General features: G+C 73.7%; 106 protein-coding genes, 1 tRNA gene and 3 pseudogenes (1 of these 110 cut by a window edge). 40 read left to right on the forward strand and 70 right to left on the reverse strand.

From position 1 onward, the window contains the following. Positions 1–1412: hypothetical protein (locus tag C8054_RS32045; protein ID WP_107157501.1), on the forward strand; the 1412-nt coding region annotated here is incomplete at its 5' end. A 49-nt stretch (positions 1413–1461) separates the two neighbouring features. Here C8054_RS32045 and coaE read toward each other — a convergent pair. Further along, positions 1462–2676, reverse strand: coding sequence for a dephospho-CoA kinase (gene coaE / locus C8054_RS15505; protein ID WP_107157502.1), 1215 nt, complete (start codon positions 2674–2676; stop codon positions 1462–1464). A 194-nt stretch (positions 2677–2870) separates the two neighbouring features. Next, positions 2871–4400, reverse strand: coding sequence for a 30S ribosomal protein S1 (gene rpsA, locus C8054_RS15510; protein ID WP_107157503.1), 1530 nt, complete (start codon positions 4398–4400; stop codon positions 2871–2873). Between the two features lie 321 nt (positions 4401–4721). Here rpsA and C8054_RS15515 point away from each other — a divergent pair, with 321 nt between their 5' ends. The 6 genes from C8054_RS15515 to C8054_RS15540 are packed head-to-tail and all read left to right on the forward strand — an operon-like array spanning position 4722 to position 8020. After that, complete coding sequence (locus C8054_RS15515) at positions 4722–5525, forward strand: class I SAM-dependent methyltransferase (protein WP_107157611.1); 804 nt, start codon at positions 4722–4724, stop codon at positions 5523–5525. A 56-nt stretch (positions 5526–5581) separates the two neighbouring features. Then, on the forward strand, positions 5582–6184 hold the full coding sequence (locus tag C8054_RS15520) for a Uma2 family endonuclease (RefSeq protein WP_233219657.1): 603 nt from the start codon (positions 5582–5584) through the stop codon (positions 6182–6184). Between the two features lie 40 nt (positions 6185–6224). Next, the gene (locus C8054_RS15525) at positions 6225–6443 is read left to right on the forward strand and encodes a DUF2945 domain-containing protein (protein WP_107157505.1); all 219 of its coding nucleotides are present in this window, start codon (positions 6225–6227) and stop codon (positions 6441–6443) included. Beyond that, positions 6430–6777 carry a DUF3140 domain-containing protein gene (locus C8054_RS15530; protein ID WP_107157506.1) on the forward strand — a complete coding sequence of 116 codons (348 nt, stop codon included), beginning with the start codon at positions 6430–6432 and terminating at the stop codon, positions 6775–6777. The genes C8054_RS15525 and C8054_RS15530 overlap by 14 nt, the downstream gene beginning before the upstream one ends. A 52-nt stretch (positions 6778–6829) precedes the next feature. Then, complete coding sequence (locus C8054_RS15535) at positions 6830–7579, forward strand: SDR family NAD(P)-dependent oxidoreductase (RefSeq protein ID WP_107157507.1); 750 nt, start codon at positions 6830–6832, stop codon at positions 7577–7579. Positions 7580–7597: 18 nt separating this feature from the next. Beyond that, positions 7598–8020: a MerR family transcriptional regulator gene (locus C8054_RS15540; RefSeq protein WP_107157508.1), complete on the forward strand. Its 423-nt coding sequence runs from the start codon at positions 7598–7600 to the stop codon at positions 8018–8020. A gap of 32 nt (positions 8021–8052) precedes the next feature. Here C8054_RS15540 and polA read toward each other — a convergent pair whose 3' ends face one another. Beyond that, positions 8053–10752: a DNA polymerase I gene (gene polA / locus C8054_RS15545; RefSeq protein ID WP_107157509.1), complete on the reverse strand. Its 2700-nt coding sequence runs from the start codon at positions 10750–10752 to the stop codon at positions 8053–8055. Between the two features lie 113 nt (positions 10753–10865). Here polA and C8054_RS15550 point away from each other — a divergent pair, with 113 nt between their 5' ends. Continuing rightward, positions 10866–11090, forward strand: a complete 225-nt coding sequence (locus C8054_RS15550) for a hypothetical protein (RefSeq protein ID WP_107157510.1) — start codon at positions 10866–10868, stop codon at positions 11088–11090. A gap of 39 nt (positions 11091–11129) precedes the next feature. On the opposite strand, the gene C8054_RS15555 is transcribed toward C8054_RS15550, so the two are convergent. From C8054_RS15555 to C8054_RS15600, 10 genes are all read right to left on the reverse strand, one after another. Further along, on the reverse strand, positions 11130–11882 hold the full coding sequence (locus C8054_RS15555) for an amino acid ABC transporter ATP-binding protein (RefSeq protein WP_199199781.1): 753 nt from the start codon (positions 11880–11882) through the stop codon (positions 11130–11132). Between the two features lie 53 nt (positions 11883–11935). After that, positions 11936–12913, reverse strand: coding sequence for an amino acid ABC transporter permease (locus C8054_RS15560; protein ID WP_107157512.1), 978 nt, complete (start codon positions 12911–12913; stop codon positions 11936–11938). Positions 12914–12917: 4 nt separating this feature from the next. After that, a complete protein-coding gene (locus C8054_RS15565) occupies positions 12918–13823 on the reverse strand; it encodes an ABC transporter substrate-binding protein (protein ID WP_107157513.1) in 906 nt (301 codons plus the stop codon). Positions 13824–13854: 31 nt separating this feature from the next. Further along, positions 13855–14565, reverse strand: coding sequence for an ABC transporter ATP-binding protein (locus tag C8054_RS15570; protein ID WP_107157514.1), 711 nt, complete (start codon positions 14563–14565; stop codon positions 13855–13857). Further along, positions 14555–15337 (reverse strand): ABC transporter ATP-binding protein, encoded by a 783-nt coding sequence (locus C8054_RS15575; protein ID WP_199199784.1) that lies wholly within the window; start codon positions 15335–15337, stop codon positions 14555–14557. Before C8054_RS15575 ends, C8054_RS15570 begins: the two co-directional genes overlap by 11 nt. A 55-nt stretch (positions 15338–15392) precedes the next feature. Next, the gene (locus C8054_RS15580) at positions 15393–16538 is read right to left on the reverse strand and encodes a branched-chain amino acid ABC transporter permease (RefSeq protein ID WP_107157516.1); all 1146 of its coding nucleotides are present in this window, start codon (positions 16536–16538) and stop codon (positions 15393–15395) included. Then, a complete protein-coding gene (locus C8054_RS15585) occupies positions 16535–17485 on the reverse strand; it encodes a branched-chain amino acid ABC transporter permease (RefSeq protein ID WP_107157517.1) in 951 nt (316 codons plus the stop codon). The genes C8054_RS15580 and C8054_RS15585 overlap by 4 nt, the downstream gene beginning before the upstream one ends. Before the next feature lie 107 nt (positions 17486–17592). After that, positions 17593–18753, reverse strand: a complete 1161-nt coding sequence (locus C8054_RS15590) for a branched-chain amino acid ABC transporter substrate-binding protein (RefSeq protein ID WP_107157518.1) — start codon at positions 18751–18753, stop codon at positions 17593–17595. A 258-nt stretch (positions 18754–19011) separates the two neighbouring features. Continuing rightward, entirely contained in the window at positions 19012–20199 is a 1188-nt protein-coding gene (locus C8054_RS15595) for a hypothetical protein (RefSeq protein WP_107157519.1), read from the reverse strand. A gap of 41 nt (positions 20200–20240) precedes the next feature. Then, a complete protein-coding gene (locus C8054_RS15600) occupies positions 20241–20864 on the reverse strand; it encodes an ANTAR domain-containing response regulator (RefSeq protein ID WP_091059864.1) in 624 nt (207 codons plus the stop codon). Between the two features lie 94 nt (positions 20865–20958). Here C8054_RS15600 and C8054_RS15605 point away from each other — a divergent pair. The 3 genes and pseudogenes from C8054_RS15605 (at position 20959) to C8054_RS15610 (ending at position 21818) form a co-directional block, all read left to right on the forward strand. Further along, positions 20959–21036: transfer RNA gene (locus C8054_RS15605), tRNA-Leu, on the forward strand. Between the two features lie 32 nt (positions 21037–21068). After that, positions 21069–21173 (forward strand): annotated as a pseudogene (locus tag C8054_RS32765) (transcriptional regulator); the annotation flags it as partial. 156 nt (positions 21174–21329) lie between these two features. Continuing rightward, the gene (locus C8054_RS15610; RefSeq protein WP_233219663.1) at positions 21330–21818 is read left to right on the forward strand and encodes a hypothetical protein; all 489 of its coding nucleotides are present in this window, start codon (positions 21330–21332) and stop codon (positions 21816–21818) included. A 52-nt stretch (positions 21819–21870) separates the two neighbouring features. Here C8054_RS15610 and C8054_RS15615 read toward each other — a convergent pair whose 3' ends face one another. Beyond that, entirely contained in the window at positions 21871–23046 is a 1176-nt protein-coding gene (locus tag C8054_RS15615; RefSeq protein WP_107157520.1) for a PLP-dependent aspartate aminotransferase family protein, read from the reverse strand. An 83-nt stretch (positions 23047–23129) separates the two neighbouring features. On the opposite strand from C8054_RS15615, the gene C8054_RS15620 reads away from it, so the two are divergent. Both C8054_RS15620 and C8054_RS15625 read left to right on the forward strand, forming a co-directional pair. Continuing rightward, on the forward strand, positions 23130–23609 hold the full coding sequence (locus C8054_RS15620) for an Lrp/AsnC family transcriptional regulator (RefSeq protein WP_107157521.1): 480 nt from the start codon (positions 23130–23132) through the stop codon (positions 23607–23609). 61 nt (positions 23610–23670) lie between these two features. Continuing rightward, positions 23671–24666: an LLM class flavin-dependent oxidoreductase gene (locus C8054_RS15625; RefSeq protein WP_199199768.1), complete on the forward strand. Its 996-nt coding sequence runs from the start codon at positions 23671–23673 to the stop codon at positions 24664–24666. Positions 24667–24833: 167 nt separating this feature from the next. Here the strand turns inward: C8054_RS15625 and C8054_RS15630 are convergent, their stop codons facing one another. From C8054_RS15630 to C8054_RS15660, 7 genes are all read right to left on the reverse strand, one after another. Then, positions 24834–27098: a cellulose binding domain-containing protein gene (locus tag C8054_RS15630; protein ID WP_107157523.1), complete on the reverse strand. Its 2265-nt coding sequence runs from the start codon at positions 27096–27098 to the stop codon at positions 24834–24836. Between the two features lie 408 nt (positions 27099–27506). Next, positions 27507–28520 (reverse strand): sulfite exporter TauE/SafE family protein, encoded by a 1014-nt coding sequence (locus C8054_RS15635; RefSeq protein ID WP_107157524.1) that lies wholly within the window; start codon positions 28518–28520, stop codon positions 27507–27509. Between the two features lie 109 nt (positions 28521–28629). Beyond that, on the reverse strand, positions 28630–29100 hold the full coding sequence (locus C8054_RS15640) for an Rrf2 family transcriptional regulator (protein WP_107157525.1): 471 nt from the start codon (positions 29098–29100) through the stop codon (positions 28630–28632). A gap of 71 nt (positions 29101–29171) precedes the next feature. Then, positions 29172–30056, reverse strand: coding sequence for an acyl-CoA thioesterase II (locus C8054_RS15645; protein ID WP_107157526.1), 885 nt, complete (start codon positions 30054–30056; stop codon positions 29172–29174). After that, a complete protein-coding gene (gene pyk / locus C8054_RS15650; RefSeq protein WP_091059833.1) occupies positions 30053–31501 on the reverse strand; it encodes a pyruvate kinase in 1449 nt (482 codons plus the stop codon). The genes C8054_RS15645 and pyk overlap by 4 nt, the downstream gene beginning before the upstream one ends. 169 nt (positions 31502–31670) lie before the next feature. Then, positions 31671–33062: an FAD-binding oxidoreductase gene (locus C8054_RS15655; RefSeq protein ID WP_107157527.1), complete on the reverse strand. Its 1392-nt coding sequence runs from the start codon at positions 33060–33062 to the stop codon at positions 31671–31673. 115 nt (positions 33063–33177) lie between these two features. After that, positions 33178–33543: a YciI family protein gene (locus C8054_RS15660; RefSeq protein WP_107157528.1), complete on the reverse strand. Its 366-nt coding sequence runs from the start codon at positions 33541–33543 to the stop codon at positions 33178–33180. Positions 33544–33689: 146 nt separating this feature from the next. On the opposite strand from C8054_RS15660, the gene C8054_RS15665 reads away from it, so the two are divergent. Genes C8054_RS15665 through C8054_RS15675 form a run of 3 tightly spaced genes read left to right on the forward strand, consistent with a single transcriptional unit; the run spans position 33690 to position 38392 of the window. After that, complete coding sequence (locus C8054_RS15665; protein ID WP_107157529.1) at positions 33690–36383, forward strand: glycosyltransferase family 4 protein; 2694 nt, start codon at positions 33690–33692, stop codon at positions 36381–36383. A gap of 9 nt (positions 36384–36392) precedes the next feature. Further along, entirely contained in the window at positions 36393–37385 is a 993-nt protein-coding gene (locus tag C8054_RS15670; protein ID WP_107157530.1) for a queuosine salvage family protein, read from the forward strand. 11 nt (positions 37386–37396) lie between these two features. Continuing rightward, entirely contained in the window at positions 37397–38392 is a 996-nt protein-coding gene (locus tag C8054_RS15675; protein ID WP_199199770.1) for a hydroxyacid dehydrogenase, read from the forward strand. 25 nt (positions 38393–38417) lie between these two features. Here the strand turns inward: C8054_RS15675 and C8054_RS15680 are convergent, their stop codons facing one another. Continuing rightward, on the reverse strand, positions 38418–39230 hold the full coding sequence (locus C8054_RS15680; protein WP_107157531.1) for a glycosyltransferase family 8 protein: 813 nt from the start codon (positions 39228–39230) through the stop codon (positions 38418–38420). 145 nt (positions 39231–39375) lie between these two features. On the opposite strand from C8054_RS15680, the gene C8054_RS15685 reads away from it, so the two are divergent. Further along, positions 39376–40626 (forward strand): MFS transporter, encoded by a 1251-nt coding sequence (locus C8054_RS15685; RefSeq protein WP_107157532.1) that lies wholly within the window; start codon positions 39376–39378, stop codon positions 40624–40626. Here C8054_RS15685 and C8054_RS15690 read toward each other — a convergent pair. The 10 genes from C8054_RS15690 to C8054_RS15735 are packed head-to-tail and all read right to left on the reverse strand — an operon-like array spanning position 40589 to position 51139. Then, positions 40589–41722, reverse strand: a complete 1134-nt coding sequence (locus C8054_RS15690) for a hypothetical protein (protein ID WP_107157533.1) — start codon at positions 41720–41722, stop codon at positions 40589–40591. The genes C8054_RS15685 and C8054_RS15690 overlap by 38 nt on opposite strands. Then, positions 41719–42822, reverse strand: coding sequence for a glycosyltransferase family 4 protein (locus C8054_RS15695; RefSeq protein ID WP_107157534.1), 1104 nt, complete (start codon positions 42820–42822; stop codon positions 41719–41721). The genes C8054_RS15690 and C8054_RS15695 overlap by 4 nt, the downstream gene beginning before the upstream one ends. 20 nt (positions 42823–42842) lie before the next feature. After that, on the reverse strand, positions 42843–43958 hold the full coding sequence (gene trpS, locus C8054_RS15700) for a tryptophan--tRNA ligase (RefSeq protein ID WP_107157614.1): 1116 nt from the start codon (positions 43956–43958) through the stop codon (positions 42843–42845). 47 nt (positions 43959–44005) lie between these two features. Then, a complete protein-coding gene (locus C8054_RS15705; protein WP_107157535.1) occupies positions 44006–45628 on the reverse strand; it encodes an asparagine synthetase B in 1623 nt (540 codons plus the stop codon). Beyond that, on the reverse strand, positions 45616–46557 hold the full coding sequence (locus tag C8054_RS15710) for a hypothetical protein (RefSeq protein WP_107157536.1): 942 nt from the start codon (positions 46555–46557) through the stop codon (positions 45616–45618). The genes C8054_RS15705 and C8054_RS15710 overlap by 13 nt, the downstream gene beginning before the upstream one ends. Continuing rightward, positions 46554–47504 carry an NAD(P)-dependent oxidoreductase gene (locus C8054_RS15715; protein ID WP_107157537.1) on the reverse strand — a complete coding sequence of 317 codons (951 nt, stop codon included), beginning with the start codon at positions 47502–47504 and terminating at the stop codon, positions 46554–46556. Before C8054_RS15715 ends, C8054_RS15710 begins: the two co-directional genes overlap by 4 nt. Next, entirely contained in the window at positions 47504–48454 is a 951-nt protein-coding gene (locus tag C8054_RS15720; RefSeq protein WP_158273856.1) for an ornithine cyclodeaminase family protein, read from the reverse strand. The genes C8054_RS15715 and C8054_RS15720 overlap by 1 nt, the downstream gene beginning before the upstream one ends. After that, the gene (locus C8054_RS15725) at positions 48451–48963 is read right to left on the reverse strand and encodes a MaoC family dehydratase (protein WP_107157539.1); all 513 of its coding nucleotides are present in this window, start codon (positions 48961–48963) and stop codon (positions 48451–48453) included. Before C8054_RS15725 ends, C8054_RS15720 begins: the two co-directional genes overlap by 4 nt. Continuing rightward, positions 48960–49826, reverse strand: a complete 867-nt coding sequence (locus C8054_RS15730) for a CoA ester lyase (protein ID WP_107157540.1) — start codon at positions 49824–49826, stop codon at positions 48960–48962. Before C8054_RS15730 ends, C8054_RS15725 begins: the two co-directional genes overlap by 4 nt. After that, positions 49823–51139, reverse strand: coding sequence for an aminotransferase class I/II-fold pyridoxal phosphate-dependent enzyme (locus C8054_RS15735; protein WP_107157541.1), 1317 nt, complete (start codon positions 51137–51139; stop codon positions 49823–49825). Before C8054_RS15735 ends, C8054_RS15730 begins: the two co-directional genes overlap by 4 nt. A 205-nt stretch (positions 51140–51344) precedes the next feature. Between C8054_RS15735 and C8054_RS15740 the strand changes: the two genes are divergently transcribed. From C8054_RS15740 to C8054_RS15755, 4 genes are all read left to right on the forward strand, one after another. Further along, complete coding sequence (locus tag C8054_RS15740; RefSeq protein ID WP_107157542.1) at positions 51345–51938, forward strand: NUDIX hydrolase; 594 nt, start codon at positions 51345–51347, stop codon at positions 51936–51938. A 155-nt stretch (positions 51939–52093) separates the two neighbouring features. Beyond that, the gene (locus C8054_RS15745; protein ID WP_107157543.1) at positions 52094–53935 is read left to right on the forward strand and encodes a PP2C family protein-serine/threonine phosphatase; all 1842 of its coding nucleotides are present in this window, start codon (positions 52094–52096) and stop codon (positions 53933–53935) included. 70 nt (positions 53936–54005) lie between these two features. Then, positions 54006–54875, forward strand: coding sequence for an aldo/keto reductase (locus tag C8054_RS15750; protein WP_107157615.1), 870 nt, complete (start codon positions 54006–54008; stop codon positions 54873–54875). Between the two features lie 70 nt (positions 54876–54945). Further along, complete coding sequence (locus C8054_RS15755) at positions 54946–56526, forward strand: GMC family oxidoreductase (protein ID WP_107157544.1); 1581 nt, start codon at positions 54946–54948, stop codon at positions 56524–56526. 43 nt (positions 56527–56569) lie between these two features. On the opposite strand, the gene C8054_RS15760 is transcribed toward C8054_RS15755, so the two are convergent. Then, complete coding sequence (locus C8054_RS15760; protein WP_107157545.1) at positions 56570–57382, reverse strand: alpha/beta fold hydrolase; 813 nt, start codon at positions 57380–57382, stop codon at positions 56570–56572. Between the two features lie 215 nt (positions 57383–57597). On the opposite strand from C8054_RS15760, the gene C8054_RS15765 reads away from it, so the two are divergent. Next, positions 57598–58950 (forward strand): pentapeptide repeat-containing protein, encoded by a 1353-nt coding sequence (locus C8054_RS15765; protein ID WP_146179920.1) that lies wholly within the window; start codon positions 57598–57600, stop codon positions 58948–58950. A gap of 11 nt (positions 58951–58961) precedes the next feature. On the opposite strand, the gene C8054_RS15770 is transcribed toward C8054_RS15765, so the two are convergent. From C8054_RS15770 to C8054_RS15780, 3 genes are all read right to left on the reverse strand, one after another. Then, positions 58962–59225, reverse strand: a complete 264-nt coding sequence (locus tag C8054_RS15770) for a DUF6244 family protein (RefSeq protein WP_107157547.1) — start codon at positions 59223–59225, stop codon at positions 58962–58964. Positions 59226–59360: 135 nt separating this feature from the next. Continuing rightward, the gene (locus C8054_RS15775) at positions 59361–60020 is read right to left on the reverse strand and encodes a hypothetical protein (protein WP_107157548.1); all 660 of its coding nucleotides are present in this window, start codon (positions 60018–60020) and stop codon (positions 59361–59363) included. Next, entirely contained in the window at positions 60017–62536 is a 2520-nt protein-coding gene (locus C8054_RS15780; RefSeq protein WP_107157549.1) for an FtsK/SpoIIIE domain-containing protein, read from the reverse strand. Before C8054_RS15780 ends, C8054_RS15775 begins: the two co-directional genes overlap by 4 nt. 185 nt (positions 62537–62721) lie before the next feature. Here C8054_RS15780 and C8054_RS15785 point away from each other — a divergent pair, with 185 nt between their 5' ends. Together C8054_RS15785 and C8054_RS15790 are read left to right on the forward strand one after the other, a co-directional pair. Further along, entirely contained in the window at positions 62722–64134 is a 1413-nt protein-coding gene (locus C8054_RS15785) for an alkaline phosphatase PhoX (RefSeq protein ID WP_107157550.1), read from the forward strand. Positions 64135–64247: 113 nt separating this feature from the next. Next, entirely contained in the window at positions 64248–65201 is a 954-nt protein-coding gene (locus C8054_RS15790; RefSeq protein ID WP_233219660.1) for an endonuclease domain-containing protein, read from the forward strand. 106 nt (positions 65202–65307) lie between these two features. Here C8054_RS15790 and C8054_RS15795 read toward each other — a convergent pair whose 3' ends face one another. Both C8054_RS15795 and C8054_RS15800 read right to left on the reverse strand, forming a co-directional pair. Continuing rightward, on the reverse strand, positions 65308–65667 hold the full coding sequence (locus C8054_RS15795) for a hypothetical protein (protein ID WP_199199771.1): 360 nt from the start codon (positions 65665–65667) through the stop codon (positions 65308–65310). A gap of 291 nt (positions 65668–65958) precedes the next feature. Beyond that, entirely contained in the window at positions 65959–66216 is a 258-nt protein-coding gene (locus C8054_RS15800; protein ID WP_107157552.1) for a GntR family transcriptional regulator, read from the reverse strand. 212 nt (positions 66217–66428) lie between these two features. On the opposite strand from C8054_RS15800, the gene C8054_RS15805 reads away from it, so the two are divergent. The 4 genes and pseudogenes from C8054_RS15805 to C8054_RS33245 all read left to right on the forward strand — a co-directional run. Further along, the gene (locus C8054_RS15805) at positions 66429–66635 is read left to right on the forward strand and encodes a hypothetical protein (protein WP_107157553.1); all 207 of its coding nucleotides are present in this window, start codon (positions 66429–66431) and stop codon (positions 66633–66635) included. Further along, the gene (locus C8054_RS15810; RefSeq protein ID WP_107157554.1) at positions 66632–66925 is read left to right on the forward strand and encodes a hypothetical protein; all 294 of its coding nucleotides are present in this window, start codon (positions 66632–66634) and stop codon (positions 66923–66925) included. Before C8054_RS15805 ends, C8054_RS15810 begins: the two co-directional genes overlap by 4 nt. Then, positions 66922–67173 (forward strand): hypothetical protein, encoded by a 252-nt coding sequence (locus C8054_RS15815; RefSeq protein WP_107157555.1) that lies wholly within the window; start codon positions 66922–66924, stop codon positions 67171–67173. Before C8054_RS15810 ends, C8054_RS15815 begins: the two co-directional genes overlap by 4 nt. Then, positions 67169–67355: pseudogene (locus C8054_RS33245) on the forward strand (IS5/IS1182 family transposase); the annotation flags it as partial. The gene C8054_RS15815 and the pseudogene C8054_RS33245, both read left to right, overlap by 5 nt. A 101-nt stretch (positions 67356–67456) precedes the next feature. Here the strand turns inward: C8054_RS33245 and C8054_RS15825 are convergent. The 4 genes from C8054_RS15825 to C8054_RS15840 form a co-directional block, all read right to left on the reverse strand. After that, positions 67457–67906, reverse strand: a complete 450-nt coding sequence (locus tag C8054_RS15825) for a hypothetical protein (protein ID WP_199199772.1) — start codon at positions 67904–67906, stop codon at positions 67457–67459. A gap of 356 nt (positions 67907–68262) precedes the next feature. Beyond that, positions 68263–68688 (reverse strand): hypothetical protein, encoded by a 426-nt coding sequence (locus tag C8054_RS15830; protein ID WP_107157556.1) that lies wholly within the window; start codon positions 68686–68688, stop codon positions 68263–68265. Between the two features lie 65 nt (positions 68689–68753). Further along, a complete protein-coding gene (locus tag C8054_RS15835; RefSeq protein ID WP_107157557.1) occupies positions 68754–71450 on the reverse strand; it encodes a hypothetical protein in 2697 nt (898 codons plus the stop codon). A gap of 126 nt (positions 71451–71576) precedes the next feature. Next, positions 71577–72152, reverse strand: coding sequence for a TetR/AcrR family transcriptional regulator (locus C8054_RS15840; protein WP_199199773.1), 576 nt, complete (start codon positions 72150–72152; stop codon positions 71577–71579). Positions 72153–72317: 165 nt separating this feature from the next. Between C8054_RS15840 and C8054_RS15845 the strand changes: the two genes are divergently transcribed. Then, positions 72318–73907, forward strand: coding sequence for an MFS transporter (locus C8054_RS15845; protein ID WP_233219661.1), 1590 nt, complete (start codon positions 72318–72320; stop codon positions 73905–73907). A gap of 75 nt (positions 73908–73982) precedes the next feature. Here the strand turns inward: C8054_RS15845 and C8054_RS15850 are convergent, their stop codons facing one another. Next, positions 73983–74768 carry an SGNH/GDSL hydrolase family protein gene (locus C8054_RS15850; RefSeq protein WP_107157559.1) on the reverse strand — a complete coding sequence of 262 codons (786 nt, stop codon included), beginning with the start codon at positions 74766–74768 and terminating at the stop codon, positions 73983–73985. A gap of 200 nt (positions 74769–74968) precedes the next feature. Here C8054_RS15850 and C8054_RS15855 point away from each other — a divergent pair, with 200 nt between their 5' ends. Further along, a complete protein-coding gene (locus C8054_RS15855) occupies positions 74969–76504 on the forward strand; it encodes a M1 family metallopeptidase (protein WP_107157560.1) in 1536 nt (511 codons plus the stop codon). Positions 76505–76572: 68 nt separating this feature from the next. Here the strand turns inward: C8054_RS15855 and C8054_RS15860 are convergent, their stop codons facing one another. Both C8054_RS15860 and gltB read right to left on the reverse strand, forming a co-directional pair. Then, a complete protein-coding gene (locus C8054_RS15860; protein WP_107157561.1) occupies positions 76573–78078 on the reverse strand; it encodes a glutamate synthase subunit beta in 1506 nt (501 codons plus the stop codon). Further along, positions 78071–82738 (reverse strand): glutamate synthase large subunit, encoded by a 4668-nt coding sequence (gene gltB, locus C8054_RS15865; protein WP_107157562.1) that lies wholly within the window; start codon positions 82736–82738, stop codon positions 78071–78073. Before gltB ends, C8054_RS15860 begins: the two co-directional genes overlap by 8 nt. Before the next feature lie 145 nt (positions 82739–82883). Between gltB and C8054_RS15870 the strand changes: the two genes are divergently transcribed. Next, entirely contained in the window at positions 82884–83726 is an 843-nt protein-coding gene (locus C8054_RS15870) for a GNAT family N-acetyltransferase (RefSeq protein WP_107157563.1), read from the forward strand. Between the two features lie 39 nt (positions 83727–83765). Here the strand turns inward: C8054_RS15870 and C8054_RS15875 are convergent, their stop codons facing one another. From C8054_RS15875 to trpC, 5 genes are all read right to left on the reverse strand, one after another. Then, a complete protein-coding gene (locus tag C8054_RS15875; RefSeq protein WP_107157564.1) occupies positions 83766–84953 on the reverse strand; it encodes an NAD(P)/FAD-dependent oxidoreductase in 1188 nt (395 codons plus the stop codon). Positions 84954–84964: 11 nt separating this feature from the next. Then, positions 84965–86161 (reverse strand): prolipoprotein diacylglyceryl transferase, encoded by a 1197-nt coding sequence (gene lgt, locus C8054_RS15880; RefSeq protein WP_107157565.1) that lies wholly within the window; start codon positions 86159–86161, stop codon positions 84965–84967. A 356-nt stretch (positions 86162–86517) separates the two neighbouring features. Next, positions 86518–87321 carry a tryptophan synthase subunit alpha gene (gene trpA / locus C8054_RS15885; RefSeq protein ID WP_107157566.1) on the reverse strand — a complete coding sequence of 268 codons (804 nt, stop codon included), beginning with the start codon at positions 87319–87321 and terminating at the stop codon, positions 86518–86520. Positions 87322–87325: 4 nt separating this feature from the next. Then, complete coding sequence (gene trpB / locus C8054_RS15890; protein WP_107157567.1) at positions 87326–88552, reverse strand: tryptophan synthase subunit beta; 1227 nt, start codon at positions 88550–88552, stop codon at positions 87326–87328. Between the two features lie 38 nt (positions 88553–88590). Then, positions 88591–89394, reverse strand: a complete 804-nt coding sequence (gene trpC / locus C8054_RS15895) for an indole-3-glycerol phosphate synthase TrpC (protein ID WP_199199786.1) — start codon at positions 89392–89394, stop codon at positions 88591–88593. Positions 89395–89837: 443 nt separating this feature from the next. Here trpC and C8054_RS15900 point away from each other — a divergent pair, with 443 nt between their 5' ends. After that, complete coding sequence (locus tag C8054_RS15900; protein WP_107157569.1) at positions 89838–90113, forward strand: hypothetical protein; 276 nt, start codon at positions 89838–89840, stop codon at positions 90111–90113. Here the strand turns inward: C8054_RS15900 and C8054_RS15905 are convergent. The 4 genes and pseudogenes from C8054_RS15905 to C8054_RS15915 form a co-directional block, all read right to left on the reverse strand. Continuing rightward, positions 90106–90669, reverse strand: coding sequence for a Trp biosynthesis-associated membrane protein (locus tag C8054_RS15905; RefSeq protein ID WP_107157570.1), 564 nt, complete (start codon positions 90667–90669; stop codon positions 90106–90108). The genes C8054_RS15900 and C8054_RS15905 overlap by 8 nt on opposite strands. Further along, complete coding sequence (gene hisI / locus C8054_RS32770) at positions 90666–91088, reverse strand: phosphoribosyl-AMP cyclohydrolase (RefSeq protein WP_107157617.1); 423 nt, start codon at positions 91086–91088, stop codon at positions 90666–90668. The genes C8054_RS15905 and hisI overlap by 4 nt, the downstream gene beginning before the upstream one ends. A 180-nt stretch (positions 91089–91268) precedes the next feature. Further along, positions 91269–91907, reverse strand: a pseudogene (locus C8054_RS32775) (phosphoribosyl-AMP cyclohydrolase); the annotation flags it as partial. Between the two features lie 162 nt (positions 91908–92069). Beyond that, the gene (locus C8054_RS15915; protein WP_107157571.1) at positions 92070–92459 is read right to left on the reverse strand and encodes a MerR family transcriptional regulator; all 390 of its coding nucleotides are present in this window, start codon (positions 92457–92459) and stop codon (positions 92070–92072) included. 106 nt (positions 92460–92565) lie between these two features. Between C8054_RS15915 and C8054_RS15920 the strand changes: the two genes are divergently transcribed. Genes C8054_RS15920 through C8054_RS15930 form a run of 3 tightly spaced genes read left to right on the forward strand, consistent with a single transcriptional unit; the run spans position 92566 to position 94642 of the window. Further along, the gene (locus C8054_RS15920; RefSeq protein WP_107157572.1) at positions 92566–93291 is read left to right on the forward strand and encodes an ABC transporter ATP-binding protein; all 726 of its coding nucleotides are present in this window, start codon (positions 92566–92568) and stop codon (positions 93289–93291) included. Then, positions 93288–94043: an ABC transporter permease gene (locus C8054_RS15925; RefSeq protein WP_107157573.1), complete on the forward strand. Its 756-nt coding sequence runs from the start codon at positions 93288–93290 to the stop codon at positions 94041–94043. Before C8054_RS15920 ends, C8054_RS15925 begins: the two co-directional genes overlap by 4 nt. After that, a complete protein-coding gene (locus tag C8054_RS15930) occupies positions 94040–94642 on the forward strand; it encodes a TetR family transcriptional regulator (protein ID WP_107157574.1) in 603 nt (200 codons plus the stop codon). Before C8054_RS15925 ends, C8054_RS15930 begins: the two co-directional genes overlap by 4 nt. 78 nt (positions 94643–94720) lie before the next feature. Here C8054_RS15930 and C8054_RS15935 read toward each other — a convergent pair whose 3' ends face one another. Further along, positions 94721–96499, reverse strand: coding sequence for an ABC transporter ATP-binding protein (locus C8054_RS15935; protein WP_107157575.1), 1779 nt, complete (start codon positions 96497–96499; stop codon positions 94721–94723). After that, positions 96496–98364 (reverse strand): ABC transporter ATP-binding protein, encoded by a 1869-nt coding sequence (locus C8054_RS15940; RefSeq protein WP_199199774.1) that lies wholly within the window; start codon positions 98362–98364, stop codon positions 96496–96498. The genes C8054_RS15935 and C8054_RS15940 overlap by 4 nt, the downstream gene beginning before the upstream one ends. A gap of 194 nt (positions 98365–98558) precedes the next feature. Between C8054_RS15940 and C8054_RS15945 the strand changes: the two genes are divergently transcribed. From C8054_RS15945 to C8054_RS15955, 3 genes are all read left to right on the forward strand, one after another. Continuing rightward, positions 98559–99188 (forward strand): TIGR03085 family metal-binding protein, encoded by a 630-nt coding sequence (locus C8054_RS15945; protein ID WP_107157619.1) that lies wholly within the window; start codon positions 98559–98561, stop codon positions 99186–99188. A 126-nt stretch (positions 99189–99314) separates the two neighbouring features. Further along, the gene (locus C8054_RS15950) at positions 99315–100262 is read left to right on the forward strand and encodes a terpene synthase (protein WP_107157576.1); all 948 of its coding nucleotides are present in this window, start codon (positions 99315–99317) and stop codon (positions 100260–100262) included. A 117-nt stretch (positions 100263–100379) separates the two neighbouring features. Continuing rightward, positions 100380–102206 (forward strand): long-chain fatty acid--CoA ligase, encoded by a 1827-nt coding sequence (locus C8054_RS15955; protein ID WP_107157577.1) that lies wholly within the window; start codon positions 100380–100382, stop codon positions 102204–102206. Between the two features lie 81 nt (positions 102207–102287). On the opposite strand, the gene C8054_RS15960 is transcribed toward C8054_RS15955, so the two are convergent. After that, entirely contained in the window at positions 102288–103595 is a 1308-nt protein-coding gene (locus C8054_RS15960) for a low temperature requirement protein A (RefSeq protein WP_199199775.1), read from the reverse strand. A gap of 73 nt (positions 103596–103668) precedes the next feature. Beyond that, the gene (locus tag C8054_RS15965; protein WP_107157578.1) at positions 103669–105120 is read right to left on the reverse strand and encodes a PLP-dependent aminotransferase family protein; all 1452 of its coding nucleotides are present in this window, start codon (positions 105118–105120) and stop codon (positions 103669–103671) included. A gap of 59 nt (positions 105121–105179) precedes the next feature. Here C8054_RS15965 and C8054_RS15970 point away from each other — a divergent pair, with 59 nt between their 5' ends. Further along, on the forward strand, positions 105180–105860 hold the full coding sequence (locus tag C8054_RS15970; RefSeq protein WP_107157579.1) for a YitT family protein: 681 nt from the start codon (positions 105180–105182) through the stop codon (positions 105858–105860). Positions 105861–105927: 67 nt separating this feature from the next. After that, on the forward strand, positions 105928–106389 hold the full coding sequence (locus C8054_RS15975) for a hypothetical protein (RefSeq protein WP_107157580.1): 462 nt from the start codon (positions 105928–105930) through the stop codon (positions 106387–106389). Positions 106390–106409: 20 nt separating this feature from the next. Here C8054_RS15975 and hisF read toward each other — a convergent pair whose 3' ends face one another. From hisF to hisD, 12 genes are all read right to left on the reverse strand, one after another. Then, positions 106410–107177, reverse strand: a complete 768-nt coding sequence (hisF, locus tag C8054_RS15980) for an imidazole glycerol phosphate synthase subunit HisF (RefSeq protein WP_107157581.1) — start codon at positions 107175–107177, stop codon at positions 106410–106412. Between the two features lie 79 nt (positions 107178–107256). Continuing rightward, on the reverse strand, positions 107257–108267 hold the full coding sequence (locus C8054_RS15985) for an NADP-dependent oxidoreductase (RefSeq protein ID WP_107157582.1): 1011 nt from the start codon (positions 108265–108267) through the stop codon (positions 107257–107259). Next, positions 108264–108689, reverse strand: coding sequence for an organic hydroperoxide resistance protein (locus C8054_RS15990; protein ID WP_107157583.1), 426 nt, complete (start codon positions 108687–108689; stop codon positions 108264–108266). The genes C8054_RS15985 and C8054_RS15990 overlap by 4 nt, the downstream gene beginning before the upstream one ends. A 2-nt stretch (positions 108690–108691) precedes the next feature. After that, positions 108692–109138, reverse strand: a complete 447-nt coding sequence (locus tag C8054_RS15995; RefSeq protein WP_107157584.1) for a MarR family winged helix-turn-helix transcriptional regulator — start codon at positions 109136–109138, stop codon at positions 108692–108694. Between the two features lie 154 nt (positions 109139–109292). After that, the gene (locus C8054_RS16000) at positions 109293–109706 is read right to left on the reverse strand and encodes a RidA family protein (protein ID WP_107157585.1); all 414 of its coding nucleotides are present in this window, start codon (positions 109704–109706) and stop codon (positions 109293–109295) included. Then, positions 109703–110431 carry a bifunctional 1-(5-phosphoribosyl)-5-((5-phosphoribosylamino)methylideneamino)imidazole-4-carboxamide isomerase/phosphoribosylanthranilate isomerase PriA gene (gene priA / locus C8054_RS16005; protein WP_107157586.1) on the reverse strand — a complete coding sequence of 243 codons (729 nt, stop codon included), beginning with the start codon at positions 110429–110431 and terminating at the stop codon, positions 109703–109705. Before priA ends, C8054_RS16000 begins: the two co-directional genes overlap by 4 nt. A gap of 19 nt (positions 110432–110450) precedes the next feature. Beyond that, the gene (locus C8054_RS16010) at positions 110451–110771 is read right to left on the reverse strand and encodes a hypothetical protein (RefSeq protein WP_107157587.1); all 321 of its coding nucleotides are present in this window, start codon (positions 110769–110771) and stop codon (positions 110451–110453) included. Continuing rightward, entirely contained in the window at positions 110764–111390 is a 627-nt protein-coding gene (gene hisH / locus C8054_RS16015) for an imidazole glycerol phosphate synthase subunit HisH (protein WP_107157588.1), read from the reverse strand. The genes C8054_RS16010 and hisH overlap by 8 nt, the downstream gene beginning before the upstream one ends. Next, on the reverse strand, positions 111390–111557 hold the full coding sequence (locus C8054_RS32300) for a hypothetical protein (RefSeq protein WP_199199777.1): 168 nt from the start codon (positions 111555–111557) through the stop codon (positions 111390–111392). The genes hisH and C8054_RS32300 overlap by 1 nt, the downstream gene beginning before the upstream one ends. Before the next feature lie 2 nt (positions 111558–111559). After that, complete coding sequence (gene hisB, locus C8054_RS16020; RefSeq protein ID WP_107157589.1) at positions 111560–112171, reverse strand: imidazoleglycerol-phosphate dehydratase HisB; 612 nt, start codon at positions 112169–112171, stop codon at positions 111560–111562. Then, entirely contained in the window at positions 112168–113241 is a 1074-nt protein-coding gene (locus C8054_RS16025; RefSeq protein ID WP_107157590.1) for a histidinol-phosphate transaminase, read from the reverse strand. The genes hisB and C8054_RS16025 overlap by 4 nt, the downstream gene beginning before the upstream one ends. Then, positions 113238–113866: the 3' portion of a histidinol dehydrogenase gene (hisD, locus tag C8054_RS16030; protein ID WP_107157591.1), read on the reverse strand. It continues 694 nt past the right edge of the window; the window shows 629 of its 1323 coding nt (coding positions 695–1323); its start codon lies off the right edge, out of view — the gene reads right to left on this strand; its stop codon occupies positions 113238–113240. Before hisD ends, C8054_RS16025 begins: the two co-directional genes overlap by 4 nt.

Below are 113866 nucleotides of genomic sequence, written 5' to 3' on the forward strand. Positions count from 1 at the left end.
TCCCGACCGGCCCGGGACCGGCCGGCGCCGCCCGGGCGGGCGACGATCCCGCGCCGGACGGGGCGGGCGACCCACCGGACCGGCCGACCCGCCGACGCGCCGCGCTGGCCTCGCTCGTGCTGGCCGCCGCCGCCTCGGCGACCCTCCTGGTCGCCGGCCTGCCCGGCGCGTCCCCACCACGGTCGGACCCGACGGACCGCCCGCTCACCACCGACGAGGCCGAGCGGGTCGCCGCGCTGCGGGTGACCAACGTGCGGGACCTGCGCGCCGGCGTCCGGGGCACGGTCGGCGCCGGCCGGGACCGGATCGAACTGCTCGGCTGGGTCGACTGGGCCCGGCCGCTGCTCTACCTGGACATCGGTGGCCCCGGCGCGGGCGCCGACCGGGGGCTCGTCCAGGCCACCGCGGCGGCGCTGCTGATCCGGCCGGCCCCGGCCGCGCTGCCCACGCCGGCGCGACCACCGCTGGTCCCGCCGCCCGACCGGTGGCGGCTCCGCGAACCGGCGGCCGGCCAAGGGCTGGCCGCCGTCCGCGACCTGCTGCTCGGGCTGGGCGCGGACCGGCTCGACCCGGTCGCGCGGGACGGCCGTTGGCTGCGCCGGGAGAACCTCGCCGGCGTCCCGGTGGACGTGCTCCGGGCACCGCTGGCCGCCCCGTCGGGCGAGTCACGGCCGACGCTCTGGCTGGACCGGGACGCCCGACTGCACCGGTTGGCCGGCCGGCTGCCCGACGGCACGCCGGTCACCGTCGACCTGGAGCGCGCCGACCGGCCCGCACCGCACCCGGTGGACGCGCTCGGCGGCCGGGCCGGGCAGCCCCGGCAGCTGACCGACGACGAGGCGGACCGGTTGGCCGGGCTGCCCGCCCGGCTGCGGCACGTCGGCGGCGCGGCGGTGACCGTGGCCGCCCCGCTCGACCCGTCCACCACCCTGCACGGGGTGGGCACGCTGAGCTGGTCGACGCCGTCGGCGTACCTCACGGTGACCGACGACGACACCGGCCGGCGTACGCTGCGCCGGGCCGGACCGGGCGGGGTGGCGCACGCGCAGGCGTCCCCGGACGGACCCGGCACGCCGCCACTGCCGACGCCCGGCGGGCTGCTCACGGCCGCCGCCCAGCCGCCCACCGACGCCCTGGACCGGCTCCTCGAGGCCGCGCTACGGGCCGGCACCCGACCACCGGACGGACCGGCGCTGCGGATCCGGGCGGACGAGACCGCCGGCCGTGCGGTGGACGTCATCGAGGTGCCGGGCGGCCTGCGCTGGTGGCTGGACCGGGCCGGACTGCCGCACCGCCTGGAACTGCGCACCACCCGAAACGTGTGGATCCACCTCACCCTCACCCCCGCCCCCTCCCGCACCCCGCCGAGGCACGCAGATTCCCGGAAAGTGCGGCCATCCGGCGCGGAATGAGCACACTTTCCGGGAATCTGGGGGCGAGGGTGGGGGTGGCGGGCCGGGGTCAGGGGCGCCAGCCGGTCTGGGCGGCCCAGTCCTCGGCGCGCAGGTGCTCCTCGTCGAACCAGGGATCGGTGAGCGTGCCGTGCTCCGCGCTGTCCGGCGCGGCAGCCACCAGGTCCCGCTTCACCTGGAGGTACGCGGCCCGGCCCGCCGGGTCCGCGCGGAGGTGGTCGCGCATCAGCAGCGCGTACCGCCAGCCGGCCGAGCCGGCCACCCGCAGATGCAGCAGCACCGGGCGACCCGGGTCCGCGCCGCCGTGCAGCCGCTTCACCCACTGCACCCGGTCGGGGCGACGCGGCGCGTCCCGCCACTCGCCGGGCAGCCGGGGGAAGCCCGCCTCGGCCAGCCGGTCGGCGAGCGGACCGTCCGCCTCCGCCAGCGAGGGAACGGTGAGCTGGATGTCGATGACGTCCGGCGCGGCCAGGCCGGGCACGGCGGTGGAGCCGACGTGGTCGACCCGGAGGTCGCCACCGGCCGCGTGGTGGATCCGCGCGGCCAGCCGGGCGTACTGCGCGGGCCAGGTCGGATCCGGCTCGGTCAACGTCGACGGCCCGGTCAACGTCGACGGCTCGATCAGCGTCGACGGCTCGGCCCGGACGGCGTGCCGCTCGCGGACGTTGCGCTCGTAGGGCAGCAACCGGTCCCGCCAGAGGTCGTCCACCGCGTCGTGCAGGTCGGTCAGCGTGCCGTCGTTGGTGAGCAGCACGTCCGCCACCGCCGCCCGGCGGGCGTCATCGGCCTGCGCGGCGATCCGCCGCCCGGCCTCGGCCGGGTCCATGCCCCGGTCCCGGGACAACCGCGCCAGCCGGGTCGGCACCGCCGTCTGCACCACCACCACCAGGTGGTACGTGGGTGCGAGCCCGACCTCGACCAGCAGTGGCACGTCGTTGACCACCACCGCGTCGGCGGGCGCGGCGGCGAGCAGCGCGGCGGCCCGCGCCCGGACCCGGGGGTGGGTGATCGCCTCCAGTCGGCGGCGGGCGGTCTCGTCGCCGAAGACCAGCGCGCCCAGCGCGGCCCGGTCCAGCGAGCCGTCCGGGCCCAGGACCCGGTCGGAGAACGCGGCGACCACCTCGGCCAGTCCTTCGGTGCCGGGCGCGACCACCTCGCGGGCGATCCGGTCCGAGTCGACGACCACCGCGCCGAGCGCGGCGAGGCGGGCCGCGACCGCGCTCTTGCCGGATCCGATCCCGCCCGTCAGCCCCACCTTCAGCATCCGGACAGTCAACCGGATCATCGGACACATGCCAAACAGGCCGGCGCTTCCGAGCCGACGCGAGCGGCGTCCGCAGGTGTCCACGACGCGGGCCCCGCCCCCGGCGCTCCACTGGTGCGGAACGCGGGGACGGGGCCCGTCGTCAGAGGCAGCCGCTGGTGCGTCCGGGTGGACGAACCGGCGTCAGCGACCGGTCACTTGCCGCCGGCGAGCTTCTCCCGCAGCGCGGCGAGCGCCTCGTCGGTGGCCAGCGTGCCGGCCGGCTCCTCGGCCTGACGGCTCGGGGCCGACGAGGTCGAGGTGGTGGTGCTGGTGGCCGGCGGAGCCGGGTTGGCCGCGGCCTCGGCGTCGGCGGCGCGGGAGGTCTGCACCTGCTTGGTGTGGGCCTCCCAACGCTGACGCGCCTCGGCGTACTGGTTCTCCCAGGTCTCGCGCTGCTTGTCGTAGCCCTCGAGCCACTCGCCCGTCTCCGGGTCGAAGCCCTCCGGGTAGATGTAGTTGCCCTCGTTGTCGTACGTCGCGGCCATGCCGTAGAGGGTCGGGTCGAAGTGCTCCTCGCCCTCGACGAAGCCCTCGTTGGCCTGCTTGAGCGACAGCGAGATCCGGCGGCGCTCCAGGTCGATGTCGATGACCTTGACCATGACCTCGGAGCCGACCTGCACGACCTGCTCCGGGATCTCCACGTGGCGCTCGGCCAGCTCGGAGATGTGGACCAGGCCCTCGATGCCGTCGTCCACCCGGACGAACGCGCCGAACGGCACCAGCTTGGTGACCTTACCCGGCACGATCTGCTGGATCGCGTGGGTGCGGGCGAACTGACGCCACGGGTCCTCCTGGGTCGCCTTCAGCGACAGCGAGACCCGCTCGCGGTCCAGGTCGACGTCCAGGACCTCGACCTCGACCTCCTGGCCCACCTCGACGACCTCGGACGGGTGGTCGATGTGCTTCCAGGACAGCTCGGAGACGTGCACCAGGCCGTCCACGCCGCCCAGGTCGACGAACGCGCCGAAGTTGACGATCGAGGAGACGACGCCCTTGCGGACCTGCCCCTTCTGGAGCTTGTTGAGGAACTCGGTGCGCACCTCGGACTGCGTCTGCTCCAGCCAGGCCCGGCGGGACAGGACCACGTTGTTGCGGTTCTTGTCCAGCTCGATGATCTTGGCTTCGAGCTCGCGGCCGACGTACGGCTGCAGGTCACGCACCCGCCGCATCTCGACAAGCGACGCGGGCAGGAAGCCGCGCAGACCGATGTCGAGGATGAGACCACCCTTGACGACCTCGATGACCGAGCCGCGGACGACACCGTCCTCGTCCTTGATCTTCTCGATCGTGCCCCAGGCCCGCTCGTACTGCGCCCGCTTCTTGGAGAGGATCAGCCGACCCTCCTTGTCCTCCTTCTGGAGGACGAGGGCCTCGATGTGGTCGCCGACCGAAACAACCTCGGCCGGGTCCACGTCGTGCTTGATCGACAGCTCCCGAGAGGGGATCACGCCCTCGGTCTTGTAGCCGATGTCGAGCAGGACCTCGTCCCGATCGACCTTGACGACGGTGCCTTCGACAATGTCGCCGTCGTTGAAGTACTTGATGGTCTCGTCGATAGCGGCGAGGAATGCTTCCTCAGAGCCGAGATCGTCGTGCGTGACCTTGTTGGCGCTCGAGGTGGCCTCGATGCTGCTCGTCATGTGGGCGGTTGCTCCGGTCGGATGGGTTGTCACAGCGGGCATGGGTGTCGCGGTGACTCTTCCGCGCCAGCGGATCCGTCGCCGGGCACACCGAACGATCGACGCAAGAAGATCATTAGTGGCTCCGGTGACCGCACACCTGCTCCCTGCCGAGGCACACGATCCGCGAGCGCATCGTCTAGCCTACCCGCTGCATTACCACAGCGTGCAAGCCCTCCCGGGTCCGTGCGACCTCATCCGCTGCGAAAGCGGAGATTTCGCGCGGTAAGGGGCCACTCCTGTCTCGTCCGTCACATCCGCCCCACCCGCGACACGCCCGGCCCGCCCGCGACGCGGCACCCGACCGGCCCTAGCGTGGACTCCGTGGACGACGACAGGGTGACCCGCCGGCGGGTCGGGGCCGCCGAGATCCGCCGGGCCAACCGCGGCTGGTGGGACACCGACGCCGACGCCTACCAGGCCGAGCACGGCAGGTTCCTCGGTGACGTCGACTTCGTCTGGTGTCCGGAAGGGCTGCGGGAGGCCGACGCGCGACTGCTCGGCGACGTCACCGGCCGCCGGATCCTCGAACTCGGCGCCGGCGCGGCCGCCGCCGCCCGCTGGCTCGCCGCCCAGGGCGCCCGGCCGGTCGCGCTGGACCTCTCCGCCGGCATGTTGCGGCACGCCGCCGACGCCGCCGACCGCAGCGGGGTACGCGTGCCGCTGGTCCAGGCCGACGCGCTGGCGTTGCCCTTCGGCGACGCCGCCTTCGACGTGGTCTGCACCGCGTTCGGCGCGATCCCGTTCGTCGACGACTCGGCGGCGGCGATGCGCGAGGTGGCCCGGGTGCTGCGCCCCGGCGGCCGGTGGGTCTTCTCGGTCACCCACCCGATGCGCTGGATCTTCCTCGACGACCCGGGCGAGGGCGGGCTGACCGCCGTGCACTCGTACTTCGACCGCTCCCCCTACGTCGAGCAGGACGCACGCGGCGTGGCCACCTACGTCGAGCAGCACCGCACGCTGGGCGACCGCATCCGGGAGCTGGTCGACGCCGGGTTCCGCCTGCTCGACCTGGTGGAGCCGGAGTGGCCGGCCGGCCACGAGGGGATCTGGGGCCAGTGGAGCCCGCTGCGCGGTCGGCTCTTCCCCGGCACCGCCATCTTCGTCGCGGAGAAGCCGGCGCCCTGAGCGCGTCGCACACTCGGTCCGCCACGGGTGCGGTTCCCCGGCGGTACGCTCGCCGCATGAGCGCCGAGCCCATCCCGACATCACCTGGCCCCTGGTGTCCGGACCCGATGCGGCAGCAGCGTGCGGACTACACGCTGGAGGACCTGCTCACCCTGCCGGACGACGCCCCCCGCGTCGAACTCGTCGACGGAGTCATCCAGGTGACACCCTCCCCCACCCTGGGCCATCAGACCATCTCCAGCCTGCTGTGGCTCTGGCTGCGATCCCACTCACCGGCTCACCTGCGGGCATCCCAGGCCGTCGGAGTCGGGCTCAGTCCGAACACCAGCCGGCAACCGGATGTGCTGCTCCACCACGCCGGACTACCGACCGACCGGTCCCGCCTGCGACCGGCCGACGTCGTGCTGGCCGTGGAGATCGTCTCGCCCGGCACCCGGCGGGTGGACCGGTTCGCCAAGCCGGGCGAGTACGCCGCCGCCGGCATCCCGTTCTACTGGCGGATCGAGCAGGACCCGGTGCACCTGTACGCGTACCGCCTCGGTGACCGGATCGGCCCCGGCGGCGAGCGCCAGTACGAGCTGGTGGCCGACGGCAGCGAGGTGGTCGAGTTGGCCGAGCCGTTCGACATCAAGCTGCCGGTCGCCGAGATCCGGCCCTGACCGCACCGTTACTCGGTCCGGCGAGCGGGTAACCGCCGGCATGGCCGAGAAGGAGTTCCGCGTCGGCGACCACGTCTCCTGGGCCAGCCACAGCGGCCGGGCGTACGGCGTGGTCAAGGAGAAGCTGACCGAGCGCACCCACGTCCGCGGGCATCCGGTGCACGCCTCTCCGGAACAGCCGCAGTACCGGATCACCAACGACGACTCCGGCCGCGACGTCGCCCACCGACCGGAGGTGCTCCGCGATGAGTCGCCGTGAGGACCCGCAGCAGACGTACCGCGAGTTCACCGACGCGGTGAACATGAAACCCGCCGAGCTGACCCGCTGGCTGGAGACCGACGAGTCCAAGCACGTCGGCTGGCACAAGCCGGGCACCAAGGGCGGCGAATCGGTCGGGCACGACTCCGGCCGCCGGATCGTGGACCTGCTGCGCCGCAAGCGCGACCAGCTCACCGCCGCCGATTACAAGCACATGCGCAAGGTGGTCGGCTACGTGCACCGGCACCTGGCCCAACGCCCGTCCGGCGACGTGCGCGACACGAGGTGGCGCTGGTCGCTGATGAACTGGGGGCACGACCCGCTCAAGAGCTGAGCGTCCGGCCGCTTGACCCTGCCGTTGACGGCAGGGTCGCAGGATGCCCGACATGGAAAGCCGAACGTCACGCGTGGTCGTGGTCACCGGCGCGGGCACCGGCATCGGCCGGGCCACCGCGCACACCTTCGCCGACGCTGGGGACGCCGTCGTCGCGGTCGGCCGGCGGCCCGCGCCGTTGGCGGAGACCGCTGCCGGTCGGCCGGGCATCGTGCCGCTGACCGCCGACGTCACCGCCCCGGACGCGCCCGCCCGGATCGTCCGCGTCGCCCTGGACCGGCACGGCCGGCTGGACGTGCTGGTCAACAACGCCGGCGTGGCCGGCGGCGGTCCCCTGGCGGAGCTGGACGAGGACGCCGCCCGCCGGCAACTGGAGACCAACCTGCTCGCTCCGCTCCGGCTGGCGCACGCCGCCGTGGCGGCGCTCGCCGAGACCCGTGGCGTGCTAGTCAACGTCACCACGTCCGTCGGCATGCGTGCCTGGCCGGGCAGCGCGGTGTACGCGGCCGGCAAGGCCGCGCTCGACTCGTTGACCCGCAGTTGGGCGGTGGAACTCGCGCCGCGTGGCGTCCGGGTGGTGGCGGTGGCGCCCGGCGCAGTCGACACGCCCATCGGGGCGCACCGGGGCCTCTCGCCGGAGCGGCGTGCCGCGCTGCGGGACTGGCAGGTGGCGCACACTCCGGCGGGTCGGGTCGGCCGGCCGGCAGAAGTAGCCTGGGCGATCCGGCGGCTCTGCGACCCGGAGGCGGCGTTCCTCACCGGCGTGGTGCTGCCGGTGGACGGCGGCGCGGTGGTCGCCTGAACGGAACGGTGGTGACGGGTGCGGATCGGTGCGGTGGCGAGGGCGACCGGCTGCACGCCACGCGTCCTGCGGCACTACGAGGAGCAGGGCCTCATCACGTCGACCCGGGCGGCGAACGGCTACCGCGAGTACGACCCGGCGGCGGTCACCCGGGTCCGCAACATCCGCCATCTGCTCGACGCCGGACTGACCCTGGACGACGTCCGGGTCTTCCTGCCCTGCCTGGACGGAGACGTCACCGCCGCGCCGCCGTCCCCGACCGGCCTCCGGGTCGCCCGGGAGCGGCTGGCCGTGCTGGACGCCCGGATCGCCGCCCAGGTGGCCGCGCGGAACCGCCTGGCCGCCGCCCTGCACGCCGCCGCGCTCACCGTCCCCGCACCCCCGATGTCGATCAAGGAGTTTGCGTCGCCCGCCGGCCACTCCACGACGCAAACTCCTTGATCGACGCGGGGGGCGTGGGGGTGGGGGGTCGGTCAGTGGTCGGCGCTGTTCCAGTCGCGGCCCTCGCCGACCGACACCTCCAGCGGCACCGACAGCGGGTACGCCGCGCCCATCTCCTTGCGCACCAACGCCTCCAGCGCCTCCCGCTCCCCCGGGGCGACCTCGAACACCAGCTCGTCGTGCACCTGGAGCAGCATCCGGGAACGCAGCCCGGCGTCGCGCAGCGCGCTGTCGACGTGCAGCATGGCGACCTTGATGATGTCGGCCGCCGAGCCCTGGATCGGGGCGTTGAGCGCCATCCGCTCGGCCATCTCCCGGCGCTGCCGGTTGTCGCTTACCAGGTCGGGCAGGTAGCGGCGGCGACCCAGGATGGTGGAGGTGTAGCCGTCCTGCCGGGCCCGGGCCACCACCTCGTGGAGGTAGTCGCGGACGCCACCGAACCCGGCGAAGTAGTTCTCCATCAGCCCGCGGGCCTCCTCGGCGGAGATGCCGAGCTGCTGGGACAGGCCGAACGCGCTCAACCCGTACGCCAGGCCGTAGTTCATCGCCTTGATCTTGCGGCGCTGGTCGGCGGTGACGTCGCCGACCTCGACGGTGAAGACCGAGGAGGCGGTCGCGGCGTGGAAGTCGTGCCCGGAGTTGAACGCCTCGACAAGTGCCTCGTCGGCGGACAGGTGCGCCATGATCCGCATCTCGATCTGGCTGTAGTCGGCGGTGAGCAGGCATTCGTAGCCCTCGCCGACCACGAACGCGCGCCGGATCCGCCGCCCCTCCTCGGTGCGGATGGGGATGTTCTGGAGGTTCGGCTCGGTGGACGACAGCCGCCCGGTCGCGGCCACGGTCTGGTTGAACGTGGTGTGGATCCGGCCGTCGTCGGAGACGGACTTGAGCAGCCCGTCGACCGTCGACTTGAGCTTGGCGACATCGCGGTGGCGCAGCAGGTGGTGCAGCAGCGGGTGCTCGGTCTGCGCGTAGAGCCACTGGAGGGCGTCGGCGTCGGTGGTGTAGCCGGTCTTGATCCGCTTCGTCTTGGGCAGCGCCAGCTCGGTGAAGAGGATCTCCTGCAACTGCTTCGGCGAGCCCAGGTTGAACTCCCGGCCGACCACGGCGTACGCGCTCTGCGCGGCGGCCTTCACCTCGGCGGCGAAGTGCGCCTCCAGCTCGGACAGGTATTCGGTGTCGGCGGCGATGCCGGTGCGTTCCATGGCGGCGAGCACCCGCATCAGCGGCAACTCCACCTCGGCCATCAGCCGGGCGGACTGCTCGCCGTCCCGGGACAGCTCGGCGTCGATCGCGTCGGCGAGGTCGAGCGTGGCCCGGGCCTGGAGCATCAGGTTCTGCTCGGCCGCGTCGTCGTCGCCGAACCCGTCCAGGGTGAGCTGGCCGGTCTCCGGCGCGTCGACACGCAGCTCCCGGTGCAGGTAACGCAGCGCCAGGTCGGTGAGGTCGTAGGAACGCTGGTCGGGACGGGCCAGGTAGGCGGCGATCTGGGTGTCGCGGGCGATGCCCCGCAGCTCCCAACCGTGCGCGGCGAACGCCAGCACCGCCGGCTTGCTGTCGTGCAGCACCTTGGGCCGCCCGGCGTCGGCCAGCCAGCCGGCCAGCGCGGCCTCGTCGTCGGCGGCCAGCCGGCTCGGGTCGAACCAGGCGCCCGCGCCGTCGGTGGTGGCCAGCGCCATCCCGGTCACGGTCGCGGTGTGCCGGCGGTTGGGCCCGGTGTCGAGCGTGGCCGCCAGGCCGACCGACGTGCCGGCCGGGGCGTGCGTGCCGAGCCAGCCGGCGAGCGCGCCCGGCTCGGTCAGCACCTCGCCGGCCAGCTCGAAGCCGGCCTCGGCCTCCGGCTCGACGGCTTCCAGATATTGGTAGAGCCGGTCGCGCAGGATGCGGAACTGGAGCGTGTCGAACACCTGGTGCACGGCCTCGCGGTCCCAGCCCTGCCAGCGGGCGTCCTCGGGACGCACCGGCAGCTCCAGATCGGTGACCAGGCGGTTGATCTCGTAGTTGCGGATCACTTCGGCGAGCCGCTCGCGCAGGCTGTCGCCCGCCTTGCCCTTGATCTCGTCGGCGCGCGCCACCACGCCCTCGACCCCGTCGTACAGGTTGATCCACTTGGCCGCGGTCTTCGGGCCGACCCCGGGCACGCCGGGCAGGTTGTCGCTGGTCTCGCCGACCAACGCGGCCAGGTCGCGGTAGCGGCCCGGGGTGACGCCGTACTTCGCCTCGACCGCCGCCGGGTCCATCCGGGCCAGGTCGGAGACGCCCTTGCGCGGGTAGAGCACGGTGACCTGGTCGCCGACGAGCTGGAACGCGTCCCGGTCGCCGGTGGTGATCAGCACGTCCATGCCCTGGTCGCGGGCCTGGCAGGCGAGCGTGGCGATGACGTCGTCGGCCTCGTAGCCCTCCTTCTCGACCACCGGCACCCGCAGTGCGGCGAGGACCTCCTTGACCAGGCTGACCTGGCCCTTGAAATCGGTCGGGGTCTCGCTGCGGCCGGCCTTGTATTCGGAGTACTTCTCCGTGCGGAAGGAACGGCGGGAGACGTCGAACGCCACCACGATGTGGGTCGGCTGCTCGTCGCGCAGCACGTTGATCAACATCGAGGTGAAGCCGTAGACGGCGTTGGTCGGCTGCCCCGTGGTGGTGGAGAAGTTTTCCACCGGCAGGGCGAAGAACGCCCGGTATGCCAGGGAGTGTCCGTCGACGAGGAGCAGGCGCGGCGTCGTAGCTGTCACGGCAGCGACTCTAGTCCGTGACCCCGACATCCCCGGCACCCGCAACCCCCACGGATCGCGACCGAACCACTACGGTATGGAGATCAGTCGATAGCACAGACGAGGAGGACCCGATGCGACGATGGGGTGTCCGAATTCTGGTACCTGCGCTCGCCACGGCCGGCGCGCTGACCGTGCTGAGCGGGCCGGCGTTCGCCGGGTGGGTCAGCGGCGGGGTCTACACGCTCCAGTCGAAGTGCATCTCGGTCGGGCAGTCCCGGGTCAGCAGCGGCATCTACCAGACCTACGTCTGTGAGCCGCAGAGTCCCGGCTGGCTGCTCCGGGGCTTCGTGAACTGACCGGAGGGGTCCGGTGCGACGCACGCCGCACCGGACCCGTCAGAGCACCTTGGCCAGGAACGCCTGGGTCCGCTCGTGCTTCGGCGCGGCGATCACCTCGCGCGGGTCGCCCTGCTCGACGACCACCCCGCCGTCCATGAAGACCAGGTGGTCGCCGACCTCCCGGGCGAAGCCGATCTCGTGGGTGACCACGATCATCGTCATGCCGTCGCGGGCCAGGTCCTTCATCGTGTCCAGCACCTCGCCCACCAGCTCCGGGTCGAGCGCGCTGGTCGGCTCGTCGAAGAGCATCAGCTTCGGTCGCATGGCCAGCGCCCGGGCGATCGCCACCCGCTGCTGCTGGCCGCCGGACAGCTGACCCGGGTACGCGCCGAGCTTGTCGCCCAGCCCCACCCGCTCCAGCAGCTCCGCGGCCCGTTCCCGGGCCTGCGCCTTCTTCTCCTGCCGCAGCAGCAGTGGCGCCTCGGTCACGTTGCCCAGCACTGTCATGTGCGGGAACAGGTTGAACCGCTGGAACACCATGCCGATCGCCCGGCGCTGCGCGGCCACCTCCCTGTCCCGCATCTCGTGCAGCTTCCCGCCGCGCTCCCGGTAGCCGATCAGGTCGCCGTCCACCCAGATCCGGCCGGCGTCGATCTTCTCCAGGTGGTTGATGCAGCGCAGGAACGTCGACTTGCCGGAGCCGGAGGGCCCGAGCAGGCAGCACACCTCGCCGGCACGGACCTCCAGGTCGATGCCCTTGAGCACCTCCAGCGGCCCGAACGACTTGTGCACCTGCTCGGCGCGCACCATGAGGTCGGACCCGGCCGTCGGGGCGGTGGCCTGCGTGGGCACGATCAGCTCGGTCACTTCACCACCCCCGCACTGCCGCCGGCCTCCGCCGTCATCCCTCGCAGCCGCATCCGGGCGCGGCCGCTAGTGCCGTAGCCCTTGCCAAAGTGGCGCTCCAGGAAATACTGCCCGACCAGCAAGATGCTGGTCAGGAACAAGTACCAGAGGCAGGCGGCGACGTACATCGGGAAGATCTGGAACGTCCGCTTGCCGACGGCGTCGAGCTGGAAGAACAGTTCTACGCTGACCGGCACGTAGAGCAGCAACGACGTGTCCTTGAGCATGGCGATGGTCTCGTTGCCGGTCGGCGGAATGATCACCCGCATCGCCTGCGGCAGCACCACCCGGCGCAGCAACTGGCCCCGGCTCAGGCCGAGCGCCTGGGCCGCCTCGGTCTGCCCCGGATCCACCGACTGGATGCCGGCCCGGACGATCTCCGCCATGTACGCGGCCTCGGAGAGCGCCAACCCGAGCAGGCCGGCCATGAAGCCGGTGAGGATGTCCCGGGAGGAGAACCCGAACAACCGCAGTTGCAGGTTGTCGATGCCGAACAGCTGGCCGAGCTGGGTGTCGAACGGCACGCCGAACTCGACCCGGCTCCACAGGATGCCGATGTTGCCGAAGACGGCCAGCAGCACCAGCCGGGGCACGGCCCGGAAGAACCAGGTGTACAGCCAGGCCACGCCGCGCAGGATCGGGTTGTCGGAGAGCCGCATCACCGCGATCACCACGCCGAGCGTGACGCCGATCAACATCGCGCTGACCGTCATCAGCACGGTGCCGCGCAGCAGCCCCTCGATGATCGGCGGGCGGAACATCTTGTCGACCATGAAGGACCAGTTGAAGGCCTTGTTGGTCACCAACAGGTGGACGAACATCGCGGTCAGCACGGCAAGCACCGCCACTGCGATCCAGCGTCCCGGGTGCCGCACGGGCACGGCCTTGATCGGTTCCGGCCGTGCCCGCGCGGTTGTCGCTTCCTCGGTGGTCATGTCGTCACGGGTTGATCGCGGGATCCGTGATCGCGCCGTCCCCCACCTTCCACTTGTCGAGCACCTGCTTGTAAGAGCCGTCGGTGATCAGCGCCTTGGTGGCGTCGCGCACCGCCTCCGCGAACTGCGCCTGCTCCTTGGCCACCACGTAGCCGTACGGGGCCGCCTCGTACTGCTTGTCCAGCAGCTCCAGGGCGTCGTTGGACTGGGTCACCGCATACACCCCGACCGGGTAGTCGGCGAGCATCGCGTCGTCCTTGCCGGAGACGACCGCGGCGGTGGCAGCGTCCTGACCCGGGAACTGGTCGATCGTGATGGCCGGCTTGCCGGCGTCGGTGCAGGTCTTAGAACGCTTCTGGATGTCCTCGACCTGGACCGTGTCCTTCTGCACCGCGATCTTCTTGCCGCAGGCGTTGTCCAGCGCCACCCCGGCCGGGTTGCCCTTCTTGGTCACCCACTGGGTGCCGACCTGGAAGTAGCTGACCATGTTGGCCTGGCCCTTGCGCTCGTCGTTGACGGTGAACGACGAGACGCCGACCTCGTACTTGCCCGAGTTGACGCCGTTGATGATGTCGCCGAACGGCGCCGAGACGAACTCCGCCTTCAGGCCGAGCTTGGCCGCCACGGCGGTGAACAGCTCGACGTCGAAGCCGATGACGGTCTTGCCGTCGGAGTCGAGGAACTCGGCCGGGGCGTACGTGGAGTCGGTGCCGACCACGATCTTGCCGTCGGCCTTGATGGCGTCGGGCACCTTGGCGGCCAGCGAGGAGTCCGCCGTGGCGGTCACGCTCGCGCCGCCGCCGGGCTGCTCGGTGCTCTCCTCCTCACCGCAGGCGGCGAGGGAGAGCAGGAGGACGGCCGCGCCGGCGACGCCGCGCGCCGCCCGACGGCCGGGGCTGCTGTGGAACATGGGGGTACTCCTTTTGCGAGGGGGGCGTCGGTCAGGCCACGCCGAGGTAGGCCTCTTTGACCGAGGGGTCGTGCAGCAGGTCCGCGCCGGTGCCGCTCTTGACGATCCGGCCGGTCTCCAGCACGTACGCCCGGTGCGCGCGGGCCAGGGCCTGCTGGGCGTTCTGCTCCACCAGCAGGATGGTGGTGCCCTGCTGATTGATCTCCGTGATGATGGTGAAGATCTGCTGGATGAGCATCGGCGCGAGACCCATCGACGGCTCGTCGAGCAGCAGCAGCTTCGGCCGGCTCATCAGCGCCCGGCCGACCGCGAGCATCTGCTGCTCGCCGCCGGAGAGCGTGCCGCCGGCCTGCTTGCGCCGCTCGGCCAGCCGGGGGAACAGGTCCAGCACCCGCGCCAGGTCCTGCGCGATGCCGGCCTTGTCCCGCCGGGTGTACGCGCCCATGTCGAGGTTCTCCAGCACCGTCATGCCGGGGAAGATGCCCCGACCCTCGGGCGCCTGGCACAGCCCGCGCCGGACCCGCAGGTCGGCCCGGAGCTTGGAGATGTCCTCACCGGCGAACTTGATGCTGCCGGTGGCGATCGGCCGGATGCCGGAGATCGCCCGCATGGTGGTGGACTTGCCGGCGCCGTTCGCGCCGATCAGCGCGACGATCTCGCCCTCGTCCACGGTCAGGCTGATGCCGTGCAGCGCCTGGATCCGCCCGTAGAGCAGGCTCACGTCCTCGATCTCAAGCAGCATCGTCCGGCACCCCCAGGTACGCCGCGATCACCTTCGGGTTGTCCCGCACCTCGGCGGGCAGCCCCTCGGCGATCTTCTTTCCGAACTCCAGCACCACGATCCGGTCGGTCACGCCCATCACCAGGCGCATGTCGTGCTCGATCAGCAGCACCGTCACGCCGGTGTCGCGGATCTGCCGGATGAGCTGGAGCAACTCCTCCTTCTCCGCCGGGTTGAAGCCGGCGGCCGGCTCGTCCAGGCAGAGCAGCACCGGGTCGGTGGCCAGCGCCCGGGCGATCTCCAGGCGCCGCTGCTCGCCGTACGACAGGTTGCGGGCGAACTCGTGCATCCGGGGCCGGATGCCGACGAACTCCAGCAGGCGTTCGGCCTTCTCCCGACCCTCGCGCTCCTCCTTCCAGTGCCGCGGCAGCCGCAGCAGCGCGGAGATCACGCTGGTCTTGTGGTGCGCGTCCGCGCCGACCTGGACGTTCTCCAGCGCGGTCATCTCCGGGAAGAGCCGGATGTTCTGGAACGTACGGGCCATGCCCATCCGGGTGATCTGGTGGCGCTTCTTGCCACTGATCTTCTCGCCCCGGAACCGGATCTGCCCCTCGGTGGGCTGGTAGATGCCGGTCATCGCGTTGAAGCAGGTGGTCTTGCCCGCGCCGTTGGGCCCGATCAGCCCGAGGATCTCGCCCTTGTAGAGCGTGAAGTCCACGTCGTTGAGCGCGACCACACCGCCGAAGCGCAGCGTGACGTGGTCGACCTCCAGCAACGGCTCGCGCTTGTCCACCGTCTCGACGGCGGGCGCCGCGGCCTGGGCCGGAACGGCCGGGGTCTGTTCGGTGTCACTCACCGACGATCACCTCCTTGCGACGGTCCTTGAACTCCGCCGCTCGTCGCCGGTTCGGGATGAGGCCCTGCGGCCGGAAGATCATCATCACCACGAGCACCAGACCGAAGAAGAGGAACCGGTACTCGTACAGCTCGACGCCGAACAGCTCGATGCCGCGGAACCGCTCGATCATGTACGCCACCAGGCCACCGCCGACGATCGCGCCGACGATGTTGCCGGAACCGCCGAAGATGACCGCGGCCAGGATGATGATCGAGTTGAGCAGCTCGAAGTTCTGCGAGTTGACGAAGTTCTGCTTGCCGGCGAACAACGCGCCGGCCAGGCCGGCGATCGCCGCGCCGGAGGCGAACGCCCACAGCTTGAACTTGAACGTCGGAACCCCCATGAGCTGGGCCGCGTCCTCGTCCTCCCGGATCGAGATCCAGGCCCGGCCGACCCGGCTGTGGGTCAGGTTCCGCACCCCGATCACCACCAGGATGATCAGCGTGAGCACCAGCCAGTAGTAGGGGCGGGCGTCGAGCACACCGAAGAACGGCTTGCCGTCGGCGTACTTGCCGGGCGGGTGCGGGATCTGGTTGAAGCCCCGCTGCCCCTTGAGGAAGTCGGAGCTGACCGCCGCGATCCGGATCATCTCGGCGAAGCCGAGCGTCACCAACGCCAGGTAGTCGCCGCGCAACCGCAGCGTCGGCGTGCCCAGCATGACGCCGGAGACCATGGTCAGGGCGATCGCGATCGGCACCACCAGCAGCCACGGCCACAGCGTCTTGATGTTGCTGCTCGGCGACGTCAACACCGCGACCGTGTACGCGCCGACCGCGAAGAAGCCGAAGTAGCCCAGGTCGAGCAGGCCGGCGAAGCCGACCACGATGTTCAGCCCGACCGCCAGCAACACGTAGATCGAGACCGTGAAGAGCACCTGGGTGAAGTTCGCCCCGGGCGTCGGGATCGGCCCGAGGTACTGGTAGAACTCCTTGTTCGGCAACGCGTAGAAGAACACGATCACCGCGGCCAGCAGCACCCAGCGCACCCAGCGCGGAGCGTGGTGCCAGCGGTTCGCGACCGCCTCGCGGCCGTGCCGCAGTCGCACCCCGATCCCCTCCTGCTGCTCCGGGGTCGGCGGATTCACCGTCGTCGTCATGCGCGTGCCCTCCCCAGTGATTCGCCCAGCAGACCGGTCGGCCGGAACATCAGCAGCACGACCAGCACCGCGAACGCGGCGAAGTCCTTCCACTGACTGCCGAACAGGCCCGAGGCGTAGTTCTCCACGACGCCCAGCAGCAGGCCGCCGATCAGCGCGCCGCGGAGGTTGCCGATGCCGCCGAGCACCGCCGCGGTGAACGCCTTGAGGCCCAGCAGGAACCCGACGCTGTAGGTGAGCGTCTGGATCCGGACGTCGTAGAGCAGGCCCGCGACACCGGCCATGGTGCCGCCGGCGATGAAGACCATCAGGATGATCCGGTCCTTGTTGACGCCCATCAGCGCCGCCGTGTTGGCGTCCTGGGCCACCGCCCGGATACCGCGGCCGGTACGGCTGCGGTTGATGAACTGGTCCAGCGCGAACATCATCACCAACGCGGCGCCGATGGTGAGCAGCTGGATGCTGTCGATCGGCACGCCGGCGACGTGGAACAGCGGCTTGGAGCTGACCAGCGACGGCGCGCCCTGGGGCAGGCGTCGGGTGTAGACGCCGAACGCCTCGGAGATCGCGATCGAGGCACCGATCGCGGTGATGAGGAACGCCAGCGGCGGCGCGTTGCGCTTGCGCAGCGGCCGGTACGCCACCCGCTCGATCACCGTCGCGGTGCCGGCCGAGGCGATGGCCGCCACGATCATCGCCACCAGCAGATAGAACAGGATCGAGCCGACGCCGCTGACCTGCGAGTCCTGGTCGAGACCGAAGCCGTTCCAGGTCCAGATCGCGGCGAACGCGCCGGCGATGAAGACCTCGGAGTGGGCGAAGTTGATGAGCCTGAGCACGCCGTAGACAAGCGTGTAGCCGAGCGCGACCAGGGCGTAGATCGCGCCCTGCGTCAGGCCGGTCGTGGTGAGTTCCCCGAAGTTGGAGAACAGTCCGTCGAAGTTCAAGGGAGGGACGCTCCGTCGCTGAAGAGAAAAAGGGGGTGCGGCCGGGAGCCAGCTCCCGGCCGCACCCGCGATTCACAACTCAATCGCCAGTCGCAGCGATCGACCGATCAGGACTTGGGGATCTCCTGGTCCGGGACGACCTTGCCGCCCTGCACCTTGAACGCCCAGACCTTGACCTGCGCCGGGTCCAGCTCGCCGCCCTCGACGAACTTGTAGCTGGCCGCCACGCCCTCGCCGCTGTAGCCCTTCACGAACTCCAGCAGGTCGGCGCGGGAGGACTTGCCGGCCTTGATGCCCGCCAGCAGGATGTTCGCCGCGTCGAACGCGGTGTCGCTGTAGGTGCCCGGGTCGGCGCCGTTGAGCGCCTTGTAGTCGGCGGCGAAGGTGCCGCGCGCCTCGGTGGACGGCTGGCAGGGGCAGGTGAGGATGGTGCCCTCGGCAGCCGCCGCGCCGGCGGAGGTGATGTACGCGCCGTCGTTGACGCCGTCACCGGCGACCAGCGGGGCGGTGACACCGGCAGCGGTGAGCTGCTTGCGGATCAGGCCGGCCTCCTGGTAGTAGCCACCGTAGAAGACCGCCTTGACGTTCGCGGCCTTGACCTTGGTGACCACACCGGAGAACTCGGTCTGCTTGCCCTCGCCCTGGACCTTGTCGCTACCCACGACCGCCGGGCCGAGCACCTTCTTGACCTCGTCGGCCAGGCCCGCGCCGTACGCCGACTGGTCGTCGATGACGTAGACCCGGTCGGCCTTCATCACGTTCTTCATGTAGTTGCCGGCGGCCGGGCCCTGGCTGAAGTCGTTGCCGACCGCGCGGAAGAACGTCTTCCAGCCCTGCTCGGCGAGGCTGGGCCGAGTCGCGGAGGGGGTGATGGTGACCAGACCGGCCTCGCTGAACAGCGGACCGGCGGCCTCCGACTCACCCGAGTAGGCCGGACCCACCACGCCGAGGATCTTGGCGTCGTCGATCGCCTTCTGGGCCAGCTGCGGCGCCTGGTCCGGGCTGCCCTGCGAGTCGAGCTCGGCGAGCTCCACCTTGCAGTCGGCGTTCTCCTTGTTGTACTTGTCGACCGCCAGCTTGACGCCGTTCTTCTCGTTGATGCCCAGCGCGGCCGAGCTACCGGTCAGCGCGCCGAAGAAAGCGATCTTGCTCCCGCAGGCGCTGCCCCCGGACGCTTCGTCGTCGCTGCCGCTGGAACAAGCGGTACCACCGGCGACGAGCGCCAGCATGGCGACCCCGCCGATCACGCGTGCGAGCTTCTGCCTCAAGGCCCGAACCCTCCTCCGTCCATGGTCCGAACCACCCGCTGCTGATTGGCACTTGCGGGGGCGGACGAACCAGACCGTCGTCGCCGGTCTGGGCCGGGACGTTATCCCACCGGCCAGCGGTGGCGTAAGACCCGGAAAGCGGGGTTGACCGAACCGTTACACGCCGTGGCGGATTCCCGACGCTTCCCGTAAGAACCGAAGGCGGCACAAGGCGTTCACCGAGGTTTCATCGGTAACGGGTCAACCCGCCAGCACCCGCTACTCATCGACGGCCGACAACGCCGCCCACCAGGCACGGGAGCTTTTCCCGTCGTCCGCGACCACCAGCAATCCGGCCTTGCCGGCGGCCACCGCCAGCGCGGCGTCCCCACGGTCCGGCACCGACGCCGGGACGATCACCGGCCGCCACGACGCACCACCGTCCCCCGAGATCCACAGCCGCCGATCCGCACCGTCCCCGGTCGCCGCGAGCAGCCGGCCGTCGACGCCCACCAGACCCGCCACCGACAGCACCCCCGGACCGGCCGCGCCGAACCCGCCCACCCGCCGCCAACCGTCCGGCTGGCCGGCCGGCGCGCGCCACACCGCGAAGCCGCCCCGGACCGGACCCACCACGGTCGGCGCGCCGTCGCGCACCACCACCCGCTCCGCCGCCCCGCCGCCCGCCGACACCGGCAGCGCCGACCGCCGCCACGACCGGCCGTCCACCGACGACCAGGCCAACGGCATCAGGGCGGCGCCGCCGGTCGGCAGCAACGACCCCACCACCAGCCAGCCGGAACCCACCGCCACCGCGTCGTACGCCGTCGTCCGGCCCCGGGCGTCGCCGGCCAGCTCCGGCACCCCGTCGCGCAGCACGAACCCGCCGGCGTCCGGCGACGTCCACACCGCCGCCCCGTCGGCGCGCGCCCCGGCGATCAACCAGCCCGCCGGCCCGGCCGCCAGCCGCGCCGCGCTCACCGCGCGCGGCCCACCGAACAACTCGAACGCCGCCGGCACCTCCCGCACCGGCCCGCCCGGACGCCACACCCACGTTCCGGTACGCGGATTGCCGTGCACGCCGCCCGTCTTCGCGCCGAGCGCCGCCATTCCGTCGTCGCGGCAGGCCACCGCGTAGAGCACGTGCTGCCGGCCGTAGAACGTCTGCGCCCGCACCGGCAACGCCGACCAGCTCAGCCCGTCCGCGCTGGACCAGGCCGCCGGCCGGGTCTCCCCCGCGGCGTCGACCAGCCCGCCGACCGCGTACCAGCGGCTCCCACAGTGCGCCGCGTCGCGCAGCAGCGGCCGACCCGCGACGCCCGCCGGCACGGGCAACTCGACCGCCCGCCAGGCCGGGCGCACCGGGGCCGGATCAGCGGGCCGCCCCGGCGTCGACCGGCAGGCGGTCAACAGCACCGCCACGCCGGCGACCACGGCGAGGACCGACCTGAGGCGCGGAGAAGGCATGCATCCGATCCTATCGATCGGTCGCTCCCCCGCCCCTTGGGTCAGGAGGCGGGTTGCTGCGCCACCTCGCCGCCGGCGGTCTCCGCGAGGATCCGCTCGGCGACCTCCTTCATGGTCATCCGGTGGTCCATCGCGGTGCGCTGGATCCACTTGAACGCCTGCGGCTCGGTCATGCCGTACGTCGTCATCAGCGCGCCCTTGGCCCGCTCGACGGTCTTGCGGATCTCCAGCCGGTCGGTCAGGCCGGCCACCTCCGCCTCCAGGGCGGAGATCTCCGAGTACCGGGACAGCGCGATCTCCACGGCCGGCACCAGGTCGCTCTTCTGGAACGGCTTGACCAGGTACGCCATCGCGCCGGCCGCCCGGGCCCGCTCGACCAGGTCACGCTGGCTGAACGCGGTCAGGATGATCACGGGGGCGATGCGCGCGCCGGCGATCCGCTCGGCGGCGGCCAGCCCGTCCATGATCGGCATCTTGATGTCGAGGATGACCAGATCGGGCTTGAGCTCCTCGGCGAGCTTGACGGCGGTCTCCCCGTCGCCGGCCTCGCCGACCACCTCGTAGCCCTCCTCGACCAGCATCTCGGCCAGGTCCAGCCGGATCAGCGCCTCGTCCTCGGCGATCAGAACGCGCTTGCGCTCGGCATCCGTCTGCATCTCGCCCACGAGCCACTCCCACCGGTTCGAACCCGACACCCGCCGTGCCGGGTGTCGCCGCCCCTAGCCTAGTGGGTAGTCTGTGAAGGTCGAATGACGCAAGGCCCCCGTAGCCCAACCGGCAGCAGGCAATGCACTCAAACTGCATACAGTGTGGGTTCGAATCCCACCGGGGGCACCAAAATTGTCATACAGGCGTTCGACTATGGGGTGGTGCATCCACCCGAGTTACGCGCGAGGGCGCGACGTCTCTACCTCGGTGGCGCGACCGTCGCCGAGGTGGCGCGCACCGTGGGGCTCTCGTACCCGACGGTCCGCCACTGGTGCAAAGATCGACCGGAGCCTAAACAGCAGGGCACCGCACTGCGATGTTTTCGCTGTCGTGACGGTGTCCACGTTCCGACAGACCCGGCGGCGTATGCCTACCTTCTCGGTCTCTACCTGGGAGACGGGCATCTCGTCACCAGGGCTCGGGTGCCGGTGCTCCGGATCTCCTGCAGCGACTGCTGGCCGGGGCTGATCGAGGCGTGTGACGACGCCATGCGCGCGGTGCTGGCCGAGAAGGTGCAGCGCGTTCAGCAACAGGGCTGTGTCAACGTGCAGAGCTACGGCAAGCACTGGCCGTGTCTCCTGCCGCAGCACGGACCCGGCAAGAAGCACGAGCGTCCGATCGTCCTGACCGACTGGCAGCGAACCATCGTCGAAGCCCACCCGGGTCACTTCCTGCGCGGCCTCTTCCACTCCGACGGCTGTCGGGTCAGCAACCGGGTGACCGTGCGCGGCAAGAAGTACGTCTACCCCCGCTACATGTTCGTCAACGAGTCCACCGACATCATGGGCCTCTGTCAGTGGGCGCTCGACCTGCTCGGCATCGCTTGGCGGATGAATCGCCGCAACTCGCTGTCCGTCGCCCGCCGGGAGGCGGTCGCCGCGCTGGACCGGCACGTCGGCCCGAAGTCCTGACCGGACGCCACGGCCGGGCGCGCGCCTCGACCGGACGCGCGGCGGCGTCGCGTCAGATCGACGCCAGCGCCCGCGCCAGATCGGCCCGCAGGTCCTCCGGGTCCTCCAGCCCGACCGACACGCGCAGCAGCGCGCCGCCCGGCTTGGCGTCGCCCTCGACCGGCCGGTGCGTCAGCGACGCCGGGTGCTGGATGAGCGTGTCGACGCCGCCGAGCGAGACGGCGTGCGTGATCAGTTCGCAGGCGCCGGCGACCGTGGCGGCGGCGGGCGCGCCGCCGCGTACCTCGAAGGCGAGGAGGCTGCCGCCGCCGGACATCTGGCGGCCGACGAGCCCGGCCGGGTCGTGGCGGGACGGGTGGTGGACCCGTTCGACGGCGGGGTGGCCGGCGAGCCAGGCGGCGAGTTTCTCGGCGCCGGCCTGCTGGGCGCGGACCCGCAGCGGGAGGGTCTGGAGGCCGCGGTGCAGCAGGTACGCGCCGAGCGGGTGCAGGACGGCGCCGGTGACGGCGCGCACCTGGCGCAGCCGGGCGGCCCAGTCGGGCGCGCAGGCGACGACGCCGGCGAGGACGTCGCCGTGGCCGCCGATGCTCTTGGTGGCGCTGTGCAGGACGAGCGCGGCGCCGTGCCGGGCGGGTTGCTGGAGCACGGGTGTGGCGACGGTGTTGTCGACGAGCAGCGGGACGTCGCCGGCGGCGGTGGCGAGCGCGGCGATGTCGACGAGGTCGAGCGTCGGGTTGGCCGGGGTCTCCACCACGACGAGCGCGGTGTCGGGGCGGATCGCGGCGGCGACGTCGTCGGCACGGGCCCAGGTGACAGCGGTGCCGAGCAGGCCGCTGGCGAGGACGTGGTCGGTGCCGCCGTAGAGCGGGCGGACGGCGACGACGTGGCGTTTGCCGTCGCGGGTGGCGGCGAGCAGGGTGGCGGTGAGCGCGGCCATGCCGCTGGCGAAGGCGACCGCCTCGGCGGTGCCTTCGAGGTGGGCGAGCGCGGTCTCGAAGCGGGCCACGGTGGGGTTCCAGAGCCGCTGGTAGACGGCGCTGCCGCCGGCCGGGAGCGGGTTGCCGGTGGCGAGCGTCTCGTAGTCGTCGCCGCCGCCGGCGACCGAGGGCAGTGGGTTGGTGGTGGAGAGGTCGATGGGCGGGACGTGGACGCCGAGCCCGGCGAGGTCGTCACGCCCGGCGTGCACGGCTGCGGTGTCCACGGCGGTCATGCCGAAAGCGTCGAACATGACGATAGGCCAGAGCAAGGGAAGCGAAGAAGATTCTGATGATCTCGCTTCCGCCCGGAGCTTGTTCGGTGGAGGATGTCGGCATGCCTCTCGCACCGAACGATGTACGGCCGTTCTCCGCCCTCGACGACGTCGACCGCGCGATCCTCGCCGAGCTGACCGCCGACGGCCGGCTGCCGAACAACGCGCTCGCCGAGCGGGTCGGGGTGGCGCCGTCGACGTGTCTGACGCGCACGCGGGCGCTGCGGGAGTGCGGGGCGATCCGCGGGTTCCACGCCGAGGTGGACCCGGCGGCGGTGGGCCTGCCGTTGCAGGCGTTGGTGTCGGTGCGGTTGACCGCGCACGAGCGGGCCGCGGTGGACGCGTTCCGGGCCCGGTCGGTGCGGCTGCCCGGGGTGGTGTCGGTGTTCCACGTGGCCGGCGCGGAGGACTACGTGCTGCACGTGCGGGCGGCGTCCGGGGACGCGTTGCGGGACTTCGTGCTCGATCATCTGGCGGTCGATCCGGCGGTCCAGCACACCCAGACCAGTCTGATCTTCGAGCAGGCCCGGGGTATGGGCTGACCCACTCGACGGAACAATTCCGGCACGTCGCCGGTTGCACCATCGCGTGATCGACGTACCGATGTCTGTCCTTGACCTTGCCCCGGTGGCCGCGACCGGCAACGCCGGTGAGGCGCTGCGGCACACCACCGAGCTGGCCCGCCGCACCGAGGAGCTGGGCTACCGCCGGTTCTGGGTGGCCGAGCACCACAACATGCCGGCGATCGCCAGTTCGGCGCCGGCGGTGCTGCTCGCGCACCTGGCCGCGCACACCAGCACGATCCGGTTGGGCTCGGGCGGGGTGATGCTGCCCAACCACGCGCCGCTGGTGGTGGCCGAGCAGTTCGGCACCCTGGAGGCGCTGCACCCGGGCCGGATCGACCTGGGCATCGGGCGGGCGCCCGGCACCGACCAGGGGACCGCGCTGGCGTTGCGCCGCACCATGGAGGGCCTGTCCGCCGAGCACTTCCCGCGCGAGCTGGCCGACCTGATGAACTACTTCAGCGGCGCCGAGCCGGGTCCGATCACCGCGACGCCGGGACGCGGGCAGTCGCCGCAGGTATGGCTGCTCGGGTCGAGCGGCTTCAGCGCCCAGCTCGCCGGCCTGCTCGGGTTGCCGTTCTCGTTCGCGCACCACTTCAGCGCGCAGAACACCATTCCGGCGTTGCAGCTCTACCGGCAGCACTTCCGGCCGTCGCAGTGGCTGGACCGGCCGTACGCGATGGTGGCGGTCAACGCGGTCTGCGCGGAGACCGACGAGCGGGCCGAGTGGCTGGCCGGGCCGGCCGGGCTGTCGTTCCTGAAGCTGCGGTCGGGGCGGCCGGAGCCGCTGGTCACGCCGGAGGAGGCGGCGGCCTACCCGTACTCCGCGCTGGAGCGGGAGTTCGTGGCGCAGCGTCGCGACGGTCAGGCCACCGGTTCGCCGGAGACGGTGGCCCGGCAGCTCGGGACGCTGCTGGAGCGCACCGGCGCGGACGAGCTGATGCTGACCGCGATGGTCTACGACGTGGACGACCGGGTCCGCTCGTTCGAGCTGATCGCCGAGAAGGTGGCCGGTGGGCTGCGCCGCGAAGGCTGAAACACGCTCTTCATAGCCACGTCACCGCAGCGTCGCGTGGGACGCATAGCTTTGTCCCCGGTGGTGGTACGGCATTCCCGGTCGGGACGGGTCGGGAATGCTGCGGTGTGGTGCACCGGGTCGCCGGCTGAGCGGATTCCGCGGCCGGCGACCCGGTGCCTGCCGTTTCAGCGCAGGTAGATGTTCGGCGCGGCCGGCGTGCCCATGCCGTCTCCGAGGTGGAAGCCCGGGTGCGGCGGCTGGTTGTAGGCGGTGTTCTGCCAGGCGACGGCGACCCGGTACTGCGGGTCGTGCATCAGCGTCGGCAGGCGCAGGCCGGTGGTGACCGGCGTGCTGTAGATCCGCAGCGCCGAGCTGTCGGCGGTGCGCCAGACCACTTCCTCACGCCAGTCGCCGAGGAGGTCGGCGGAGAGCGCCGGGGTGGACTTGGTGCCGTTGTTGGACGCGACGTTGCTGCCGGTGAGCAGTCGCGTCTCGCCACCGGTGCCGTACTTGTCGATCTTGGTGCCGTCGAGCAGCTCGCGGACCGGGTCGCCGTCCCACCAGATCAGGAAGTTGGCCGAGGACGGCTTGCGGCCGACGTTCTGCCCGCGCGTGTTGAGCAGGCCGTCGACCGCCGAGGACCAGGACTCGGCGCCGGGGCTGCCGGCCCAGATGTCGTCGGAGACGCCGCGACCGTTGTCGCCGTTCGGCGCGGTCTGCCAGAGGAGCTGACCGGTACGCGCGTCGGACATCCACGAACTGGGCTTGCTGCCGTCCTCGTCGACCTTGAAGACCTCCAGGCCGGCGCGGGACGGGTCGAGGTCGCCGACGTGCAGCGCGTCGCCGTGCCCGTTGCCGGTCGAGTAGAGCAGCCGGCCGTTGTCGTCGATGGTGGCGGCCCCGTACACGATCTCCTGACGGCCGTCGTTGTCCACGTCGGCCACCGAGAGCTGGTGGTTGCCCTGGCCGGCGGCGGCGCCGTTGCCGGAGGCGTTGGAGTCGAACGTCCACCGCTTGCGGAGCGTGCCGTCGCGGAAGTCCCAGGCGGCGATCACCGCGCGGGTGTAGTAGCCGCGCGCCATGATCAGCGACGGGCGCTGCCCGTCCAGGTAGGCGGTGCCGGCGAGGAACCGGTCGACCCGGTTGCCGTACGAGTCGCCCCAGGACGAGACCGTGCCGCGCGGCGGGTCGTAGTCGACGGTGGACAGCGCCGCGCCGGTGCGCCCGTCGAACATGGTCAGGTACTCGGGGCCGGCGAGCACGTAGCCGCTGGAGTTGCGGTGGTCGGCCGAGGAGGAGCCGATCACCTGGCCGGTGCCGGAGCGCGAGCCGTCGGCGGTCTTCATGGCCACCTCGGCGTCCCCGTCGCCGTCGTAGTCGTACACCTGGAACTGGGTGTAGTGGGCGCCGGCGCGGATGTTGCGGCCCAGGTCGATCCGCCACAGCCGGGCGCCGGTCAGGGTGTACGCGTCGACGTAGACGTTGCCGGTGTAGCCGGACTGGGAGTTGTCCTTGCTGTTCGACGGGTCCCACTTGAGCACGAACTCGTAGCGGCCGTCGCCGTCGAGGTCGCCCACGCTGGCGTCGTTGGCCGAGTAGCTGTACGCCTCGCCGCTCGGCGTGGTGCCTCCGGGCGGGGCCTGGATCGGCACGTCAAGGTAGCCGTTGGCGAACTGGAGCGCCGGGGCGGACGCCGCCTGCTCGGCGCCGTTCACCACGGCCCGCACGGTGTACGCGGACCCGGCCGCCGCGCCACCGTCCAGGTAGCTGGTGGCGCCGGTGATCGGGCTCGCGTTGACCTTGGTGGTGCCCCGGTAGAGGTTGAACGACACGCCCGAGGTCTCGGTGCCGAGCAGCCGCCAGGAGACCAGGTTCCCGCTGCCGGAGCGGACGCTGACCAGCCCCCGGTCGAGCTTCTCCATCTGCTTCGCGCCGGCCGGCGGCGTGGTGGGCGGCGGCGGGGTGGTGGGCGGCGGAGTGGTGGGTGGCGGAGTGGTCGGGCCGGACGTCGTCGGCGTCGCGGTCGGGGGCGCGCCGGTGCATGTGGTGCCGTTCAGCGTGAACGTGGTGGGGGCCGGGTTGCTGGCGTTGTTCCAGGAGGCGTTGAATCCGAAGTTCGCGGTGCCACCGGTGCCGATGGCGGCGTTGTAGCCGGCGTCGCGGGCGGTGACCTGGACGCCGGACTGGCTGACCGTGGCGTTCCACGCCTGGGCGACCTGCTGACCGGCGGCGAAGCTCCAGCCGAGCGTCCAGCCGTCGACCGGGTCGCCGAGGTTGGTCACGGTGACGTCGGCGCCGAAGCCGCCGCCCCACTGGTTGGTGATCCGGTAGTCGACCCGGCAGGCGGCGGCCGCCGCCGAGGCGGTGACGGTGGTGAGCACGCCGGCCGCCAGCGTGGCCGCCGAGACCGCGGCGAGCAGGGCGAGCCGGCGTGAGGTGGTGTGGTGCACGGGGGTTGCCTTTCGCGAAGGTCGGGCACGCGGCGACGCCGGCCTGCCCGGACCGGCGGGAGTGTGCACGTGCGCTGACGCGACGGGAACGTCGACGCATCGACGTTGATGATTAGGCTCCGCGCTCCGCCAGCGTAGCCACCGCCGCGCACCCCCACAAGCGCGCCGCGCCCCGGCGGAACTCGCCCGCCACCCCAACCACGGAGAGTAACGCCTGGGGACCCCCACTCGCGGGACGGCGATATACCGCTGAGGCATAATTATGACGGAGTGGTATATCGCGCGCGAGCGCATCCGCCCCGAGCCGGCGACACGCCGACAAACACGGCACGCCGGCCGGGATGCCGCTCGTCAGCGTCGCGGGCGACTCAACCCCGACGCGGAAGGCTCAACCCCGACGCGGGCGGCTCAACCCTCGACGGCGGCGGCGAGCGGCCGGGGCTCCCCCGCCTCGACCGACGGGGTCGAGGGGTCGGCCGCCGCGACCGACGGAGCCGAGGGGTCGGCCGCCGCGACCGACGGAGCCGGCGCCGCGGCGAGCGCCGCCGCGGCCGTGGCCCGGGCCCGGCGGGCGCGACGCAGCGCGCGTACCGCCAGCGAAATGGCGACCAGCCAGCCGGCGCCGAGCACGGCGTAGACCAGGGCCGGCACCGGGCCGCCCAGCTCGCCGGCACGCAGCAGGGTGCGGGCGTTGGTCAGCACGATCACGCCACCGATCACGGCGCCGAGCACCTGGGCGGGCACGATGCGGACCAGCCAGGCCGCGATCGGCGCGGCGATCAGGCCGCCGATCAGCAGCGCGGCGACAGTGGGCAGCAGGAAGCCCTCCGAGCCGAGGCCGATCAGGAAGCCGACGCTGGCCGCGCCCGCCACCACGAACTCGGAGGTGTCCACCGAGCCGATGACCTTGCGGGGCTCCATCCGGCCGGAGACCAGCAGCGCCGGGGTGGCGACCGGACCCCAACCGCCGCCGCCGGTGGCGTCGACGAAGCCGGCGACCAGCCCGAGCGGGGCCAGGAAGCGGCTCCGCAGCCGGCCGGCGGCACGGTTGGCGCGCAGCGGCCGGGAGAAGCGGATCAGCAGGTACGCGCCGAGGGTGAACAGGATGGCGGCCATCCACGGGGCGGCCGACTCGGTGGAGATGGAGCTGAGGAACGTGGCGCCGGCGAACGCGCCGATCGCGCCGGGCAGCGCGATCCGGCCGACCACCTTCCAGTCGACGTTGCCGAAGCGCCAGTGCGACACGCCGGCGGCGAGCGTGGTGCCGATCTCGGCCAGGTGCACCGAGGCGGAGGCCGCGGCCGGCGCGACACCGGCGAACAGCAGCAGCGTCGAGGACGTCAGCCCGTACGCCATGCCGAGCGCGCCGTCGACCAGTTGCGCGAGGAGCCCGACGAGGGCGAGTACCAGCAGCTTGCGCACGAGCGCCCCCTGACTTTTCGGTATCTCCTATCAACTTGGTCGACAATGCGGCACGGAGGCACCCCGGGTCAAGTCCCCCATCCGGTTGGTGGGACACGCCGGACGGCCGTCAGCTCCAGGCGCGCGGATCGGCGGCCAGCTCGTTGACCCGGGCGGGCAACGTGCCGGTGGCCACGTCGGCGATCGTGACCAGCTCCAGGATCTCGCGCTCGCTGGCCCGCAGCGCGATCCACACGTCCTGCAACGCGCGGGCCGCGCCCTGGTAGCCGAGCTGCTCCGGGCGGTGGCCCCGGACGTGCGCCAGCGGGCCGTCGATCACCCGGATCACCTCGGCCAGGGAGATCTCCCCGGCCGGACGGGCCAGCCAGTAGCCCCCCTCGGGGCCCCGCTGGGCGTGCACGATGCCGCCCCGGCGGAGCTGGAGCAGGATGCTCTCCAGGAACTTCGGCGGGATGTCCTGCGAGCGGGCGATCTGCTCGGCGGTCACCGGCCGGCTCCGCCCGGCGGCCGTGCCCTCGGCGACCGAGGCCAGCTCGGCAGCCGCACGGAGGGCATAGTCGACCCGGGCGGAGAGACGCATGCCGGCAAGGTTAGTCGCCTGTTCAGCCGCCCGGTCTCCCGACCCTCGGCCGAACGGTCACGGCTGCCGGGTCAGCCACCCACCCGGCGCAGCAGCCCCTCCTGCACGGCGCTGGCGATGTGCCGACCGTCGGTGGTGAACATCCGGCCGGTGGCCAGGCCCCGGGCGCCCGACGCGGACGGGCTCCAGCAGTCGTAGAGGAACCACTCGTCGGCGCGGAACGACCGGTGGAACCAGAGCGCGTGGTCGAGGCTCGCGCCCACCACCCCGCCCGGCCCCCACACCTCGCCGTGCACCGACAGCACCGAGTCGAGCAGCGTCAGGTCCGAGGCGTACGTCAGCGCGCAGGCGTGCAGCAGCGGATCGTCCGGCAGCTTGCCGTCGATGCGCATCCAGACCCGCTGGTGCGGCTCGGCCGGGCGGTCGCCGGGGCGTACCCAGCCGGGCTCGCCGACGTACCGGACGTCGATCGGGCGCGGGATCTGCCCCCAGATGCCGAGCCGTTCCGGGTAGCGGGACAGCCGGTCGGTCATGGTGGGCACGTCGTCCGGGCCGGGCACGTCGGGTGGGAGCGGGGCGTGGTGGTCCAGCCCCTCCTCCTGCCGTTGGAACGACGCCGACATGAAGAAGATCGGCTTGTCGTGCTGCAACGCCACCGAGCGGCGCACCGAGAAGGACCGGCCGTCGCGGACGTTCTCCACCTGGTAGTCGATCGGCTCGGCCGGGTCGCCGGGCCGCACGAAGTAACCGTGCAGGGAGTGCACGGCACGCTCCGGGCCGACCGTGCGGCCGGCCGCCACCAGCGCCTGACCGGCGACCTGGCCTCCGTAGACCCGCTGCGGGCCCACCGGCGGGCTCATCCCGCGGAAGGCCATCTCGCCGGTCTGCGCGAGGTCCAGCACCTCCAGGAGCTGGTCGACGGCGGCCTGCCCGGTCGCCACCGGAGCGTCACTCACTGGAGGGCCCGGGCCGCCGCGGCGTCGACGAGCGAGCCGAGCTGGTGCACGCGCAGCGTGTTGGTGGAGCCGGGAGTGCCGGGCGGGCTGCCGGCCACGATCACCACGTAGTCGCCCGGGTTGGCCCGGTTCAGGCCGAGCAGCGCCTGGTCGACCTGGCGGAACATGTCGTCGGTGTGCTGCACGAACGGCATCAGGAACGTCTCCACGCCCCAGCAGAGCGCGAGCTGGTTACGCACCTCCGGCACCGGCGTGAAGGCCAGCAACGGCAGGTCGCAGTGCAGCCGGCTGAGCCGCTTGACGGTGTCGCCGGTCTGCGAGAACGCCACCATGGCCTTGGCGCCGATGGCGCGGGCGATCGACGACGCGGCGACGGTGAGCGCGCCGCCGTGCGTACGCGGGTCGTGCTGGAGCCGGGGCACGGCGATGGAGCCGGCCTCGGTGGTGGTGACGATCTTCGCCATGGTGCTGACGGTGAGCACCGGGTACTTGCCGACGCTGGTCTCGCCGGAGAGCATCACCGCGTCCGCGCCGTCGAGCACGGCGTTGGCCACGTCGGAGGCCTCGGCGCGGGTCGGGCGGGAGTTCTCGATCATCGAGTCGAGCATCTGGGTGGCCACGATGACCGGCTTGGCGTTCTCCCGGCAGAGCTGCACGGCGCGCTTCTGCACCAGCGGGACCTGGTCCAGCGGCAGCTCCACGCCGAGGTCGCCCCGGGCGACCATGACGCCGTCGAAGGCGAGCACGATCGCTTCCAGGTGGTCGACCGCCTCCGGCTTCTCGACCTTGGCGAGCACCGGGCGGCGGACACCCTCCTCGTCCATGATCGAGTGCACGAGCTTGATGTCGTCCGGCGAGCGGACGAAGGAGAGCGCCACCAGGTCGACGCCGAGGCCGAGGGCGAAGCGCAGGTCCTCGGCGTCCTTGTCGGACATGGCCGGGACGCTGACCGCCACGTTCGGCAGCGAGACGCCCTTGTTGTTGGAGACCGGACCGCCCTCGGTGACCAGGCAGCGGATGTCGTTGCCGGTGACGTCGCTGACCTCGACCGCCACCCGGCCGTCGTCGATCAGCAGCCGGTCGCCCGGCTTCACCTCCTGCGGCAGCTTGCGGTAGGTGCAGGAGACCCGCTCCTTGGTGCCGACGATCTCGTCGCTGGTGATCACCACGGAGTCGCCGGTGCGCCACTCGTGCGGCCCGTCGGCGAAGCGCCCGAGCCGGATCTTGGGGCCCTGGAGGTCCGCGAGCACGGCGACCGGCTGCCCGGCGGCCTCGGCCGCCTCCCGGACCATCCGGCAGACCGACTCGTGGTCGTCGTGACTGCCGTGGCTGAAGTTGAGCCTCGCCACGTTCATGCCGGCCTCGACGAGCCCCCGGATGCGCTCCGGGGACGAGGTGGCGGGGCCCAGAGTGCAGACAATCTTCGCGCGGCGTGTCACGCCCATCAGGCTAGTCTCTCCTCCGGGTCGGCTCACCAGCCGACCCCTTGCGGACTTGCGGAACAGTTGTCCAACGATGCGCGAACAAGCGCGCGGGCGGGCGGTAGGCGTACCGCACCGGAACGTCGTGTGGCGGGCATCGGCGACCGCGCGGCGGAAATCGTACCGCCCGTCGTCACCGCCCGACGCGGGGTCCGGGCCGGTCGGCCGGCGGCAGCGTGGGCACGGCGGAGAACACCTCGTGCGGGTCGTACCGGCGCTTGGCCCGGCGCAGCCGGTCCCAGTTCGGCCCGTAGGCGAGCCGGACCCGGTCGGTCTCCTCCGGCGCGAGCAGGTTCGGGTAGCCGCCGGGCAGCGCGTGCGGCGCCAGCGCCGCCGCGGTGCGCTCGGCCCACGCCCGGTGCGGCGCCGGGTCCCCACCCGGCGTCCAGACCGCGATGATCTCGACCAGCAGGTGGTCGGCGCGCAGCCCGAACGCGGTCCCGCCGACCGGCACCCGGGCCGCCGCGCCGTGGAAGTGGTGCAGCGCGATCGCCGAGAACGGCGAGCTGACCGCGCCGGCCGCCACGGTCAGCGCGGCCACCACCGGCTCGTCCACCCGGGCCAGCCACCGGGTCCGCAGCAGGTAGTGGTTGCCGTCGGCCATCCCGCCGTCGAACAGGCGCAGCGCGTCCTCGTACGCCAGCGTGCCGACCTGGTCGACGAGCGGTGTCCCGAGCGCGCGCAGCCGGTCCACCGCGGCCCGGCCCGCCGCCGGGTCGTCGCCGCTGACGAACGGGGCGAGGAAGACCACCGGTTCGCCGGCCGGGCCGGGCAGGAAGCCGGCCATCACGGTCACCTCGTCCGGCGCGTCCCGCACCACGTCGGCGTAGCCGCGCAGCACCGCCGTCGCCTGGTCGAGCGGGAACAGCAGCAGGCCGGCGAGCACGGTGGCCAGCGGGTGGGTGCGGTAGCGGAGCGCGGTGGCCACACCGACGTTCCCGCCGCCGCCACGCAGCGCCCAGTACAGCTCGGGTTCGTGCGCCGGGTCGGCGGTCACCAGCCGGCCGTCGGCGAGCACCACCTCGGCGCCGAGCAGATTGTCCAGCGCCAGCCCGTACCGGCCGCAGAGCGGGCCGTAGCCGCCGGCCATGGTCAGCCCGGCCATCCCGACCGCGCGCACCACGCCGGTGGGGACGACCCGGTCGTACGGCCGCAGGGCGGCCAGCACGTCACCGGCCGTCGCCCCGCCACCCACGGTGACCACGCCGGTGCCGGGGTCGAGGTCGACCCGGCGCAGCGCGGTGAGATCGACGACCAGTCCGCCCTGGCGCAGCGCCCGGCCGGCCCAGTCGTGGCCGCCGGCCCGGACCGACAGCGGCAGGTGGCAGCGCCGGGCGACGCGGACCGCCAGGGCGACCTCGGCGGCGTCGTGGGCGCGGGCCACCAGTGCGGGGAGCGCGCCCGGCGCGCCGTTCCAGAGCCGCACGGCGGCCGGGAAGCCGGCGTCGGCCGGGGTGAACAGGCGGTCGCCGAGCGCCGCGCGGAGCAGGTCGGTGGCGCGCGGGACATCCGGGGCGGAGGTCATGGCGGACTCCTCGGCCGACCCCGGGCCGGCGGGCGCCGGACGTGCCGGGGTCGCTGCGTGGGCCGGACCGTAGCACCGACCCGGGGCGGCCCGCCGTCGCCCGCGCGACAGTCCCTCAGCTCTCCGCCTTGACCAGCGGGAACTCCAGCGAGCCGGCTGGGCAGAGGAAGGTCAGCACCTCCACCCGGTAGAGCCCGGCCTGCACCGCCGGGTCGGCCTCCATGACGCTGCGGACGTCGTCCACCGAGCCGGTCCGGGCCAGTCCGAAGCCGATCGGCGGGTCGGGTTCCCGGGCCGGCCCGTCCACCGAGCCGTCGATCAGCACGATGCCGCGCCGCTGCAACGCCTGCATGTGCCGGAGGTGCTCGGACTGCAACCGCTGCACGGTCTCCTCCGGCAGCGCCCGGCCCGAGGGTCCGGGGTAGAGCACGATGCACTCGTAGGTGTCCAACGCGAAGTCGAGCCGGGGCGTGGCGCCCATGCGCACCTCCTGACCGCCGTCGCGTCCAGCCTCGCACGGGGTCGCGTCACCGCGGGGTCGCTCGCCGCAACTGCCCCGGGTCACCGCCGGAACCGGGCGTCCGTCCCGCCGTTGCCAGCACCTTCGGGGCATTGATATCTTTCCGCGTGCACATCGCCCGGGGCTCGACCGCGGCCGCCTCACCGTGGTTGGCCGGCCCGCCGGGCGACGCCGACCCGGAGCCGTCCTCGCTGGGCCAGGCCCTCCGCGGGTTCGCGACCCGTACGCTCACCGACTTCGTGACGCGCTACACGCCGCGCTTCCGGGTGCCCCGCGTCTTCGCCGGATTCCCGGTGCAGGCGGACGTGCACGCCGACTTCGCCCACGTCCTCGGGCTGCTGCACGCCGGCGGGGTGACCCGGCTCGCCGGCACGCCGATCGACGACGCGTTGCTGACCGTGCTCGGCGCGGTCGACGGCGAGCGGACCCACACGTTCGCCTCCTACCGGGTGGCGGAGACGCTGCGCCGGTTCGGCCCGTGGGCGGACAACGCGCTGCTCCCCCGGCTGCCGCCGGAGCGGCGGGAGCACCTGCGGGCCGCCGTGGACACCGGGCCGCACGAGAGCTGGCTGGACGCCCGGACGCCGCGCAACTACGCGGCCGTGCTGGCCCGCTGCGAGCACGCCCGGGCGGAGCTCGGGCTGCCGGTGGACGCCATGGCGCTGGACGCCCTGGTCCGCCGCACCCGCGACCTGATCGAGGAGACGCCGGGCCGGCAGTTGGACGATTCCACCGACGGCTCCGGCCGCTTCGACATCTACGGCCCGGCCCTGTATCCGGTCGCCGAGCCGCTGGCGGCCCGGATCGGCCCGGCCTGGGCGGCGGGCGCCCGCGACGCGCTCGCCCTGGTGGATCTCGTGGTGACCGACAGCGGGAGCGCCGTCGCCTGGGGCCGCTCCGCCGGGGCGCTGGCCCGCTGCCTCACCGTGGAACTGGCCGGGCTCGTCGCGCGTCGTCCCGAGCTCTCCCCGACCGGCCGCGACGAGTGGGCGGCCCGGGCGCGCGACGCGTTCGACGCGCTCCGCCCCTGGTTCGACAAGGGGCTGATCCAGGCCCACCGGTACCGGTCGACCTACGCGTACCGGGGCCCCGCACGGCGGCTCCAGATGACCCTCGACTGCCTCGGCAAGCTGCTGGACGCGGCGAACTCGCTGGACTCCGTGCCGATGCCGGGCCCGACGCCCCGTCGGCCGCGTGACGCGGTCTTCTTCTTCGACCGGGCCCGCCACGCCGGCGTCTGGTCGTACCGTTCGGCGCAGACCGCGTTCGTCCTGCCGCTGGTCGGGTCCACCGTCTCGGACTACCTGCCCGCCCCGCAGTGGCCCGGCCTGTTCGAGGTGCCGGTGGACAGCGCCCTCGCCACCGGCGTGCCGGTGGCGGTGCGGGACGGGCGTACGGTCGTGCCCGCCGGCCGGCCCGACCGGGTGGTCCACCGGCCGGGCGGCCTGGAGGTGGTCCACCACCGCTGGCAGGAGCCCGGAAGGCGGCAGACACCCGCCGACCTCCCGCCGGTGCCCGCGACGCGTCACGCCCGGTACGAGGTGCGCGGCCGGACCCTGCACGTGCACGAGGAGCTGCGCTTCGACCGGCCGCCGGAGGCGGTCGCGCTCCAGGTGACGGAGGCGGCGGCCCGGCCGCTGCGGGTCGAGTTCGGCGTCGGCCCGGCGGACATGGTCACCACCGTCGAGGTGGCGGGCGTGTCGGCCTACCGCAGCTACTTCGGCGAGCTGCCGGTCGTGCACCAGGTGGAGGTGGCGCCGGCCACCCGGATGGCGTTCACCTGGTCGGTGACGCCCAAGCTGCGGGTGGCCAGCTCGGCGTACGGGCACCACTACGACGCCCTGCTCTACGGTCCGCTGCGGGACCGGGTGCACGAGGTGGCGCTGGGCCGCGGGCAGCTCGACCGGCACCGGGAGATCCTGGCCGACGTCGACGTGTTCCACCTGCACTGGCCGGAGCGGCTGCTCCCGGCGGAGCTGGCCGGGCACCTCGCGCTGATCGACGCGATCCGGGACAGCGGGGTACGGCTCCTGCTCACCCAGCACAACCTCACGCCGCACGACCGGCAGCCACGGTGGCGGTCGGTCTACCAGGCCTGGGCGGCGGCCGCCGACGGCGTGGTGCACCACAGCGAGCGCGGCCGGGACCGGGCGCGTGACGTGCTGCCCTATCCGGACGACGCCCGCCACTGGGTGATTCCGCACGGGCACTTCGGCGACCTGATGACCGACATCCGCGCCGACGACCGGGCCCGCACCGAGCGGGAGTACGGCCTGCGGCCGGGCGCGCTGCGGCTGGGCGTGATCGGGGCGCCCCGCCCGGAGAAGGACACCGCGCTGGTCATCGACGCGGTGGCCGCGTCCGCCCGCGACGACATCGAACTGCTGGTCCTCTCCGGCACCCCGGAGCTGCCCCGCTCACCGGACCCCCGGATCCGGGTGGTGCCCTACGACCTGGTGCCCCGCCGCGAGTACAACCGGAGGCTGGCCGCGATCGACGTGCTGGTGCTGCCGTTCCGCGACGGCGAGATGCTGGCCACCGGCACCGTGGCCGACGCGATCGGGCGAGGACTGCCGGCGCTGGTGTCGCCGTGGCCCTTCCTCACCGAGATGCTCGGCGGGTCCGCCATCCCGTACGGCCGCACCCGGGAGGACCTGACCCGCTGCCTGGACTCGCTTGACGACGCCCGCCTCGACCGGGCCCGCGCCGCGAGCGGGCGGCTACGCGCCACGTACGACTGGGCCCGGGTGGCGGAGTCGCACCTCGCCGCGCTGGAGTCCCTGGGTCCCGCGAAGCTCTGAGGAGAGTGGATGACCGACCAGACCACCGACCGGGCCGCGTCGCCGGACCACACCGTCGACCACCCGGCCGCGTTGCGCGTCGCCGCCGCCTCGGTGGCGGCCCGGGCCACCCACGCCCGGCCGTCGTCGCGCCCGGTCGACGTCCGCTACCTCGACGAGCTGCGCCGCCAGCCGCCGGTGGAGTCCGGGCTGCCCGGGCTGCCGGACGAACGGACCCGGATCGGCTTCGTGATCGTCCGAGACGCGATCAACTTCGGCTCCGGCCTGCACCCGCACCTGGTGAAGCTGCCCGGCCTGTCCGGCGCCCGGACCATCGGCCAGCTCCTGCTCGACCGGGTGCGCCGGGACGGCGTGCCGACGCCCGCGTACCTGGCCGGGCTGGACGGGCGGGCCTGCGCGGAGATGTTCGGCCAACCCGCGCGGGGTCCGGCGTTCACCCTGATGACCATGTTCGCCGCCGCCTGGAACGAGCTGGGCGCGTACACCCGGGACCGGTTCGGCGGGGAGTACCCGGCGCTGGTGGAGGAGGCGGCCGGGTCGCCGACGGCGATGGTGGCGATCCTGGCCGGGATGCCGCACTGGCGGGACGTCTCCCGCCACGGTGACCTGGACGTGCCGTTCCACAAGCGGGCCCAGCTGGCGACGTACGGCCTGTCGTTGTGCCACGACCCCGGCGGCGCGCGACGGTTCACCGACCTCGGCCGGCTGACCGCGTTCGCCGACAACCTCATCCCGCACGTGCTGATCGAGGACGGGCTGCTGGAGATCGACGCGGAGCTGGCCGACTCGCTGCGGGCGGGCCGGCCGTTGGCGCACGGCAGCCCGGCGGAGGTCGAGCTGCGGGCCGCGGCGGTCGAGATCTGTGAGCGGCTGGCCCACCGGTCGGCGGCGGCCGGCGACCCGGTGCACCCGGTGGAGCTGGCCAGCCTGCTGTGGAAGAAGGGGCAGCAGCCGCGCTACAAGGCCCGGCCCCGGCCCCGCAGCGTCAGCTTCGCCTACTGAGGAGGACGTGGATGCTCCCGGCCGCCCTGCTGATGCGCGCGGACCTGCCCGACCAGCTCTTCACGCCCACCAGCCGGGCCCGGCTGGACCGGCTGGTCAGCCTCCCCCCGGAGCCCTGGACCGGCTGGTCCGACGCCACCCCGGCGGCGCTGCGCCGCACCGAGCTGCTGCTGACCGGCTGGGGCTGCCCACGCCTCGGCGTGGCGGAGCTGGCCGCCATGCCCCGCCTGCGGGCGGTGGTCCACACCGGCGGCTCGGTCAAGGAACTGCTGGACCCGGCGGTGTGGGAGCGCGGCGTGCGGGTCACCACGTCGGCGCGGGCCAACGCGGTGCCGGTGGCCGACTACACGGTGGCGATGGTGCTGCTGGCCGGCAAGAACGTCCTCGCCGCCGCCGACCGTTACCGGCGCAGCCTGGACCGCCGCGCCCTGCTGACCGGTTACCCGGCGACGGGAAACGCGGACCGGACGGTGGGGCTGGTCGGCGCGTCCCGGGTCGGCCGGCTGGTGGCGGCCCGCCTGTCGGCCCTCGGCTTCCGGCTGCTCTGCCACGACCCGTTCCTGGCACCGGACGACGCGCGGCGGCTCGGGGTACGCCCCGTCGAGCTGGGGCACCTGCTCCGGGAGTCGTCGATCGTCAGCCTGCACGCCCCGCTCACGCCGGAGACCGCCGGGATGATCGACGCGGCCGGACTGTCGCTGCTGCCCGACGGTGCCACAGTGATCAACACCGCCCGGGCCGGGCTGCTGGACCAGGAGGCGCTGCTCGGGCACCTGCGTACCGGTCGGCTCTCCGCCGTGCTGGACGTGACCGATCCCGAGCCGCTGCCGCTGGACCATCCCCTGCGCGCCCTGCCGAACGTGCTCGTCACGCCGCACGTCGCCGGCGCGCAGGGCAGCGAGCTGCGCCGGCTCGGCGACCAGGCGGTGGAGGAGGTGGACCGGTTCGTCCACGGTCTGCCGGCGGCGGATCCGGTCCTGGTGGAGCGGCTGCCGTTCCTCGCCTGAGCCGGGCCGTCCGAGCCGGGCCGCGTCAGCCGTCCAACTCCGCGCGGTACTTCCAGTAGCGCCGGCCGAACTCGCTGAAGTCGGGGAACTCGTCGGCCCAGAACTTCTTCGGCCCGACGCAGTGCACCAGGGACGCCTGCGCCGGGTCACCGCCGTAGGCCGGCTCCAGCCGCCAGCCCATCATGTGGTTCCACCGGTGCGGCAGCCGCAGCCAGCGTCCGAACAGGACGTGGTTCAGCGCGTCCTGGTCGGGGTAGCGCGCGGCGTCCGCGTGCCGCTCGATGTAGTCCAGCGCGCGACCGGTGACGTCCGCGTCGCGCCACCGCGCGAGGTCGATCAGCAACATGCCGGAGTTGAAGTAGGGCGCCTGCGGGTCCAGCGTGGCCTCCTCCCGCAGCCCCGGGAGCGCGCCCCCGTCGGCCAGCCGCCGGGTGTACGCGTCGCGCACCGCACCGACCACCGCCTCGCCGAGCGCGACGTCGGCGAGCCCGGCCAGCGACCCCGTGCAGAGCATGTCGCAGTCGAGGTAGACCAGCCGGTCCAGCTCGGCGGGCACCAGCCAGGGCAGGAACAGCCGCAGGTACATGCCCTGGGAGATGTGTCGCGCGCTGTCCCGGGTGGACAGCGGCAGGTGTGCGACCCGGTCCACCGGCCGGAAGCGCACCTCGCCGCGGTCGCCGACCTGCCGGCGGACCGCGTCGCGCAGGTCCGCCCCGAGTTCGTGATCGGTGACCAGCCAGAAAGTGGGCGTGGCCAGCGCGCCCTCGCGCAGGATGCTCTCGATGAGGACCCGTGCGTGCGGCACGTACGCCTCGTCGAAGCCGAGTCCGAAGTGCACCGCGTTCCCATCGTCGTCCCGACGCGCCCGGCGGTGGCGCCGCTGCCAGCTTCGGACACGGTGACCGGGATTGCCAACCCCGTACGACCCCTATCCGGCAGCGACGGGAGCCGATGTCCGGCCCGCCGGCCGGTAGGCTCGCCCGGTGGTGCCCTTCCCCGTTTTCTGGTGCTTCGCCCTGCTGTCGAACACCGCGGCGTCGGCCCAGTGGGTGAACATCGCCTGGGCGCTGGGCGACAACCGACTGCCGGCGGCGGTGCTCGCCGTGTGGCAGATCTCCGCGCTGCTGGGCACGATCCCCGGTGTGCTGCTGGGGGCGCGGGCGGCCCGCCGGCTCGGCCACGTCCGTACCCTGGTGTGGTCGTCCGCGGTCGAGGCGGCGAGCTGTCTGGCGGTGGCCGTCGTCGCCTGGGACACCGGCGACGGGCTGTCCACCCGCCGCGCGCTGCTGGTGGCGGTCGTCTGCTCGGTCACGCCGTTCGCGGTCGGCTTCGGCGGCCCGTCCTGGCTGGCCCTGGTCGGCGCCTGGCCGGGCAGCGCGAGCCGGACCCGCCAGTTGCTGCTGGACAGCATCCAGTTCCAGCTCGGCCGCACCGCCGGGCCGCCCGTGGCGGCCCTCCTGATCGCCACCGTCGCCCATCCGGTGCCGGTCGCGGCGGTGGCCAACTCCGTCACCTTCCTCGCCGTCACGGTGATCATGCTGGCCGCGGCGCGTACGCCCGGTGTCGGGCCGCCGCCGCCCCGGCTCGCCGACGCGCCGACGGCCCGGCCATCCTGGCGGCTGTTCGGCTCCACCGCCGTGCTCGCCGCCGCCGGATACGCGCTGGCCAGCGACACGTCCCGGCTCTACGTCGCCCGCCTCATCCGGGCCGCCGAGCTGCCCGCCGTGGTCTTCTCGGTGACCGTCTCGGTGGTGGCGCTCACCGCCGCCGGCGCCGCCGCCGTGGCCGCCCGGCGGCGGATACCGGACCGCCGGCTGGCCCAGCTCGGGCTCGGCCTGCTCGCCGCCGGCCTGCTCACCTGGGCGACCGCGAGCACGCTGGGCGTACCGGCCTGGATCGTCGGCGGGGCGCTGGTCGGCGCGTCGCTGCCGCTGGCGCACGCCGCGCTGACCTCGCTGGTGATGGGCGAGGCCGGCGACGCGGACCAGGCGACCGGGGCCGCGGTCACGATGGCGACGAACACCGGCGCGGTGGCGCTCGGCAGCACCGTGGTCGCTCCGCTGGTGAGCCCGCTCGGGCCGCTGGTGTTCCTGCCGCTGGCCGCCCTGGCGGCGATCGCGCTGGCCCGGGTGCGCCGCCGCTACCGGGCCGACGCCCTCGCGCCGCCGCCCGCCGTGCCGGTGCCGGCGGGCGGCGTCAGCGCCGGAGGCAGTCCGCCAGGTCGGCCGCGATGACCGCGGCACCGCTGACCGGGGCACGCAGCGCCGCGGGGAGCGGCCGGTCCCGCTGGTCGGGGTGCCGCCACGCCTCGGCGAGCGCCGCGCCGAAGGCCGGATCGGGCAACACCCGCTCGTTGAGGTCGTGCACCGCCCGGACCCCGTCGCCCTCCGGGAGGTCGGCCCCGATCGGGCGGTACGCGTCGTCCAGCACCCGCCAGGCGGGGCCCAGTTCCGTGCCGTGGTGGCGCAGCAACCGGCGCAGGTTGAGCACCTGCGAGTAGTTCTCCGGCGGCAGCGGCAGCATCGGACGGCCGAGCTGGGCCAGTTCCAGGATCGTGGTCAGCCCCGGGGGCGCCAGGACCCCGCCGGCCCGCCGGAACAACGCGAGCGCCGCGTCGTGGCTGAGCGAACGGGCGTCGACCCCGGCGAAGAGGTCACCGAATCGGTCGATGGCGCCCGCGCTGGTGAGCACCACCGGCGGGCCCGCCGACGCGTCGGCGACCAGGCGCAGCACCCGCGTGAGGTAGACGTGTTGGCTGCCCGGGTACGGGTTGAGCAGGCCACCGAGGCTGGCCACCCACGGCGCTCCGGCGCGGTCCGCCGGCCCGGTGTCGGCCGGCTCCGGCCCGACGTCGGTGATCGGCGGGACGGCCCGGACGTTCGGCACCCCGGTACGGGCCATCACCTCGACCGAGTCGAAGAGATCCTGCACCCAGTAGCGACGCACCGACCGGATGCCGGGGAAACCGGCGAACGAGTCCGGCCGCCACATGTAGGCCAGGCTGTCGACGCAGAACACCGGCAGCTCCGGCGCCAGGCGGGCGGCCAACGGCCGGTGCATCACCACGATCATCGCGTCCAGGGTCGGCCGCAGCTCACCGCCGACCTGCTCGGCCTCGTGGACGCTGCCGGTGTCCACGACCCGGGCCGACAGCCCGGTGCGCCGGAGCAGCTCCAGTCCGAGGCCGCTGGACACGAACGTCCAGCGCACCCCGTCGCCGAGCCGCCGGTGGACCGCCTGGGCGACGGCGACGGCCTTGCTCGCCGGCCCGTAGCCGAACGGCAGCGCGTACAGCCCGAGTCGCAGCGGCGTACCGCCCGGGCCGCTCATCGGATCGTCCCGGGCGTCCGGGCGGGCACCGGGGCGCCGGCGCCGACCGGGTCGGGACCACCACCGAGGCTGCGCAGCAGCGCCCGGAGCGAGCGGTCGAGGCTGAACCGCTCGGCGACCCAGGCCCGGCTGCCCGCCGGCACCTCCGGCGCGTCCAACGCGTCCCGCACCGCCGCGGTCAGCGCGTCGAGGTCACCCACCGGCACCGCGACGGCCGCCGGCCCGACGGTCTCCGGCAGGCCCGCGTCGGCGTACACGACCGTCCGCGTGCCGCTGGCCTGCGCCTCGATGGAGACCATGCCGAACGGCTCGCCGACCGACGGCAGGACCACCGCCGAGGCCGCCGCGAACAGGCCGGCCACCTCGGCGGGGGACGACGGCGGCGGGACCAGTCGGACCCCGGGCAGCCGGCGCAGCCGGTCCCGGAACCCGGCGGTCTCCGGGTCGAGCACGCCGGGGGTGACGTCGGTGACCCGCAGCTCCACCCCGAGACGACCGGCGACCGTCGCCGCGTCGGCCAGCCCCTTGTTCGCCACCAGTCGTCCCGCCCACACCACGTGCCGCCCCTTCTCGACGCGGGGTTGCCCGACGAACTCCGCCGCCACGAACGGGGTGACGACGTCCACCCCGGCGGCGACCTCGGCCTCGATCAGCCCGGCCAGCCACCGCGAGCAGGCCTGCCGCGACGGCGCGCCGGCGATGGCGGCGCGCAGCGCCCCCGGGTCGGCGGCGGGCGGCCACACCCGGCCGGGCGTGAAGCACGGCGGGTTGTGCATCATCAGGCCGGCCTGGGGGAGGTACGGCAGCCAGTGCGCCTCCTGGTGCAGCGAGACGAGATCCATCCCGGCCACCACCTCGGCGGCTTCCGCCGGGCTGCCCACCGCGTGCCTGCGGACCCCGGCCAACCGGTGCGCGTGCGCGGCGAACGCCTCGTCGAGGTCGTCGGGCACCGTGTCGTAGACGGCGACGACGTGCACGTCGTAGCGCCCGTTGAGCGCCTGCGCCCAGCCGGCCATGACGTTGGAGATGCCTCCCACCCGGAACCCGGACGGGTAGTGGCCCATGCTGACGAACGCGATCGATCCGGTGGAAGCGTGCACCCGGTCCCCTCCCCGAGGGCTCAGTAGACCATCCCCATGGCGTCGCGGACCTCGGCCAGCGTGGCGTCGCCGACCTCGTTCGCCCGACGGTTGCCTTCGGCCAGGATCGACCGCAGGTACCCCTCGTCGGCGGCCAGCTCCGCGCGCCGGCTGCGGATCGGGGCGAGCCGTTCGTTGACCGCCTCGGTGACCACGGCCTTCAGCCCCGCGGCGCCGGCGCCGGCCAGTTCGTCGGCGATGGCCTCCGGCGACCGGCCGCTGCTGAGCGCGGCGAGCAACAGCAGGTTGGCCACCTCGGGGCGACGTTGCGGCTCCCAGGTGATGGTGCGCTCACTGTCCGTGACGGCCCGGCGGATCAGCTTGGCCGTGACGTCGGCGCTCATCGCCAGCTCGATCGCGTTGCCCCGGGACTTGCTCATCTTCTGCCCGTCCACGCCGAGGATGCTCACCGCCTCGGAGAGCAGGGCGTCCGGGCGGGGGAACACGGCGTGCCGCTCGTCGGCCCGGCCATAGATCTCGTCGAACCGGCGGGCCACCACCCGGGTCTGCTCGACGTGCGGCAACTGGTCCTTGCCCACCGGCACCAGGTTGGCCTTGCAGAACAGGATGTCGGCCGCCTGGTGCACCGGGTAGGTCAGCATCAGCCCGGACATGGGCCGGCCGTTCGTCGCCGCGAGCTCCGCCTTCACCGTGGGGTTGCGGCGCAGCTCGGCGTCGGTGACCAGGGCGAGGAACGGCAGCATCAACTGGTTGAGCGCCGGCACGGCGGAGTGGGTGAAGATGGTGCAGCGGCGCGGGTCGAGCCCCACCGCCAGGTAGTCGGTGACAAGCGACAGGACCCGCTCCCCCACCGGGCCGACCGCGTCCCGGTCGGTGATGACCTGGTAGTCGGCGATGATGACGAACGTCTCCACCCCCGCGTCCTGCAACCGCACCCGGTTCTCGAGCGAGCCGAACAGGTGACCGACGTGCAGCCGGCCGGTCGGCCGGTCGCCGGTCAGCACCCGGAATCGGGACGGGTCCTCGCGCAACTCCTGCTCGATCGCCAGCGACCGTTTACGGGCGGCCGCGAAGGAGGCGTTGTCCGGCCCGCCGTCGGCCGGATCGTCCGGACCCGCCGCGGCCGGTGGGTCCATCAGCGAGCTGTCCTGCGCAGCGTGCATGAAACGGCAAGCCTCTCTCGTCACCGACGGCCGGGTGCGCCGTCCGTCCCTTTCGTACCGGGAATTGTAGGTGTTCGATCGACCGCCGGACCGGACGACCCGAGCGCCGCGAGGAAGTCCGCCCGGGTGTAGGCACCGTGGCGCAGGGTGCGTCGGAGCAGCCCTCGACGGACCAGACCCCGGTAGTCGGCGCTCAGGTCGGGAAAACGCTCGCTCCACCGCTGCCACAGGTAGGCGGCGGTGCGCAGGCCGTGCCCCTGCATCTCGGGCGCGGCCTGGAGGAAGGCGGCGGCCTCCGGCTGCTCGAACAGCTCGGCCAGGTCCGCGCCGGTGATCCGGCCGGCCGCGAAGCGCCCGACGGCGTGCAGGTACCCGGCGCCGTCCGGGAACGGCATCTTGACCCGGTGCGCCAGGTGGGACGGGAGGAACTCCTCCGCGACCTCCCGGAGCGCGACCTTCTGCCGCACCGGCCGCACCGAACGGTCGATCTTGCGGTCCGGCGGCAGGGCCCGCGCGTGGGCGATCACCGCCGAGTCGAGGTACGGCACCCGCGCCTCGACGTGGTGCGCCATGGCGCAGCGGTCCAGCCGCAGGCACTCCCGCGCGCCCAGGTCCTGCTGCTCGAACCGCATCCATGGCTCGACCATGGCCGGTGGCAGGTCGGCGTAGAAGCCGTAGCCGCCGAACAGCTCGTCCGCGCCCTCGCCGGAGAGCAGCACCTTGACCCCGGCGGTGTGGGCGAGGCGGGCGGTGAGCCAGGTGCCGACGCCGCCGAGCACGGTGAAGACGTCCGGGCTGACCGTGTGCGTGACGACGGCGTCGAGCAGGTCGGGGATCTCCGTCTCGTCGAAGATCACCTCATGGTGGTCGGTGCCCAGGTGCTCCGCCACCTCCCGCGCCGCGTCGAGGTCGGGGCTGCCCTCGATGCCGGCGGTGAAGGTGCTGACCCGGCCGGCCTCCCGGGCGGCGATCGCGGTCAGCAGCGAGCTGTCCAGGCCGCCGCTGAGCATGCAGCCCCACCGCACCTCGGTCGGGATCTGGTCCCGTACGGCGGTCACCACCAGGTCCCGCAGCGTCCCCTCGCGCGGGCGCGGCTCGATGGCGACGACCTCACCGCGCGACGACCACACGGTCCCCGGGGCCACCCGGCAGGCGAACGGTCGCAGCTCGGCCGGAATGGTCTCCGGGGTGCTGCTGACGAACGTGGACCCGCCCGTGCGCGCCACGTACAGCGGCTTGACGCCGATGCCGTCCACCGCCACCACCAGGACGTCCTGCTCCACGTCGTAGAGGCAGACCGCGTACATGCCCTCCAGGTGGTCGGCGAAGCGCAGCCCGTACTTCTCGTAGAGGACGCCCACGACGTGGCCGTCGTTGCCCGAGGGTGGGCGCACCCCCAGCTCGTCGAGGACCCGGCGATGGTTGTAGACGGCGCCGTTGAACGCCACCCAGGCGCGCCCGCCGGGCGAGCGCAGCGGCTGGTCCCCGTGCGCGACGTCGGTGATGGCGAGCCGGACCACCCCGAGGGTGAACCGGGGGTCGTCGAGCACGGCCGTCGCGTCCGGGCCGCGGTGGCGCATGCCGGCCAGGGCCGCCTCCACGGCGGCCCGGTCGGCGGGGAAGGCGGCAGCTATCCCGCACATGGGACCGTTCCCTCTCTCGTCTCCTCCGACCGGCGCCCCGACGCGCCGGTGCTGGTCACGCCGGCCGTCGGCCGGCCGAGGTCGGCGACGAGGTGTCGCCGGCGGTGCAGGTAGTCGAGGTACCCGTCCAGGGCCGGCCCCTCGAACGTCGGGACGACCACCAGCCGGGGCGGCATGGGCCGGTGGACCAGGTGCCGCCGCAGCTTCGCCGAGACGGCCGCCTCCAGGGCGGCCAACTCGTCGTCCCCCGGATCCCGCTCCGGCACGCGCAGGAAGAGCACGTCGTAGACGAGGCCGAAGCGGAGGCTTCCGGTCAGGCAGTCCTGCAGCGACCGTGTCTTCGGCTCCACGAACCCGCCCGGCAGCTCGGAGAGGAGCGCGGTGGTCACCCGGGCGTTGACCGGCGTGCCCAGCATGGCCAGCGCCGGCAGCACGTACGTGGTCAGCTCCTGGTCGAAGACCGTGCCCCCGAGCTCCACGAACAGGTGGTCGGGACGACCCGCGTCGACCCAGGCCCGGTGCAGGGTGAGCAGGAAGAACCGGCTCAGGTGCGGCACGAAGCTGAGATGTTCCCAGTCGGTGCCGCCGAACTCGCGCAGGAACGAGAGCAGGACGTCGCCGCCGAGAATCTGGTTCGGCCAGCCCATCACGATGTCCGGCAGGAACCGCCGGTAGGTGGCCAGGTCGTCGTTCGGCGAGGGATGGTTGCCGCGCTCGTTGGTGTTGAGGATGCCGTCGAACTTGACCACCGTCGCCGGGCCGGGGGCGATCGCGGCCAGCCGCGCCACCAGTTGACCCTTGCCGATGTCCGAGCGTGGGTGCCCCAGCAGGACGAACACCTGGCAGCCGGCGAAGTCGACGTGCCGGAACGCCTCGTCCAGGCGGTCGGTGACCGGGGTCGGTTCGCTCAACGGCCAGGTGCCGGTCATCGATTGGTTCCTTCCTGGACGGTCCGGGTGTGCGTGTCGACCCAGCCGAGCGCGCGGGCCCCTGTCACGTCGTACCGCAGGTCACGGGTGGCGCGGCGGATCCCGTAGCGGAGGTTGGGCCACCGGGCGGGCCGGCCCCGGGCCCGGGCGGCGGACCAGGTCAGCAGGCCCAGCGCCGCGTAGGCCGACCGTGGCACGGGCAGCACCCGCAGGCCGGGCGCGTGCCGGCGGCACCAGGCGCGGGCGAACGGCAGCGCCGCCGCCGGTCGGACCGGCGCGGCGTGGTACACCGCCGGGCGACCGTCCTCCACCGCCCGCCGGACCAGGTCGGCGACGTCCGCCGTGTGGACGAACGGCAGGTGGTTGCGGCCGGCGCCGACCAGCAGGCCGACCCGACCGACGGTACGGACGACCGGCGGGGTGCGCTCGTCGAAGAGGATCCCCGGGCGCACCACCACCAGGTTCACGCCGAGCCGCTCCGCCGACCCGCGCAGCCGGCGCTCCAGCTCGATCTTCATCGCCGGGTACGGGTCCAGCACCTCGGCGACGTCGGCCGGTGACCGCGTCTCGGGCACCGGATCCGTGCCGGCGCCCGGGTCCAGCCCGTACACCATCACGCTGGACACCTGCACGAAGGTCCGGACCCCGTTCGCGTGTCCGTGTTCCATCAGCCGCAGCGCGGCGTCCAGGTTGTCCCGCCGGTAGTCGGCCGGCGGGTGTGGGGCGAACCGGAAGGCGCAGTGCACCACCGCGTCGACGTCCCGGGTGAGGTCCGCCGCCGTCGCCGGGTCCGCCGGCGTGCCCTGCCGCACCTCGACCCGCCGGCCCGGGACCGGCGTCACCGGACGCCGGTGCTCCAGGGCGCGGACGTCGTGCCCGGCGTCGGCCAGGGCCGCGACGCAGGCCGCACCCAGCCGGCCCGCGGCGCCGGTCACCAGGACGCGCATCAGCCGACCGCCACGCGGTCGCGGGCGAGGCGCAGCACGTGCCCGGCGGTCACCAGGTCGGCCCACGGGTCGCCGGTCGAGCTGAAGACGGTGGTGCGGGCCGCCAGGTCGGCCGGGACGTCGGCGAGCAGCGTGCCGAGATCCGTCGCGTCCCGATGCGCCGGGCCCGCCTCGGCCAGGGCCAGGTCGAGATCCTCCACCAGGACCAGGTGCTCCCGCAGCAGGTCGGCGGCGACCTCCCGGCGGTCCGCCGCGTGCGCGCCCATGCAGTTGACGTGCACCGGCCCGGCCGGCAGCCGGGTGACCAGCGGTTCGGCCGAGCCGGTCGCGGTGCAGATCACGTCGCGCCCGACGAGCACGTCGTCCGGTCCCTCGGCGACCTCGACCGGGCACTCCGGGCCGACCAGGTCGACCGCCCACCTGGCGAACGCCTCGGCGTTTCCCACGCGGCGGCTGGCGACCCGGACCGACGCGATCGGCCGTACCGCGCGCATCCCCCGCAGTTGCTGCCGGGCCAGCACCCCGCTGCCGATCAGGCCGACGTGCAGCGGCCGGGAGGGGGTGCAGAGGTCGGTCACCAGCGCGGTGACCGCGGCGCACCGCAGGTCGGTCACGGCCGCACCGTCCAGCACCGCCAGCGGTCGCCCGGTCCGGGTCGACATCACCACCGAGAGCGCGTGGATCGCGGGCTCCCCCGCTGGCCGGTCCGGCACCAGCGCGGCCAGCTTCGTGACGAAGAGACCGTCCCGGGCACTGACCGAGGGCATGACGCCGAACATCGCCGGCGGGTCCGCGGCGGTCACCGTGGTCCGCAGCGGCGTACGCGCGGCGGCGCGCCGGCCCTCGGCGTACCCCTGGCGCAGTTCCTCGACCAGCGCGGGCAGGTCGGCCGCGTCGGTGACCGCGCGATGGTCGAGCACCAGCGGGACGAGACCGGTCTCGCCGCTCACGCCGCGCCGCTCCCGTCGGCGCACGGGATCAGCGCGCTGCGGGTGAAGGTCATGACCGGGGTGCCGTCGGACTTGAGCCCGCGGGTCCGGAACGTCACCACTCCGGTGCCGGGACGGGACCGGGAGAGGCGCTTGGCCACCACCTCGGACTCGGCGGTGAGGGTGTCGCCGACGAAGACCGGCGTGGTCAGGCGGATCTCCTCCCAGCCGAGGTTGGCCACCGCCCGCGCGCTGGTGCCGTTGGTGCTCATCCCACCGACGATGGCGAGTGTCACCAGACTCGACACCACGGGACGGCCGAACTCGGTCTGCTCGGCGTAGGCGGCGTCGATGTGCAGGGGGTGGGCGTTGAGGCTGAGCAGCGACATCCAGATGTTGTCGGCGTCGGTGACGGTCCGGCCGGGCCGGTGCTCGATGACGTCACCGACGTCGAACTCGTCGTAGTAGAGGCCCCGGGACTCGCGGTACCGCCCCGGCGAGACCTCGGTGAAGGCGCGCGGCGGCTTCACCGCGACCGCCCCGCCCGCGCGAGCGTGCTCTCGGCCTGCCGCAGGAAGGGTGGCCCGAGCATCCGGCCGTCCATGGTGATGATGCTCGCGCCGGTGCGGCGGAACTCCCCCACGATCCGGTCGGCCCGGTGGACGTCGGCCGCGCTGGGCGTGAACACCTCGTTGATGGCGTCGACCTGGCCGGGGTGCACGGCCACCTTGCCGGTGTAGCCGAGGCCGGCGGCGCGACGGGCGTCGGACTCGAGCGCGGCGGCGTCGTCGAGGTCGAAGGTCGGCCCGTCCACCGCCTCGATCCCGGCCGAGCGCGCGGCCAGCGCGACGCGGGACCGGGCCATCAACAAGGGCTCCCACTCCATGGCGGTGCCGGTGTCGGCGCAGAAGTCGGCCGCGCCGAAGGTCAACGCCACGAGGCGGGGACGGGACCGGGCGACGGCCATCGCGTTCTCCAGCCCGGCCGCGGTCTCCAGGATCGCCCACAGCACGGTGTCGATCCCCGCGCCGGCCAGGACCTCGTCGACGAGTTCGACGTCGTGCGGCGACTCCACCTTGGGCAGCACGATCATGTCCGGGGCGGTCCGGGCGTCGAGCACCATGTGCAGGTCGCGCACGCCCTCCGGGGATCGGACCGGGTTGACCCGCAGGCTGTAGCCGTCCGGCACCTCGGCCGGGTCGAGCAGGGCCACCGCCTGGCGCGCGCCGTGCTTGGCCTCCGCCGGCACGGAGTCCTCCAGGTCGAGCAGGTTGATGTCGGCGGGTCCCGCGGCGCTGCCGAGGAACCGTTCCATCCGGGTGGCCGGCGTGACGAGCAGGCAGCGACAGATCCCACGGGACCGGCTGCGGGGCACGCCCTCGACGAGGGTCATCTCGGGTCCCCGGCAGCCACGGCGCCGTCCGCGCCCACCAGGTGGGGGACCACCCAGTCGACGAGCAGGTCGACGAAGCGGCGCAGGTCGTCCTCGCCGAGGTTGGCCCGGATCATGACGCGTAGTCCCTCGCGGCCCCGGGAGGTCACCGGGAAGTACACCGGCGCGCAGTAGAAGCCCTCGGCCAGCAGCCTGCGGGACAGGTCCACGGCCAGGTCGCGGTCGCCCACCGGGAGCGCCCGCACCGGCAGGATGCTGCCGGCGGACTCGCTGGGCACCCGGGCGTCGAAGTAGTCGAGGTTGGCGCGCAGCCGGGCCTGCAGGACGGTCAGCTCCGGGCCGGCGTGCAGCCGGGCGGCGGCCAGGACGCTGCCCATGTTGGCGACGCTCGGGGACTGCGACCAGCACATCGGCCCGGCGAACGTGTTGACCAGGGCGGGGTCGACGGAGTCCGGGAGCATCACCACGCCGCCGGAACACCCGAAGCCCTTCTCCAGCGATCCGGTGATGAGGGTCAGGTCGTTGAGCCGGTCCACCGCCGACCGGATGTAGCCCTCTCCCCGGTCACCCATGACGGAAATGGCGTGCGAATCGTCCATCCACAGAAAGAGGCCGTAGCGGTCCTGGAGGTGCAACAGGCCGTCGAGATCCGCCAGGCCGCCCATGGAATAGGCGCCGTCGGCGACGTAGGCCACCCGCCCGTACTTCTTGCACGCGTCCTCGACGAAGTCGATGTCGTTGTGCGGGGCCACCAGCACGGGCGCCTCGTCGGCGCAGATCGGCTTCACGTAGTCCATGCAGAAGTGGCTGCGCTTGTCGAACACGGTGACCCGGGGACGGCCGTCGACGAGATGCCCCGAGGACACCAACGGGAGCAGTCCGGCGGTCGCCACGCTGCACGAGATCGCCAGCAGACACTGCGCCCGCCAGATCTCGGAGAGCTGGTCCTGGGCCTGCCGCAGCACCGACGGCCGCATCCGGGTGGGCGTGATGCCGAGGCCGACGCAGCCCTGGGCGGTCAGGGCGTCGATCGCCCCCTGCACCACCGCGGGGTGCGTGTTCAGCCCGAGGTAGGAGTAGGAGCTGAGGTTGAGGAACGAGCGGCCCGTGTCCGGGTCGTGCAGGGTGCCGTCGGGCCGGCAGTCGAGGTGCAGGTTGATCAGGCCACCGCTCTCCGCCTCGCGCCAGTTGCCCTGCGACAGACGCATCATCTTCGCGGTGTCGCGAAAACGGTGGGGACCTTCGGGAACGGCCGCGCCGGAATCGTCCGGCACCGTTTTCGCGGCAGTCTCCGCGACCGATGGACCGCTCATGCTCCCACTCCTTCAGGGGTATTATTAGGGGTCGCGTCGCACGCGATAAGGGTCGGCTATAGGGGTGCGAATTGAACACGTGCCGTCACGACCGTGGGAGGCACTCGGGATGCAATTACCATAAGGCCGGTGCCAGCGTATACGGGATTGAATGACGCGCAAGCATTGACTTGCGACAGTAGATCGGATACGAGTGTTGACTGACATGACGAGCCACCGGGGTGACCCGCCGCCGGCCGCCGGCCCGCCGCGCCGCTGCGACAACACGAGCGTCGGCGTGCTGATCGCCGATCCGGCCGGGCGGCTGTTGCTGCTGCGCCGGGCCACCCCGCCGGTGGGCATCGCCCCGGTCGCCGGTCACGTGGACGACCACGGCACCCCGGCCGACGCGGCCCACCAGGAGGTCGCCGAGGAGGTGGGCCTGACCGTCCGGACGCTGGACCTCGTGGCGGAGGGTTGGCGGCCCAACGCCTGCCGCCGGCCGGCCGGCCCGCGGGGCACGGGCCACCACTGGTTCCTCTACCGGGCGGTGGTCGCCGGAACCGTCCGGCCGGATCCGGCGGCGGCCCGCGAGGTCCGGTGGCACACCCCGGGCGAGGTCCAGGACCTCGTCCGGCGCACGGTGGCGTACGCGAGCGGACGCGTCACCGCGGCACTGTTCGCCGACGCGCCGGGCATCGAGCCGGTGTGGGTGCGGTTCCTCCACGACCTGGCGCTGACGGACGTGCCGGCCGGGGATCTCGCCGCGGTGGACGCGCTCGCCCGCGGCGGTGGGCCGTCGTCGCCTCCGCGCGGCTGACGCCGCGTCCGGCCCCGCCGGAGCCCACGGCTGCCGCCGGTCGGCCGAGTCGCCCCGGATCGCTCCCCGACCGGGCAGCGTGACGATCGCCGCCGGGGCGGGCCGCTGGTACGTTTCGGGTACTGCCGACGTCCACGCCCGAGCGGAGGTCCCGGGTGAGCAGCACCGGACCCGACGACGCCCGGTGGCCGGACGTCCTCGACACCACAGGCGGGGACGCGGGCAGGGCGATCACGGAGCGTGACTGGGCGGGGACCCCGCGATCGGCCGCCCCCGCCGAACCGGACGCCGACCTCACCGAACTCGACGCCGCCCGCGCCGAACTGGCGGCCGCCCGCGCCGAGCTGCGGCTGTTCCGCGTCCGGTCGGAGCAGGCTCTGCGGCGGGCCGAGGCGCTCGCCCGGTTGGCCGGCGCGCTCAGCTCGGCCCGGGGCCGGGACGCCATCGTCGAGGTGGTGACCACTGTGGCTCCGGCCGTGGTGGACGCCACCACGCTGCGGGTGGCGATCGCCCTGCCCGGCCGCATCGTGCTCGACGTGGCCGGCGCCGGCGCGTCGCCCGAGCGGCTGCCGGTCGACGCCGACGTCCCGCTGGCCCGGGCGGTACGCGACAACGCGACGCAGCCGCTGGGCGACGACCGGGGCACCGGGGTCTGCCTGCCGCTGCGGGACGGTGACGGCGGCGCGCTCGGCGTGCTGGAGGTGCGCTGGGCCGACCCGGTCGCCGACGACGAGGCGCTGCACAGTCTCCTCGACGCGGTGGCCGCGCTGTGCAGTCAGGCGCTGCAACGGGCCGAGCTGACCGGGTCGGCGCAGGCGATGGCCGGGTTCGCGGCCCGGTTGAGCATGACCCGGTCCACCACCGAGGCGATCGGGGTGATCCTGGACGCCGCCACCACCGCGTTCGGCGCGGAGCTGCCCGGCCTGGCCATGCGGGACGAGGGCCGCCGGGTCCGGCTCTGGTACCACGACGACGTGCCGGGCGAGCTGGCCGCCACGTTCCGCGACCTGACCGTCGACGACCCGCGCCCGATCGTCCGCGCGCTGCACCACGGGGAACGCATCGTGCTGCGGGACCGCGCCGACTTCGCCACCCGGTTCCCCGGCCTGCCCGACCCGGTCGGCCGGCACGGCATGGTGACCACCGTGGCGCTGCCGCTGTTCGGCGCCGAGCGCCGCCCGATCGCCGCGCTGGGCTTCGGCTGGCGGCGGGAGCGCCCGCTGCGGGACAGCGACCTGGCGCTGCTGGACACCGTCGCCGACCTGTGCGAGCAGACGCTGGAGCGGGTCCGGTTGGCCGCCGCCGAGCACAACCTGGTGACCCGGCTGGCCGGCCGGCTGCGCAGTTCCTCGCTGACCACGCCGAGGGGCCTGGAGGTGGCCACCCGCTACCGGCCGGCGATGAGCGGTCTGCACCTCGGCGGCGACTGGTACGACCTGGTCCGGCAGGACGGCGACCGACTGGCCGTGGTGGTCGGCGACGTGGTCGGGCACCAGGTCGAGGCCGCCGCCGACATGGCCCAGCTGCGTACCGTGCTGAACACGCTGATCCGGATGGGCGTGCCGCTGGAGGAGGTGTTCCTCCGGCTCACCGAGCTGCTCGGCGTCGGGTTCCTGGGCACCTGCCTGGTCATGGTGGTCGATCCGGCGGCCCGCGTGGCGCACGTGGCCCGGGCCGGGCACCCGCACCCGGTGGTGCTGCCGGCCGGGCGACCGCCGCGCACCGTGCAGACCGCCAACGCGATGCCGCTGGGCATGGTCGACCGACCGATGACGATCACCACTGTCGCGTTCTGTCCGGGGGACGTGCTGGTCGCGTACACCGACGGGCTGGTGGAGCGGCGCGGCCGGCCGTACGACGAGGGCGTCGCGGCGCTGCACCGGTCGCTGACCGCGGTGCGGGACGAGCCGGTGGAGGCGATCGCGGACGCGCTCCTGCACGACCTGGCCGGCTCGGAGGACGACCAGGCGCTGGTGGTGCTGCGACACCTCGGTTGAGCAGGCTTCGGCGGCCCGGTTCGGGGAATGATCCTCGGGTCGGCGGACCACCCACCTCAGGAGGACCATGATGGCCACCAGCAACCAGCCCGCCAAGGCGTCGGGCAGCTACCGGATCGGCGGTGACCTGCGGGTCGACCGTCTCGGCTACGGGGCGATGCAGCTCACCGGCCCGGGCGTCTGGGGCGACCCGAAGGATCCGGCGGAGGCGGTGCGGGTACTGCGCCGCGCGTACGAACTGGGGGTCACGTTCATCGACACCGCCGACTCGTACGGGCCGTTCGTGAGCGAGCTGCTGATCCGGGAGGCGCTGCACCCGTACGCCGACGACCTGGTGATCGCCACGAAGGCCGGACTGACCCGTTCCGGCCCGGGCGACTGGCGGGGGCCGCTGGGGCGGCCGGAGTACCTCCGTCAGCAGTGCGAGCTGAGCCTGCGCCACCTGGGCCTGGAGTCGATCCCGCTCTACCAGTTGCACCGGATCGACGCGCAGGTGCCGCTCGCCGACCAGCTCGGTGAGCTGGCGCTGCTCAAGCAGGAGGGCAAGATCCGGCACATCGGGCTCTCCGAGGTGACGGTGGAGCAGATCGAGGCGGCGCGGGCGATCACCCCGATCGCGTCCGTGCAGAACCTCTACAACCTGGCCGACCGCAGCGCCGAGGACGTGCTGACCCACTGCGAGCGCAACGACCTGGCGTTCATCCCCTGGTTCCCGATCGCCACCGGCAACCTGGCCCGGCCGGGCGGTCCGCTGGACGCGATCTCGACCGGGCACGACGCCAGCCCCGCGCAGCTCGCCCTGGCGTGGCTGCTGCGCCGGTCGCCGGTGATGCTGCCGATTCCGGGTACGTCGTCGGTGGCGCACCTGGAGGAGAACATCGCGGCGGCCGAGGTGGAGCTGACCGACGACGAGTACGAGGCGCTGGCGAAGGCGGCCTGAAACCCGACACTTGCCAACGGTGATCGAGAAACTACTGTCAGAAGGATTCTCGCGAGTGGGGGTCCTGTCAGTGGTGGAATTCGATTACGTCGTGGTCGGCGCCGGCGCGGCCGGGTGTGTGCTGGCCGACCGGCTGACCGAGGACCCGGGCACCCGGGTGCTGCTGGTCGAGGCGGGCGGCTGGGACCGTAGCCCGTTCGTGCGGGTGCCGAAGGCGTTCTCCCGGCTGATGGACGACCCGCGTACCGCCTGGCACTATCCGGCGGCCACCGGGCCGGGCCGGCGCGAGACGTGGCAGCGCGGCCGGATGATCGGCGGCTCGACGTCGGTCAACGGCATGATCTGGAGCCGCGGCGCGGCCCGGGACTGGGACACGCTGGCGCCGCTGGGCTGGGGCTGGTCGACGATGCGGCAGGTGTTCCAGCGGCTGGAGGACCATCCGCTGGGGCCGGCGCCGCACCGGGGCGTCGGCGGGCCGGTGCGGCTCTCCGTCGCCACCGGCACCGACCCGCTCGCCGAGGAGATGGTGGCGACCGGCGTCGAGCTGGGCTGGCGTCGGGTGGACGACCTGGACGCCGACGACGACGAGCGGATCGGCTACCCGACCGCGACCATCCACGGTGGCCGCCGGGTCAGCGCCGCCGACGCGTTCCTGCACCCGGCGCGGCGCCGCCCGAACCTGACCGTCGTGGTCGACGCCGTGGTGCTGCGCGTGCTGGTCGAGGGCGGCCGGGCGGTCGGCGTACGGGTGGCGCACCGGGGCCGGGAGGTCGAGCACCGGGCGGCCGGGGCGGTGGTCCTCGCCGCCGGCGCGCTGGCCACCCCGGCGCTGTTGCAGGTCTCCGGCATCGGGCCGGCCGACACGTTGCGCGCCGCCGGCGTACCGGTGCTGCTCGACCGTCCCCGGGTGGGCGCCGGCCTGCGGGAGCACCGGTCGATCGCGTTGCAGTACCGGCTCGCCGAGCCGGGCGGCTACAACGCCCGGCTGGCGAGCCCGCTCGGGCAGGCCGGCGCGACGCTGCGCTGGCTGCTCACCCGGGGCGGGCCGTTGGCGCTGCCGGTGCTCGACGTCGCGGCGCACGTGAAGTCCCGGCCCGATCTGGACCGGCCGGACGGCCACCTGCTGATGGCGCCGTTCTCGGCCGCCCCGCCCCGCCCCGGCCGGGCGCTGGAGCTGGAGCGGGAGCCGGGCGTGATGTGCCTGGGCACGGTGACCCGGCCGGACAGCGAGGGCAGCCTCACCGTCACCGACGCCGATCCGCGCGTCCCGCCGGCGATCGTGGCGAACTACCTGACCACCGAACCGGACCGACGGGCGGCGGTGCACCTGTTCCGCCGGATGCGGGAGTTCTTCGCCACCGGGCCGATCGCCAAGCGGCTCCAGATCGAGACCGTGCCCGGCCTCACCACGCGGACCGACGAGGAGATCGTCGAGGCGGCGGTGGCGCACGGCTACTGCGGCTATCACGCGGTCGGCACCTGCGCCATGGGCGCTGACGACGATCACGTGGTCGACCCCGAGCTGCGGGTACGCGGCGTCGACGGGCTGCGGGTGGTGGACGCGTCGGTGCTGCCGGCGATGGTGGCGGGCTGGACCAGCGCGCCGGTGACGGCGCTGGCCTGGCGGGCCGCCGACCTGATCCGGGGGTGAGCGCGGTCGGGCCGGGCCCACCCGGGGGCGGGCCCGGGCCGGTTCAGACCGCGAAACAGTTGGGTCGGATCGCGACGCCGGCCAACGCCTGCCGCACCGCCGTGTAGGTGGTGCCGTCGAGCACCAGACCGAGGTGGCCGACCACCCGCAGCGGGCACCACGCCTGCACCAGCACGTTCGTCGCGCCGTCGGCGAGCACCGCGTTGTCGACCGGCCGCACCAGCTCGTCCTGCCAGGTGCGCAGCGTGGTCCAGCGGACCGGTCCCGGGGTGTCGTCGCCGGAGTTCAGGTCGGCCAGGAAGCTCGACCCGATGGTCATCTGCTGGCAGGCCACGATGCCGGCGCAACTGCCCAGCCCGACGACGGCGAGGATGTTGGCGACGTACGTGCCGTACTGCGGGCTGCCGAGGCTGACGTACTGGTCGACCGCGGCGGCGCCGCCGAGGAACTTGACGTACCAGCGGCTCACCAGCCCGCCCTCGGAGTGGGTGACCAGGTCCACCCGGCTCGCGCCGGTGGCGGCGCGGACCTGGTCCACGTAGGACGACAGGGCCCGGGCGGACTCGCGGATGTCGCCGAAGCCGAGGTTCGGCAGCTGGTAGATGGAGACCCGGTAGCCGTCGGCGCGCAGCCGGGCGGCGATCGGCTCGTACGCGATGGAGACGCCGATCAGGCCGCCGACCACGATCACCGGGTCGGCCGCCGCGGCGGCGGCCCGTTCGGCGGCGGTGACGGTGCTGGCCGGGGCGGCGGCGGCTTCGGTGGCCGGGCTCGGCGCGGCGGCCTGAGCGGCGGTGGCCGGGACGAGCAGCGCGGTGGCGGCGACGGTGGCGGCCAGGATCGTTCGGAGCAGCATGGGCTGCACCTCCGATGGGAGGGGCACCCGGCGGGAACCGGGCGGGGCGGGTGGGGTCCGATCGATCGTGGGAACGATGATGCGTGTCTGATTTCACACACGTCAATGAAAAGTTACGCGCCGGTAACCAGTTGTTCCACCTGGCGCACGAACCGGCATTCGGGACGGGGCCGTCGCCCCCCACCGCCCGGGACCGCGATGGCATGCTGGGCGCCGTGTCCACCCCACCACCGCCGCCGGAGAAGCCACTGCGGGTGATGCCCTGGTGGTCGGCGCTGCTCGGGCTGTTGCTGGCCGTGCTGCTCGGCTGGCTGGTGCTGGACTGGCTGCTCGCCGAGGCCGACCGGGCCGGCCAACCCGACACCCGGGCCACGCTGCGCGTCGACGCCATCCGCACCGGCCTCACCGTGGTCGCCGGCACCGGCGGCGGGGTGGCGCTGCTGTTCGCCGCCCGTCGACAGTGGATCAGCGAACGCGGCCAGCGGCACCAGGAGGCGGTCGCCGCCCGCGACCAGACGCACCGCGACCGGGTGCAGGCGCACGCCGAGGTGGTCGCCGAGACCGCCGCCCGCCACCAGGACCGGCAGGCGACCGCCGCCGAGCACGACGCCGCCGAACGGCGGCTCACCGAGCTGTACGTCCGGGCCATCGAGCTGATCGGCAGCGACCACCCGGCGGTCCGCCTCGGCGGCCTGCACGCCCTGGAACGGCTCGGTCAGGACAACCCGGCGCAGCGCCCGACAACCGTGGCGGTGATCTGCGCGTACCTGCGGATGCCGGCGCCCGACGACAGGCGCGAGACCGAGGTGCGGCGTACCGCGCAACGGATGCTCACCCGGCACCTGCGCGCGGACCAGGACGACTGGTGGCCGGGCATCGCGCTGGACCTGACCGGCGCCCGGCTGGACAACTTCGACGCCGCCGGCTGCACGCTCGTGGACCTCGACCTCACCGGCGCGGTCTGCACCGGCACCACCAGCTTCGCCGGCGCGGTCACGCACGGCCGGCTGCGGCTGACCGCCGAGTTCGCCGACGTCGTCCTCGACGACCTCACCGGCGACGCCGAGATCGTCCTCGACGACGCCCGCCTCACCGGTCGGGTGAGCTTCGACCGGGCCGACCTCGGCGGCGAGCTGTCCTGCCGGGGCGCGAGCCTCGGACCGGTCTCGTTCCGGGACGCCACGGTGCGGCAGCCGATCAGCTTCGACCGGGCCAGGTTCACCGACAGCGCCAGTTTCCGGGAAACGGTCTTCCTCGGCGGGGTGTCCATGGAGCACACCACGTTCGCCGGGTACGCCGGCTTCCACCGGGCGCGCTTCGCCGACATGGCGTTGTTCCGGTGGACCGAGTTCGGCGCGGAGGCGTGGTTCGAGGGCGCCCGCTTCGAGGGCGCGGCCAACTTCGGCCGGGCCGTGTTCCACGGGCGGGCCCGCTTCGAGGGCGCCACCCTGGTCCGGCTCTTCCTGGTCGACCAGGCCCGGGCCTCGACGTCGGTCAGCCACGTCTGGCCGCCCGGCACCGCCGTCACCCGCCGCGACGACGACTGGCTGCTGCTGACCGACGAGTGACGCCCGGTCGGTCAGTTCCCCAGCGCCTGGACCTTCGCGATGGTCTCCTGCACGTGCTGGCGGGCCGGCTCGCCGCCCTGCGCGGCCTGGGCGAGCGCCTGCCGGTAGGCGTCGATCACCCCGATCAGCGGACCGGCCGTGGCGCCCTCCAGCGCGCCGGCCACCAGCGCCCGCGCCTCGGCCGCGTCCTGCGCGGCAGCGGCCGTACGGGCCTTCGCCTCGTCCAGCTTCCGGGCCGCCGCCGCCAGCCTGGCAATGACCTCAGCCGCACTCACAAGCCCTCCCCCTCCCACCCGTCCGTCCCCACCAACCCTACCGCCCTACCCACCTCCGCGATCTTGCACTTGCCGCCCCGACAGAAGCCGCACAAGCCGCATCATCCGGGCCGCAACCGCAAGATCGCCGAGGGCTCAGCGGAGGAGGCGGAAGAGGATCAGGTAGAGGCAGAACAGGGACGGGGAGACCAGGGCGCAGATCACGAAGCCCATCGGCGCGTACCGGCCGGCGGGGGCCTCGGGGTCGGGCAGCGCGGGGCGGCCCCAACGGGCCAGCACGACCTGACCGGCCACGAACGACAGCAACGGCACGCCGGCGCAGGACAGCGCCGCCACCAGGTCCATCCCGGACACCGGCAACGGCGAACCGAGCAGCGCGATCAGCATGAACACCGAGCCGACAAGCGCGCACCCGGCGTACACCGCGACCGCCCGGGCCGGCGCGGACCAGGTGGGCAGCAGCACCGGTCGCCGCGCCAACGCCTCCGCCTCCTGGCCGTGCCGGTCCGCCTCGTCGGCCAGCCGCCCGGCCGCCGCCAGCTCCGCCGCCGGGTCGCTTCCCGGCCCCGCGGGCGCACCGGCCGCCGCGTCCGGAACCGACCCCATCGGTACGCCGACCGCCTGCCCGAGCCGGTCCAGGCGCTCCCCCTGCGCGGCCAGCCGCCGCCCGACCCCGTCCACCCCGGCCTGGAGGCCGCGCCGGCGCTCCGCCTCGGCGGCGATGGCCCGCTCCCCGCCCCGCTGCCGGGTGGACAGCTCCCGGATCAGGGCCGCGTACTCGTCGAATCCACTCATGGGTTGTCGCTCTCGGGGGCGAACGGCACGATCAGGGCGGTCCGGTGCTCGTGCCGGTCGACCAGCAGGGCGCGGCCGTCGCGCGGCTGGTAGGCGAGGTCGTGCACGCCGAGGTGCAGACCGAGGTCGGCGGCCGGCACGTTCAACGCGACCAGCCCGGTCACGTCGTCGCGGTGCCCGCTGCCGCCGAGGTCGTCGGCGAGCCGGCGCAGCCCCCGCCACCAGCCGAGCACGTGCACGCCGCGCGCCGGACCGTGCCGCAGCACCGCGCGCAGGTCGTCGTGCCCGGAACGGAACGTGCCCGGGTCGGTGGCGGCCAGCGTGCCGGCGGCGGCGTCCATCCCGAACACCGTCAGGTAGGTGCGCGCCGGCCCGGAGGCGTCGCCGGTCAGCTCGGCGAGGAGCGCGCGCAGCGCGTCGGCGTCCAGCCGGCGGACCGGGTGACCGGCGGCGGCCAGCGTCATCGCCAGGTCGTCGGCGAGGTCGGTGGTGCCCGGCGCCAACGGCGCGAACAGGAACCGGGCGGCGCCCGGCGCGTGCTGCCGGGCCAGCGCCAGGACGGCCGAGCGGAGCACCTCCGCACCGGCCGCGGCGGTGCCCACCACGGCCAGGTGCCGGCCCGGGCTCGCGTCGAGGGAGAAGCCGGCCGGGCTGCCGGCGACGTCCACCACACGGCCGAGGAGCGCGTACGGCGGGTCGGCGCCGGGTGTCAGCGCCGCCCACGCCGGATCGTCGGTGAGCCGGGGTGTCTCGTGGCCGCGGAACACCGCCGGCGGCGGGGAGCCCTCCGGGCGGGCCGCGTGCAGCTCGTGGCGCAGCGCCGCGAGGTCGGCCGCGGCGGCGTGCGCGTCCGGGAAGTCCACCTCGATGTCCGCACCGGGCGCGCCGGCGGCGGTGTTCACCACGGCGGCGCCGACCGTGAGCCCCCGCGCGGCGTCGTTGCGCGGGTCCAGCACGGCGTCCCCACCGGGCAACGCGATGCGCAGCGGGAACTGGCCGAAGATGGCCTCCGCCCGGCCGTACAGGGCCTCGATGCCGGTGGTGCTCTGGCTGGCCAGCACCAGGTGCAGGCCGTACGAGCGGCCCTTACGGGCCAGTTCCTCGATCAGGTCGACGGCCTGCCGGGCCAGCGCGTCGTTGCCGGCGAACAGCACGTGGAACTCGTCCACGACGGTGACGACGCGGGGCGGGCGGGCGTTCGGCGGCAGGTCGGCGAGGCGGCTGACGCCGTGGCGCTTCAGCAGCTCGGCACGCCGGGTCAGCTCGGCGCGCAGCTCCCGGAGCACGGCCACGCCGTACTCCCGGTCGGACTCGATGCCGACCGCCCGGGCGTGCGGCAGCCAGGACTCGTCGCGCGGGGTCGGCACGAACTCGGTGAAGCTGACACCCTCCTTGAAGTCGAGCAGCATCAGCCGCAGCTCGGCCGGGGAGTAGCGGGCGGCCAGCCCGTAGAGCACGTCGAGCAGCAGCACCGTCTTGCCGGCGCCGGTGCGGCCCCCGACCAGCCAGTGCGGCGTGGCGTCGTCGAACGCGACGGTCAGCGGCTTCTTCCCGGCCCGGCCGAGCACCGTGCGCAGGCCGGCGCCGGCCGACTCGGCCCACCGCCGCGGCGGGAGCAGGTCGGCGAACGTGACGGCGGAGCTGTCGTCGGCGGCCTCGGCGAGCCGGCGGGCCAACGCGGTCACCACCGCGTGCGACGGGTCGTTGTCGAGCACCACCGGCGCGGCCAGCCCGCTGCCGTCGACGCTGAACGGGCGGCCCGGCGGGTCACCGACGAGCGTGTAGCGCTCGGTGACCCGGAGCTGGGTGGTGGCCCCCAGCGGCGGCACGGACACGCCCGGACCGGCCGCTGCGTAGCCGGCCAGCAGCACGCAGACCGCCGCGGCCGGGCCGGCGTGGGTGAGCGCGGCCAGCCGGGCCAGCTCCCGGGCCGGCAGCGTCGACGCGGCGACCACGACGAGCAGCTCCCGGTCCTCCGGGTCGGCCCGCTGGGCGGTACGCGCGTGTCGTTCCGCGGCGTCCAGCAGCGCGGCCGTCTCCGCCTCGGTGGTCGCCGCCGCGCCGAGCACCCCGGCGTCGTGCAGCGGGCGCAGCGGCAGGAACGCCGCCCCGAACGCGGCCTGGTCGATGCCGACCACCCGGACCGCGCCGGCCGGGGCGGCGGTGAGCAGCCGGACCACCACGGCGCGCAGCAGCTCGCCGACGCGCGGGTCGCGGGCGTCCACGTCGACCGCCAGGTGGGCGCCGGCCCCCACCGGCACCAGCACCGGGAACACGCCGTCGACGGTGGTCGCCTCGCCGAGGCGTACCGGCACGGGGTGGGTCGCGACGCGGGCGGTGCCGGGCACCGCGGCGGCCAGCTCCCCACCCAGGCGGGCCAGTCGGGCGACCAGCTCCGGGCTGCCGACCGGGGCCGGCCCGGCCGCCCCCAGCAGCCGCCCGGCGGTCGCCCAGTGGCGCCGCGCCGCCCGGTGCCGCTCGACCGCCTGCCGGTACGCCGCCGCGAACCTGTTCACCGTCCGCCCTCCGACGCCGTCTGCGATCGAGGGAACCCTAACGGACGCCCGCCATCGGAGCACGGGGCGCTCGGCACCCGGGATTCGTCCACTGTTCACCCCACCGCCGACGGGCCCGCCGCCCGCCGTTCCCGCGACCCGACTTGCCTGCCAGTGCAACCTCGACTGCACAGGAAGGCGACGACGTGACCTCCAATTCACCCCTCTCCCGGCGGTCGCTGCTGGGCGGCGCGGCCGGCGGCCTCGGCATCGTGGTGGCCGGCAACCTGGACGCCATCGCCGGGCCGGCGGCGGCCCGCGCCGCGTGCCGGCCCGCTGTCGGCTACGGCGACCTGGTGCCGGACCCGGCCGGCCTGCTGGCGCTGCCGCCCGGCTTCTCGTACACCGTCGTCGCCCAGGCCGGCGCGACGCTGCTGGAGTCGGGGCAGCCGACCCCGAGCGACGCCGACGGCACCGGCTGCTTCCGCGGCCCGCGCGGCTCGGTGCTGGTCAACAACCACGAGATCGGTGGCAGCGAGCCCTACCCGGTGCCGGCGCTGCCCGGCCTCACCTACGACCCGGGCGCCCGCGGCGGCACCACCACCATCGAGGTGGACAAGCACGGCCGGCGGCTGCGCGAGTACGTCAGCGTGGCCGGCACGCACAACAACTGCGCCGGCGGCATCACGCCGTGGGGCACCTGGCTGACCTGCGAGGAGACCGAGCAGCGGGCCGGCGGTCAGTTCCTCAAGGACCACGGGTACGTCTTCGAGGTCGACCCGCACGACCGGTCCGCCAACACCGACCCGGTGGCGCTGACGTTCCTGGGCCGCTACTCCCACGAGGCGGTGGCGGTCGACCCGTACACCCACTCGATCTACCTGACCGAGGACGCCAGCGGCCCCAACGGGCTCTACTTCCGGTGGACGCCGCCGCCCGGCTTCCGGGCCGGCAAGGGCGCGCTGCGGGCGCTCGCCCAGCGGCCGGACGGCGCCACCGCCGGCACCCTGGAGGCGATGCGGTGCCGGCGCGGCGACGGACACGTGGCCGACCTGTCCGAGGCCACCACGCCGGGTACCCGCTACCAGGTGGACTGGGTGGAGGTGCCGGACCGGGACGCCCGCACCGTGTCGGTGCGCAAGCAGTTCACCGACGACGAGGTGACCCGCAGCCGCAAGCTGGAGGGCGCCTGGTGGGGCGACGGCGGCGCGTACTTCGTGGCCAGCTACGCCCGCCACGACGACGGCAGCGTCAACGAGCACGACGGTCAGGTCTGGTTCTACGACCCGCGCCGACAGACCGTCACGCTGAAGACCATCTTCGGCGTGAACACCGACCCGGAGGCCGACACCGGCAACTACGACGGGCCGGACAACATCACCGTCTCCCCGTACGGCGGGGTGATCCTGGCCGAGGACGGCGAGGGCGTGTCGCACCTGGTCGGCGTCACCGAGCAGGGCAAGGCGTACGCGCTGGCCCGCAACGAGTTGAACGACAGCGAGTTCACCGGGCCGACGTTCAGCGCGGACGGGAAGATCCTGTTCGCCAACATCCAGACCCCCGGCTACGTCTTCGCCATCACCGGCCCGTGGGGCCGCCCCAGCAACGCCCACCGCTGAAGTTGCGGATCTTGGAAGGAATCGGCCCCTCCCGGGGCCGTTTTCTTCCAAGATCTACGAGCGTTGTCCACAGGGGGCGCGCGGCGGGTCCTGGGGGCGGCAACCTTGGGCGGGTGGGGAACTCCTGGGCGGGGATGGGGCGGGCGCTGCCGTCGGACGACGCGGACGAGTTGACCTGGTTGTTGTTCCGTCAGGACGACGTGCTCAGCCTCAAACAAGCGCAGGCGCACCTCACCCGCAAGGCGATCCGGCATCGGGTGGCCACCGGTCGATGGCGTCAGGCGCACCGTGCGGTTCTCGTCGCGCACAACGGCCCTGTGGGTACCGCCCAGCGCCGGTGGATCGCGGTGCTGGCCGCCGGACCGTCCGCGCTGCTCGGCGGCATCACCGCCGCCCAGGCGGGTGGCCTTGGGGGGTTTCCGGACCGCGTCGTCCATCTGCTCCTGCCCGCCACCTGCCGTCGTGCTCCGCTGCCGGCCGGGGTGCGCGCACACCGGACCAGCCATCTACCCGACGAGGATGTGGTGCGGGTCGGCCAGCCTCCCCGGACGACGGCTGCGCGCTCGGTGATCGACGCCGCTCAGTGGGCGCCTACCGACGCGCAGGCCCGGGCGATCGTCGCGGCGGCGTTCCAGCAGCGGTTGGTGGGCGGTGACGACCTGCACGAGGTGCTGGGTCGGATGCCACGAGTCCGCCGCCGACGGCTCCTCCTGTCCACCGCCACGGATGCGGCCGGCGGCGCGCATTCGCTGGGCGAGTTGAACCTGCTCGACCTCGTGCGTCGCGCCGGCCTGCCCGAACCGAGCCGTCAGGTGGTCCGGCGCGACGCCGCGGGCCGGAGACGCTACCTCGACGCCTACTTCGACGAGTGGCGGGTGCACGTCGAGGTGGACGGCGGGCAGCATCTCGACCCGGCACACGCCTGGGCGGACATGCGCCGGCAGAACGACCTCTGGGTCGAGGGCGACCGCATCCTCCGGTTCCCCTCCTGGGCCCTGCGCGACGATCCGCAAGCGGTGATCAACCAGTTACGGGCTGCCCTCCAAGCCGCCGGCTGGCCCGGATGACGACTGGCGGCGCGGGCGATCTTGGCGATCTTGGCGATCTTGGAAGAAAATGGCCCCCGGAGGGGCCTTCCGCTTCCAAGATCTAGCGTTCTTCCGGGTTGCTGCCTCACTCGTGGAGAACGTCGGTCTGCGGTTCGAGCACAGGTGGCGTGCTCAGTGGTTCCCGCAACCCCGGCACATCCCGAGCCGGACGATCGAGTGCGTCACCGAAGACGCGCCACGCGTCCTGCGCCGCGCGGCGCGATCGCTCGCGCACCGCCTTCCGACGGCCGGGCGGCCACTCCTGCTCCACCTGCGCGCGCTGTGCGCGTGCGCGTGCTCGACCATGATCGGAGACGGTCAGCCCACGCTTGGCCAGTTCAGCATCGAGATCCTCGGCTCGCATCCGCGCTCGCACGATGCCGACGATGTACTCAGTCGCGTTCGGTTCACGCTCCAAGCGCTCCGCGACGTCCAGCGGCAGCACGAACGACTTCCTGCGACCCGACCTGCTCACGCCTGCGATGCCAACCAAGTTCTCCACTCGGGGGAACCTGCGCCACACGCCGACGATCAGCTCCGAGAGCCAGCCTGTTCAGACAAGCTTGCGGCCAGTGGCCAAGCGGCAGCCGGGCTCCGCGACGCCGCGCCGATCCAGACCGCAGATTCCCACAGCCGTTGTACCGGCGGCACGATCCCGCCCATGCGGTCGCCTCAGCCGCAGATCTTGGAAGATTACGGCCCCCATGAGGGCCCTCCGCTTCCAAGATCTCATACCTCACCGTGATTCAGGGTGTTCGGCGACGAACACGCCTACGCCACCCACGCCTTCGAGTAAGCCTTCGACCTTGAGGGCATTGATCGCTTGGCGCACCACAATGGCCGACACACCGTGCTGACGGCACAGCTCGGTGGTCGATGGCAGCTTGTCGCCCGGCGCAAGCGCGCCGGACTGGATCTCGGCGCGGATGCCGTCGGCGATCTGCGCCCACTTCGCTTTGGCGGGCATGGACAACTCCCAGGTCTGCCCCGCCATTTGATCACGTGAAACTTTGTATAGCAAGCAATGTTCGGTTCAACGCTTGCCACGTCAAAGCCTGTTATATAAGCTCATGCATGGCCGGCTCCCAGGTCTGCAAGCCCGGAGTTGGTCCGTTCCCACCGCGCAGAGCGCTCGGCCGGCCAATCCCCCGGACGGCCGAGCGTGCGTACCTGTCCCCCGCACGTCGCACCCCGACGGGAGGCCCGATGGGCGAGCGCACCGACAACGAGTCCCCAGGTGAATCCTTCGTCTCGACGCAGGACGTCGAGGACGCCGACGACATCCTTTTCGCGCACCCGCCGCGCCGGGTCGTCCGCTGGGTGTGCGGCTGCGGCGAGGACTACCCGTGCCTGGAGGTGGTCTACGCGCGCCTGGTCAAGGCCGCCGCGACCGGCCCCGACGAGCCGCGATGAGCGCCCGTCCGATCCGGACGGGAGACCTGCTGCGCCTCGACCGTGCGGCGAGTGTGCAGTTCTGTCGCCCGATCACCGTGCGCGTCATTCGGGAGATCACCGACCGCCAGACGTTCGACGGTTGGACCTGGATCGAGGTGTACGAGTTGGACGGTAACGGCGATGCGGTCGCCAAGCGCGAGCTGTTCGTGCAGCCAATCGGGCTGCGCTGGCTGAACGCCACGGTCAGCGAACGCCCTGCCCTCAGCCGAAGCACCCCGACCGCTGCCCGGCTGCGGGTGCCGGCATGAGCACCAGCACCCGCCCGCATCTACCCATGCGCCCGCTCTGGATCTGCAGGCGCTGCGCGCACCCGTGGCCGTGCGCGGAGGCTCGGCTCGCCCTGCTGGCCGAGTACGCGGGTGACCGCCTCTCCCTGGCGGTCTACCTGTGCGGGCAGCTTTACGACGCGGCCCAAGAGCTGCACCGCCTCAACCCTGACGAGGCGCCGAGCCCGCAGGCGCTGTTCGCGCGGTTCGTCGGTTGGGCACCGGCGTAAGCGGGGCCTGGCCGTGGAGGCTCTGCGGTTGATCATCGCGGTCGTGATCACCGCGGCGTCGGTCACCGACCACGCCATCGGCGTGCAGCTGCCGGACCGGGTCCTGGCGCACACCCCCGGCCGGCTTCGTGCCGGTGAAGCGGCGGTGGGTGGTGGAGCAGACCAACGGCACGCTCATGCTGCTGGCGGTGGGCGTGGATCAGGTCAGCGAGGTGGTTCGACGATCTGTTGGACAACCATCCCCACCAGCACAACCAGTTGAAGAACGCTCAATGACTTCGGATCAGGTCCGCTTGCGGCGCGCGATCTCGTCAGAGAGTTGCTGCACGTGGGCAGGGTCCGCGTCCCGGGCAAGGGCGACGTAGTGGTCCATGACGGCCGGCCGGTAGCGCACGGGCAACGTCTGCCCTGGGGCGAGTCGGGTGAGCTCGGTGATCGTGAGGCCTTCGTCTGCGACACCGCGGAACGAGATGCCGTCGGCGGTCTCCACGTCAAACATCAGGACCACGCGAGGGTTGCTGTTCACCTCCCGCCAGTCGACGAGAACGCCGAGCGCAAGTGCCCCCGTACGCAGTTCCGCATTGCGCTTCCGCGCATCACTGCTCATCAGCGGGTTCGGGGCGATCCCGGGGAAGTCGGGCCCGACGCCGAGCGATTCCCGACTCAGGTCGGGCCTGAGCTGGTCCATCTGACCGCTGAGGTTGTTCGTCGAACCGATGATCCTGCCGATCATCGCGTCAAACATCCTGCCGAACAACCTGGCCCCTCCCCCACACCGGTGCCGGAATCTCGGCTTGGCGCTCCGCCTTACCGCGATTGTATGGCGGCCATTCCCGAGCGCCATCGCACCGCCCCGTCTCGACGGGGTCGCCGTCTGTGTTCCCGGACGGGCTCGGTCGGTGCACCTGTCTGTCGGACGAGCCACGTCCGCACGCCGACAACCGGGATCGAAACGTCTCCCGAGCCCGATGCGGCCTCGGTCCCGGGCGATCAGCTCGTCGTAGGAGAATGCGCGGAACCGCTCGGTCTCCACCCGCTCGGCACCGTCCTTGCCCGGCAGGTAGCAGTCGACGAGATGTGTTCACCTGTTCATCGGGCGCTGCTGACCACGCCGACCGCGATCGACCGGAGCGCGTCGGCGTCCACCACCTCCGGATCCACAAGCACGGTCACGGCGACTCCGGGCCCGGCGAGCCAGAACGCCTCTGCCGCACCGATCAGGCCGGGCCCGTCCGGGTGGGCGAAGTCGGCAAGCTCCCAGGTGTCCGGGTCGCGCTCCAGGTAGTCGGAGAGGAACTCGCGGACCGCGTCCAGATCGGCGAGACGCTCGCCCCGGAGCACGTGCACCCGCAGGTCGACGCGGTAGCCGTCGTCGACCTGGCGCTCCCAGACCCGGCTGGCGAAGCTGACGTCGTCCCATTCGGAGCCGAAGTCCGACACCGCGTCGCCGATCCCGCCCGGCAGTTCCCCGACGTGGAAGCCGTCGAGTTCCCCACCATCGTGCTCATTCGTCATCCCGCGTTCCAACCTTCCGTGGGCGAAAACGTCATCCACCAACCAGAGCCGTTACGCACAGTAATTCACCTGACCCCTGGGGCCGCCGCCGTGCGGCAGCCGGGGTCGGGGCCGGCGTCGGCGACGCCGCAGTGGAAGACCTCGACCGGGGCGGCTCCGACGTCGGGCACCTTCGCCACGGTCAGCAGCGCCAAGCGCTTGGCGAGCGGCTCGCCGGCGTCCGGCGCGTACCGGATCAGGCCGCTGACCCCCGGGTAGCCGCCGGCGGCGTTCTGGCGCAGCACCTCGGCGTGCACGCCGACCGGGTTCACCGCCCGCGGCTCCCAGCGGCGGCCGGTGTCGGCGTGCCGCAGCCGGGCGGCGAGACTCTCCAGCGCGCGCACCATCATCATCGCGGCGTCGTAGGCGAGGCTGACCCGCTCGCCGACCGGCGGGCCGGTCCCGGCGCGGCAGCGTGGCGGGTCGAGCAGGTCGTCCGCGCCGATCCAGGTGAGGAAACTGCCCCGGGCGTCGTCGCGGGCGGCCTGCGCGGCCCGTAGCGCGGTGCACGTGGCCAACGACGCCTTCGACACGTACGTGACCGGCAGGTTGCCCGGCGCGCTGGCCCGCAGCCCCGCATTCGCCATGTAGCGGTTCACCGAGTCGTCGGTGACCAGGTGCCGGGGCGGGTCCGCGCCGCATTCCTTCAGCGCCCGCAGGAAGCCGTCGAACTCCGACCAGCGGCCGGCGAAGAAGAGCATGCCGGGGTAGCCGCACTCCTGGGTCAGCCGTCGGCCGCTGCTCCACTCGTCGAGCCGGGTCAGTCGGGTGCCGAACCGTTCCCGCAGGCCGCCGACGAGCGTGGCGACGTAGAGGTCGTCGGTGAGCGAACTGCGCTCGCCGGTGGTCCAGTAGACGTGCGCCTCCCGCACCCGCAGCACCTGCCGGGCGTACGCCTCGACCATGGTGGCCTGCTCCCGGTTGGGCGCGGACATGGCCAGGTAGAGGCTGGAGTTCTCGTCCATCCGGTCGGCGGACAGCGTGGGCGCGAGCACCGGCAGGCCGACCCGGTTGAGTTCCCGCAGCGCCGCCGCGGTGCTGGCGCGGCTGTCCACCAACCCGACCACGCCGAGCACGGTCGGGTCGTCGCGGGCCAGCCCTTCCAGCATGCGTACCGCGTCGTCGGCGTGCCGCATCTGCCGGCCGGCGTTGGCCACCACGATGTGCAGCAGCGCCGCGTCGTCGGCCGCCGCCGACTCCTTCAGCAGCGCGTACTGGGCGGTGGCCATGCCCTCCAGCTCCTCCCGCTCGGAGACGTAGGACTCCTCGTCCGCACGCGTCCGGTTGCCGGTGAGGCTGCCCAGGTAGACGAGCGTCAGGTAGGGACGGCGGTGCTCGCTGCGCCGCCACACCTCCTCGGTGGCCCGGTTCTGCGCGAAGATGCGCCGCTGCACCGCGCGCAGCCGGTCCTGGCCGGGCTCACTGTTGAAGACCTGCCCGGCGGTGTCGCTGTAGCCGACGCACTCGCCGCCCACCAGGCGCACGCTCACCCGGTCGGTGGGCCAGGGCCGGCAGTCCGACGCCCACCGCCCGTGCGCCCAGACGCCCACGCCGGCGAGCAGCACCACGGCCACCGCCGCCGGCAGGAACCGCCGTGCCCACCAGGGCGGGTCCGGCGCCACCAGCGCCGGCGGGGCAACCCCATGGGGTACGCCGGCAGCGTCCTCCTCCGCCGTCAGCACCAGCAGCCAGGCGCCGGTACGCCGCAGCCGGCGACGTTCCGGCAGCACCTCGGCCCAGTCCTCGTACGCCTCCTCGGCCTGCGCCACCGGCCGGGACGCGGCCGGTTCCGGCGGCGGGTCGGTGGCGACGGCGACCACCAGCAGCGGGTCGTTGCGGCCGGTCTCGTTGCGGACCTCGCCGAAGATCCGGACCAGCGTGTGCCCGACGTTGTCCGGGCGGACGCCGTCGAGCAGCACCACCGGGTAGGCGGTGCGCCGCCAGTCCCCCGGTCGCCAGAACCGCCGGCGGTAGGCCAGCCGCAGGTCCTCCAGGAACGCGTGCAGCAGCAGCTTCTCCACCTGCGCGGGGTGTTCGCCGTCGCGCCAGCCGGCGGTGAGCCGCTCGGCGAAGCCGAGGAACGTCACCGACTGCCGGGGCGCGAGGTACTGCTGGCGCATGAACCAGCGGTACTGCCGGCCGACCACTGGCACCCGGCCGGAGACCGCGATCCGGAACACCACGCTGGGCACCGCCCGGCGCAACAGCCAGAGCAGCACCTGGAGCGCGGTGCCGAGCCCGGAGCCGCCGCCCACCTGCGGGTCCTCGCCGACGCCGACGCGTCTCCCCCGCCAGTCCCGCAGCCGGCGCACCAGCGAGGCCCGGCCGCTGTCCGCGGCGTCCACGTCGACCGTGAGCGTCTGCTGCATCAGCCAGTCGGCGAGCGGATAGTGCCGGAACCGCAGCCGGGGCGCGCCGAACGCCTCCAGCGAGAGCTGCCGGTGCAGCTCGCGCAGCGCGGTCGCGACGTCGTCGGTGGGCGGCCGGTCGGTCAGGTCCAGCACCGCGTGCGGCACCCGACGCCCGGCGCCCCGACCGGCGAAGCGGCGCAGCAGGCCGGCCACCGCGCCGTCGTCGGCCGGCCGGAGCAGCCAGAGCAGCGGGAGTCGGCGGTCCCCGCGACGCGGCCGGCGCAGCAGCCGGGCCAGCAGGGTGAGCAACTCCAGACCGCCGGCCGGGAGCTGCTCGCGGGCAGGCCGCGGCCGGGTCACCGGTTCGCGCATGGTCACCTCCAGGTGACGGCGAGTGTCGCACCATTGTCGACTCCCCACGCAACCGCCCTGGGATGCAAGGAGGGGGCCCTTCTTAACGCCTGAGGCATAGGAGGGGGCCCCGGTTAACACCCGCAGCTAGCGCGGCGGCGGGCGCAGGCCGTCCAGGGCGATGGCCAGCACGCGGTCGCGCTGTGCCGGGTCCGGGAACTGGTACGCGGCGAGGCCGCTGATCAGGCGCACCACGTCGTCGAAGTCGGCGTCGGGGCGGGCCGCCCCGGCGGCCTGGGCGCGGCGCAGCAGCGGCTCACCGGCCGCGTAGATCTCGGTGCGGCAACTCCGGAACACGTCGGAGTCGTGCACCAGTTCCTCGGCCAGCGCCCGCTTCGCGCCGACGTAGGCGACGAACCGGTGCAGCCAGCCGACCAGGGCGTCCCACGGGTCCAGGTCGGCGAGGTCGGCGGCGGAGGCGCTGAGCGCGCGCACCTCCTCGACGTAGACCGCCTCGAACAGGTCACGCCGCTGCGGGAAGTTGCGGTAGAGCGTGCCGATGCCGACGCCGGCGCGGCGGGCGATCTGCTCCAGCGACGCGCCGGCGCCGCGCTCGCCGAACACGTCGCGGGCGGCGGCGATCAGGGCGTCGTAGTTGCGCCGGGCGTCGGCCCGCTTGGGGCGGCGCGCGAAGACCTCGGTCGACTGGTCGGCGCTGGACATGACGCCTGTCACTCCTTCCGTCTTGCAAACGGAGGCACCCCTCCATTACGTTGGTGGAGGCACCCCTCCGGATAGCGTACTCCGGCGGGCCCCGGCCCGACGCGCCGCCATCACCGCCCAGCGCGCGAGCGGCCACCGACTCGTACCGAACGGGAGTTCTCCCACATGATCGACACCTTCCGGCGCGGCTCGCGCCGGATGACGTTCCTCGTCCTCGCGGCCGGCACCGGCTTCTTCGCGATGCTCCAGTCGCTGATCACCCCGGTGCTGCCCACCATCCAGCACGACCTGCACACGTCGCCGAACACGGTGACCTGGGTGCTGACCGCCTACCTGCTCTCCGCGTCGATCTTCACGCCGATCCTCGGCCGGGTCGGCGACATGGTCGGCAAGGAACGGATGCTCGTCGTCTCGCTCGCCGCGCTCGCGCTGGGCTGCCTGGTGGCGGCCGTCGCGCCGAACATCGGCGTGCTGATCGCCGCCCGGGTGGTCCAGGGCATCGGCGGCGCCGTCTTCCCGCTGTCGTTCGGCATCATCCGCGACGAGTTCCCCGCCGCCCGAGTCAGCTCGGCGGTCGCGTCGATCTCGGCGGTGGTGGCCGTCGGCGGCGGCCTGGGCGTCGTGCTCGCCGGGCCGATCGTGGCCGCGCTGGGCTACCGCTGGCTGTTCTGGATCCCGCTGGTCGTGGTCGGCCTGACCGCGCTGGCCGCGCACCGGTTCGTGCCCCGCTCGCCGGTACGCACCCCGGGGCGGATCAACTGGCTCAGCGCCGTCCTGCTCTCCGGCTGGCTGGTGGCGCTGCTGCTGCCGGTCAGCAAGGGCGCCGCCTGGGGCTGGGCCTCCGGCCGGGTGACCGGGCTGCTGATCGTGGCCGCGGTGCTGCTGACCGTCTGGCTGGCGGTCGAGGCCCGGGCCGCGAACCCGCTGATCGACCTGCGGATGATGCGGCTGCCGGCGGTCTGGACCACCAACCTGGTGGCGCTGCTCTACGGCGCCTCGATGTTCGCCGTATACGCCTTCCTGCCGCAGTTCACGCAGATCCCGACCAGCGCCGGCTACGGCTTCGGCGCCAGCATCACCCAGGCCGGGCTGCTCATGCTGCCCATGCTGGTCGGCATGTTCGCCGCCGGCCTGCTGGCCGGGCGGTTGGAGTCCCGGTTCAGCGCCAAGGCGCAACTGTGCACCGGCGCGGTGTTCAACGTGGCCGCCGCGGCGATGCTCACCGCCGCGCACGACACCCGCTGGCAGGTCGCCCTGGCCGGCGGACTGGTCGGGCTCGGCATCGGGCTGGCGTTCGCCTCGATGGCCAACCTGATCGTGGGAAACGTGCCGGCCTCGCAGACCGGCGCGGCGACCGGCATGAACGCCAACATCCGTACCATCGGCGGCGCGATCGGCGCGGCGCTGGCCAGCACCGTGATCACCGCCAACCCGCAGCCGAGCGGGCTGCCCCGGGAGGCCGGTTTCACCGCCGGCTTCCTGCTGCTCACCGGCATCTCTCTCGCTGCCGCGCTGGCCGCGATCGCCGTGCCCTCCGGGCGCCGCGCCCGGCCCCGGCGGCACACCGGGCCGACGCCGGAGGTCGCGCTGTCACAGGTGACGCCCGGCGCTCCCGCCGCAGCGACCGCGCCGCCGCAGGTGACATCCGGCGCTCCCGCCGTCACGACCGCGCCGCCGCAGGTGACATCCGGCGCTCCCGCCGTCACGACCGCGCCGCCGCAGACGGTCGGCGGGCTGGCGCCGGTGGGCCGCTGATCCGGCCGCCGGCGACCTGTTAAGAGGGGCCCCCTGCTATGCGGAATGCGTTAACAGGGGGCCCCTCCTTACACCTCAGCCGATGGCGGCGGTGAGGGCGGCGAGGTAGCCGTAGCGGTAGCCGTTGGCGTTCGGGTGGTACGCCTCGATCACGCCGCTGACGTCGCGGATCCACGGGTCGGCGGCGCACACCCCGTGCCCGGTGAAGAACGGCCGCGCGTCGACGAACGTGGCCCCGGCCGCGCCGGCCCGGTCGGCCGTGACGCCGTTGAGCACGTCGGCGGCCTGGTTGAGGATGGTGCGCTTGTAGCTGCTCATGGCGAGCAGGCCGCAGGAGCCGGTCTCGAACAGCCGCGGGTAGCCGAGCACCACCAGCCGGGCGTTCGGGGCCCGGTCCCGGATCGCCGCGTAGGTGGCGTCCAGCCGGGCGGGCAGCGTCGCGGTGGCGAACGCCTTGGCCCCGGCCACCGCGTTCTCGCAGCTCGACGTGCTGCCGAAGCGGCAACCGGTCATCACGTCGGCGAAGCCGGCGTCGTTGCCGCCGATGGTGATGGTGACCAGGGTGGTGGCGGTGCTGAGCTGGCCGACCTGGTTGTTCAGCACGTCCGCGGTGACCGCGCCACCGCAGGCCGGGAAGCGGAAGCTGGTGACCGCGTGCGCCGCGGCCCAGAGCGGGGCGTACGACTTCTGGCTGCGCAGGCAGGTGGAGAGGTCGTACGGCCCGGCGCCGACGCCGGAGGAGTAGGAGTCGCCGAGGGCGACGTAGTTGACGGTGGCGGCACGGGCGGCGCCGGGCAGCAGCACGGCGCCGAGGACGGCCGCCAGGACCGCGGCGAAGACGGTACGGACGCGACGGGGCATGGGGGGACCTCCACGGGACAGGGGTGGTGGAGCCCGTTGACCGCGCGCGTGGTCGAGGGGACGGGTGCTTGTTACTAGTCGGTAATGCTATCGAAACATCGACACTATTTGAATAGCCCCGGCCATCGGCTCGGGGCAGACCCGTTTACATGTGTCGATTAGGTTGGCGGTGCGTACACCCGACGGAGGGAGTCCCACCCGTGCCACGTGCACTCTCGGCGGCGATCGCCGCCCTGACCCTCACCACCGCCGTCACCACCGTGACCGGCGCACCCGGCCAGGCCGCCCCGACCGGATGGGGCCGCCCGCACGTCTCGGCGGCCACCCCCACGCCGGGCAGCCCCGGGCTGGGCGACAGCTACTTCCCCGACTACGGCAACGGCGGCTACGACGTCGACCACTACGACATCCGGCTGCGCTACGAACCGGCCACCGACCGACTCAGCGGCACCACCACGATCCTGGCCACCGCCACCAAGGACCTGTCCCGGTTCAACCTCGACTTCGCGCTGGCCGTCGAGTCGGTCCGGGTCAACGGCTGGGCCGCCGGGTTCGCCCGCGCCGGCGACCACGAGCTGGTCGTCACGCCGGCCCGCCCGCTGGCCAGGGGCCAGCAGCTCACCGTCGTGGTGAAGTACGCCGGCGTCCCGTCGGAGACCACCGTCTACGGCTACACCGGCTGGACCCGCACCGCCGACGGCGCGCTCGCCGTGAACGAGCCCGAGTCGGCCTGGTGGTGGTACCCGAGCAACGACCACCCGAAGGACAAGGCCACCTGGGACATCTCCGTCTCGGTGCCGACCGGCCTCGAAGTGGTCAGCAACGGCGTGCAGCCGCGCGACCCGCTGCCCGAGGCCGGCAACCGCACCCGGTGGAGCTGGCGCAGCGTCAAGCCCGGCGCCACCTACCAGGCGTTCCTCGCCATCGGGCAGTACGACATCGTCACCGACACCGCGCCGAACGGGCAGCCGGTGGTGAACGCGTACAGCACCACGCTGGGCGAGCGCCTGCCGGCCGCCCGGGCCAGCATCGAACGCACCGCCGAGATCGTCGACTGGGAGAGCGGGGTGTTCGGCCCGTACCCGTTCGAGGCGCAGGGCGGCGTGGCCGGCCCGGTCGACGGCATCGGGTTCGCGCTGGAGACGCAGACCCGACCGGTCTACGGGCCGGGCTTCTGGCGCCGGGGCGCCAACCCGTACGTGGTGGTGCACGAGAACGCGCACCAGTGGTTCGGCGACTCGGTGTCGGTGGCGGCCTGGCGCAACATCTGGCTGAACGAGGGCTTCGCCTCGTACGCCGAGTGGCTCTGGTCCGAGGAGCAGGACGAGGGCACCGCGCAGGAGCTGTTCGACTTCACCTACGACAGCTACCCGGCCGACTCGGAGTTCTGGCAGGTGCTGCCCGGCGACCCGGGTGCGAACCGGGTCTTCGACGACGCGGTCTACGACCGGGGCGCGATGGCGCTGCACCAGATCCGGCTGGCCGTCGGCGACCCGGCGTTCTTCCGGATCCTGCGCACCTGGACGGCCCAGCGGCAGTACGGCAACGGCACCATCGAGCAGTTCCAGGCGCTCGCCGAGCGGATCTCCGGCCGGGACCTCGACGCGGTGTTCACCACCTGGCTGTTCACCGCCGGCCGACCCGAGCTGGGCGCCGTCGCGCGCACCTCGGCGGCCCCGGCGCAGCCGGCCTCCTGGACGAAGATCCGGTCGGCGCACGAGCTGCTCGCCCGCTGACCGGTCCGGGTGTTAAGCGGGGCCCCCTCCTCTACCGAATGCGTTAAGAGGGGGCCCCGCCTTACACCTCAGCGGGCGGCGAGGGGCTGTCGGGCCGGGTCGACCGGGGCGGGCAGGTTGCCCACCCCGCCGAGGTACGCGTGCACGGCCGCGGCGGCGGCCCGCCCCTCGGCGATCGCCCAGACGATCAGCGACGCGCCCCGGTGCATGTCGCCGGCGACGAACACACCGTCGGCGGCCTGCCAGTCGGGGCGGGCGTCGATCGCGCCCCGGGCGTTGCGGGCCACCCCGAACTGGGCCAGCAGCGGCTGCTCCTCGGTGCCCTCGAAGCCGATCGCCAGCAGCACCAGATCGGCCGGGATCTCCCGCTCCGAACCGGGCAGTGGCGTGACGATGCGCCGGCCGTCGACCTTCTCCACGGTCACCTCGGCGATCCGCACGGCCCGGACCTGCCCGGTGCCGTCGTCCACGAACTCCTGCACCGCCACCGCGAAGACCCGCTCGCCGCCCTCCTCGTGCGCCGGGTAGGAACGCAGCAGCCACGGCCAGGTCGGCCACGGGTCCCGCGCGCCGTCGCGTTCGGTCGGCGGCTGCGGGTAGAGGTCGAGCTGGTGCACGCCGGCCGCGCCCTGCCGGTGGGCCACGCCGAGGCAGTCGGCGGCGGTGTCGCCACCGCCGATGATCACCACGTGCTTGCCGGCCGCGTCGATCGGCGTGCCGTCCGGCAGCGTGGCGAGCGCGGGCCGCCCGGTGCCGGCGGCGGCCACCACCCGGTTCGCGGCCACCAGGTGCGACATCGCCTGGTGTACGCCGCGCAGCGCCCGGCCCAGCGTCTGCGGGGTGTCCCGGCCCTGCAACGCGCCGCAGGCCAGCACCACCGCGTCGTGCTCGGCGCGGAGCTGCTCGGCGGTCACGTCGACGCCGACGTCGACGCCGGTACGGAAGCGCACCCCCTCGGCGGTGAGCTGGGCCACCCGGCGGTCGACGTGCTGCTTCTCCAGCTTGAAGTCGGGAATGCCGTAGCGGAGCAGGCCGCCGACGGCGTCGTCGCGCTCGTACACGGTGACCGTGTGGCCGGCGCGGGCGAGCTGCTGCGCGGCGGCCAGGCCGGCCGGGCCGGAGCCGACCACCGCCACCGACCGGCCGGTCGACGCGGACGCCGGCCGGGGACGCAGCCCGCCCCGGGCCACCGCAGCGTCGGCGATCTCCACCTCGACCTGCTTGATGGTGACCGGCTGCTGGCCGCCCAGGCCGAGCACGCAGGCCGCCTCGCACGGCGCCGGGCAGAGCCGCCCGGTGAACTCGGGGAAGTTGTTGGTGGCGTGCAGCGACTCCACCGCGGCGTCCCAGTTGCCGGTGCGGACCAGGTCGTTCCAGTCCGGGATGCGGTTGCCCAGCGGGCAACCGTCGTGGCAGAACGGGATGCCGCAGTCCATGCACCGGGTGGCCTGCTCGCGGATCAGCTCCTCGCCGGCCGGCGGGTAGACCTCCCGCCAGTCCGTGATCCGCACCGGGACCGGACGGCGGGCGGGCAGCCGCCGGTCGTAGCGCAGGAAACCGTTCGGGTCAGGCACGGGCCACCTCCTGGGCGACCACCCGCGGCGCGGGCGGCACGGACGCGGTCGAAGGTGTGGTGAGAGCACTCATCACCGCGTCGTCGACGTCGCGGCCGGCGGCTTCGGCGGCCCGCATGATCTCCATGACCCGGCGGTAGTCCCGGGGCACCACGGCGGTGAACTCCTCCACCGCCTCCGGCCAGCGCTTGAGCAACGCCTCGGCCACCGCCGAGTCGGTCTCGGCGAAGTGCCGCTGGACCAGCCCGTGCAGGCGGTCGCGTTCCTCGTCGCGCAGCGGCGACAGGTCGACCAGTTCGGCGTTGATCCGCCGCCGGTCCAGCCGGTGCACGAACGCGGTGCCACCGGACATGCCGGCGGCGAAGTTGCGCCCGGTCGGCCCGAGCACCACCACCGTGCCGCCGGTCATGTACTCGCAGCCGTGGTCGCCGAGGCCCTCGACCACGGCCACCGCGCCGGAGTTGCGCACCGCGAACCGCTCCCCGACCCGGCCGCGCAGGAACACCTCGCCGCCGGTGGCGCCGTACAGGATGGTGTTGCCGGCGATGATCTGGTCCTCGGCGCGGTGGCCGGGCTCGGCGTCGCCGCCGGCGAACGGCGCGGCGGCGTCCGGCCGGACCACGATCCGCCCACCGGACAGGCCCTTGCCGACGTAGTCGTTGGCGTCGCCGTGCAGGCGCAGCGTCACCCCGCGCGGCAGGAACGCGCCGAACGACTGGCCGGCGGTTCCCCGCAGCAGGAACTCGACGGTGTCGTCGGGCAGCCCGGTGCCGCCGAACCGGCGGGTCACCTCGCCGCCGAGCATCGCGCCCACGCTGCGGTGCTCGTTACGCACGTCGACCTCGACCCGGACCGGCGTGCCGTCGCGCAGCGCCGGACCGGCCAGCTCGATGAGCCGGTTGTCGAGCGCCACGTCGAGGCCGTGGTCCTGGGGCCGGACGCCGCGCCGGGCCGCGCCCTCTGGCAGCTCGGGCAGGTGCAGCACCCGGTGCAGGTCGAGCCCGTGGCCCTTCCAGTGGTTGATCGCGCCGGCCACGTCCAGCAGCTCGGTGTGCCCGATCGCCTCGTCGATGCTGCGGAAGCCCAGCTCGGCCAGGTAGCCGCGGACCTCCTCGGCGAGGAAGAGGAAGAAGTTCTCCACGAACTCGGGCTTACCGGTGAACCGCTCGCGCAGCACCGGGTTCTGGGTGGCGATGCCGACCGGGCAGGTGTCCAGGTGGCAGACCCGCATCATCACGCAGCCCTCGACGATCAGCGGGGCGGTGGCGAAGCCGAACTCCTCCGCGCCGAGCAGCGCCGCGACCAGCACGTCCCGGCCGGTCTTCAGCTGGCCGTCGACCTGCACGGTGACCCGGTCGCGCAGCTTGTTGAGCAGCAGCGTCTGCTGCGCCTCGGCCAGGCCGAGCTCCCACGGGGTGCCGGCGTGCTTGAGCGAGTTGAGCGGGGACGCGCCGGTGCCGCCGTCGTGCCCGGAGATCAGGATGACGTCGGCCTTCAGCTTGGCCACGCCGGCCGCCACGGTGCCCACCCCGACCTCGCTGACCAGCTTGACGTGCACCCGGGCGGCCGGGTTGACGCACTTCAGGTCGTGGACGAGTTGGGCCAGGTCCTCGATGGAGTAGATGTCGTGGTGCGGCGGCGGGGAGATCAGGCCGACGCCGGGGGTGGCGTGCCGGGTCCGGGCGATCCACGGCCAGACCTTGTTGCCGGGGAGTTGGCCGCCCTCGCCGGGCTTCGCGCCCTGCGCCATCTTGATCTGGAGGTCGTCCGCGTTGACCAGGTATTCGCTCGTCACGCCGAACCGGCCGCTGGCGATCTGCTTGACCGCCGACCGCCGCGCCGGGTCGTGCAGGCGCTCGACGTCCTCGCCGCCCTCGCCGGTGTTGGACTTGCCGCCGAGGCGGTTCATCGCGATCGCGAGCGTCTCGTGCGCCTCCGCCGAGATCGACCCGTACGACATGGCGCCGGTGGCGAAGCGCTTGACGATCTCGGTGGCCGGCTCGACCTCGTCCAGCGGCACCGCCGGGCGCACGCCGGTACGCAGCGTGAACAGCCCGCGCAGCGAGCCCGCCTTGGCGGCCAGCTCGTCGACCTTGGCGGTGTACTGCCGGAACACGTCGTACTGGCGGCTGCGCGTGGCGTGCTGGAGCAGGAAGACCGTCTCCGGGTTGAACAGGTGCAGCTCGCCCTCGCGGCGCCACTGGTACTCCCCGCCGATCTCCAGCCGGTCGGTGGCGGGCACGCCGGGCGCCGGCCAGGCCAGCGCGTGCCGGGCCGCCACCTCGGCGTGGATCTCGGCCAGCCCGATGCCGCCGATGGTGCTCGGCGTGCCGCGGAAGTAGCGGTCGACCAGGCGGGTGTCCAGGCCGACCGCCTCGAACACCTGCGCGCCGCAGTACGACGACACGGTCGAGATGCCCATCTTGGACATGATCTTCAGGACGCCCTTGCCGAGCGCCTTGACGTAGTTGCGGACCGCCTTGACCCGGTCCACCCCGGCCAGGACGCCCGTGGAGATCATGTCCTCCACCGACTCGAAGGCGAGGTACGGGTTGACCGCCGCCGCACCGTACCCGATCAGCACGGCCGCGTGGTGCACCTCGCGGCAGTCGCCGGACTCGACGACCAGCGCCACCTGCGTGCGGGTCTGCTCACGCACCAGATGCTGGTGCACCGCGGCGGTGAGCAGCAGCGACGGGATCGGGGCCAGGTCGGCGTTGGAGTCCCGGTCGGAGAGCACCAGGATGCGCACGCCGTCCTCGATCGCCTCGGAGACGTGCCGGCAGATCTCGGTCAGCCGGGCCTTGATGCCGGCGCCGCCGTCACGGATCCGGTAGAGACCGGAGACCCGGACCGCCTTGAAGCCGGGCAGGTCGCCGTCCTCGTCGATGGAGAGGATCTTGGCCAGCTCGTCGTTGTCGATCACCGGGTAGGGCAGCACGATCTGCCGACAGCTCGCCGGGCCGGGGTCGAGCAGGTTGCCCTCCGGCCCGATGGTGGACGCCAGGCTGGTCACCAGCTCCTCCCGGATGGCGTCCAGGGGCGGGTTGGTGACCTGGGCGAAGAGCTGGTGGAAGTAGTCGTAGAGCAGCCGCGGCCGGGTGGACAGCGGCGCGATCGGGGTGTCGGTGCCCATCGAGCCGAGCGGCTCCGCGCCGCTGCGGGCCATCGGGCCGAGCAGGATCTTCAGCTCCTCCTCGGTGTAGCCGAACGTCTGCTGCCGGCGGCGTACCGAGTCGTGGGTGTAGACGGTGTGCTCGCGGGCGGGCAGGTCGTCCAGCTCGATCAGGCCGGCGTGCAGCCACTCCTGGTACGGCTGCGCGGCGGCCAGCTCGGTCTTGATCTCGTCGTCGGAGACGATCCGGCCGTTGACGGTGTCGACCAGGAACATCCGGCCCGGCTGGAGCCGGCCCTTCGCCACCACGGTGGCCGGGTCGAGGTCGAGCACGCCCGCCTCGCTGCCCAGCACCACCAGGCCGTCGCTGGTGTGCCACCAACGGCCCGGCCGCAGCCCGTTGCGGTCCAGCACCGCGCCGACGACCTCGCCGTCGGTGAACGCGACCGAGGCCGGGCCGTCCCACGGCTCCATCAGGCTGGCGTGGAAGCGGTAGAACGCACGCTTGTCGGCGCGCATGTCCGGGTCGTTCTCCCACGCCTCCGGGATCATCATGAGCACCGCGTGCGGCAGGCTCCGCCCGGCCAGGTGCAGCAGCTCCAGCACCTCGTCGAAGTTGGCCGAGTCGGACGCCGCCGGGGTGCAGACCGGGAAGACGCGGCGGATGTTGCCGGACAGGTGGGGACTGCGCAGCAGCGCCTCCCGGGCCTGCATCCAGTTCCGGTTGCCGCGGATCGTGTTGATCTCGCCGTTGTGCGCGATGAAGCGGTACGGGTGCGCCAGCGGCCAGGACGGGAACGTGTTGGTGGAGAACCGCGAGTGCACCAGCGCGATGGCGCTGACCACGCGCTCGTCGGTCAGCTCCGGGTAGAACGCCGGGAGCTGGTCGGGGGTGAGCATGCCCTTCCACACCATGGTGCGACCCGACAGCGACGGGAAGTAGGCGGGCACGCCCCGCTCGGCGGTCTCCCGCTCGACCTGCTTGCGCAGGCAGAACGCCACCCGGTCCAGGTCGAGCCCGGTCAGCGGGGAGCCGGCCGGGCCGGCGGGCGCGTCGGTCAGCCGGTGCGCGGCGACGAAGAGCTGCCGCACCCGGGGCATCGCCGCGAGCGCGGTCTCCCCCAGGCCGGACGGATCGGTCGGCACCTCCCGCCAGCCGAGCACGTCGGCGCCCTCGACCAGCGCGTACTTGTCCACCACCCGGCGGGCGCGGGCCTCGGCGGCGTCGTCGTCGGGCAGGAAGACCAGGCCGGTCGCGTACTGGCCGGCCGGGGGCAGCGGGAAGTCGACGGTCGCGCGCAGGAACGCGTCCGGCACCTGGATCATGATGCCGGCGCCGTCCCCGGTGTTGTGCTCCGCGCCCCGGGCGCCCCGGTGGTCCAGCCGGCAGAGCGCCCCGAGGCCGTTCGCGACGACCTGGTGCGAACGCCGCCCGTGCAGGTCGGCCACGAAGGCCACGCCGCAGGCGTCATGCTCGTACGCGGGGTCGTACAGCCCCGTCGTCGGCGGGGCCGGTTGCGGGCTGAGAGGGTACGGAAAGGCCACCGGGCCTCCTGTCGTCACTCAGGATGGATCATGGAGGGGACGACGTCGGCCCACTGGGGTTTATTGAGTCTACGTTAGGGCGTGCCGCGCAAGGCCAGTTCAGATTGATCACACTTCCAGATGCTGGGACGTGTAGTCTCGCGCGGTGGATCTCGTGCGTACTGACGTACTCGACCGGTTGGAGCGGTTCTACGACGCGGTGCCCCGCGACGCGGCCCGGGTGGAGGAGTTCGACACCCTGGTGCTGTTCGTCCGGGACGGGGCCGGTTGGCCGTTCTACGCCCGCCCCCGGCCGGGCGCCCCCGAGGCGGCCACGCTCGCCGAGGTGACCGCGGTCCGGGAACGGCAGCGCGAACTGGGCCTGCCGGAGGCGTTCGAGTGGGTGCACGAGCACCAGCCGAGCCTGCTGGCGGTGGCCCGCTCGGCCGGGCTGACCGTGCTGGAGGCGCCGCTCATGCTGCTGGAGGCGGAGCGGCTGCCCGACCCGGGCACGCTCAGCGACGTACCGATGCGGGTGCTGGACCCGGACGAGACCGGCTTCGCGGCGGACATCGCGCTGCGCCGGGCCGTCGCGGCGGTCGGCTTCGCCCACGGCGGCACCGCCCGGGGCGACGCCGGGCCGGCCGAGCGGGACGCCGCGCTCGCCCGGCTGGACGTCGACGCGCTGGACGAGGAGGCGGCCCGGGTGGCCGACGGCCGGCGCGTCTCGGTGCTCGCCGGCACCCCGGCCGACGGCCCGTTGGCCAGCGGCATGGCGATGCGGGTCGGCGACGTGGCGGAGATCGCCGGGGTGGCCACCCTGCCGTCCGCCCGACGTCGCGGGCTGGGCGCCGCGGTGACCGCCACGCTGGCCCGGGAGCTGCGCGCCGCCGGCACCGACCTGGTCTTCCTGAGCGCGGGCAGCGAGGACATCGCCCGGGTCTACCTGCGGGTGGGCTTCCGCCGGGTCGGCACCGCCTGCATCGCCGAGCCGGCCGCGGTCATCTGAGCGCCCCCGGCGGCCCTGGCGCAGCCCGCGCCGGGGCCGTCAGGACGGTGGTTGCCAGTCGGCCGCCGCCGCGGCGGCGGTGTTGCGCAGCCGCGGGCTGATCGTGCCCAGCGCGGCGTCCCGGGCGCGCAGCGCCAGCCGACCCCGGGTCTGCAACACGGCCGACATCCGGCGGGTCTGCCGGACCATGGCCGCCGCCCGGGGGCGGCGCAGCCGGTCGTACGCGGTCACCGCGTCCGGCAGCCGCGACTCGCGTAGCAGCCCGGCGAGCGTGGCCGCGTCCTCGAACGCCAGGCAGGCGCCCTGCCCGAGGTGCGGCGGCATGGCGTGCGCGGCGTCACCGAGCAGCACCACGCCGCCCGGACCGGCCGGGAAACCGTACGACCGGGGCAACGGCCGCAGCTCGCGGACCTCCTGCTGCACCACGTCGGCCGGGTCGGTGGCCTCCAGCAGCGTGGCGATCGGCGCGGGCCAACCCGCGAACCAGCGCTTGAGCAGGGCGAGCTGGATCTCCGGCGGCTCGGGCCGGGGCGCGCCGGCAGCGGTCGCCACCCAGTAGATGCCGCCCCGGCGCGACGCCCCGGCGGTGCCCCGTTCGCCGAGCGAGGCGGCCACGAACCGGTAGCCGGCACCGAGCGTCTCGCCGTGCACCGGCTGGTCGTCGGGAAGCTGCGGGGCGCGGTACCAGGGGATGACCGCGCGCCAGGCGGCACATCCGGAACTCACCACGGCGGTCTCCGGGGCGAGCTGCCGCCGGATCTCGCTGTCCGTGCCGTCGGCGGCCACCACCAGGTCGGCGGAGAACGTGTGCCGGCCGTCGTCCACCGCCGGCCGTTCGCCGGCGACCGCGCGCACGCTGCGCACCGTCACCCCGGTCCGCAGCTCCACCCGCTCGCCCAACCCGGCGATGAGCGCGTCGTGCAGGTCCTCCCGGTGCACCACCACCGGCATCCGCTCGGCCGGGACGGGGCGGGGCTGCACCAGCCACTGCCCGTCCGGGCGGCGGATCCCGCCGTCGGGCAGCGGCGTGGCGATCGCGTCCAGCCCGTCGCCGAGGCCGAGCGCGCGCAGCGCGCGTACCCCGTTCGGCCAGAGCACCACGGCGGTCGCCTCCGGCCGGACCCGGTCGGCCCGCTCCAGCAGCGTGACCTGCCAGCCGGAGCGGGCCAGCGCGCCGGCCACCGCCATTCCGCCGAGGCCGGCGCCGACCACCACCGCGCTGCGCATGACTCCCCCGCTCAGCTGTCCCGGTCCGCCGGGCGCCCGCCGCCGTCCGCCCGCCCGGCGTCCGCGTCGGCCCGGTCCGCGTCGTCGGCCCGGTCGGCGTCGTCGGCCCGGTCGGCGTCGTCGGCCCGGTCCGCGTCGTCGGCCCGGTCGGCGTCGTCGGCCCGGTCCGCGTCGGGTGCCGTGGGCTCCGTCGGGGGCAGCGCGCCGGTCTCCCGGTACGCGCGGAACTGGTCCTCGGTCACCACCCGGTAGCCCTCCGGCGCCACCGTGGCCGCGGCGGGCTCACCGGCGGCGAGGTCGACCTGGGACACGTCGCCGCCCGGCGTCGCCGGTGCCGTCGGCTCACCGATCGGGACGAGGTACTCCCGGGGGCCACGGACCCGGACGAAGTACGCGAGCGCGCCGAGGAAGACCAGCGCCGCGGTCCAGACGTTGAGGCGTACGCCGAGGATGTGGTTGGCCTCGTCGGTGCGCATCAGCTCGATCCAGAACCGGCCCGCCGTGTAGCCCATCACGTAGAGCGCGAACGCCCGACCCTTGCCAAGCCGCAGCTTGCGGTCGAGCACCAGCACCAACGCGGCGACGCCGACGTTCCAGAGCGCCTCGTAGAGGAACGTCGGATGGTAGAGCCCGGGTTGCAGGACCGGGTTGCCGGCGTCGTCGCGGAGCGCGCGACCCGGATTGTCCGGGTCCATCACGTGCACCTCGAGGCCCCACGGCAGGCTGGTCCGCCCGCCGTAGAGCTCGTTGTTGAACCAGTTGCCCAGCCGGCCCACGGCCTGCGCCAGGGGCATGCCGGGGGCCAGCGCGTCGGCGACCACGGAGAGCGGGATGCCGAGCTGCCGGGCGGCGAGCCAGGCACCGACCGCCCCGCCGGCCACCGCGCCCCAGATGCCGAGCCCGCCCTCCCAGATGGCGAACGCCTTGAGCGGCTGGCCGTCGGCGCCGAAGTATTTCTCCGGGGAGGTGATCACGTGGTAGAGCCGGGCGCCGATGATGCCCGCCGGCACCGCCCAGACGGCGATGTCGAGCACGGCGCCCGGAGCGACGCCGCGGCGGCGCAGTCGGTACTCGGTGACCACGCAGGCCACCACGATGCCGACGATGATGCAGAGCGCGTACGCCCGGATCGGAACCGGACCGAGCTGCCAGACGGCGGTGCTGGGGCTGGGCATGGCCGCCAGGGGAGTCATCGGGGCGAGGGTCACGGGTGCACACGGTACCGGTGCGGACCGTGTGCGCGGCACCCCGGTCCGGCCCTGTCCGGTCGTCGGCGCGGCGCGCCACGCGCACTCGCCGTCAGTGCTTCGCGTGCCTACGAACTTGATGGCACGGATGACTCAACGCACAACGCACCGTCGGTGTGGTCCGACGCGCCCGACCCGTCCACGCCATCAAGTTCGTAGGCGAAACCCGGCCTCCCCGTCCTGCCCCGCCGAAGAGCCGGACGGCGTGGACCGCGTCGGGGCGGGCCCACCACGAACGCCGTCGGGAACAACCGACGGCGAGCTGCGGCAGGGGCCGACAACAGCCGATGACGGGCCGACGACGAGCCGACGACGGGTCAGCGAACGGGGTTGCGGACGCCCTCGGCGAGTTCGGCGCTGAGCTTGCGCAGCGCGGCCAGGCCGGCGGCCTCGTCGGGCGCGTCGAGCACGCAACGGACCAGCGCGCTGCCCACGATCACCGCGTCGGCGTACCCGGCGACGGTGGCGGCCTGCGCGCCGGTGCCCACGCCCAGCCCGACGCCGACCGGCAGGTCGGTGACCTCGCGCAGCCGGGCGACCAGGACCGGCGCCGCCTCGGAGGTCTGGGCGCGGGCGCCGGTCACGCCCATGATCGCGGTGGCGTAGACGAAACCGCGGCAGTGCTCGGCGGTCATCCGCAGGCGTGCGTCGGTGGAGGACGGCGACACCAGGAACGTCCGGTCCAGGCCGTGCGCCTCGGAGGCGGCCAGCCACTCGGCCGCTTCGTCGGGGATCAGGTCCGGCGTGATGAGCCCGGTGCCGCCGGCAGCGGCCAGGTCCCGGGCGAACGCCTCGACGCCGTACTGCTCGATCGGGTTCCAGTAGGTCATGGTGACCACCGGCGCGCCGGTCGCGGCCACCGCCTCGATGACGTGCAGCGCGTCGGCGGTGCGCACGCCGCCGGCCAACGCGATGTCGCTGGCCTTCTGGATCACCGGCCCGTCCATCACCGGGTCGGAGTAGGGGATCTCCACCTCGACGACGTCGACGCCCGCCTCGACCATCGCGGTCATGGCGGCGATGCTGCCCTCGACCGTGGGGAAGCCGGCCGGCATGCAGCCGACCAGCACGGCCCGCCCGTCGGCCCGGGCCTTGTCGAAGGCGACCCCGATGCGACTCACGCTCTCACTCCTTGTCGAGGATGCCGAAGTACGCGCCGGCGGTGTGCACGTCCTTGTCGCCACGGCCGGAGAGGTTGACCAGGATCACCGGCTCGCGGCCCAACTCGGCGGCGAGTTCCGGGGCGATCTTGCGGGCGCCGGCCAGCGCGTGCGCGCTCTCGATCGCCGGGATGATCCCCTCGGTGCGGCAGAGCAGCTCGAACGCGGCCATCGCCTCGGCGTCGTCGACGGGCAGGTAGGTGGCCCGGCCCGTGTCGTGCAGCCAGGCGTGCTCCGGCCCGACGCCCGGGTAGTCCAGACCGGCCGAGATCGAGTGCGACTCGATGGTCTGGCCGTCGGCGTTCTGCAGGACATAGGTGCGGGTGCCGTGCAGCACGCCCGACGAGCCGCCGGTGATGCTGGCCGCGTGCCGGCCGGACTCGACGCCCTCGCCACCGGCCTCGAAGCCGTAGAGCCGCACCCCGGCGTCGGGCACGAAGGCGTGGAAGACGCCCAGCGCGTTGGAGCCCCCGCCGACACAGGCCGCGACCGCGTCCGGCAGCGCGCCGGTCAGGTCCAGGCACTGCTGGCGGGCCTCCACGCCGATGCCGCGCACGAAGTCCCGGACCATCTCCGGGAACGGGTGCGGCCCGGCGGCGGTGCCGATCAGGTAGTGGGTGTCCTCGACGTTGGCGACCCAGTCGCGCATCGCCTCGTTCATCGCGTCCTTGAGCGTGCGCGAACCGGCCGTCACCGGGATCACGGTCGCGCCGAGCATCCGCATCCGGGCCACGTTGAGCGCCTGCCGCTCGGTGTCCACCGCGCCCATGTAGACCACGCACTCGAGGTCGAACAGCGCGGCGGCGGTCGCGGTGGCCACGCCGTGCTGGCCGGCGCCGGTCTCCGCGATCACCCGCCGCTTGCCCATCCGCCGGGTGAGCAGCGCCTGGCCGAGCACGTTGCGGACCTTGTGGGCGCCGGTGTGGTTGAGGTCCTCCCGCTTGAGCAGGACGCGCGCCCCCACCTGGGCGGAGAGCCGCCGGGCCTCGTACAGCATCGAGGGGGTGCCGGCGTAGTCGCGCAGCAGCGCGTCGAACTCGGCGAGGAACTCCTCGTCCCCCATCGCCTTGCGGTACGCCGCGTCCAGCTCGTCCAGCGCGGCGACAAGCGCCTCGGGGACGAACCGGCCGCCGAACCGGCCGAAGTGACCGGCGGCGTCGGGAACCTGGCCGGCAGCGGGTACGGCGCTCATCGCGGGCGTCCTCTCGGTTCGGGTGGACCCGGCGCGGGTCAGCGCACCGGGCGGGGCGTGGCCGGGTGGTTCCCGGCGTTGACCAGCTCGGCGACCGCCTCGCGGGGGCTCTTCTGGGTGACCAGGCCCTCGCCCACCAGGACGGCGTCGGCGCCGGCCGAGGCGTACCGGATCAGGTCGTGCGGACCGCGCACGCCCGACTCGGCGATCTTGACGACGCGGCTCGGCAGCCCGGGCGCGATCCGCTCGAACACCGACCGGTCGACCTCCAGGGTACGCAGGTCGCGGGCGTTGACGCCGATCACCTGCGCGCCGGCCTCCAGGGCCCGGTCCGCCTCTTCCTCGGTGTGCACCTCGACGAGCGCGGTCATGCCCAGCGACTCGATCCGCTCCAGCAGCCCGACCAGCGCGTTCTGCTCCAACGCGGCGACGATCAGCAGCACCAGGTCGGCGCCGTGCGCGCGGGCCTCGTGCACCTGGTAGCTGGAGACCACGAAGTCCTTGCGCAGCACCGGCACGTTCACCGCGGCCCGGACCGCGGCCAGGTCGTCCAGCGACCCGCCGAACCAGCGGCCCTCGGTCAGCACGCTGATCGCCCGCGCGCCACCGGCCGCGTAGTCGCTGGCCAGGTCGGCCGGGTTCGCGATCTCGGCCAGCCGCCCCTTGGACGGCGACGAGCGCTTCACCTCGGCGATCACGGCCACGCCGGGTCGGCGCAGCGCCGCGTACGCGTCGATCGGCGGCGGCGCGGCGGCGGCCAGCTCGCGGATCCGCTCCATCGGGAGCTGCTCCTGCCGCCGGGCCACGTCCTCGCGCACCCCGGCCAGGATCTCGTCGAGCACCCCTGCGGACGGCGCCGCTCCGGCGTCGTCCCCCTCCGCGTGCGCATGCTCAGCAGTCACCAACGGACTCCCCTCTCCGGGTGTCATGGGCCGATGCTAGGTGGCGCCACCTGGCGACACGTGCCGGGGGGTATGGCGCACCTCACGACATGGGCTGTGGCATGATGGCCGACTTCGGGTGAACGCGGTGTCACGCAGCGCCACCGCATGCATCGACCATCGCCCATGACCCATCTCACCACGCCCGGCCCGACCTCGCAGCCCGACGTCCGGCCCGCTGTGACCAAGGTCAAGGACTTCCGCCCCTGTGCAGGTCGCCCCGTGTGCGGGAGCGTTGACCTGCGCTTGACGGTGGCGAAACGTGAGCCGGACACCATTGTCGCAGGGCAGACTCGACGAGGCCGCTGCCGACCGAAGCCGAACGATCTCGTGTGGGGTGAACCATGAGCGCCAACGGGCCGCATCAGAACATCGGGTTGACCACCGTCTCCCGGACCGTCGCCGCACTCGCCGTCGGCGTGGTGCACACGCTCGAACGCGCGGTGGCCGGTGACGGCCGGACGCGTACCGCCCAGGGCAACGCCTGGGAGGCGGTCTGCGCCGACCGGGCCCGGGCCGCGCAACGCCGCGAGTTGGAGCGGCTGGTGGCCGAACTGGCCGCCGCCCGGGCCGCGGCCCGGGACCGCCGGGCGACGCGCGAGGCCCAGCCGGTCAGCTGACCGTCGGGTCCTCGCCCCGGTCCAGCGCGTCCCACGCGTCCCGGGTGCCCCGTTCGACCGCCGGCCGGTCCGGGTCGGCGGGGCCGGTCGACCCGGCCCGCCGCTCGTACCGGGCGCCCATCGCCGGCCACCGCCCGGCCCGCCACGCGGTGCCCGCCCCGCCGGCCGCGAGCGCCAGACCGCCCGCCAGCACCAGGGCCGGCCAGAGCCGGCTGACCCCGGTCTCGCCGAGACCGACCCCGCCACCGACCGCGACGGCCAGCCCGACGACCGCCAGCAGCACGCCGAGCAGCCGGCGCAGCCGCCCCCCGGTGGCCAGCACCGCGCCGCCACCGGCCAACCCGACGTAGGCCAGCGCCGACACCCACGGCAGCAGGTCCGCGCCGGTGCGGCCCGACCGCCCGGGTCCGAGGGAACCACCGGCGGTCGGATCGGCCGACCAGCTCCGGGTCACCGCCCAGGCGGCCAGGCCCGCGCCGGCCAGGCAGAGCAGCACCGCGTACGCCAGCTCGCGCCGGCCCCGGACGGCGGGCGGGCCGACCGCGGCGTCGGTCACGGGGTCACCCCCGGCGAGCTGACCGGCAGCTCGGTGAAGAAGCAGGTGCGGTGACCGGTGTGGCAGGCCGCGCCCACCTGCTCCACGCTGACCAGCAGCGCGTCGCCGTCGCAGTCCAGCGCGACCGAGCGGACGTACTGGTGGTGGCCGGAGGTCGCGCCCTTGACCCAGTACTCTCCCCGGCTGCGCGACCAGTAGGTGGCCCGGCCGCTGGTCAGCGTGCGGTGCAGCGCCTCGTCGTCCATCCAGGCGACCATCAGCACCTCACCCGAGTCGTGGGCGCGGACCACGGCGGCGACCAGGCCGTCCGGGGTGCGGCGGAGCCTGGCCGCGATGGCCGGGTCGAGCCGGGAGGGCCGGGCCGGGCCGGCGGTGGAGCGGGCGGAGGCGCCGGTCACGGGCGCGTCAGAGGCGGGCACGGTTGACCATTCTCCCGCACGTGGCGCCGGCACCGTCGACGTGTCCCGGGACGCCGGTGGCGCCGCGTGCAGCGTCCGGCTGAGCTGACCGAGGTAGCGGTCCACCCGGCCGTCGGCGAGCGCCTCGGCCAGGTCCGCGCCGGCCACCGCGGCGACCTCCCCGGCGTACGGGCGGACCAGCGGGACGATGCCGGTCACCAGACGGCCGGCGGCGGCCCCGACCTCGGCCGGGTCGCCGGCGCGCAGCCCGAGGCAGAGCAGCATGTCGGCGCGGTAGCCGGGCGGGGCCACCGGCAGGTCCAGCGCGGCGGTCAGCGCGGCCCGGCGGGACACCACCCGGACGGCGGGGTTGGCCAGCCGCAGCACCGAGGGGCAGAGCCGGGCCAGGTCGGCCGCCGCGAGCCGGACCCCGGGGGCGTCGCCGGCCCAGTGCGCCCCGGCCACCTTGCCCAGCGTGGCGATCAGGTCCTCCAGGCGCGGCTCGTCGGCGGGCTGGCAGAGCACCGGCAGGTCGATCCGGCGGCGCCACTCCGGCACCGCCCAGAGCAGCCGGGCGGGCGCGGTGACCGGCAGCCCGAACGCCCAGTCGGCGGGCTGGCCGAGCCGGCGCACCCAGGAGCGGACGTCCCGGGAGGCCACCGAGACGTGCACCAGCCGGCCGTCGAACTCGGCCAGGTAGGCGTCCCGGCTGGCGTACGCGCCGGTGGGGCGGGCCGGGGCCGCCGAGGCGGGACGCTCCTCGTCGGTGGCGACGAGCACGTCCACGTCGACGTCGCTGTGCTCGGTGGCGGCCCGTCGGGCGTGGCTGCCGCGCAGCATGATCCCGACGACCGGTCGGTCCGCGGCCCGGCGCAGGCGGGTGGCCCAGTCGTCGAGGAATCCGGACTCGGGCAACGAAGCGGGACCCACCGCGACATGGTGCCGGAAGTCCGATCTCAAGCGCAATGCCCGATGGCGGACCGGGTGTCCGGTGCGGGTGGCTTAGCCCAGTTCCTCTTCGGCCTGCCGGTACACGTCGATCTTGTGGTCGAGGGCCTTGAGATCCTCGGTCAGCTCGGCCATCCGGGCCAGCACCCGGGCCCGGTGCGCCTCGAACAGCGCCCGCCGCGCGCCGAGCGTACGGTCGCCCTGCCGGGCCAGTTCGGCGTAGCGGCGCATGTCGCGCACCGGCATGCCGGTCCGACGCAGCCGCAGGAGCAGGAACAGCCAGTTGACGTCCGCCTCGGTGTAGCGCCGGCGGCCGGCGGAGTCCCGCCCGACCGGCGCGACCAGCCCCTCCTGTTCGTACCAGCGCAGCGTGTAGGTGGTCAGGCCGACCCGCTGCGCCGCCTCGCCGACGCTGAAGCTCTTCTCCCGGATACCGATCTCCACCGATCCAGGCTTCCAGTTCGAGCCCACTCGAAGTCAACAGCATTGCCCGACCGGCGGAATTCATCTACCGTTGATTTCAACGTTCAGTGAATTGTCGGAGGCGGACATGGACGACGCGGTGGCGGTCCGTGGCCTGGTGGTCGACCGGGGCGGGCGGCGGGTGCTGCACGGCATCAGCTGCGCCGTGCCCCGCGGCACGGTCACCGGGCTGCTCGGGCCCAGCGGCAGCGGCAAGACCACGCTGATGCGCGCGGTGGTCGGCGTGCAGACTGTCGACGCCGGCACGGTCGACGTGCTCGGTCGGCCCGCCGGCACGGCCGAGCTGCGCCACCGGGTCGGCTACCTGACCCAGGCGCCGAGCGTCTACGCCGACCTCACGGTCCGGGAGAACGCCCGCTACTTCGCCGTGCTCCAGGGCCGGAGCCGCGCCGACGCCGACCGGGCGGTGTCCGACGTCGGGCTGGCCACGGCGGCCGACCAGCTGGTCGGCACGCTCTCCGGCGGCCAACGCAGCCGCGCGTCGCTCGCCTGCGCCCTGGTCGGCGACCCGGAGCTGGTCGTCCTCGACGAGCCCACGGTCGGCCAGGACCCGGTGCTGCGGGCCGACCTGTGGGCCCGGTTCCACGCCATGGCCGCCGCCGGCACCACGCTGCTGGTGTCCAGTCACGTGATGGACGAGGCGGCCCGCTGCGACCGGCTGCTGCTGATCCGCGAGGGCCGGCTGGTCGCCGACGACACCCCGGCCGCGGTCCGCGCCGCCACCGGCGTGGACGACCTGGAGGAGGCGTTCCTGCGCCTGATCCGCGACGGCGAGTCGGAGGCCACCTCGTGAACGGGCGCATCCTGGCCGCCACGACCGGGCGGATCCTGCGTCAGCTCCGGCACGACAGGCGCACCGTCGCGCTGCTCGTCGTGGTGCCGGCGGTGCTGCTCACGCTGGTCTACTTCATGTACGTCGACCAGCCCACCCCGCCCGGCGCGCCGCGCACCTTCGACCGGGTCGCGCTGATCATGCTGGGCTTCTTCCCGTTCATCATCATGTTCCTGGTGACCAGCATCGCCATGCTCCGCGAGCGCACCACCGGCACGCTGGAGCGGCTGCTCACCACGCCGCTGGGCAAGCTGGACCTGCTCTTCGGCTACGGCATCGCGTTCGGGCTGGCCGGGGTGCTCCAGTCCACCGTCGCCTCGCTGGTGGCCTACCAGGTCTTCGGGCTGGACACCGCCGGCAGCCCGTGGCTGGTCGTGCTGATCGCCGGCGTGAACGCGGTGCTGGCCGTGGCGCTCGGCCTGTTCTGCTCCGCGTTCGCCCGCACCGAGTTCCAGGCGGTGCAGTTCATGCCGGTCGTGGTCGCCCCGCAACTGCTGCTCTGCGGGCTGTTCGTGCCCCGCGGCCAGATGGCCGGCTGGCTCCAGGCGGTCAGCGACGTGCTGCCGCTGTCGTACGCGGTCGAGGCGCTCCAGGAGGTCGGCGCGCACGCCGAGCCGACCGGCACGATGTGGCGCGACGTGGCGATCGTGGCCGGCGCGGCGGTGGTCGCGCTGGTGCTGGCCGCCGCGACGCTGCGCCGGCGCAGCGGATGACCCCGCGCCGCACCGGGCGGCGGCCCGGCCGGCCGGACACCCGGGAGGCGATCCTGGCCGCGGCCCGGGAGGCGTTCGCCGAACGTGGATACGACGGCACCTCGATCCGCGCGGTCGCGGCCGCCGCCGGCGTGGATCCGGCGCTGGTGCACCACTACTTCGGCACCAAGGAAGAGTTGTTCCGCGCCGCCATGTCGATCCCGATCGACCCGGCTGAGCTGGTGCCGCGGGTCCTGGCGGGAGGCCCGGACGAGGTGGGCGAACGGCTGGTCCGCACGTTCCTGTCGGTGTGGGATTCCCCGGCCGGCGTCGCCGCGGTGGCGCTGCTCCGCTCCGCGGTGAGCAACCAGTGGACCGCCCGCCTGCTCCGGGAGTTCCTGACCACCCAGATCCTGCGTCGGGTCCTGGCGCAACTCGACCTCGACCCGGCCGAGGCGCCGTTGCGCGGCGCGCTGGTCGCCACCCAGATCGCCGGCCTGGCCATGATGCGCTACGTGATCCGCCTGGAGCCGGTCGCGTCCGCGTCGGCGGACACGCTGGCTGTCACCATCGGCCCGACCGTCCAGCGCTACCTCACCGGCCCGCTGGACACGAGCTGAGCGCCGGCGCCGGCCCTGCAGACGGAGATCGGCCGGCGACCCAACCGGCAGACGGCCCTGGGCGGGCGGCCGCTACGGTCAGCGGGTCTGCTCCAGCCAGGAGGCGAAGAGCAGGGCGTAGACCGAGTCGGTGTCCCGGACCAGCTCCTCGTGCGGGCCGCGCTGCACGATCCGGCCCCGGTCCACCACGATCACCTCGTCGGCCGCCTGCGCGGTGGAGAGCCGGTGCGCGATGGCCAGCGTGGTGCGCCCCCGGGTCACCGCGTCCAGCGTGCGTTGCAGGCGCACCTCGGTGGCCGGGTCGACCGCGCTGGTCGCCTCGTCGAGCACCAGCAGGTCCGGGTCGGCCACGTACGCGCGGGCCAGCGCCACGAGCTGCCGCTCGCCGACGCTGAGCGCCTCGCCGCGCTCGCCCACCGGGGTGTCCAGCCCGGCCGGCAGCCCGTCCAGCCAGTCGGCCAGGCCCAACTCGGTGAAGGCGGCGGTGAGCCGGGCGTCGGACAGGTCCGGGCGGGCGAACCGGACGTTCTCCCCGACCGTGGCGTCGAACAGGAAACCGTCCTGCGGCACCATCACCACCCGGGCGCGCAGTGAGTCGAAACGGACCTGACGCAGGTCGACGCCGGAGAGCAGCACCTCGCCCTCGGTCGGGTCCATCAGCCGGGTGAGCAGCTTGGCGAACGTGGTCTTGCCGCTGCCGGTCTCGCCGACCACCGCCACCCGGCTCTTCGCCGCGATGTCCAGCGTCACGTCGTGCAGCACCGGCGGCCCGCCCGGATAGGCGAACGTCACCTGGGCGAAGCGGACGTCGAGTGGACCGGACGGCAGCTCCCGGCCCCGCTCGCCCGGGTCGGCCACGTCCGGCTCGACGTCCAGCACGTCGAGCACCCGACGCCAGCCGGCGATCGCGTTCTGCGCCTCGTTGAGCACCTCGGTGGCGATCTGCACCGGCTGGATGAAGAGCGTGACCAGGAACAGGAACGCGGTGAGTTGGCCGACCGACAGCGTCCGGTCGACACCCAGGCTCACCCCGACCACCACCACGCCGGCCAGCGCCAGGCCGGCGGCCAGCTCGCCGACCGAGCTGCCCAGGATGCTGATCCGGATGGCCCGCTGCTGGGCCACCCGCTGCCCGTCGATCGCCGCGTCCAGCCGGCGGGCGGTGCGCCCGGCGATCCCGTACGCCCGGATCACCGGCGCGCCGACCACGCTCTCGCCGATCGCGCCGAGCAGCGTGCCGGTCCGCTGCCGGACCAGCCCGTACGCGCCGGCCAGTCGGCGCTGCAACTGCCGGATGATCAGCACCGCGGGCGCGAACGCGACGAGCACCACGAGCGTCAACTGCCAGGAGTACGCCAGCATCACGGCGGTGGTCACCAGCAGCTGCCCCAGGTTGACCAGGAGGATCACGCCGCCCCACTGGAGGAACTGGGTGATCTGGTCGACGTCGCTGGTGACCCGGGAGACCAGCGACCCGCGCCGCTCGGACTGCTGGTGCAGCATGGACAGGTCGTGCACGTGCCGGAACGCGCGGGTCCGCACGCCGGCCAGCGCGGTCTCGCTGACCGTGAACAGCCGGCGCATCATCAGGTAGCCGCAGGTGGTGGTGACCACCAGCACGGCGACGGTGACCGCCACGGTCAGCGAGATGACGCCCAGGTCGAGCCCGCCGACGATGCCGTGGTCGATGCCGCGCTGCACCGCCACCGGCACCGCCACCCGACCGACCATGTAGACGAGCGCCAACGCCAACGTGGCGGCCAGCCCGGTCTTCAGCTCCGGGGAGAGCGCCAGCCCGCGCCGCAGCGTCCCCCAGGTCGACTCGGCCCGCTCGGTCGTGGTCGTGGTCGTGGTCACCGGTCGACCTCCATCTCCAGGCCGGACGGCACCGGCGTGACCTCGTCGTACGTGCGGTTCTGCTCGCGTTCCTGTTCGGCCTGCTCGTAGGCGGTGACCAGGTCGGCGTACCCGGGCACGGTGGCCAGCAGCTCGGGGTGCGTGCCGCGGGCGACCACCCGGCCCTGCTCCACGTAGATCACCTCGTCGGCGAGCGCGATGGTGGCCCGCCGGTACGCCACCACCAGGATCGACGCGCCTCCGTCGCCGGGGGCGCGCAGGCCGGCCAGGATGGCCGCCTCGACCCGCGGGTCGACGGCGCTGGTGGCGTCGTCGAGCACCAGCAGCCGGGGCCGGCCGGCGAGCGCCCGGGCCAGCGTGAGCCGTTGCCGCTGCCCGCCGGAGAGCGAGGTGCCCCGCTCGCCGACCATGGTGTCCAGCCCGTCCGGCAGGGCGGCGACGAAGCCGTCCGCCTCGGCCAGCCGCAGCGCGGCCCACACCTCGTCGTCGCCGACGCCGGCCCGGTCGAGCGTGATGTTGGCCCGGACCGTGTCGTCGAAGACGAACGGCACCTGGGCCACCAGCGCCACCGTGGCGGCGAGCGAGGCGGCGGTCAGCTCGCGCACGTCGACGCCGTCCAGCGTGACCCGGCCACGGTCCGGATCGACCAGCCGCACGGCCAGCGACGCGATGGTGGACTTGCCGGCGCCGGTCGGACCGACCAGGGCCACCGTCTTCCCGGCCGGCACCGTGAACGTCACCTCGCCGAGCACCTGCGTGCCGGGCTGGTGCGCCTCGGCCGGCTCGTACCCGAAGTGGACGTCGGCGAAGCCCAGCGTGGCCGGCTCCCGGCGGTCCGGGTCGAGCGTCACGTCGCCGTACGGCATCTCGCCGGTGGCGTCCAGGACCCGGCTGACCCGCTCCCAGCCGGCGACGCTGCGCGGCAGCTCGGCCAGCACCCAGCCGATCGCCCGCACCGGGAAGGCCAGCACGGTGAACAGGAACGCGACGCTGACCAGCTCGGTCACCGTGATCGCGCCCTGGCGGAGCCGGACCGCGCCGACCACCAGCACGGCGAGCGTGCCGAGGCTGGGCAGGGTCTCCAGCATGGGGTCGAAGACGCCGCGCAGCCGGCCGACGGAGATCAACGCGTCGCGCAGGTCACCGGCGCGGGCGGCGAAGCGGGCCGTCTCCTGGGACTCCCGGCCCATGGTCTTGACCACCAACGCGCCGTCGAAGCTCTCGTGCGCGATGCCGCTGACCTCGGCGCGCAGCCGCTGGGCGCGGGCCTGGCGGGGCGCCATCCGGCGGGAGTAGACCACGTTGAGCGCGAACAGCGCGGGGAAGACGGCGAGGCCGACCAGCGCGAGCGCCCAGTCGGTGACGAACAGCGAGGCCACGGCGCCGACCAGCATCACCAGCGTGCCAACGGCGAACGGCAGCGGCGCGATCGGGTACCAGGCGGCCTCCACGTCGGAGTTGGCGTTGGACAGCAGCGTGCCGGTGGAGTTGCGGTGGTGCCAGGAGAGCGGCAGGTCCAGGTAGCGGCGAGTGACCCGGCGACGGTAGGCGGCCTGGAGCCGGTACTGCATGTAGCCGGCGCCCAGCCGCCGGCCGAAGATGCCGACCACCCGCAGCACGCTGATCCCGAACAGCGCCGACGCGGCGAGCGCGAGGGCGCCGCCGGCCACCGCGCCGCGTTCGACCGCCGGCACCACCACGTCGCCGACCACCGCGCCGACCACGTACGCGCTGGCGATGACGAGGAGGCCGAAGAGCACGCTGCCGCTGACCGCCACCGCGAAGATCCGGGGTTGCTCCCGGATCGCCCGGCCGAGCACCCTGAGCCCCTTGCCGAGCACGTCCCGACTTGTCCCGCTCGCCACGCTCTCCCCCGCCGTAAGCCACAGTTTTCTCCCCCATCCTTACCGCTCGTCGCCGCGTACGCCGACCCGGCCGGGATATGTCCGCCGTCACGTTCGCGCCGCCCGGGCCGGACGGCGGGCGGCGACCGGCGGCCCGGGAACGCCGCGTCCGGCCATGGCGCGCCGATCGGGCCGGGCGGGCCTACGATCGGGCCATGCCGCGGTACGCCCGAGCGGAGCGCGAGGCGCTCGCCGATCTGATGCTGGAACTGGGACCGGACGCGCCGACGGTCAACGAGGGGTGGAACACCCGTGACCTGGCGGCGCACCTGCTGGTGCGGGAGCGCCGGCCGGACGCGGCCGGCGGGATCCTGCTGCCGCCGCTGCGGGGGTACGCCGAGGCGGTGCGCCTGCGGGTCGCCGCCGGCCCGTACGCCGATCTGGTCGCCCGGGTCCGCCGCCCGCCGGTGTGGAGCCCGGTGAGCAATCCGCTCACCGACGAGCTGGCCAACGGCATGGAGTTCTTCATCCACCACGAGGACGTGCGCCGCGCCCGGCCCGGCTGGCATCCCCGCGACCTGCCGGCCGGGCAGCAGGCGGTGCTCTGGAAGCGGGTCGCCCTGCTGGCCCGGATGGCGCTGCGGCGGTTTCCGGCCGAGGTGCTGGTGCAGGCGCCGGGGCACGGCGAGTTGCGGGCCGGCCGGGGCGGCGAGCGGCTGCGGCTGGTCGGCGCGCCGGGCGAGCTGGTGCTGTTCCTCACCGGCCGGCAGCGGGTGGCCCGGGTCCAGGTGGAGGGCCCGGCCGGGCCGGCGGAGCGACTGCGCGCGGCCGAGCTGGGACTCTGACCGAGCGTAGGCAGTCGGTGACCGACTTATGGCGGAAACCGCACATCCCAGTGATGAATGCCGATCGATTCTGCCGTACGCTCCTGCCCGCCGCCCCGCTCCGCGGGCGGCGGACAGGGGGCACGGATGCGTGGCTTCGCGCTCTCGGCGCTGCACGAACCACCCTTCCCGGCGCGCCGGCACCCCGCCGTCGAGCGGGTCACCGCGGAGAGCGCCGGCTGGGTACGCGACCTCGGCCTGGTCCGTGACCCGGCCGGGCGGCGCCGGCTGGCCGGCGCGCACGCGGCGGAGCTGGCCGGACGGGCCGGCCCGGAGGCCTCCCCGGCTGGCCTGCGCCTGCTCACCGACCTGATCAACTGGCTGTTCGTGGTGGACGACGCCTGCGACGACGACGGCCTGGGCGCGGACCCCACCCGGCTGGCCCCCACCGTGGCGACGCTGCTGAGCGTGCTGGACCGGCACGGCGACCCGACTGCGCCGGCGCCGACCGGCGGCCCGTTGGCGATGGCGCTCGACGACCTGTGCCGGCGGGCCCGCGACGCGCAGCGGCCCGCGCTGCTGCTGCGCCTGGTCAGCCAGTTGCGCGAGTACCTGCTGGCGCTGCTCTGGGAGGCGGCCAACCGGGAGCACCGGCGGGTGCCCGGGGTGGCCGAGTACGTGCAGATGCGCCGGCACACCGGCGGCGTACGCCCCGGCTTCACGGTGACCGACCTGGCCCACCCGGCGCGCCCCGGCCCCGCCCGGCGGGCCGATCCGGCGCTGGCCGCGTTGGACGGCCTCGCCGCCGACCTGGTCTGCTGGTGCAACGACCTGTTCTCCTACGGCAAGGAGCGCGGCGTCGCCCCGCCGGCGCACAACCTGGTCACCACCATTGCCGGCGAGACCGGTCAGGACGAGGCGGCGGCGCTGCGCGAGGCGGCGGCCCGGTTCAACGCGGCGCTGGCGGCGTACGCGGAACGGGACGCGGCGCTGGCCGTCGCCGCCGACGACGGGGTCCGCGCGTTCCTCGCCACCCGCCGGGACTGGATCCGGGCCACCTACGACTGGTCCCGCGCCGCCACCCGGTACGCCTGAGCCCGAACCCCGGCCGATCCGCACTAGCCGCTGCCCCGGTGCAGGCAATACTCTTCGGTAACCGCAGACCGGCGTGACCCCCGTCACGTCCCTCCACCCCTGAAGGCGGCTTCCACGATGGCTCTCGATGTACCGTACCGTTCCGTACCGGACATGTTCCTCAAGCGCGTGGCGGACTCCCCCGACCGGCACGCCTTCGCCCACCCCGCACCCGACGACTCGGGCCCGGTCTGGTTGACGTGGGAGCAGGTCGGGCAGCGCGCCAAGGCGATCGCGGCCGGGCTGCACGGGCTGGGTGTGGGCCTCGAGGACCCGGTGGCGATCCTGGCCAACACGCGGCTGGAGTGGGTGCTCGCCGACTTCGGCGTGATGTGCGCCGGCGGGGCCACCACCACCGTCTACCCCACCACCGAGCCCGAGGAGGCGGCGTACATTCTCGCCGACTCGGGGTCGCGGGTGCTGTTCGCGGAGAACCCGGCCCAGGCCACGAAGATCGCCGGCGCGGAGTTGCCGGCGCTGACCCACGTGGTGCTCCTCGACGGCGCGGCCGACCCGGCGGCCGGCGTTCCCCAGCTCACGCTCGCCGAGCTGGAGGAACGCGGCGCCGCCGCGCTGGCCGCCACGCCCGGCCTGATCGACGAGCTGGTCGCCGGCATCGGCCCGGACCACCTGGCCACCCTGATCTACACGTCGGGCACCACCGGCCGGCCCAAGGGCGTGGAGCTGCTGCACGGCGGGTGGTGCTGGGAGGGCGTCGCGCAGGCCGAGCTGGGCCTGCTGCGCGTCGACGACCTGCAATACCTGTGGTTGCCGCTGTCCCACTCGTTCGGCAAGACGCTGCTCTGCGGCGCCACCCACGTCGGGCTGCCCACCTACGTCGACGGCCGGGTCGACCGGCTGGTCGACCTGCTCGGCGTGGTCCGGCCGACGCTGATGTGCGGCGCGCCCCGGGTCTTCGAGAAGGTCTACAACAAGGCGGTCACCACCGCGCAGGGCGCCGGCGGCGCGAAGGCGAAGATCTTCGGCTGGGGCGTCGCGGTCGGCAAGGAGAAGGTCGCGCTGGAGCAGGCCGGCAAGCCGGTCCCGGCCGGGCTGCGGATGAAGTACGCGCTCGCCGAGAAGCTGGTCTTCAGCAAGCTCCAGGCCCGGCTCGGCGGCCGGATGCGGGTCCTGGTCTCCGGCGCGGCGCCGCTGAGCAAGGAGATCGCCACCTTCTTCGCCGCCGCCAACCTGCCCATCTCGGAGGGGTACGGCCTCACCGAGACCAGCGCCGGCGCGTTCGTCAACCCGCCGGACGGTCTCAAGATCGGCAGCGTGGGCCGGGCCATGGGCGACCTGGAGTGCCGGATCGACACCGACGGCGAGATCCTGGTCCGGGGTCGGCCGGTGATGCGTGGCTACCACAACCTGCCCGGGGAGACCGCCGAGGCGTTCACCGACGACGGCTTCTTCCGCACCGGCGACATCGGCACGCTCGACGACGACGGCTACCTGCGCATCACCGACCGCAAGAAGGACCTGGTCAAGACGTCCGGCGGCAAGTACGTCGCGCCGTCGCACATCGAGGGCATGTTCAAGGCGATCTGCCCGTACACCTCGCAGGCGGTGGTGATCGGGCAGGCCCGCAACTACTGCACCATGCTGGTCACGCTGGACCCGGACGCGATCAAGGGCTGGGCCGCCGGCACGGGGCTCGACGGGCGCGACTACACCACGATCGTCACCTCGCCCGAGGCGCGGACGATGGTCGAGGGGTACGTGGACGAGCTGAACGCCAAGCTCAACCGCTGGGAGACGATCAAGAAGGTGACGATCCTCCCCCGCGACCTGACCATCGCCGACGGCGAGGTCACCCCGTCGTTGAAGATCAAGCGCCGCAGCGTGGAGACCAACTTCGCCGGCGAGATCGACAAGATGTACGAGGGCACGCTCGCCGAGCTGTGACGTGTCCCCGGCGCCGCGCCGGCCGTGCCCCACCGTCCCGGGGCACGGCCCGCGCGGGACCGGCCCCGGCGGCCCGCGCCGTCACAGGTGTTCCCGACGCCACCGGCTCTGCTCGGCCTCGGCGGCCACCTGCTCCTCCAGCGCGAGCTGACGCACCCGGCGGCGGCGGCCGTCCTCACTGCGCGTCTCCCAGGTGACGCCGGCGCCGGTGAGCACCGCCAGCACGCCCAGCGCGGCCACCTCCGGGATCCGGAACGCGAACGGGCCGACCACGACCAGCGCCGCCACCGTGACCAGCAGCGGACGGTGCACCTCGCGCACCGCCAACCACCAGCAGCCGGCGATGCTGAGCAGGTAGAGCGCCACCCCGCCGAAGAGGACGCCGCCCCAGAAGTCACCCAACGGCCACCCCCAGGGCGGGGTGGCCGGGTCCGCGATCTCGGCGAGCAGGTCCTTGAGGCCGAGCGCGTAGAAGATCGTCCCGGTGACCATCGGCAGGTGCAGGAACGTGTAGACCGAGCGGCTCAACCGCAGCCGGGCGTCCCGGTCCCGGGCGTGGTGCAGCGCCTGCTCCAGCGCGAACGCCAGCGTGTCGAAGTACGCCCACCAGAGCGCCGCCACGATCGCGATGCCGAGCAGCGCGGCCACCGCCACCGGGCCGGTCAGCGGCAGCCCGGTCTTCGGGCCGAGCCCCAGCGCGATGATCGACTCACCGAGCGCGACCAGCACCATCAGCGCGTGGCGTTCCGCCCAGTGCCCGGCCGAGACCACCACCCACCAGTGCCAGGCCACGGTGGTGCCGACCACGTACTCGACAAGCACCGCCAGCGTCCAGAGCGCCAGTTGCAGCCCGACCGCGAGCCGGCCGTCGGGCAGCCAGGCCCGGACGGTGCCGGCAGCCACGAGCAGCACGGTGGCCACGACCGGCACCAGGATGCGCAGCAGGAACCGTCGACGACGCACCGGGTCGGCCCGGTCCACCCGGCCGAACACGGTGAGCTGGGCCATCCGGATCACGAAGTAGCAGCCGGCGAAGACCAGCGGGCCGGGCAGGCCGCCGGGACGGTCGGAGAACGCGCCGGGCGCGCTGAGCACGAGCAGGAACGTGGCCGCCACCGTCACGAAGCCGACCAGCGGCAGCATGCCCTGGTCGGCGCGGCAGGCGTTGCCCACCCGCGCGAAACCGGTCCACGACCACCAGAGCAGCGCCAGCACCAGCAGGAAGCGGTAGAGGTTGACCGGGGTCAGCTCACTGGCGGTCAGCGTGGTGACGCTGAGGAACGCGAAGACGAAGACCAGGTCGTAGAAGAGTTCCAGCCGGGTGGTGCGGGAACCGGGGGCGGCGGCGCGCAGCGCCCACGTCCAGCGGGCGTCGCTCCGGTTCCCCACCCGGGCAGTCTGCGGGGCCGCCGCCGTCCGGGGCTCCGGTTCGGCTGGCAACCACCGGAACGGGACCGGTCGCTCAGGCGATGACGCTCGGCTCCCGCCACTGCGGCCGGCCGGCCCGGTCCAGGTCGTAGCGGACCGCGGCGAGCCGCCCCACCGCCTCCGCCAACTCCGCGGCTGGCAGCGTGAACGGCAGCCGGAGGAACCGCTCCAGCGTGCCGTCCAGGCCGAACCGGGGACCGGGCGCCAGCCGTACGCCGACCTCCTCGGCCGCCCGGGCCAACGCGCTGGAGATCGGGCCGTCCAGCTCGGCCCAGAGCGTGACGCCGCCACGCGGCACCCGGAACCGCCAGTCGGGCAGCCGGTCGGCGAGCGCGGCGACCAGCGCGTCCCGCTGGCCGGCGAGCTGGGTCCGGCGGGCCGCCACGATGGCCGGCGCCTGGGCCAGCAGGTGCACCGCGACGAGCTGGTCGAGGACCGGACTGGCCATGTCCACGCCGACCCGGGCCGCGGCCAGCCGCTGCACCTGCGGCGCGGAGGCGCGGACCCAGCCGATCCGCAGCCCGCCCCAGTAGGGCTTGCTCATCCCGCCGATGCTGATCACCCGGGAGTGCCTGTCGAAGACCGCCACCGGTGGCGGCAGCGGGGTGTCGTCCAGCGGCAGGTCGACGAAGGACTCGTCCACCACCAGGTCGGCGCCGGCGGCGTGGGCCGCGCCGACCAGCCGCTCGCGCAGGTCGGCCGCCATCAGGTGGCCGGTCGGGTTGTGGAACTCCGGGATCACGTACGCCAGCTTGGGCCGGGTCTGCCGGAGGCTGCCGAGCAGCAGGTCGGCGTCCCAGCCGTCGTCGGAGAGCCCGTGCGTGGCGATCCGGGCCCGCCGGGCGGCGAGCGCGGCGAGCGCGTTGGGGTAGGTGGGCGACTCCACCAGCACCCCGCCGCCGGGGGACAGCGCCAGCCGGAGCACCAGGTCCAGCGCGTGCTGGGTGCCGCTGGTGACCATGATCTGCTCGGGGCTGGTGGGCAGGCCACGCTGGGTGTAGCCGCGGGCCACCGCCTCGCGCAGCTCGATGATGCCGGTGGGGTGGTAGCCGGCGCCGCCGAGATAGCGGGGCAGGTCCTCGGCCGCGGCGCGGGCGGCGGGGACGAGCTGCGGCGGGGCGGAGAGCGCGGCGACCCCGAGGTCGATCATGTCCCGGTCGTCGAGCGGCGTCCAGAGGCCAGTGCTGGCCACCCGGTGGGTGCCCGGCAGCATGGTCCAGCTCCCCGCGCCGCGCCGGCTCGCCAGGTGGCCGCTCTCCCGCAACTCGCGGTACGCGGCGGTGACGGTGGTCCGGCTGATCCGGAGCGCCTCGGCCAGTTCCCGCTCGGCCGGCAGGCGTACCCCCAGGGGCAGCCGGCCGTCGGCGAGCAGGCCACGGACGGCGGCGGCGAGCGCGACGTAGTCCGGGCTGCGCCGCCGGCCGGGCAGCGCGTGCCACTGGCCGAGCAGCCGCGCCAATTGGACACCGCGCACCTGGCTGGTCATGGCCACTCCTCCTCGATTGGCCTCTCCGGCATGGCCGATTGGACCCTAGGGTGGCATGCATGGCACAGCTTGGCAATCTCCGGGACCGGCCGGTGCGGCGACTCACCCAGCTCTACGCCGGCCTGGTCCTCTACGGGCTCAGCATGGCGCTGATGATCCGGTCCGGGCTGGGCCTGGATCCCTGGGACGTGTTCCACCAGGGGCTGGCCCGGCAGACCGGCCTCTCCTTCGGCACGGTCACCATCGCCGTCGGCGCCGTGGTGCTGCTGCTCTGGATCCCGCTGCGGCAGCGCCCCGGGCTCGGCACGATCAGCAACGTGGTGGTGATCGGGCTGGTCGTCGACGGCACCCTGCTCGTGCTGCCGCCGGGCGAGGGCCTGCCGGTACGCGCCGCGCTGCTGGTGGTCGGCATCGTCGCCAACGGCGCCGCCACCGGCCTCTACCTGGGCGCCGGGCTCGGCCCCGGGCCGCGCGACGGCCTGATGACCGGCCTGGTCGCCCGCCGCCCGCGCCTGTCGATCCGGCTGGTCCGGACCGTCATCGAGGTGACAGTGCTCGCCCTCGGCTGGCTCTTCGGCGGCACCGTCGGTCTCGGCACGGTGGCCTACGCGCTCGCCATCGGGCCACTCGCCCAACTGTTCATCCCGATCTTCGCGATCCCACCCGACCGGTCCGCGCCTACGCTGCGTGAGCGCGTTCGGGCCGACCGCCACCGTACGGGTCGGCCCGCAGCGCGCTGAGCTGCGACGACGTGCGCCGGGAAAACCGGGTGTTTTCTCCGCCGTCGCGGGCGGGCATCATTCGTGCATGGGGGACAACGGATGGCGTTGGAGCGACGCCTGGATCTTCGTGGCGTTGGTCATCGCGAGCGGCGCCGGCCGGCACCGCCGGGCCGCCGCCACACGCCGCCCCGAGGGGGTGCGTCTCGCCGACGTCCTCTCCACCGCCGACCACCTCAACCAGGCCATTCCCGAACGACACGAGGTCGAGGGAGCGGTCCGGCGGCTCGTCGGCGCCGGCCTGGTCAGCGTCGCCGACGGCTGGTTCCGGGTCACCCCGGACGGTGAACGGCTCTGGCGCACCCGGCCCAGCGCCGGGCTCGGCACCACTGTCGACACCGTGCAGGGCGTGCTGACCCGCCGGCACCCGCCGGGCGAGGCCGAGTGGCAGCTCGCCGAGGACGACCACGCCGCCGCCGTCCAGGAGTACGTGGTCCGCTCCATCCCGATGCCCCGCCGGTCCCCGGAGGGGCGCTCCGGGCGACAGTGACCCGTGGGCCCGGCTCCCGGTCAGCGCACCGGGTGCCCGGCGCCGCGCAGCGCGTCCTTGACCTCGCCGACGGTCAGCTCGCCGAAGTGGAAGACACTGGCCGCGAGCACCGCGTCGGCGCCCGCGCCGACGGCCGGCGGAAAGTGCGCCACCGCGCCCGCGCCACCGCTGGCGATCACCGGCACCTCGACCACGTCCCGGACCGCCTGGATGAGCGGGAGGTCGAACCCGGCCTTGGTGCCGTCCGCGTCCATCGAGTTGAGCAGGATCTCGCCGGCACCCAGCTCGGCGCCCCGCGCGGCCCACGCCACCGCGTCCAGGCCGGTGCCGCGCCGGCCGCCGTGCGTGGTGACCTCGAAGCCGCTGGGCGTCACCCCGGCCGGGGCGCGCCGCACGTCCAGCGAGAGCACCAGCACCTGGCGGCCGAACCGATCGGCGATCTCGGCGATCAGCTCCGGGCGGGCGATGGCCGCGGTGTTCACGCCGACCTTGTCCGCCCCGGCCCGCAGCAGCGTGTCGACGTCGGCGACCTGCCGGACGCCGCCGCCCACGGTGAGCGGGATGAAGACCGACTCGGCGGTGCGCCGGACCACGTCGAGCATCGTGCCGCGGTCGCTGGACGAGGCGGTGACGTCGAGGAACGTCAGCTCGTCCGCCCCGGCCCGGTCGTACGCCGCCGCCAGCTCCACCGGGTCGCCGGCGTCGCGCAGGTCGACGAAGTTGACGCCCTTGACCACCCGTCCGGCGTCCACGTCCAGACACGGAATGACCCGCACCGCCACCGTCATGCCGGAAAGCCTAGCCAACGCGGAAGCGGCGGTGGCCGGCCGGTGAGGCCGGTCACCGCCGCTTCCGCGGGGCGGGGCGTCAGAGGCGGACGAGCATCTTGCCGAGGTTCTCGCCGCGCAGCAGGCCGAGGAAGGCGTCCGGGGCCTGCTCGATGCCGTCGACCACCGTCTCGTCGTACGACAGGCGACCCTCGCGCAGCCAGCCGGCCACCTCCTGCACGAACTGCTCGCGCAGGTGACCGTGGTCACCGACGAGGAAGCCGCGCAGCGTCAGCCGCTTGCCGATCACCAGCGCCAGGTTACGCGGGGCGGCCGGCGGCTCGGCCGAGTTGTACTGGGCGATCATGCCGCAGATGGCGGCGCGGCCGTGCAGGTTCATCGCCCCGATCGCGGCCTCCAGGTGCTCCCCGCCGACGTTGTCGAAGTACACGTCGACACCGCCCGGGGCGGCGGCCTTGAGCTGCTCGTACACCGGCCCGTCGTGGTAGTCGAAGGCGGCGTCGAAGCCGAGCGCGGCGAGCCGCTCGACCTTCGCCCGGGAGCCGGCGCTGCCGATCACCCGGCCGGCGCCGCGCAGCTTCGCGATCTGCCCGACCATCGAGCCCACCGCGCCGGCCGCGCCGGAGACGAAGACCGTCTCCCCCGGCTTCATGGCGGCCACGTCGAGCAGCCCGGCGTACGCGGTCAGCCCGGTCATGCCGAGCACACTGAGGTAGGCGCTGACCGGCGCGAGGCCGGCGTCGACCTTGCGGACGGCCGTCGCGTCGACGAGCGCGTACTCGCGCCAGCCCAGGCCGTGCAGCACGACGTCACCGGGCTTGACGCCCGCGGCCTCGCCGGCCACCACCTCACCGATCGCACCGCCGTCGAGCGGGGCGTCGAGCGCGAACGGCGGCACGTACGACTTGACGTCGTTCATTCGTCCCCGCATGTACGGGTCGACGGACATGAACTGGTTGCGCACCACTACCTGGCCCGGACCCGGCGTCGGCACCTCGGTGGTGACCAGCCGGAAGTTGTCGGCGGTCGGCCAGCCCTCGGGGCGGGACGCCAGGTGGATCTCCCGGTTCACGCTGCTGTCGCTGCTCACAGGGCCTCCCGGACGGTCAGGGCGACCTCGATGTTGCCGCGGGTCGCGTTCGAGTAGGGGCAGACCTGGTGGGCCGCCTCGACCAGCTTCTCGGCGGCCGGGCGCTCGACGGCGGGCAGGTCCACCACCAGTGTCACGGCCAGGCCGTAGCCGCCGCTGCCGTTCGGGCCGATGCCCACCTCGGCCTCGACGACCGAGCCGGCGACGTCCGCCTTGGCCTGGCGGGCGACGATACGCAGCGCGGAGTGGAAGCAGGCCGCGTAGCCGGCCGCGAAGAGCTGCTCGGGGTTGGCCGCGCCGCCGGCGCCGCCCATCTCCTTCGGCACGGCGAGGTTCAGGTCGACGGTGCCGTCGGAGGTGCGGACGTGGCCGTCGCGACCGTCGCCGGTGGCCTTGGCGGACGCGGTGTAGAGGACCTGCATTGTCACTGCTCCTTCTGTCGGTGGATCGTCTCGGTGACCCGGGTGAGCGTGTCGCGGAGGTCGACCAGTTCGGCCGCCGTGAGGCCGGTGGCCACGGCCACCCGCATCGGCACGTCCGCCATCCGCTCCCGCAGCGTCCGGCCCCGATCGGTGAGGCCCACCTCGACCCGGCGCTCGTCGGCGGCCGACCGGGTTCGCACCACCAGACCGGCCGCCTCCAGCCGCTTGAGCAGCGGGGAGAGCGTGCCGGAGTCGAGCCGGAGCCGCGCGCCGAGCTCGGAGACCGTGGGGGCGTCGTCGTCGCGCTCCCAGAGCACCAGCAGCACCAGGTACTGCGGGTAGGTCAGGCCGTGCTCGTCGAGGATGGGCCGGTAGACGTCGGTCAGGGCGCGCGACGCCGCGTAGAGCGCGAAGCACACCTGCCGGCGTAGCACCAGATCATCGGTCACCCGTCGAAAGGTAGCGCACAATCAAGTTGTGCACAACCTATAGGCGCGCAGGTGCGCGCACGCTCACACCGGAGGCCGCTCTTTCCCGGAAAGCGGGCCTATTCCGGCCCGGATACCCACTCTTTCCGGGAAAGAGGGCGCACCACCTCTGGGGTCAGGGGTGCGGGACGTACGCCTCCAGCTCGATCTCGACCAGGTGCTCCGGGTCGACCAGACCGGCCACCACCACCATGGTCGCCACCGGACGAACCGGGCCGAACACCGCGTTGTGCGCCCGGCCCACCTCGTCGACGTAGAGCCGGTCGGTCACGTACATCCGGGTCCGAACCACGTCGGCCGGTTCCGCGCCCACCTCGGCCAGCGCGTCCAGGCCGATCCGGATCGCCTGCGCGGTCTGCGCCGCCGCATCCCCCACGTGCGCCACCCGACCGTCCACCGTCGAGGTGCAGCCGGCGGTGATCGCCAGCGCGCCGGCCCGGACCACCCGGGAGTAGCCGTAGAGCGCCTCCCACGGGCCGCCCGAGCCGAGCCGGGTCACCACCGGCGACCCACCCACCTCGATCGTCACGCGCCGGCCCGCAGCGTGGCGAGCGCCTCGGCGACAGTGAACGCGCCCGCGTAGAGCGCCTTGCCGGCGATCACGCCCTCCACGCCGACCGGCTCCAGCGTGGCCAGCGCCCGCAGGTCGTCCAGCGTGGACACCCCGCCGGAGGCGATCACCGGCGCGTCGGTGCGGGCGCACACCTCGCGCAGCAGGTCCAGGTTCGGCCCCCGCATGGTGCCGTCCTTGGTGATGTCGGTGACCACGTACCGCGCCGCGCCGGCCGCGTCCAGCCGGGCCAGCACCTCGTACAGGTCACCGCCGTCGCGGGTCCAGCCCCGCGCCGAGAGGGTACGCCCGCGCACGTCCAGCCCGATCGCCACGCGGTCCCCGTACTCGCCGCAGATCCGGTCGCACCACTCGGGATCCTCCAACGCGGCGGTGCCGATGTTCACCCGGGCCGCCCCGGTGCCCAGCGCCGCCCGCAACGACTCGTCGTCGCGGATCCCGCCGGACAACTCCACGTGCACGTCGAGCTTGCCGACCACCTCGGCGAGCAGCGCCGCGTTGGAGCCCCGACCGAACGCGGCGTCCAGGTCCACCAGGTGGATCCACTCCGCGCCGTCGGACTGCCAGGCGAGCGCCGCCTCCAGCGGGTCGCCGTACGCGGTCTCGCTGCCGGCGGCGCCCTGCACGAGCCGGACGGCCTGGCCGTCGGCGACGTCCACGGCGGGCAACAGGTCAAGGCTCAACGGTTGTCTCCTCGCATCCTCAACGACGGTCCATCGCGATCACCACGATCGCCGGCAGGACCAGCAGCAACAACACGACCAACGCCAGACGCAGCGCGAGGTCGTCGACGAAACTCCAGATGCCGATCACCGCGACGGCGGTGAGCAGCGCGATGGCCGCCCGCTCCCGCCAGCTGTGCCGGCGCAGCCGACCGGTGCGCCCCCGCCGCAGCCGGGGCGTCAGCCGGCGTACCCAGGCCCGGCGCCGCTCCCGACCGGCCACCCGCCGGGCCCGGACGGCGCGTTCCCGCTCCTGCTCGGCCTCGCGGGCCGCCCGACGGCGGGCCCGCTCCTTACTCAAAAGTGCCGAGCCAGTTGCGCAGGAGCGCCGCGCCCGTGTCGGCCGACTTCTCCGGGTGGAACTGGGCGGCGGACAGCGCCCCACGCTCCACCGCCGCGACGAAGTCGCCGCCGTGGTGCGCGGTGGTCACGACGGCGCCGGCGGCGGCGAGCGCGGCCGGGTCGGTGACCCCGTAGGAGTGCACGAAGTAGAACCGGGCGTCGACCGGCAGGCCGGCGAAGAGCACCGACCCGTCCGGCGGGCGCACCGTGTTCCAGCCCATGTGCGGCAGGCGCGGCGCGGGCAGCTTCGTCACCCCGCCGGGCAGCAGGCCCAGGCCCTTGGTCACGACGCCGTGCTCGTCGCCGTGCGCGAAGAGCACCTGCATGCCGACGCAGATGCCGAGCACCGGGCGGCCCGCCGCCACCCGCTCGGCGATCACCGGGCCGGCACCGAGCGCCTCGATGCCCGCCATGCACGCGGCGTACGCGCCGACGCCCGGCACCACCAGGCCGTCGGCCCCGGCGGCGGCGGTCAGGTCGTCGGTCACGGTGACGTCCGCACCGGCCCGCTCCAGCGCGCGCTCGGCCGAACGCAGGTTGCCCGAGCCGTAGTCGAGCACCACCACCCGCCGGGCCATCAGCCCTCCCCGGGCAGCAGCCAGAGCAGCCCACCGGCGGTCGCCAGCACGGCCAGCAGGCCGGTGACCACCACGGCGGCGCGGGCGGCGCCCTGCTTGTACAGCGACCACGTCCCACCGACCAGCACCCCGGCCAGGATCAGCAGCAGCGTCGGCAACACCTTCACAGTTACAGCGCACCCTTCGTGGACGGCACCACGCCGGCGCTGCGCGGGTCGATCGCGGTCGCCTCACGCAGCGCCCGGGACACGGCCTTGAACTGGGCCTCGACCACGTGGTGCGCGTCCGGGTGGCCGCCGGGCCGGGCCGCCCGCAGCACGTCCACGTGCAACGTGACCCGGGCCGACTGGCCGAACGACTCCCAGATGTGCCGGGTCATGCTGGTCGGGTAGACCGGCCCGATGTACGGCGACAGCGCCGGCTCGTCGTGCACCACGTACGGCCGACCGGACAGGTCGACCGCGGCCCGCACCAGCACCTCGTCCATCGGGACGGTGGCCGAGCCGTACCGCCGGATGCCGGCCTTGTCGCCCAGCGCCTTGTCGAACGCCGTGCCCAACGCGAGCGCGGTGTCCTCCATGGTGTGGTGCGCGTCGATCTCCAGGTCGCCGACCGTGTGCACGGTCAGGTCGAAGCCGCCGTGCCGGGCGATCTGGTTCAGCATGTGGTCGTAGAAGCCGACGCCGGTCTCGATGTCGGCCTTGCCGGTGCCGTCGAGGTCGATCTCGACAAGCACCTTGGTCTCGTTGGTGACCCGCTCGATCCGGGCGGTGCGGTTCATGACAACTTCTCCATCGCGGACAGAAAGGCGTCGGTCTCGGCCGGGGTTCCGGCGGTGACCCGCAGCCAGCCGGGCAGGCCGACGTCGCGGACCAGCACGCCGGCGTCGAGCAGGGTACGCCAGGCGGCGACCTGGTCGCCGCCGACGTCGAACAGCACGAAGTTGGCGTCGCTGTCGGCCACCCGGCGCCCCCGCGCGCGCAGCTCGGCGACGATCCGGTCGCGCTGGACCATGATCGCGGAGACGGTGCCGAGCAACGCGTCCCGGTGCGCCAGCGCCGCCCGGGCGGCGGCCTGGGTGAGCGCGGAGAGGTGGTACGGCAGCCGGACCAGCTGCACCGCCGCCACCACCGCCGGGTCGGCGGCCAGGTAACCCAGCCGGCCGCCGGCGAACCCGAACGCCTTGCTCATGGTGCGGGTGACCACCAGTCGGGGGTGGCCGGGCAGCACGGCGAGCGCGCTGACCGTGCCGGGCCGGGCGAACTCCGCGTACGCCTCGTCCACCACCACCATGCCGGGCGCCTCGGCCAGCACGGCGGCGACCACGGCCGGGTCGAGCGCGGTGCCGGTCGGGTTGTTCGGCGAGCAGAGGAACACCACGTCCGGGCGGTGCGCGCGCACCTGGTCGACCGCGTCGGCGGCGGTCAGCCCGAAGTCGGCGCCCCGGACGCCGGGGATCCACCGGGTGCCGGTGCCGAGCGCCAGCAACGGGTGCATCGAGTACGCCGGGGTGAAGCCGAGCGCGGTGCGCCCGGGGCCGCCGAACGCCTGGAGCAGCTGCTGCTGGATCTCGTTGGAGCCGTTGGCCGCCCACACGTGGTCGGCGGTGAGGTCGTGGCCCAGGTACGCCGCCAGGTCGGCGCGGAGCGCCACCGCGTCCCGGTCCGGGTAGCGGTTGAGGTCACGCAGCTCGGCCGCGACCGCCTTGGCGATCGCCTCGACCACCGGCTCGGGCACCGGGTAGGAGTTCTCGTTGGTGTTCAGCCGCACCGGCACGTCGAGCTGCGGCGCGCCGTACGGGGAGCGTCCGCGCAGGTCGTCCCGGATCGGCAGGTCGTCGAGCGTGGTCACGAGTCGTCCCCGGGGAAGCGGACGCGGACCGCCTGGCCGTGTGCCGGCAGGTCCTCCACGCCGGCCAGCGTGACCACGTGCGGGGCCACCTCGCGCAGCGCCTGCTCGGTGTACTCCACCAGGTGGACGCCGCGCAGGAAGGACTGCACTGACAACCCGGAGGAGTGCCGGGCGCAGCCGCCGGTGGGCAGCACGTGGTTGGAGCCGGCGCAGTAGTCGCCGAGCGACACCGGCGACCAGGCGCCCACGAAGATCGCACCGGCGTTGCGCACCCGCAACGCCCACTCGCGGGCGTTCTCGGTCTGGATCTCCAGGTGTTCGGCCGCGTACGCGTCGACCACCCGCAGCCCGGCCGCCAGGTCGTCGACGAGGACCACGCCGCTCTGCTCGCCGCGCAGCGCGATGCCGATCCGCTCGGCGTGCTTGGCCGCCGGCACCTGCCGGGCCAGCTCGGCGTCGACCGCGTCGGCCAGCTCGGTCGACGGCGTGACCAGCACGCTGGCCGCGAGGGGGTCGTGCTCGGCCTGGCTGATCAGGTCGGCGGCGACGTGCGCCGGGTCGGCGGTGTGGTCGGCCAGGACGGCGATCTCGGTCGGGCCGGCCTCGGCGTCGATGCCGACCACGC

It is taken from the genome of Micromonospora sp. RP3T (assembly GCF_003027925.1).
Taxonomy (GTDB): domain Bacteria; phylum Actinomycetota; class Actinomycetes; order Mycobacteriales; family Micromonosporaceae; genus Micromonospora.

What these genes read in the sequence shown, in the direction of transcription:
- coaE (WP_107157502.1), bottom strand. Translation starts at nt 2,676, where the DNA reads ATGCTGAAGGTGGGGCTGACGGGCGGGATCGGATCCGGCAAGAGCGCG.
- rpsA (WP_107157503.1), bottom strand. Translation starts at nt 4,400, where the DNA reads ATGCCCGCTGTGACAACCCATCCGACCGGAGCAACCGCCCACATGACG.
- C8054_RS15520 (WP_233219657.1), top strand. Translation starts at nt 5,582, where the DNA reads ATGAGCGCCGAGCCCATCCCGACATCACCTGGCCCCTGGTGTCCGGAC.
- C8054_RS15525 (WP_107157505.1), top strand. Translation starts at nt 6,225, where the DNA reads ATGGCCGAGAAGGAGTTCCGCGTCGGCGACCACGTCTCCTGGGCCAGC.
- C8054_RS15530 (WP_107157506.1), top strand. Translation starts at nt 6,430, where the DNA reads ATGAGTCGCCGTGAGGACCCGCAGCAGACGTACCGCGAGTTCACCGAC.
- C8054_RS15535 (WP_107157507.1), top strand. Translation starts at nt 6,830, where the DNA reads ATGGAAAGCCGAACGTCACGCGTGGTCGTGGTCACCGGCGCGGGCACC.
- C8054_RS15550 (WP_107157510.1), top strand. Translation starts at nt 10,866, where the DNA reads ATGCGACGATGGGGTGTCCGAATTCTGGTACCTGCGCTCGCCACGGCC.
- C8054_RS15555 (WP_199199781.1), bottom strand. Translation starts at nt 11,882, where the DNA reads ATGGTGCGCGCCGAGCAGGTGCACAAGTCGTTCGGGCCGCTGGAGGTG.
- C8054_RS15560 (WP_107157512.1), bottom strand. Translation starts at nt 12,913, where the DNA reads ATGACCACCGAGGAAGCGACAACCGCGCGGGCACGGCCGGAACCGATC.
- C8054_RS15565 (WP_107157513.1), bottom strand. Translation starts at nt 13,823, where the DNA reads ATGTTCCACAGCAGCCCCGGCCGTCGGGCGGCGCGCGGCGTCGCCGGC.
- C8054_RS15570 (WP_107157514.1), bottom strand. Translation starts at nt 14,565, where the DNA reads ATGCTGCTTGAGATCGAGGACGTGAGCCTGCTCTACGGGCGGATCCAG.
- C8054_RS15580 (WP_107157516.1), bottom strand. Translation starts at nt 16,538, where the DNA reads ATGACGACGACGGTGAATCCGCCGACCCCGGAGCAGCAGGAGGGGATC.
- C8054_RS15595 (WP_107157519.1), bottom strand. Translation starts at nt 20,199, where the DNA reads ATGCCTTCTCCGCGCCTCAGGTCGGTCCTCGCCGTGGTCGCCGGCGTG.
- C8054_RS15615 (WP_107157520.1), bottom strand. Translation starts at nt 23,046, where the DNA reads ATGTTCGACGCTTTCGGCATGACCGCCGTGGACACCGCAGCCGTGCAC.
- C8054_RS15620 (WP_107157521.1), top strand. Translation starts at nt 23,130, where the DNA reads ATGCCTCTCGCACCGAACGATGTACGGCCGTTCTCCGCCCTCGACGAC.
- C8054_RS15625 (WP_199199768.1), top strand. Translation starts at nt 23,671, where the DNA reads ATGTCTGTCCTTGACCTTGCCCCGGTGGCCGCGACCGGCAACGCCGGT.
- C8054_RS15640 (WP_107157525.1), bottom strand. Translation starts at nt 29,100, where the DNA reads ATGCGTCTCTCCGCCCGGGTCGACTATGCCCTCCGTGCGGCTGCCGAG.
- pyk (WP_091059833.1), bottom strand. Translation starts at nt 31,501, where the DNA reads ATGGGCGTGACACGCCGCGCGAAGATTGTCTGCACTCTGGGCCCCGCC.
- C8054_RS15655 (WP_107157527.1), bottom strand. Translation starts at nt 33,062, where the DNA reads ATGACCTCCGCCCCGGATGTCCCGCGCGCCACCGACCTGCTCCGCGCG.
- C8054_RS15660 (WP_107157528.1), bottom strand. Translation starts at nt 33,543, where the DNA reads ATGGGCGCCACGCCCCGGCTCGACTTCGCGTTGGACACCTACGAGTGC.
- C8054_RS15670 (WP_107157530.1), top strand. Translation starts at nt 36,393, where the DNA reads ATGACCGACCAGACCACCGACCGGGCCGCGTCGCCGGACCACACCGTC.
- C8054_RS15675 (WP_199199770.1), top strand. Translation starts at nt 37,397, where the DNA reads ATGCTCCCGGCCGCCCTGCTGATGCGCGCGGACCTGCCCGACCAGCTC.
- C8054_RS15690 (WP_107157533.1), bottom strand. Translation starts at nt 41,722, where the DNA reads ATGAGCGGCCCGGGCGGTACGCCGCTGCGACTCGGGCTGTACGCGCTG.
- trpS (WP_107157614.1), bottom strand. Translation starts at nt 43,958, where the DNA reads ATGGACCCACCGGCCGCGGCGGGTCCGGACGATCCGGCCGACGGCGGG.
- C8054_RS15705 (WP_107157535.1), bottom strand. Translation starts at nt 45,628, where the DNA reads ATGTGCGGGATAGCTGCCGCCTTCCCCGCCGACCGGGCCGCCGTGGAG.
- C8054_RS15710 (WP_107157536.1), bottom strand. Translation starts at nt 46,557, where the DNA reads ATGACCGGCACCTGGCCGTTGAGCGAACCGACCCCGGTCACCGACCGC.
- C8054_RS15715 (WP_107157537.1), bottom strand. Translation starts at nt 47,504, where the DNA reads ATGCGCGTCCTGGTGACCGGCGCCGCGGGCCGGCTGGGTGCGGCCTGC.
- C8054_RS15730 (WP_107157540.1), bottom strand. Translation starts at nt 49,826, where the DNA reads ATGACCCTCGTCGAGGGCGTGCCCCGCAGCCGGTCCCGTGGGATCTGT.
- C8054_RS15735 (WP_107157541.1), bottom strand. Translation starts at nt 51,139, where the DNA reads ATGAGCGGTCCATCGGTCGCGGAGACTGCCGCGAAAACGGTGCCGGAC.
- C8054_RS15740 (WP_107157542.1), top strand. Translation starts at nt 51,345, where the DNA reads ATGACGAGCCACCGGGGTGACCCGCCGCCGGCCGCCGGCCCGCCGCGC.
- C8054_RS15750 (WP_107157615.1), top strand. Translation starts at nt 54,006, where the DNA reads ATGGCCACCAGCAACCAGCCCGCCAAGGCGTCGGGCAGCTACCGGATC.
- C8054_RS15760 (WP_107157545.1), bottom strand. Translation starts at nt 57,382, where the DNA reads ATGCTGCTCCGAACGATCCTGGCCGCCACCGTCGCCGCCACCGCGCTG.
- C8054_RS15775 (WP_107157548.1), bottom strand. Translation starts at nt 60,020, where the DNA reads ATGAGTGGATTCGACGAGTACGCGGCCCTGATCCGGGAGCTGTCCACC.
- C8054_RS15800 (WP_107157552.1), bottom strand. Translation starts at nt 66,216, where the DNA reads ATGGCGGGGCAGACCTGGGAGTTGTCCATGCCCGCCAAAGCGAAGTGG.
- C8054_RS15805 (WP_107157553.1), top strand. Translation starts at nt 66,429, where the DNA reads ATGGGCGAGCGCACCGACAACGAGTCCCCAGGTGAATCCTTCGTCTCG.
- C8054_RS15810 (WP_107157554.1), top strand. Translation starts at nt 66,632, where the DNA reads ATGAGCGCCCGTCCGATCCGGACGGGAGACCTGCTGCGCCTCGACCGT.
- C8054_RS15815 (WP_107157555.1), top strand. Translation starts at nt 66,922, where the DNA reads ATGAGCACCAGCACCCGCCCGCATCTACCCATGCGCCCGCTCTGGATC.
- C8054_RS15825 (WP_199199772.1), bottom strand. Translation starts at nt 67,906, where the DNA reads ATGATCGGCAGGATCATCGGTTCGACGAACAACCTCAGCGGTCAGATG.
- C8054_RS15830 (WP_107157556.1), bottom strand. Translation starts at nt 68,688, where the DNA reads ATGACGAATGAGCACGATGGTGGGGAACTCGACGGCTTCCACGTCGGG.
- C8054_RS15835 (WP_107157557.1), bottom strand. Translation starts at nt 71,450, where the DNA reads ATGCGCGAACCGGTGACCCGGCCGCGGCCTGCCCGCGAGCAGCTCCCG.
- C8054_RS15840 (WP_199199773.1), bottom strand. Translation starts at nt 72,152, where the DNA reads ATGTCCAGCGCCGACCAGTCGACCGAGGTCTTCGCGCGCCGCCCCAAG.
- C8054_RS15845 (WP_233219661.1), top strand. Translation starts at nt 72,318, where the DNA reads ATGATCGACACCTTCCGGCGCGGCTCGCGCCGGATGACGTTCCTCGTC.
- C8054_RS15850 (WP_107157559.1), bottom strand. Translation starts at nt 74,768, where the DNA reads ATGCCCCGTCGCGTCCGTACCGTCTTCGCCGCGGTCCTGGCGGCCGTC.
- C8054_RS15875 (WP_107157564.1), bottom strand. Translation starts at nt 84,953, where the DNA reads ATGCGCAGCGCGGTGGTGGTCGGCGCCGGCCTCGGCGGAATGGCGGTG.
- trpB (WP_107157567.1), bottom strand. Translation starts at nt 88,552, where the DNA reads ATGAGCGCCGTACCCGCTGCCGGCCAGGTTCCCGACGCCGCCGGTCAC.
- C8054_RS15900 (WP_107157569.1), top strand. Translation starts at nt 89,838, where the DNA reads ATGAGCGCCAACGGGCCGCATCAGAACATCGGGTTGACCACCGTCTCC.
- C8054_RS15920 (WP_107157572.1), top strand. Translation starts at nt 92,566, where the DNA reads ATGGACGACGCGGTGGCGGTCCGTGGCCTGGTGGTCGACCGGGGCGGG.
- C8054_RS15930 (WP_107157574.1), top strand. Translation starts at nt 94,040, where the DNA reads ATGACCCCGCGCCGCACCGGGCGGCGGCCCGGCCGGCCGGACACCCGG.
- C8054_RS15945 (WP_107157619.1), top strand. Translation starts at nt 98,559, where the DNA reads ATGCCGCGGTACGCCCGAGCGGAGCGCGAGGCGCTCGCCGATCTGATG.
- C8054_RS15950 (WP_107157576.1), top strand. Translation starts at nt 99,315, where the DNA reads ATGCGTGGCTTCGCGCTCTCGGCGCTGCACGAACCACCCTTCCCGGCG.
- C8054_RS15955 (WP_107157577.1), top strand. Translation starts at nt 100,380, where the DNA reads ATGGCTCTCGATGTACCGTACCGTTCCGTACCGGACATGTTCCTCAAG.
- C8054_RS15965 (WP_107157578.1), bottom strand. Translation starts at nt 105,120, where the DNA reads ATGACCAGCCAGGTGCGCGGTGTCCAATTGGCGCGGCTGCTCGGCCAG.
- C8054_RS15970 (WP_107157579.1), top strand. Translation starts at nt 105,180, where the DNA reads ATGGCACAGCTTGGCAATCTCCGGGACCGGCCGGTGCGGCGACTCACC.
- C8054_RS15975 (WP_107157580.1), top strand. Translation starts at nt 105,928, where the DNA reads ATGGGGGACAACGGATGGCGTTGGAGCGACGCCTGGATCTTCGTGGCG.
- hisF (WP_107157581.1), bottom strand. Translation starts at nt 107,177, where the DNA reads ATGACGGTGGCGGTGCGGGTCATTCCGTGTCTGGACGTGGACGCCGGA.
- C8054_RS15990 (WP_107157583.1), bottom strand. Translation starts at nt 108,689, where the DNA reads ATGCAGGTCCTCTACACCGCGTCCGCCAAGGCCACCGGCGACGGTCGC.
- hisH (WP_107157588.1), bottom strand. Translation starts at nt 111,390, where the DNA reads ATGGCCCGGCGGGTGGTGGTGCTCGACTACGGCTCGGGCAACCTGCGT.
- hisB (WP_107157589.1), bottom strand. Translation starts at nt 112,171, where the DNA reads ATGAACCGCACCGCCCGGATCGAGCGGGTCACCAACGAGACCAAGGTG.